The sequence below is a fragment of the Castellaniella sp. genome, assembly GCF_036379515.1.
GTDB lineage: Bacteria > Pseudomonadota > Gammaproteobacteria > Burkholderiales > Burkholderiaceae_B > Castellaniella.
In genome coordinates this window covers 57,252-170,112 of the sequence record NZ_DASVGN010000027.1, presented here as the reverse complement: position 1 = coordinate 170,112, position 112,861 = coordinate 57,252, and the positions used below count along the sequence as shown (strand labels likewise).

At 61.1% G+C, this 112,861-nt stretch carries 108 protein-coding genes, 2 tRNA genes and 1 pseudogene (1 of these 111 running past the window's edge); 82 read left to right on the top strand and 29 right to left on the bottom strand.

Annotation, left to right across the window (positions count from 1 at the left end):
• The first annotated feature begins 162 nt into the window (after window positions 1-162).
• The 14 genes and pseudogenes from VF285_RS09020 (at window position 163) to VF285_RS08955 (ending at window position 15,047) form a co-directional block, all read left to right on the top strand.
• Window positions 163-1,833: a cbb3-type cytochrome c oxidase subunit I gene (locus VF285_RS09020; protein ID WP_346952281.1), complete on the top strand. Its 1,671-nt coding sequence runs from the start codon at window positions 163-165 to the stop codon at window positions 1,831-1,833.
• 2 nt (window positions 1,834-1,835) lie between these two features.
• A complete protein-coding gene (locus VF285_RS09015; protein WP_346952280.1) occupies window positions 1,836-2,486 on the top strand; it encodes a cbb3-type cytochrome c oxidase subunit II in 651 nt (216 codons plus the stop codon).
• Window positions 2,483-3,064 carry a cytochrome c gene (locus tag VF285_RS09010; protein ID WP_346952279.1) on the top strand — a complete coding sequence of 194 codons (582 nt, stop codon included), beginning with the start codon at window positions 2,483-2,485 and terminating at the stop codon, window positions 3,062-3,064. Before VF285_RS09015 ends, VF285_RS09010 begins: the two co-directional genes overlap by 4 nt.
• A gap of 24 nt (window positions 3,065-3,088) precedes the next feature.
• Window positions 3,089-3,769 (top strand): SCO family protein, encoded by a 681-nt coding sequence (locus tag VF285_RS09005; protein WP_346952278.1) that lies wholly within the window; start codon window positions 3,089-3,091, stop codon window positions 3,767-3,769.
• Between the two features lie 92 nt (window positions 3,770-3,861).
• The gene (locus tag VF285_RS09000; protein WP_346952277.1) at window positions 3,862-4,374 is read left to right on the top strand and encodes a hypothetical protein; all 513 of its coding nucleotides are present in this window, start codon (window positions 3,862-3,864) and stop codon (window positions 4,372-4,374) included.
• Between the two features lie 11 nt (window positions 4,375-4,385).
• Window positions 4,386-5,069, top strand: coding sequence for a 2-polyprenyl-3-methyl-6-methoxy-1,4-benzoquinone monooxygenase (coq7, locus tag VF285_RS08995; protein ID WP_346952276.1), 684 nt, complete (start codon window positions 4,386-4,388; stop codon window positions 5,067-5,069).
• A gap of 550 nt (window positions 5,070-5,619) precedes the next feature.
• Entirely contained in the window at window positions 5,620-6,696 is a 1,077-nt protein-coding gene (locus tag VF285_RS08990; RefSeq protein WP_414648114.1) for an MraY family glycosyltransferase, read from the top strand.
• Window positions 6,697-6,740: 44 nt separating this feature from the next.
• Window positions 6,741-8,015: a Vi polysaccharide biosynthesis UDP-N-acetylglucosamine C-6 dehydrogenase TviB gene (tviB, locus tag VF285_RS08985; protein ID WP_346952275.1), complete on the top strand. Its 1,275-nt coding sequence runs from the start codon at window positions 6,741-6,743 to the stop codon at window positions 8,013-8,015.
• 9 nt (window positions 8,016-8,024) lie between these two features.
• Window positions 8,025-9,050, top strand: a complete 1,026-nt coding sequence (locus tag VF285_RS08980) for an NAD-dependent epimerase/dehydratase family protein (protein WP_346952274.1) — start codon at window positions 8,025-8,027, stop codon at window positions 9,048-9,050.
• 36 nt (window positions 9,051-9,086) lie between these two features.
• Complete coding sequence (gene murJ / locus VF285_RS08975) at window positions 9,087-10,442, top strand: murein biosynthesis integral membrane protein MurJ (protein ID WP_346952273.1); 1,356 nt, start codon at window positions 9,087-9,089, stop codon at window positions 10,440-10,442.
• Window positions 10,443-10,479: 37 nt separating this feature from the next.
• Window positions 10,480-11,580, top strand: a complete 1,101-nt coding sequence (locus tag VF285_RS08970; protein WP_346952355.1) for a glycosyltransferase family 4 protein — start codon at window positions 10,480-10,482, stop codon at window positions 11,578-11,580.
• A 1-nt stretch (window position 11,581) separates the two neighbouring features.
• A complete protein-coding gene (locus VF285_RS08965) occupies window positions 11,582-12,691 on the top strand; it encodes a glycosyltransferase family 4 protein (RefSeq protein ID WP_346952272.1) in 1,110 nt (369 codons plus the stop codon).
• Window positions 12,657-13,682 (top strand): annotated as a pseudogene (locus VF285_RS08960) (glycosyltransferase); the annotation flags it as partial. The gene VF285_RS08965 and the pseudogene VF285_RS08960, both read left to right, overlap by 35 nt.
• 201 nt (window positions 13,683-13,883) lie before the next feature.
• Window positions 13,884-15,047 carry a glycosyltransferase family 4 protein gene (locus tag VF285_RS08955; protein ID WP_346952354.1) on the top strand — a complete coding sequence of 388 codons (1,164 nt, stop codon included), beginning with the start codon at window positions 13,884-13,886 and terminating at the stop codon, window positions 15,045-15,047.
• A 66-nt stretch (window positions 15,048-15,113) separates the two neighbouring features.
• On the opposite strand, the gene VF285_RS08950 is transcribed toward VF285_RS08955, so the two are convergent.
• Window positions 15,114-16,505: a phosphomannomutase/phosphoglucomutase gene (locus tag VF285_RS08950; protein ID WP_346952271.1), complete on the bottom strand. Its 1,392-nt coding sequence runs from the start codon at window positions 16,503-16,505 to the stop codon at window positions 15,114-15,116.
• 71 nt (window positions 16,506-16,576) lie between these two features.
• Here VF285_RS08950 and VF285_RS08945 point away from each other — a divergent pair, with 71 nt between their 5' ends.
• Window positions 16,577-17,995 (top strand): FAD-binding oxidoreductase, encoded by a 1,419-nt coding sequence (locus VF285_RS08945; RefSeq protein WP_346952270.1) that lies wholly within the window; start codon window positions 16,577-16,579, stop codon window positions 17,993-17,995.
• Between the two features lie 52 nt (window positions 17,996-18,047).
• Here the strand turns inward: VF285_RS08945 and VF285_RS08940 are convergent, their stop codons facing one another.
• Both VF285_RS08940 and mutM read right to left on the bottom strand, forming a co-directional pair.
• Window positions 18,048-19,271: an MFS transporter gene (locus VF285_RS08940; RefSeq protein WP_346952269.1), complete on the bottom strand. Its 1,224-nt coding sequence runs from the start codon at window positions 19,269-19,271 to the stop codon at window positions 18,048-18,050.
• Between the two features lie 10 nt (window positions 19,272-19,281).
• A complete protein-coding gene (gene mutM / locus VF285_RS08935) occupies window positions 19,282-20,109 on the bottom strand; it encodes a bifunctional DNA-formamidopyrimidine glycosylase/DNA-(apurinic or apyrimidinic site) lyase (protein ID WP_346952268.1) in 828 nt (275 codons plus the stop codon).
• 86 nt (window positions 20,110-20,195) lie between these two features.
• Here mutM and VF285_RS08930 point away from each other — a divergent pair, with 86 nt between their 5' ends.
• From VF285_RS08930 to ychF, 9 genes are all read left to right on the top strand, one after another.
• Window positions 20,196-21,968 carry a tetratricopeptide repeat protein gene (locus tag VF285_RS08930; RefSeq protein WP_346952267.1) on the top strand — a complete coding sequence of 591 codons (1,773 nt, stop codon included), beginning with the start codon at window positions 20,196-20,198 and terminating at the stop codon, window positions 21,966-21,968.
• Window positions 21,965-22,546: an outer membrane lipoprotein LolB gene (locus VF285_RS08925; protein WP_346952266.1), complete on the top strand. Its 582-nt coding sequence runs from the start codon at window positions 21,965-21,967 to the stop codon at window positions 22,544-22,546. Before VF285_RS08930 ends, VF285_RS08925 begins: the two co-directional genes overlap by 4 nt.
• Window positions 22,547-22,549: 3 nt before the next feature.
• Window positions 22,550-23,446: a 4-(cytidine 5'-diphospho)-2-C-methyl-D-erythritol kinase gene (ispE, locus tag VF285_RS08920; RefSeq protein WP_346952265.1), complete on the top strand. Its 897-nt coding sequence runs from the start codon at window positions 22,550-22,552 to the stop codon at window positions 23,444-23,446.
• 4 nt (window positions 23,447-23,450) lie between these two features.
• Window positions 23,451-23,527: transfer RNA gene (locus tag VF285_RS08915), tRNA-Gln, on the top strand.
• Between the two features lie 95 nt (window positions 23,528-23,622).
• A complete protein-coding gene (locus VF285_RS08910; RefSeq protein WP_346952264.1) occupies window positions 23,623-24,573 on the top strand; it encodes a ribose-phosphate pyrophosphokinase in 951 nt (316 codons plus the stop codon).
• A 99-nt stretch (window positions 24,574-24,672) separates the two neighbouring features.
• Window positions 24,673-25,308 carry a 50S ribosomal protein L25/general stress protein Ctc gene (locus VF285_RS08905; protein ID WP_346952263.1) on the top strand — a complete coding sequence of 212 codons (636 nt, stop codon included), beginning with the start codon at window positions 24,673-24,675 and terminating at the stop codon, window positions 25,306-25,308.
• Between the two features lie 160 nt (window positions 25,309-25,468).
• On the top strand, window positions 25,469-26,062 hold the full coding sequence (gene pth, locus VF285_RS08900) for an aminoacyl-tRNA hydrolase (RefSeq protein WP_346952262.1): 594 nt from the start codon (window positions 25,469-25,471) through the stop codon (window positions 26,060-26,062).
• Between the two features lie 5 nt (window positions 26,063-26,067).
• Window positions 26,068-26,856, top strand: coding sequence for a type II CAAX prenyl endopeptidase Rce1 family protein (locus VF285_RS08895; protein ID WP_346952261.1), 789 nt, complete (start codon window positions 26,068-26,070; stop codon window positions 26,854-26,856).
• Between the two features lie 106 nt (window positions 26,857-26,962).
• Entirely contained in the window at window positions 26,963-28,054 is a 1,092-nt protein-coding gene (ychF, locus tag VF285_RS08890) for a redox-regulated ATPase YchF (protein WP_346952260.1), read from the top strand.
• On the opposite strand, the gene VF285_RS08885 is transcribed toward ychF, so the two are convergent.
• On the bottom strand, window positions 28,044-29,228 hold the full coding sequence (locus tag VF285_RS08885; RefSeq protein WP_346952259.1) for an MFS transporter: 1,185 nt from the start codon (window positions 29,226-29,228) through the stop codon (window positions 28,044-28,046). The two genes, ychF and VF285_RS08885, sit on opposite strands and share 11 nt — an antisense overlap.
• Window positions 29,229-29,494: 266 nt before the next feature.
• Between VF285_RS08885 and VF285_RS08880 the strand changes: the two genes are divergently transcribed.
• Complete coding sequence (locus tag VF285_RS08880) at window positions 29,495-30,124, top strand: tRNA-(ms[2]io[6]A)-hydroxylase (protein WP_346952258.1); 630 nt, start codon at window positions 29,495-29,497, stop codon at window positions 30,122-30,124.
• A 28-nt stretch (window positions 30,125-30,152) separates the two neighbouring features.
• Here the strand turns inward: VF285_RS08880 and VF285_RS08875 are convergent, their stop codons facing one another.
• From VF285_RS08875 to VF285_RS08865, 3 genes are read right to left on the bottom strand one after another with little or no spacing between them, the layout of a single operon-like run.
• Window positions 30,153-31,193 carry an ABC transporter ATP-binding protein gene (locus tag VF285_RS08875; RefSeq protein ID WP_346952257.1) on the bottom strand — a complete coding sequence of 347 codons (1,041 nt, stop codon included), beginning with the start codon at window positions 31,191-31,193 and terminating at the stop codon, window positions 30,153-30,155.
• A 57-nt stretch (window positions 31,194-31,250) separates the two neighbouring features.
• A complete protein-coding gene (locus tag VF285_RS08870) occupies window positions 31,251-32,801 on the bottom strand; it encodes an iron ABC transporter permease (RefSeq protein ID WP_346952256.1) in 1,551 nt (516 codons plus the stop codon).
• Window positions 32,801-33,832, bottom strand: a complete 1,032-nt coding sequence (locus VF285_RS08865) for an extracellular solute-binding protein (protein ID WP_346952255.1) — start codon at window positions 33,830-33,832, stop codon at window positions 32,801-32,803. The genes VF285_RS08870 and VF285_RS08865 overlap by 1 nt, the downstream gene beginning before the upstream one ends.
• 135 nt (window positions 33,833-33,967) lie before the next feature.
• Between VF285_RS08865 and VF285_RS08860 the strand changes: the two genes are divergently transcribed.
• The 10 genes from VF285_RS08860 (at window position 33,968) to VF285_RS08815 (ending at window position 44,481) form a co-directional block, all read left to right on the top strand.
• Window positions 33,968-35,149, top strand: a complete 1,182-nt coding sequence (locus tag VF285_RS08860) for a mechanosensitive ion channel family protein (RefSeq protein WP_346952254.1) — start codon at window positions 33,968-33,970, stop codon at window positions 35,147-35,149.
• Window positions 35,150-35,180: 31 nt separating this feature from the next.
• Window positions 35,181-37,085: a molecular chaperone HtpG gene (htpG, locus tag VF285_RS08855; protein WP_346952253.1), complete on the top strand. Its 1,905-nt coding sequence runs from the start codon at window positions 35,181-35,183 to the stop codon at window positions 37,083-37,085.
• A gap of 222 nt (window positions 37,086-37,307) precedes the next feature.
• Window positions 37,308-38,045 (top strand): amino acid ABC transporter ATP-binding protein, encoded by a 738-nt coding sequence (locus VF285_RS08850; RefSeq protein ID WP_346952252.1) that lies wholly within the window; start codon window positions 37,308-37,310, stop codon window positions 38,043-38,045.
• Between the two features lie 77 nt (window positions 38,046-38,122).
• The gene (locus VF285_RS08845; RefSeq protein ID WP_346952251.1) at window positions 38,123-38,830 is read left to right on the top strand and encodes an amino acid ABC transporter permease; all 708 of its coding nucleotides are present in this window, start codon (window positions 38,123-38,125) and stop codon (window positions 38,828-38,830) included.
• Window positions 38,827-39,477: an amino acid ABC transporter permease gene (locus VF285_RS08840; protein ID WP_346952250.1), complete on the top strand. Its 651-nt coding sequence runs from the start codon at window positions 38,827-38,829 to the stop codon at window positions 39,475-39,477. The genes VF285_RS08845 and VF285_RS08840 overlap by 4 nt, the downstream gene beginning before the upstream one ends.
• 93 nt (window positions 39,478-39,570) lie before the next feature.
• Window positions 39,571-40,353, top strand: a complete 783-nt coding sequence (locus VF285_RS08835) for a transporter substrate-binding domain-containing protein (RefSeq protein WP_346952249.1) — start codon at window positions 39,571-39,573, stop codon at window positions 40,351-40,353.
• Window positions 40,354-40,410: 57 nt separating this feature from the next.
• Complete coding sequence (locus VF285_RS08830) at window positions 40,411-41,955, top strand: UxaA family hydrolase (RefSeq protein ID WP_414648106.1); 1,545 nt, start codon at window positions 40,411-40,413, stop codon at window positions 41,953-41,955.
• Window positions 41,956-41,961: 6 nt separating this feature from the next.
• The gene (locus VF285_RS08825; protein ID WP_346952247.1) at window positions 41,962-42,705 is read left to right on the top strand and encodes a FadR/GntR family transcriptional regulator; all 744 of its coding nucleotides are present in this window, start codon (window positions 41,962-41,964) and stop codon (window positions 42,703-42,705) included.
• Between the two features lie 68 nt (window positions 42,706-42,773).
• Window positions 42,774-43,763 carry a 2-dehydro-3-deoxygalactonokinase gene (locus VF285_RS08820; RefSeq protein WP_346952246.1) on the top strand — a complete coding sequence of 330 codons (990 nt, stop codon included), beginning with the start codon at window positions 42,774-42,776 and terminating at the stop codon, window positions 43,761-43,763.
• A gap of 52 nt (window positions 43,764-43,815) precedes the next feature.
• On the top strand, window positions 43,816-44,481 hold the full coding sequence (locus VF285_RS08815; protein ID WP_346952245.1) for a 2-dehydro-3-deoxy-6-phosphogalactonate aldolase: 666 nt from the start codon (window positions 43,816-43,818) through the stop codon (window positions 44,479-44,481).
• Window positions 44,482-44,549: 68 nt separating this feature from the next.
• Here the strand turns inward: VF285_RS08815 and VF285_RS08810 are convergent, their stop codons facing one another.
• From VF285_RS08810 to VF285_RS08790, 5 genes are all read right to left on the bottom strand, one after another.
• On the bottom strand, window positions 44,550-45,959 hold the full coding sequence (locus VF285_RS08810) for an FAD-binding oxidoreductase (RefSeq protein ID WP_346952244.1): 1,410 nt from the start codon (window positions 45,957-45,959) through the stop codon (window positions 44,550-44,552).
• A gap of 1 nt (window position 45,960) precedes the next feature.
• Entirely contained in the window at window positions 45,961-47,748 is a 1,788-nt protein-coding gene (locus tag VF285_RS08805) for an IlvD/Edd family dehydratase (protein WP_346952243.1), read from the bottom strand.
• A gap of 121 nt (window positions 47,749-47,869) precedes the next feature.
• Complete coding sequence (locus tag VF285_RS08800; RefSeq protein ID WP_346952242.1) at window positions 47,870-48,901, bottom strand: TRAP transporter substrate-binding protein; 1,032 nt, start codon at window positions 48,899-48,901, stop codon at window positions 47,870-47,872.
• Window positions 48,902-48,971: 70 nt separating this feature from the next.
• Window positions 48,972-50,252 carry a TRAP transporter large permease subunit gene (locus VF285_RS08795; RefSeq protein WP_346952241.1) on the bottom strand — a complete coding sequence of 427 codons (1,281 nt, stop codon included), beginning with the start codon at window positions 50,250-50,252 and terminating at the stop codon, window positions 48,972-48,974.
• Between the two features lie 2 nt (window positions 50,253-50,254).
• Window positions 50,255-50,809, bottom strand: coding sequence for a TRAP transporter small permease (locus VF285_RS08790; protein WP_346952240.1), 555 nt, complete (start codon window positions 50,807-50,809; stop codon window positions 50,255-50,257).
• 276 nt (window positions 50,810-51,085) lie between these two features.
• On the opposite strand from VF285_RS08790, the gene VF285_RS08785 reads away from it, so the two are divergent.
• From VF285_RS08785 to VF285_RS08745, 9 genes are all read left to right on the top strand, one after another.
• Entirely contained in the window at window positions 51,086-51,619 is a 534-nt protein-coding gene (locus VF285_RS08785; RefSeq protein WP_346952239.1) for a 2,4'-dihydroxyacetophenone dioxygenase family protein, read from the top strand.
• Window positions 51,588-52,781, top strand: a complete 1,194-nt coding sequence (locus tag VF285_RS08780; RefSeq protein ID WP_346952238.1) for a tripartite tricarboxylate transporter substrate binding protein — start codon at window positions 51,588-51,590, stop codon at window positions 52,779-52,781. The genes VF285_RS08785 and VF285_RS08780 overlap by 32 nt, the downstream gene beginning before the upstream one ends.
• A gap of 107 nt (window positions 52,782-52,888) precedes the next feature.
• On the top strand, window positions 52,889-53,359 hold the full coding sequence (locus VF285_RS08775; RefSeq protein ID WP_346952237.1) for a tripartite tricarboxylate transporter TctB family protein: 471 nt from the start codon (window positions 52,889-52,891) through the stop codon (window positions 53,357-53,359).
• A 17-nt stretch (window positions 53,360-53,376) separates the two neighbouring features.
• Window positions 53,377-54,867: a tripartite tricarboxylate transporter permease gene (locus tag VF285_RS08770; protein WP_346952236.1), complete on the top strand. Its 1,491-nt coding sequence runs from the start codon at window positions 53,377-53,379 to the stop codon at window positions 54,865-54,867.
• Window positions 54,858-55,622: an SDR family oxidoreductase gene (locus tag VF285_RS08765; protein WP_346952353.1), complete on the top strand. Its 765-nt coding sequence runs from the start codon at window positions 54,858-54,860 to the stop codon at window positions 55,620-55,622. The genes VF285_RS08770 and VF285_RS08765 overlap by 10 nt, the downstream gene beginning before the upstream one ends.
• A 59-nt stretch (window positions 55,623-55,681) precedes the next feature.
• The gene (locus tag VF285_RS08760) at window positions 55,682-56,437 is read left to right on the top strand and encodes an SDR family NAD(P)-dependent oxidoreductase (RefSeq protein ID WP_346952235.1); all 756 of its coding nucleotides are present in this window, start codon (window positions 55,682-55,684) and stop codon (window positions 56,435-56,437) included.
• Window positions 56,434-57,489 carry an Ldh family oxidoreductase gene (locus VF285_RS08755; RefSeq protein ID WP_414648113.1) on the top strand — a complete coding sequence of 352 codons (1,056 nt, stop codon included), beginning with the start codon at window positions 56,434-56,436 and terminating at the stop codon, window positions 57,487-57,489. Before VF285_RS08760 ends, VF285_RS08755 begins: the two co-directional genes overlap by 4 nt.
• Before the next feature lie 34 nt (window positions 57,490-57,523).
• Window positions 57,524-58,243, top strand: coding sequence for an SDR family NAD(P)-dependent oxidoreductase (locus VF285_RS08750; protein ID WP_346952233.1), 720 nt, complete (start codon window positions 57,524-57,526; stop codon window positions 58,241-58,243).
• Between the two features lie 55 nt (window positions 58,244-58,298).
• Entirely contained in the window at window positions 58,299-59,099 is an 801-nt protein-coding gene (locus VF285_RS08745) for an IclR family transcriptional regulator (protein WP_346952232.1), read from the top strand.
• A gap of 24 nt (window positions 59,100-59,123) precedes the next feature.
• Here VF285_RS08745 and ampD read toward each other — a convergent pair whose 3' ends face one another.
• From ampD to VF285_RS08730, 3 genes are read right to left on the bottom strand one after another with little or no spacing between them, the layout of a single operon-like run.
• A complete protein-coding gene (gene ampD, locus VF285_RS08740) occupies window positions 59,124-59,705 on the bottom strand; it encodes a 1,6-anhydro-N-acetylmuramyl-L-alanine amidase AmpD (protein WP_414648112.1) in 582 nt (193 codons plus the stop codon).
• A gap of 35 nt (window positions 59,706-59,740) precedes the next feature.
• Window positions 59,741-59,989 carry a PP0621 family protein gene (locus VF285_RS08735; protein WP_346952230.1) on the bottom strand — a complete coding sequence of 83 codons (249 nt, stop codon included), beginning with the start codon at window positions 59,987-59,989 and terminating at the stop codon, window positions 59,741-59,743.
• Window positions 59,982-60,827 carry a cytochrome C assembly family protein gene (locus VF285_RS08730; protein WP_346952229.1) on the bottom strand — a complete coding sequence of 282 codons (846 nt, stop codon included), beginning with the start codon at window positions 60,825-60,827 and terminating at the stop codon, window positions 59,982-59,984. The genes VF285_RS08735 and VF285_RS08730 overlap by 8 nt, the downstream gene beginning before the upstream one ends.
• Before the next feature lie 93 nt (window positions 60,828-60,920).
• On the opposite strand from VF285_RS08730, the gene ffh reads away from it, so the two are divergent.
• A complete protein-coding gene (gene ffh / locus VF285_RS08725) occupies window positions 60,921-62,336 on the top strand; it encodes a signal recognition particle protein (protein WP_346952228.1) in 1,416 nt (471 codons plus the stop codon).
• Between the two features lie 15 nt (window positions 62,337-62,351).
• On the opposite strand, the gene pip is transcribed toward ffh, so the two are convergent.
• Window positions 62,352-63,293: a prolyl aminopeptidase gene (pip, locus tag VF285_RS08720; protein WP_346952227.1), complete on the bottom strand. Its 942-nt coding sequence runs from the start codon at window positions 63,291-63,293 to the stop codon at window positions 62,352-62,354.
• Window positions 63,290-64,042, bottom strand: a complete 753-nt coding sequence (gene trmB, locus VF285_RS08715) for a tRNA (guanosine(46)-N7)-methyltransferase TrmB (protein ID WP_346952226.1) — start codon at window positions 64,040-64,042, stop codon at window positions 63,290-63,292. Before trmB ends, pip begins: the two co-directional genes overlap by 4 nt.
• Window positions 64,043-64,123: 81 nt before the next feature.
• Here trmB and VF285_RS08710 point away from each other — a divergent pair.
• Window positions 64,124-64,197 (top strand) — tRNA-Gly (locus VF285_RS08710).
• A 154-nt stretch (window positions 64,198-64,351) separates the two neighbouring features.
• Here VF285_RS08710 and VF285_RS08705 read toward each other — a convergent pair.
• The 5 genes from VF285_RS08705 to VF285_RS08685 all read right to left on the bottom strand — a co-directional run bounded on the left by VF285_RS08705 (window position 64,352) and on the right by VF285_RS08685 (window position 68,060).
• On the bottom strand, window positions 64,352-64,570 hold the full coding sequence (locus VF285_RS08705; RefSeq protein WP_346952225.1) for a hypothetical protein: 219 nt from the start codon (window positions 64,568-64,570) through the stop codon (window positions 64,352-64,354).
• A complete protein-coding gene (locus tag VF285_RS08700; protein ID WP_346952224.1) occupies window positions 64,567-64,920 on the bottom strand; it encodes a helix-turn-helix domain-containing protein in 354 nt (117 codons plus the stop codon). Before VF285_RS08700 ends, VF285_RS08705 begins: the two co-directional genes overlap by 4 nt.
• Window positions 64,921-65,090: 170 nt before the next feature.
• A complete protein-coding gene (locus VF285_RS08695) occupies window positions 65,091-65,594 on the bottom strand; it encodes a hypothetical protein (RefSeq protein WP_346952223.1) in 504 nt (167 codons plus the stop codon).
• Between the two features lie 9 nt (window positions 65,595-65,603).
• Window positions 65,604-66,833: a nucleoside recognition domain-containing protein gene (locus tag VF285_RS08690; protein ID WP_346952222.1), complete on the bottom strand. Its 1,230-nt coding sequence runs from the start codon at window positions 66,831-66,833 to the stop codon at window positions 65,604-65,606.
• Window positions 66,834-66,854: 21 nt separating this feature from the next.
• Window positions 66,855-68,060, bottom strand: coding sequence for an alpha-hydroxy acid oxidase (locus VF285_RS08685; protein WP_346952221.1), 1,206 nt, complete (start codon window positions 68,058-68,060; stop codon window positions 66,855-66,857).
• 355 nt (window positions 68,061-68,415) lie between these two features.
• Between VF285_RS08685 and VF285_RS08680 the strand changes: the two genes are divergently transcribed.
• The 16 genes from VF285_RS08680 to VF285_RS14470 all read left to right on the top strand — a co-directional run bounded on the left by VF285_RS08680 (window position 68,416) and on the right by VF285_RS14470 (window position 85,102).
• Window positions 68,416-69,558 carry a porin gene (locus tag VF285_RS08680; RefSeq protein ID WP_346952220.1) on the top strand — a complete coding sequence of 381 codons (1,143 nt, stop codon included), beginning with the start codon at window positions 68,416-68,418 and terminating at the stop codon, window positions 69,556-69,558.
• A 339-nt stretch (window positions 69,559-69,897) separates the two neighbouring features.
• Window positions 69,898-70,257 carry an NADH-quinone oxidoreductase subunit A gene (locus VF285_RS08675; protein WP_346952219.1) on the top strand — a complete coding sequence of 120 codons (360 nt, stop codon included), beginning with the start codon at window positions 69,898-69,900 and terminating at the stop codon, window positions 70,255-70,257.
• 15 nt (window positions 70,258-70,272) lie between these two features.
• Entirely contained in the window at window positions 70,273-70,752 is a 480-nt protein-coding gene (locus VF285_RS08670; protein WP_346952218.1) for an NADH-quinone oxidoreductase subunit B family protein, read from the top strand.
• Window positions 70,753-70,767: 15 nt separating this feature from the next.
• Window positions 70,768-71,379: an NADH-quinone oxidoreductase subunit C gene (locus VF285_RS08665; protein ID WP_346952217.1), complete on the top strand. Its 612-nt coding sequence runs from the start codon at window positions 70,768-70,770 to the stop codon at window positions 71,377-71,379.
• 1 nt (window position 71,380) lies between these two features.
• On the top strand, window positions 71,381-72,634 hold the full coding sequence (locus VF285_RS08660; protein WP_346952216.1) for an NADH-quinone oxidoreductase subunit D: 1,254 nt from the start codon (window positions 71,381-71,383) through the stop codon (window positions 72,632-72,634).
• A gap of 28 nt (window positions 72,635-72,662) precedes the next feature.
• A complete protein-coding gene (gene nuoE, locus VF285_RS08655; protein WP_346952215.1) occupies window positions 72,663-73,154 on the top strand; it encodes an NADH-quinone oxidoreductase subunit NuoE in 492 nt (163 codons plus the stop codon).
• Entirely contained in the window at window positions 73,151-74,530 is a 1,380-nt protein-coding gene (gene nuoF, locus VF285_RS08650) for an NADH-quinone oxidoreductase subunit NuoF (protein ID WP_346952214.1), read from the top strand. The genes nuoE and nuoF overlap by 4 nt, the downstream gene beginning before the upstream one ends.
• A gap of 14 nt (window positions 74,531-74,544) precedes the next feature.
• On the top strand, window positions 74,545-76,878 hold the full coding sequence (nuoG, locus tag VF285_RS08645) for an NADH-quinone oxidoreductase subunit NuoG (protein ID WP_346952213.1): 2,334 nt from the start codon (window positions 74,545-74,547) through the stop codon (window positions 76,876-76,878).
• Window positions 76,878-77,951 (top strand): NADH-quinone oxidoreductase subunit NuoH, encoded by a 1,074-nt coding sequence (nuoH, locus tag VF285_RS08640; protein WP_346952212.1) that lies wholly within the window; start codon window positions 76,878-76,880, stop codon window positions 77,949-77,951. Before nuoG ends, nuoH begins: the two co-directional genes overlap by 1 nt.
• A 10-nt stretch (window positions 77,952-77,961) precedes the next feature.
• Entirely contained in the window at window positions 77,962-78,450 is a 489-nt protein-coding gene (nuoI, locus tag VF285_RS08635) for an NADH-quinone oxidoreductase subunit NuoI (protein ID WP_346952211.1), read from the top strand.
• Window positions 78,451-78,465: 15 nt separating this feature from the next.
• Window positions 78,466-79,107, top strand: a complete 642-nt coding sequence (locus VF285_RS08630; protein ID WP_346952210.1) for an NADH-quinone oxidoreductase subunit J — start codon at window positions 78,466-78,468, stop codon at window positions 79,105-79,107.
• On the top strand, window positions 79,107-79,415 hold the full coding sequence (nuoK, locus tag VF285_RS08625) for an NADH-quinone oxidoreductase subunit NuoK (RefSeq protein ID WP_346952352.1): 309 nt from the start codon (window positions 79,107-79,109) through the stop codon (window positions 79,413-79,415). The genes VF285_RS08630 and nuoK overlap by 1 nt, the downstream gene beginning before the upstream one ends.
• 7 nt (window positions 79,416-79,422) lie before the next feature.
• Window positions 79,423-81,474, top strand: a complete 2,052-nt coding sequence (nuoL, locus tag VF285_RS08620) for an NADH-quinone oxidoreductase subunit L (protein WP_346952209.1) — start codon at window positions 79,423-79,425, stop codon at window positions 81,472-81,474.
• Between the two features lie 11 nt (window positions 81,475-81,485).
• Window positions 81,486-82,973 carry an NADH-quinone oxidoreductase subunit M gene (locus tag VF285_RS08615; RefSeq protein WP_346952208.1) on the top strand — a complete coding sequence of 496 codons (1,488 nt, stop codon included), beginning with the start codon at window positions 81,486-81,488 and terminating at the stop codon, window positions 82,971-82,973.
• 12 nt (window positions 82,974-82,985) lie between these two features.
• Entirely contained in the window at window positions 82,986-84,470 is a 1,485-nt protein-coding gene (nuoN, locus tag VF285_RS08610; RefSeq protein ID WP_346952207.1) for an NADH-quinone oxidoreductase subunit NuoN, read from the top strand.
• Between the two features lie 26 nt (window positions 84,471-84,496).
• A complete protein-coding gene (locus VF285_RS14470) occupies window positions 84,497-85,102 on the top strand; it encodes a DUF2818 family protein (protein WP_414648102.1) in 606 nt (201 codons plus the stop codon).
• Here VF285_RS14470 and VF285_RS08600 read toward each other — a convergent pair.
• Window positions 85,080-86,198, bottom strand: coding sequence for an alpha-hydroxy acid oxidase (locus VF285_RS08600; protein ID WP_346952206.1), 1,119 nt, complete (start codon window positions 86,196-86,198; stop codon window positions 85,080-85,082). The genes VF285_RS14470 and VF285_RS08600 overlap by 23 nt on opposite strands.
• An 83-nt stretch (window positions 86,199-86,281) precedes the next feature.
• Here VF285_RS08600 and serB point away from each other — a divergent pair, with 83 nt between their 5' ends.
• Window positions 86,282-87,133 carry a phosphoserine phosphatase SerB gene (gene serB / locus VF285_RS08595; RefSeq protein ID WP_346952205.1) on the top strand — a complete coding sequence of 284 codons (852 nt, stop codon included), beginning with the start codon at window positions 86,282-86,284 and terminating at the stop codon, window positions 87,131-87,133.
• A gap of 5 nt (window positions 87,134-87,138) precedes the next feature.
• Here serB and VF285_RS08590 read toward each other — a convergent pair whose 3' ends face one another.
• The 4 genes from VF285_RS08590 to mfd form a co-directional block, all read right to left on the bottom strand.
• On the bottom strand, window positions 87,139-87,819 hold the full coding sequence (locus tag VF285_RS08590; RefSeq protein WP_346952204.1) for a Fe2+-dependent dioxygenase: 681 nt from the start codon (window positions 87,817-87,819) through the stop codon (window positions 87,139-87,141).
• On the bottom strand, window positions 87,800-88,678 hold the full coding sequence (locus tag VF285_RS08585; RefSeq protein ID WP_346952203.1) for a tetratricopeptide repeat protein: 879 nt from the start codon (window positions 88,676-88,678) through the stop codon (window positions 87,800-87,802). The genes VF285_RS08590 and VF285_RS08585 overlap by 20 nt, the downstream gene beginning before the upstream one ends.
• The gene (locus VF285_RS08580; protein ID WP_414648101.1) at window positions 88,678-90,921 is read right to left on the bottom strand and encodes a TonB-dependent receptor; all 2,244 of its coding nucleotides are present in this window, start codon (window positions 90,919-90,921) and stop codon (window positions 88,678-88,680) included. The genes VF285_RS08585 and VF285_RS08580 overlap by 1 nt, the downstream gene beginning before the upstream one ends.
• Before the next feature lie 150 nt (window positions 90,922-91,071).
• Window positions 91,072-94,548 (bottom strand): transcription-repair coupling factor, encoded by a 3,477-nt coding sequence (mfd, locus tag VF285_RS08575; RefSeq protein ID WP_346952202.1) that lies wholly within the window; start codon window positions 94,546-94,548, stop codon window positions 91,072-91,074.
• 101 nt (window positions 94,549-94,649) lie between these two features.
• Here mfd and VF285_RS08570 point away from each other — a divergent pair, with 101 nt between their 5' ends.
• From VF285_RS08570 to VF285_RS08545, 6 genes are read left to right on the top strand one after another with little or no spacing between them, the layout of a single operon-like run.
• On the top strand, window positions 94,650-95,321 hold the full coding sequence (locus VF285_RS08570; RefSeq protein ID WP_346952201.1) for an amino acid ABC transporter permease: 672 nt from the start codon (window positions 94,650-94,652) through the stop codon (window positions 95,319-95,321).
• Window positions 95,321-95,977: an amino acid ABC transporter permease gene (locus VF285_RS08565; protein ID WP_346952350.1), complete on the top strand. Its 657-nt coding sequence runs from the start codon at window positions 95,321-95,323 to the stop codon at window positions 95,975-95,977. The genes VF285_RS08570 and VF285_RS08565 overlap by 1 nt, the downstream gene beginning before the upstream one ends.
• Before the next feature lie 58 nt (window positions 95,978-96,035).
• Window positions 96,036-96,845 (top strand): transporter substrate-binding domain-containing protein, encoded by an 810-nt coding sequence (locus tag VF285_RS08560; RefSeq protein ID WP_346952200.1) that lies wholly within the window; start codon window positions 96,036-96,038, stop codon window positions 96,843-96,845.
• A 16-nt stretch (window positions 96,846-96,861) separates the two neighbouring features.
• Window positions 96,862-97,629 carry a sugar phosphate isomerase/epimerase family protein gene (locus VF285_RS08555; protein ID WP_414648111.1) on the top strand — a complete coding sequence of 256 codons (768 nt, stop codon included), beginning with the start codon at window positions 96,862-96,864 and terminating at the stop codon, window positions 97,627-97,629.
• Window positions 97,619-98,578, top strand: coding sequence for a sugar kinase (locus tag VF285_RS08550; RefSeq protein ID WP_346952198.1), 960 nt, complete (start codon window positions 97,619-97,621; stop codon window positions 98,576-98,578). The genes VF285_RS08555 and VF285_RS08550 overlap by 11 nt, the downstream gene beginning before the upstream one ends.
• Before the next feature lie 13 nt (window positions 98,579-98,591).
• Window positions 98,592-99,563 (top strand): D-glycerate dehydrogenase, encoded by a 972-nt coding sequence (locus VF285_RS08545; protein WP_346952197.1) that lies wholly within the window; start codon window positions 98,592-98,594, stop codon window positions 99,561-99,563.
• An 81-nt stretch (window positions 99,564-99,644) separates the two neighbouring features.
• Here VF285_RS08545 and eda read toward each other — a convergent pair whose 3' ends face one another.
• The gene (eda, locus tag VF285_RS08540) at window positions 99,645-100,277 is read right to left on the bottom strand and encodes a bifunctional 4-hydroxy-2-oxoglutarate aldolase/2-dehydro-3-deoxy-phosphogluconate aldolase (protein ID WP_346952349.1); all 633 of its coding nucleotides are present in this window, start codon (window positions 100,275-100,277) and stop codon (window positions 99,645-99,647) included.
• Between the two features lie 110 nt (window positions 100,278-100,387).
• On the opposite strand from eda, the gene ispD reads away from it, so the two are divergent.
• The 7 genes from ispD (at window position 100,388) to VF285_RS08505 (ending at window position 107,220) form a co-directional block, all read left to right on the top strand.
• Entirely contained in the window at window positions 100,388-101,113 is a 726-nt protein-coding gene (gene ispD / locus VF285_RS08535) for a 2-C-methyl-D-erythritol 4-phosphate cytidylyltransferase (protein ID WP_346952196.1), read from the top strand.
• Complete coding sequence (gene ispF, locus VF285_RS08530; protein ID WP_346952195.1) at window positions 101,110-101,607, top strand: 2-C-methyl-D-erythritol 2,4-cyclodiphosphate synthase; 498 nt, start codon at window positions 101,110-101,112, stop codon at window positions 101,605-101,607. The genes ispD and ispF overlap by 4 nt, the downstream gene beginning before the upstream one ends.
• A gap of 126 nt (window positions 101,608-101,733) precedes the next feature.
• Window positions 101,734-102,648 carry an NAD(P)-dependent oxidoreductase gene (locus tag VF285_RS08525; RefSeq protein ID WP_346952348.1) on the top strand — a complete coding sequence of 305 codons (915 nt, stop codon included), beginning with the start codon at window positions 101,734-101,736 and terminating at the stop codon, window positions 102,646-102,648.
• Window positions 102,645-103,862, top strand: coding sequence for a mannonate dehydratase (gene uxuA / locus VF285_RS08520; protein ID WP_346952194.1), 1,218 nt, complete (start codon window positions 102,645-102,647; stop codon window positions 103,860-103,862). Before VF285_RS08525 ends, uxuA begins: the two co-directional genes overlap by 4 nt.
• Complete coding sequence (locus VF285_RS08515) at window positions 103,859-105,349, top strand: mannitol dehydrogenase family protein (protein ID WP_346952193.1); 1,491 nt, start codon at window positions 103,859-103,861, stop codon at window positions 105,347-105,349. Before uxuA ends, VF285_RS08515 begins: the two co-directional genes overlap by 4 nt.
• Before the next feature lie 99 nt (window positions 105,350-105,448).
• A complete protein-coding gene (locus tag VF285_RS08510; protein ID WP_346952192.1) occupies window positions 105,449-106,411 on the top strand; it encodes a dihydrodipicolinate synthase family protein in 963 nt (320 codons plus the stop codon).
• A gap of 20 nt (window positions 106,412-106,431) precedes the next feature.
• The gene (locus tag VF285_RS08505; RefSeq protein WP_346952191.1) at window positions 106,432-107,220 is read left to right on the top strand and encodes an enoyl-CoA hydratase-related protein; all 789 of its coding nucleotides are present in this window, start codon (window positions 106,432-106,434) and stop codon (window positions 107,218-107,220) included.
• A gap of 74 nt (window positions 107,221-107,294) precedes the next feature.
• Here VF285_RS08505 and VF285_RS08500 read toward each other — a convergent pair whose 3' ends face one another.
• Window positions 107,295-108,395: a LacI family DNA-binding transcriptional regulator gene (locus VF285_RS08500; RefSeq protein WP_346952190.1), complete on the bottom strand. Its 1,101-nt coding sequence runs from the start codon at window positions 108,393-108,395 to the stop codon at window positions 107,295-107,297.
• 186 nt (window positions 108,396-108,581) lie between these two features.
• Between VF285_RS08500 and VF285_RS08495 the strand changes: the two genes are divergently transcribed.
• The 6 genes in view from VF285_RS08495 to VF285_RS08470 are tightly spaced (at most 27 nt apart) and all read left to right on the top strand, a layout consistent with a single transcriptional unit that may run on beyond the window.
• Window positions 108,582-109,811 carry a CaiB/BaiF CoA-transferase family protein gene (locus VF285_RS08495; protein WP_346952189.1) on the top strand — a complete coding sequence of 410 codons (1,230 nt, stop codon included), beginning with the start codon at window positions 108,582-108,584 and terminating at the stop codon, window positions 109,809-109,811.
• A complete protein-coding gene (locus VF285_RS08490; RefSeq protein ID WP_346952188.1) occupies window positions 109,804-110,586 on the top strand; it encodes a 3-ketoacyl-ACP reductase in 783 nt (260 codons plus the stop codon). The genes VF285_RS08495 and VF285_RS08490 overlap by 8 nt, the downstream gene beginning before the upstream one ends.
• Before the next feature lie 27 nt (window positions 110,587-110,613).
• The gene (locus VF285_RS08485) at window positions 110,614-111,411 is read left to right on the top strand and encodes a transporter substrate-binding domain-containing protein (RefSeq protein ID WP_346952187.1); all 798 of its coding nucleotides are present in this window, start codon (window positions 110,614-110,616) and stop codon (window positions 111,409-111,411) included.
• A gap of 27 nt (window positions 111,412-111,438) precedes the next feature.
• Window positions 111,439-112,155 (top strand): amino acid ABC transporter permease, encoded by a 717-nt coding sequence (locus VF285_RS08480; RefSeq protein WP_346952186.1) that lies wholly within the window; start codon window positions 111,439-111,441, stop codon window positions 112,153-112,155.
• The gene (locus tag VF285_RS08475; RefSeq protein WP_346952185.1) at window positions 112,152-112,808 is read left to right on the top strand and encodes an amino acid ABC transporter permease; all 657 of its coding nucleotides are present in this window, start codon (window positions 112,152-112,154) and stop codon (window positions 112,806-112,808) included. Before VF285_RS08480 ends, VF285_RS08475 begins: the two co-directional genes overlap by 4 nt.
• Window positions 112,789-112,861, top strand: partial view of an amino acid ABC transporter ATP-binding protein gene (locus VF285_RS08470; RefSeq protein ID WP_346952184.1) — the start only. It continues 659 nt past the right edge of the window; 73 of the gene's 732 nt are visible here — the first part of the coding sequence; the start codon lies at window positions 112,789-112,791; the stop codon falls past the right edge of the window. The genes VF285_RS08475 and VF285_RS08470 overlap by 20 nt, the downstream gene beginning before the upstream one ends.

Genomic DNA, 112,861 nt, shown 5'->3' with positions numbered 1-112,861 from the left:
GCGTGCTCAGGGTACCCTTTTACCGTATGGGGGTAATTGGGGATTGAATTCGCAACATGATTTATCATAAACCAGTTCTCAGCATACAATGCTGGGCTCACTAAGGCCGCGTTCTGCGGCCTTGCGTTAATTTCGCGTTAATTATTTCCCTACGGAAGCGCTGTGGATACTGTCACCGTACTACTCCTGACTTTCATTCTGTCCGTGTCCGGCCTGTTTGTCTTCATCTGGTCGTTGCGGCGGAACATGTTCGACGAAAACCCCGAAGCCGCCAAGGTCATTTTCTCGACGGGCGAAATCGGCCACGTGGAAGATCCGTCTGCGACACCAGAACAGCGGGCAGGCCTGCAACAGGTTGTGATCGACAGCGGCAAGGCCGTGATCGACCCCACGCTCTCGCAGCAGCTCAAAGAAGAGCTCGCCGAGCGCCTCGAGGCCGACCGCTCCACGTCGTACGTCAGTTTCGTTTTTCTGTCCTGTGCCATTGTCTGGCTGGTCGTGGCCTCGTCGTTCGGCCTCATCAGCTCGATCAAACTGCACAGCCCTGAGTTCCTGACGCAATACGCCTGGCTCACCTTTGGTCGCACCCGCACTCTGCACCTGAACATGGTGGCGTATGGCTGGTGCCCGATGGCGGCGTTCGGTATCGCCATCTGGACGCTTCCGCGTCTGCTCAAGACGCCGCTGATCGGCGGCCGTTTTGCGCTGCTGGGCTGCATGCTCTGGAATGCGGGCCTGATTGCCGGCCTGGGTGCCATTGCGGCCGGCATCAACGACGGCCTCGAATGGCTCGAGATCCCCTGGCAGGTCAGCATCCTGATCGTGATGGGCGGTGCGCTTATTGCGCTGCCGCTGGTGTTCACCCTGCGCAACCGCAAGGTCCAGCACATCTACGTGTCGATCTGGTACATGGGGGCGGCGCTGTTCTGGTTCCCGGTGCTGTATCTGGTTGGCAAAGTGCCAGGTGTGCACTTTGGTGTCGAGCAAGCCACCATGAACTGGTGGTTCGGACACAACGTGCTGGGCCTGTACTACACCCCCATTGCGTTGGGCTCCATCTATTACTTCCTGCCCAAAATCATCGGCCGCCCGATCCAGTCGTACAACATGTCTTTGATCGGGTTCTGGGCGCTGGCCTTCTTCTACGGCCAGGTGGGGGGTCACCACCTGGTGGGGGGGCCTGTGCCGCACTGGCTGGTCACGCTGTCCATCGTGCAGTCCATGATGATGATCATCCCCGTGCTGGCCTTCTCGGTGAATCAGCACCTGACGATGAAGGGTCACTTCAAGACCATGTACTACTCGCCCACGCTGCGTTTCATCGTGCTGGGCGCCATGATGTACACCCTCAGTTCGTTCGAAGGCTCCTTCGAGGCCCTGCGCAGTGTCAGCACGGTAGCGCACTTCACGCACTTCACGGTGGCGCACGCGCACCTGGGCTTGTATGCCTTCTTCACGATCACGATGTTCGGCGCCATTTATTTCGTGATGCCGCGCATCATGTCCTGGGAATGGCCGCACCCCAAGCTCATCATCGTGCACTTCTGGCTGGTGGCCATCGGCTTCGCGATCTATTTCGTGAGCCTGTCCATCGGCGGCTGGCTGCAGGGGCTGGACATGATCAACCCTGCGAAGCCCTTCATGGATTCCGTGCTCGTCACGATCCCCTACCTCGAGGGCCGCACCGTTGGTGGTGCCCTGATGACCCTGGGACACCTGGTATTCGCGGTGCACTTCGTCCTTATGGCCTTGCGCTATGGTACGAGCCGCGTGGGTCCCGCTTTGCTCCATAAACATCGTCAGCCTGAGCAGCAGGCGATTGCAGGTGCCTGATCATGGAAAGTGAATACAAACTCCTCAGTGGCGCGATGGTCACCCTCGCGCTGGCCACAGCCACTCTGGTCGTCGTGCCTTACATGCAGCTCGACCACGTGGAACCGCCTCCCGGGCTCAAGCCCTATACCGAGCAGCAGCTGCGCGGGCGCGAGGTCTACATTGCCATGGGTTGCCTGTATTGCCACTCGCAGCAGCCACGCAGTCAGTCGCAAGCCCCCGATTTTGAACGAGGCTGGGGGCGGGCGCCGGTTGCGGGGGATTATTACTACGATCATCCTCACCTCATGGGCACCTCGCGTACGGGTCCAGACCTATTCAACATCGGGGCGCGTCAGCCTAGCGTGGACTGGAACCTTGGTCACCTGTACGAGCCTCGCGCCTATACGCCGGGCAGCATCATGCCGTCCTTCCCATTCATGTTCGATGTCAAGGACAAGGCGGCGCCCGGTGACAAGGTCGTGAGCCTGCCGCCCAGCTTTGCGCCGGCTGGCAAGGTGGTCGTGGCCAAACAAGAGGCCCTTGATCTGGTGGCCTATCTGGTTGGCCTGAACCATACCTACCCTGTTGATCCTGGAGTGCAGTTGCCCCAGTTGTCTGCAGCACAGGCCGCCGCTGATGGGATCAAATCCCCCGAGGGAGCCAAAAAATGAGCGATCCGAAGAACGATCAGCAAAAGCGCGAGTACTCGGAACCTTACGAGGGCAGCCATCCAGTTCCAAAACTGGTTCTGACAGCCATTGGGGTGCTGCTCATCTGGGCTGTGTACCATTTGTACGTCAGTTTCAACCCCATGCCTGCGTCTGTGGGCGATAATCGCGTGGCGCAGGATTTCATCGTGCCAAAGACCATCAATGGGGGGCAGATCTACGCGGCCAACTGCGTGGCCTGTCACCAGGCCAATGGCGCGGGTATTCCGGGTGTGTTTCCTCCGCTATCGAAGTCCGAGTTTGTCGATGCCAAAGATCCTGGTGTCATGGTGCGCATTCTGCTCCACGGCATTCATGGTCCACTGACGGTCGAAGGCAAGAAGTTCGACGGACAGATGCCCGATTTCGGCGGCAAGTTCAGTGATGAAGAAATCGCTGCATTGGTGACTCACGTGCGTTCCAGCTTTGGCAACACGGCTTCTGCGGCAGACGCTGCATTGGTGGCCAAGGTTCGGGCTGACACCAAGGACCAGAAGGGTCCCTGGAAAGGCGACGAAGATCTCCGGCCGCTGTTGAAGTAACTTTTGCTTGGGTAGGGTGGTGCGGTGCGTCTGGTTCTGGCACTGGTGTTCGCCTTGGTGGCTGGACTGGGGTCGCTCTATGCGATCACTGACGGCTATAGCGTCCTGACGGCTGAAGGGGCCCGGCGTCAGGATGTGGCGGCGCATCCGCGCACCCTTCCGCAAAGCCTGGTGCTCGATTCGGCCGGGCATGTTTCGTCGCTGGATACTCTGTTGCGGCAAGACGGTCGTGTGGCGATCGTCAATTTTTTCTACACACGCTGCATATCCCTGTGCCTGGCTCAAGGCTCGATCACCGAGCGTCTGCAGCAGGCCATTCTGGCCGAAGGGTTGCAGCATCGCATCCGCCTCATCAGTATCAGTTTCGACCCTCGTGACCATGGGCCTGATCTGGCGCGCTATGCGCAGCGCATGGGCGCCGATCCTGCCGTCTGGCAGTTCCTGGCCTTCGCCAACCAGGCTCAGGCCAAGGCGGCGCTGGCCGTGTTCGGCATCACCGTGGTGCCGGCTCCGCTGGGTGAGTTCGAGCACAATGCCGCGTTTCACGTCGTGACACACGACGGGCGCCTGGCGCGTGTCCTGGATCTGGATGTTCCTGGCTTGGCGCTCGGAGCGGCGAAGTCACTGCTGTCGCCCCCGCTCGGCGTGAACCAGCCCTCGGGCGCCCCCGCGGCGACCCCGTTGGTTTCGGGGGGCGCCTCATGAAGGCGTGGCTCAAAGATTGGAAATTCTCACTGCTGCTGGCAGTGGTCTCTCTGGGAGTATCAGTCGGCCTTCGGGACGTTTTGACAGCTCTCATGAGCCTGCACATGCTGGTGCAGATTCCGCTATTGGTGCTGGCGGGGCTCTTTGCAGAACAAGCCTGGCACGGCTTTCATCGACAGAAGGCCGAGCCTTCCATCGCGCCGCAGCCTGCCCACTGGTCATGGAATGAACTCGGTCTTCCCGGGTTGCTGCTAGTCAGTCTGGTGGGGGCGTTCTGGATGATTCCCAAGGCGCTTGATGACGCCCTGACGGACTGGCGTGTGGCGGCTTTCAAGTATCTTGCACTGCCTGTGTGCGGCTGGATACTGCGCGCGTCGCTGCGACACTCCAACGTGGTCATCAAGGTGTTCTTCCTGGGCAATTTCTGCTGGATGAGTGCGATCATTGGCAACGTCTATTTGAATCAGCCCGTGCGTTTGTGCAATGCTTATCTGCAGGATGACCAGAGTTGGGCGGGCAGTGGCCTCATCGCCTTGGCGATCGTGCTGCCGTTATGCTGGCTGCTGGCCGAAGTGAAACCCATCTGGCGCTTCCTGCACCGTTAGGAGATATTCCTATGTCGTTTCCCCACGATTCTGCCGCCGGTGCGGCACCATGGCGCCGCCGGTCAAGCTGGGTGGACCGCCTGTTGGCCGAGGCGGGCCGTGCCTTGCAGGTGCTCGATGGCTCAGTGGCGCACCGCCGGCCGTATCCGGCAGGGGATTCCTTCGGTGACGCTCCGACGCTGACCGAGTCTGAGGCCCGTCATGCAGCCGGGCTCATGCGGGTTAATCATGTGGGCGAGGTCTGTGCGCAGGCGTTGTACCGGGGGCAGGCCTTGTGCTGCCGCGATGAAACCGTGCGGCAGGTATTTCTGCAGGCGGCCGAAGAAGAGGTGGATCACCTTTCGTGGTGCCATCAGCGGCTCGGTGAATTGCATAGCCGGGTGAGCGTCTTCAACCCGGTGTGGTATGCCGGTTCGTTTGGTCTGGGTGTGATTGCCAGCCGGTTGGGCAAGGCACGTAACCTGGGCTTCATGGCTGAGACGGAGCGCCAGGTCGAGGAACATCTGAACGGGCACCTGGATTCGCTGCCGGCTCAGGATCTGCGCTCGCGACAGGTGGTGACCCAGATGCGAGATGATGAGATCGGCCATCGCACGACCGCTGAGCATCATGGCGCGGTCCCTCTGCCGGTGGCGGCACAGCGGGCGATGCGTTGCATGTCGCGCGTGATGACGACGACCGCTTATCGGCTGTGATTGATGCCCGCGTGATGCCCGCGCGCTTTTTGGTTGTAACAAACCCTCTAAAAATCCCTCTCCAAGGGGTCAAAAATCGAAAGATGAGGTTTGACGAGAGGGTCAAGAGCTAAGGATTTCCCTGTGTTGTTGCGCCCGACCCACAAATCTAAGGCCGGTATCTATTGACAACAAATAAATCTTGCCTGGCAGCAAGAGCGGCCTATATAATTTGATTATCGGATGTCGAAACGTGATTGCAGCGGGTAAACCCTCGTCACGACCGGCTCGGGCCCAAGGCCCTGGAAGCCCGACATGCCCAGGTTGTCTCCTCCACCCTCCTCCTTTGGTGGATTTAGCCCAGGATCTTCGGATCTTGGGCTTTTTTTTATCTAAGATCGATACAGAAGCAGTACGATGCCGTGTTGTTTTTGTTGCATCTGAGGGGGTGTCTGCGCTCGCAAATGTGACATTCCAGCCGATAATGAGGTTTTTGCCTTTCGTGATTGCTTTGAACGCTTCCAACTTGTCCGCTTCATTGAGCTGGCCCATCATCGGGGTGGTGGCATTTATGGTGGGCGGATTGATCGTCGCATCGGAGCGCTGGCATGGCCGCTATACCGACGACACCGATTTGCACAAGCCTCAGGCCATGCATACTCGAGCCACGCCCCGTGTGGGCGGGCTTGCTGTCATTGCAGGCAGTCTGGCCGGGTTGCTGGTGCTGGGCCCGCACAACATGACGCTGACCTGGCTGTGGCCTGCGTTGTTTGTGGCGGCGCTGCCGGTGTTCGTGTCGGGCCTTCTCGAAGACATCACCAAGGACGTGGGCCCCAGCAAGCGGCTGCTGGCCGCTTTTGTTTCGGCCGGCATCGCCTGGTGGCTGTTGGGTGGTGTCTCTCGCGTGGGTTTGTCGTGGGCCGATGCGTTGCTGTCCAACTGGCCTGTCATCTCGCTGGTGTTCACCATCGTGGCCGTAGGCGGCTGCACGCACGCCATGAACATCATCGATGGAATGAATGGTCTGGCGGGGATGATCGCCACGTTGATGGCGGTATCGCTGGCGCTGGTGGCGCTGCAAGTGCAGGACACGCCCATTTTCCTGATTGCGACGGCGCTGGCTTCTGCTGCACTGGGTTTTCTGGTCTGGAATTTTCCGTTTGGCAGGGTGTTCCTGGGCGACGGCGGGGCGTATTTCCTCGGGTTCATGCTGGCCGAGCTGGCGGTTCAACTGGTGGTGCGCAACCCTGGAGTCTCACCGTTCTATGCGCTTGCCGTTTTGTTTTACCCAGTGTTTGAAACCCTGTTCTCGATCTGGCGGCGCAAATTCAAGCGGGGTGTGCCGGTCGATCAACCGGATGCCTTGCACCTGCATCAACTGGTGTTTCGCCGTCTGGTTCGTGTGACGTTCAGCCGCGACCGGCGCCATGCCGTGCCGGCGCTGTGCAATGCCATGACTTCGCCCTATCTGTGGGTGCTGGCCCTGATTGGCCTGGTGCCCGCCACGCTGTGGTGGGACAACGCCTGGGCACTGTGCGCCAGCATGCTGTGCTTTGCTGCGGTGTACATCTGGCTGTATGTCCGTCTCGTGACCTGGCGCCGTCCGCGCTGGCTGTTATTGCCGTCGCTGGGACGGCGGCATCATTAAAAATCCAATCCGCAACATGGCTCGTAAAGCCGGGGAGAATCAACTTGAACATTCAGGACGTGAAACTGGCCATAGTGGGCCTGGGCTATGTGGGGCTGCCGTTGGCCGTAGAATTCGGCAAGCAGCGCTCGGTGCTGGGCTTCGACATCAATGCTCGCCGCATTGACGAGCTGCGCGCAGGGCGCGATCACACGCTGGAAGTCAGCGGCCCGGAACTGGCCGAGGCTGCTCACCTGCGGTATTCCAGCGATCCTGCCGAACTGGCCGCTGCCAACGTTTTCATCGTCACGGTGCCGACTCCCATCGATGAATACAAGCAGCCGGACCTGAGCCCGCTCGAACGGGCAAGCGAACTCATTGGCCGCGTCCTCAAGCGTGGTGATACGGTCATCTACGAATCCACGGTCTATCCGGGGGCGACGGAAGAAGTCTGCGTTCCGGTACTCGAGCAGGTTTCGGGCCTGAAATTCAACGTCGATTTTTACGCTGGATACAGCCCTGAGCGCATCAATCCGGGCGACAAGCAGCACCGGGTGTCCTCGATTCGCAAGGTCACGTCCGGGTCTACCCCCGAAGTCGCAGAATTGGTCGACACCCTGTATCGGCTGATCATCAAGGCGGGCACCCACAAGGCGTCGTCCATCAAGGTGGCCGAGGCCGCCAAGGTGATCGAAAATACGCAGCGCGACGTCAACATCGCGCTCATCAACGAGCTGGCACTCATTTTCAACCGGATGGGGATCGACACGCTGGACGTGCTCGAAGCGGCTGGCACGAAGTGGAATTTTCTGCCGTTCCGGCCCGGTCTGGTGGGTGGGCACTGCATCGGCGTGGATCCGTATTATCTGACCCATAAGGCGCAAGCCATCGGTTACCACCCCGAGATCATTCTGGCCGGACGTCGGTTGAATGATTCCATGGGTGGCTACGTGGTGTCGCAGCTGGTCAAGGCCATGACCAAGCGTCGCATTCAAGTGCAGGATTCCCACGTGCTGGTCATGGGGTTGACCTTCAAGGAAAATTGCCCCGATCTGCGCAATACCCGGGTGGTGGACATCGTGCGCGAGCTTCATGAATACAACATCCGTGTGGACGTCTACGATCCGTGGGTCGATCCTGCAGAAGCCAAGCACGAGTACGGCATCACGCCCATCACGAAGCTGGAAAACGGCGCGTACGAAGGCATCATGGTGGCCGTGGCGCATCATCAGTTCGCCGAAATGGGTGCCAAGGCACTGCGCGCGCTGGGCAAGCCTCAGCACGTCCTGTACGACCTGAAATATCTGCTCGCCCGTGGCGAGTCCGATTTGCGTCTGTGAGGTTCCGAGATGACGACACGGTATGAAGCGGTTCGTGCCGAACTGCAGGCCAAACCCAGAACCTGGCTGGTGACGGGGTGTGCGGGCTTCATTGGTTCGAATCTGCTGGAAACCTTGCTGGGCCTGAACCAGACGGTCGTGGGTCTGGACAACTTCTCGACTGGCTATCAGCACAACCTGGACGAAGTCCAGTCGCTCGTCACGGCCGAACAATGGGCCCGGTTTCGCTTCATCAAGGGCGATATTCGCGACCTGGATACATGCCGCAAGGCGGTGGAAGGCGTGCAACACGTGCTGCACGAAGCGGCCCTGGGGTCGGTTCCCCGTTCGCTCAAGGACCCCATTACCACCAATGCGGTCAACGTGGGCGGCCAACTCAACATGCTGGTGGCTGCCCGGGATGCTCAGGTCCAGTCCTTCGTGTACGCGGCCTCGAGTTCCACCTATGGCGATCATCCGGGCTTGCCCAAGGTTGAGGACCAGATCGGCAAGCCTCTGTCTCCCTACGCCATTACCAAGTACGTGAACGAACTCTACGCCGACGTATTCGCCCGGGCGTACGGTTTCGAAGCCATTGGCCTGCGGTATTTCAACGTCTTTGGCAAGCGTCAGGACCCTGACGGTGCCTATGCGGCCGTTATCCCAAAGTGGGTCTCTTCGATGATTCGCGACCAGGAAGTCGTGATCAACGGCGATGGCGAAACCAGCCGCGATTTCACCTACATCGAAAACGTCGTTCAGGCCAATTTGTTGGCGTCCCAGGCGAGCCCCGAAGGGGTGAACCAGGTCTACAACGTGGCCTTCAATGCGCGGACGTCTCTGAACCAGCTGTTCGGGCACCTGCGCGACGTGCTGGGGCACAACGGGGTCTTGTATGCCCGTGAACCGCGTCATGGCGATTTCCGGGCCGGCGACGTGCGCCATTCTCAGGCCGACGTCTCCAAGGCACACCGCCTGCTGGGGTATGAGCCCTTGTTCGACATTCTGCAGGGTCTGGAAGTCGCCATGCCCTGGTACACGCAGTTCCTGCGTTGAGGGCAGGGGTGCGGGCCACGTCATGATGAGTGTCGCGTGTTCGCGCCCGTAAAGCGCTGGCTCGAGGGGTTGCCGGTCGATCACCTGCGCATTGCGCAGGGCGCGGCGCGGGTGGCCTTCTTCCTGCTGATGGGCAAGGCGGTCGGTGCCGTCAAAGAGATGGCGGTGGCTTACCGCTACGGGGTGAGCGATGTCGTCGACGCATACCAGTTCACCCTGACGCTGGCCAATTGGCTTCCGGTGACCCTGGTAGGCGCGTGTTCGGTCGTGCTCATCCCTGCTCTGGTGCGCAGTCGCCACGGAGACGCGCAGCTGCATGGGCGTTTTCTGGGAGAGTTGCAGGGCTGGGCCTGGTTGCTGGGCGCCGTGATTGCCGTGAGTCTGGCCGCATCCTGGCCGTGGGTGTTGGACGTGGCCGGAGGCGGGCTCACGCCGACGGTGCATGGCATGAGCCTGCTGCTCATCCTGGGGTTTGCTCCGGCAGCCCTGTTCACGATCTGGACGGGGCTCAGTTCCGCCCGGTTGCGCGCACACGAGCGCCACATCAACACGTTGCTCGATAGCGTCCCGGCGCTCATGATCATGGTGTGGGTCCTGCTGGCGCCTGTCGGCGCCGGGGTGCTGCCCTTGCTGTGGGGGACGCTGCTGGGCTATGCGCTGCAATCCGTGCTGGTCGAGTGGCTGGCCCGACGGGCTGACCACGTCCCAGTACAGCCACATCTGTATCGCGTGGCGCCCCAGTGGTCGACGTTGGCCGCCGCCGCCGGCATCATGCTGGTGGGGCAGCTGGCCATGAGTTTCGTTGGCCCCATCGACCAGTACACCGCAGCCCAGCTGGGCCAGAACGCCAACGCCACCCTGGGGTACGCGGCACGGCTGCTGTCCCTGCTCATTGGCCTGGGTGCGGCGTCGGTGGGTCGGGCGGCGCTGCCGGTCCTGTCGGACGTGCAGGCCCGAGGCGATGCGGCGCACGCACGGCGCATGGCCCTGAAGTGGTCTTTGGCCATGCTGATCATTGGTGCTGCCGTGGTGGCGGTGGGATGGTGGCTTGCCCCCTGGGGCGTGGCCCTGTTGTTCGAACGCGGGGCTTTTACCGCGCAGGACACCGTGCTGGTCGCGCAGGTGCTGCGGTGGGGCCTGCTGCAGATTCCGTTTTATTTTGGCGTACTGATCCTGGTGCAGCTGTTGGCCAGCCAGAATCGCTACGGCTGGATGGCGACGATTGCCGTCGTCAATTTTCTGATCAAGGCCTGGATGAACACCATTCTGGCCCCCCGCATGGGTGTGGCCGGCATCATGCTTGCCACCAGCATCATGTACGCCATGTCGTATGTCTGTTATTTGGGATTGTCGGTGCGTCAGCGCCCGGCAACAGGGAAGCACCGTGAGTAAGAACAGGGACCAGGAGGCCGGTCGGCGGCCTCACCTGATGATCGTGATTCATTCTCTGCAGGGTGGAGGTGCGGAGAGGGTGGCGGTCGACATGGCGGCTTATTGGCAGGGCCGTGGCTGTCAGGTGTCTGTGGTGACGCAGACCGATGCCTCCGAAGACGCTTATCGCTTGCCGGAAGGCGTCACGCGCCATGCCCTGGGCCTGGCGAGCAGTACTGGCGGGCGCATCGCTGCGCTGTGGGGCAATATGCGCCGGGTGTGGGCCCTGCGGCGCCTGGTGCGCCGTCACCGGCCCACGGTGGTACTGGGGATGATGACGCGAGGGTCGATTCTGTCCGTGCTGGCGGCACGGGGGCGTTGCCGCGTGCTCGTGACCGAGCACACGCATCCGCCGATTCAAGCGCTCCCCGCGTTCTGGCAGCGTATGCGGTGCCGGACTTATCCGCAGGCCGACGCGGTGATCGCGCTGACCCACGGCACGGCGCAATGGTTGGACGAGCATGTGCCAGGGGTGCAGGCGCAGGTGATTCCCAATGCCGTGCGCTGGCCGCTGGAGGACGGGGAGCCGGTGGTGCCTGCGGTGCGTCCGTCTGGCCGCCACCGTTTGCTGGCGGTGGGGCGATTGCACCCGGTCAAAGGCTTCGATTGTCTGTTGCGGGCCTTCGCGCCGCTCGCGGCCTTGTTTCCGGACTGGGATTTGACCATTCTTGGCGAGGGCGAGGCTCGCGCCGATCTGGAAGCGCAGCGAGATCAACTGGGCTTGCAGGGCCGGGTGAATCTCCCGGGGCGCGTGGGCAACGTCGGAGCCTGGTACCAGGCGTCTGACGTATACGTACTCAGTTCCGTCGCCGAGGGGCTGTCCAATACCCTGCTTGAAGCGATGGCGAGCGGTCTGTCGTGTGTGGCCTTCGATTGCGAAACCGGGCCGCGCGAAATCATCCGCGATGGGATTGACGGTGTGTTGGTGCGGCCTGTACAAGATGCCGAAGCCCTGGCGGCACGTCTGTCCGAGGTCATGGCCGATGCCGTCCTGCGCGACCGACTGGCGCAGCGGGCTGTCGATGTGCGGGATCGCTTCAGCACAGCGCGCGTCATGGCCTTGTGGGAGCAGGTGTTCCGTGGCAATCGGGTGAATTGAGATGAAGATTCTCTTCCTGGTCAGCTCTATGCATGGAGGCGGCGCCGAGCGTGTTGCGGCCACGCTGGCGAGCGCGTGGGCCCGACGCGGAGATGAGGTCATGCTGGTGAGCTGTTATTCGGGGCGTGGGCACTGTGATCAGCAACTTGATCCGGGCGTGCGACTGGTCTGGCTGGCCGATCGGATGGGTGGCCCGACCTGGCTGCGTCCCGTCAGCAAACTGTGGGCCTTGCGGCGGCTCACCCGGGAGTTCCGGCCCGATCGGGTGCTGTCGTTCCTGACCAACGTCAGCGTCACCGCCTTGCTCGCCTTGCGCGGGCTGGGCTTGCCCGTCGTGGTGTCGGAGCGCACCGATCCTGCCTATGGCGACGACGTGCTCGAGCCTGCGCTCAAGTGGTTGCGACGTCTGACATACCCGTGGGCATTGCGCGTTGCGGTGCAGACGCCGCAAAGCGTCCCTCATCTGCAGAAGGTGGTTCCGGGTGCGAAGCGGGTGGCTGTCGTTGCCAATCCTTTGCCCGATGGCTTGCCTCCCGCGCGCAGGCAGGAGCCCCGTACGGATCGCTGCATGTTGGCCGCCCTGGGCCGTTTCAACTCGGTCAAGCAGTTCGACAGACTCATCGAGGTCTTCGCGCAGCTGGCCGATCGATTCCCGCATTGGGATCTCTGGATCTGGGGCGATGGCCCGGAACGCGCGGGCTATCAGCGGCGCGTGGACGCCTTGGGCCTGCAGGATCGCATTCATATGCCGGGCTTCAGCCGCACTCCGTGGGACGACCTGCAGCGGGCGCATGGTTTCGTGCTCAATTCCCGCGTCGAGGGGTTTCCCAATGCCTTGCTGGAAGCCATGGCCTTGGGTTTGCCCTGCGTCGCGGTGGATTGCCCCTCGGGGCCAGCCGAACTCACACGCAATGGCCAGGACGCAACATTGGTTCCGCTCGGAGATGAACGAGCCTTGTCAGCCGCGTTGGCTCGGCTCATGCAGGCGACACCGGCAGAGAGAGAAGCATGGGGTGCTGCAGCCGCTGCTTCGGTCCGGGGTCGCTACGGTCTGGAGACTATTTTGAAAAGCTGGGATGCTGCCTGGGGAGAGGATGGCAAAAATGGCTGAATTACAGGTTGTTCACGTTATTTCGGGCTTGTTGCACGGGGGCGCCGAAACTGTACTGCGCCGCCTGGTCACGGCGCCCGATACCGAGGTGCGCCATACGGTCGTTTCCATGAGCGGCGAGGGGGTGATGGGGCCGGTGCTGCGCGCCGAGGGCATCGAGGTGCTCACGCTCGACATGCAGGGGCTGGCGGGGTCGGTTCGCGGCCTGTGGCGCCTGTATCGCTTGTTGCGGGAACGCCGCCCCGACGTGGTCCAGACCTGGATGTATCACGCCGACTTGCTGGGAGGGCTGGTGGCGCGTCTGGCGGGGGTGCGCGCGCTCGCTTGGGGTGTGCGGAATTCGGGCGTGAGCCTGGCCGAGAGCAGTCGTTCTTCACGGGTTGCCGCTTGGCTGTGTGCTCGCGTATCGGGTTGGATGCCGGGAGTGATCGTGGCGTGTGCACGTCGAGCGGCCCAGGTTCATCGCAACTGGGGGTACCGCAATGATCGGATGCTGGTCATCCCCAATGGGTACGATCTGGCCGTGTGGCACCCCGATGCAGCCGCTCGAGCACAGTGGCGCGAGCAGTGGGGTGTCCCCGATGATGCCGTGCTGGTCGGGAGCGTTGCGCGCTGGAATCCCCAGAAGGATCACGCCAATCTGCTGGCGGCTGTGGGCCTGCTGGTGCGCCGATATCCAAGTCTTCGCTGTGTGCTCATTGGCTTGGGGATGTCACGCGACAATGCTGAGCTGATCGACCTGGCCCGGCATTATGGTTTGCTGGAACACCTGATCTTCCTCGGGCGCCGCGACGACGTGCCCGAACTCGTTCGGGCACTGGACGTGCATGTGCTCTCCAGCAAGGCTGAAGGGTTTCCCAACGTGGTGTCCGAGGCCATGGCCTCGGGGGTGGCATGCGCCGTGACGGATGTGGGCGATGCAGCAGATATCGTCGCAGAACACGGCTGGGTGGCGCCGCCCGGCGATGCCGCCGCGCTGGCCGATGCCATCGAACAAGCCATCGTCGCTGTGCGTTCGCCTTCGTGGCCTGAGCGCGCGCAGGCCGCACGAGACTCCGTGGCTTCGCGCTACAGCCTCCAGGCCATGGCGGATCGCTATGGTGTCGTCTGGCGTCGTCTGGCGGCTGACTACCCGACCCACAAAGGGCGCGTCGGGCCGGCAGCTGCGAGGGGGGCGCAGTCTGCCTCCTGGATGTCCGGAAGTTCCCCCGCCTCAGCGGCTTCCGTCGCGCAGGGTGGGCACCGGACCTTGCTTTTCATCGTCAACAACCCCGCCTTCTTCCTGTCGCATCGCTTGCCGCTGGCGCTGGCTGCGCAGCAGGCAGGCCATGAGGTCCATGTGGCCACCATGGATGGACCTTCAGTTTCTGAAGTGCAGGCGCATGGCTTCATCCATCATGTGCTGCCGTTGTCGCGCAGCGGCATGAATCCGTGGTCCGAAGCCCTGAGCCTGTTGGCCATCTGGCGGCTCCTGCGGCAGTTGCGCCCTGATCTCGTTCATGCGGTGACCATCAAGCCGGTCCTGTATGGGGGTATGGCCTGCCGCCTGGCGCGCGTGCCGGCCTTTGTGGCCGCGATTTCGGGCTTGGGCTATATGTTCATGCAGACTTCGGGCTTGCGGGGGCTATTGCGGCGCCTGTCCTTGCTGATGTATCGGCTGGCGCTGGGCCATCCCAACAGCCGGGTGATTTTCCAGAATGCAGCCGATCGTGCCATGCTGGTCGAGGCGGGTGCGGTCAAGGCGCAACGAGCAGTGATCCTGAGAGGCTCGGGTGTGGACCTGCAGCAGTTTGCGCCGCAGCCTTGGCCTGAGGGCCCCCTTACGGTCACCATGGCGTCCCGCTTGCTGCGCGACAAGGGGATCGAGGAGTTCGCGGCGGCGGCTCGTCTGACGCAGGGGCAGGGGATACGCTGGCGTCTTGCCGGGAGCCTGGACCCGGGGAATCCCGCGTCGGTGGACCCCGCCTTGTTGCAGGGGTGGCAGACCGCCGGCCTGATCGATTACGTGGGCGAGTGCACCGACGTGGCGGCCTTGTATGCACAGTCGCACGTGGTGGTGTTGCCTTCTTACCGCGAAGGCTTGCCCAAGTCACTCATCGAAGCGGCCGCCTGTGGGCGCCCCGTGATCACGACCGATGTGCCTGGATGTCGCGATGCCATCGAGGCCGGTGTGACCGGGCTGCTCGTACCGGCGCGAGACGCTCGGGCTCTGGCCGATGCCGTGCTGCGCCTGGCGCAGGACGAACCCTTGCGTGTGCGTATGGGGGCGGCCGGGCGTGCGCTTGCGGAGCGGGATTTTGGGCTTCCCGGTATCGTCGCGGCACACCTTGCGCTTTATAGCGAGTTGATGGCGTAGGGCGCCGGACTGCGTCATCTGGAGGGGGCCGGCCCGTGGCGTGGCGCGCGGACGCGCCTGAGGCGCTTAGAAGGGCAAGGGCTGTCCTGGCAGCAGGGCGGCAATCGCAGAGCGAAACTCGCCCTCGATGCGCTTGAGTGCTTCGGGGGTGTCGCCTTCGAAGCGCAGAACGACCACCGGTGTGGTGTTGGAGGCCCGAGCCAGCCCAAAGCCGTCGGGGTATTCCGCTCGAATGCCGTCGATGGTAATGCGCTCGGCAGCACTCGGAAAATGGCCTTCGGACTGCAGGCGGGCCACGAAGGGGTGAGGTTCGCCTTCTTTCATGGGCAGTTTCAGTTCCGGCGTAGACAGCCCTTGCGGCAGGGCTTCGAGCACCGCACTGGGGTTGGTGCTGCGCGACAACACTTCCAGCAGGCGGGCGCCGGCATACAGGCCGTCGTCGAAGCCATACCAGCGCTCTTTGAAGAAGATATGGCCGCTCATTTCGCCCGCGAGCGGTGCGCCGGTTTCGGCCAGCTTGGCCTTGATGAGCGAGTGCCCTGTTTGCGACATGGTGGGCGTGCCGCCCGCCTCGCGGATGGCAGCCACCAGGTGCCGGCTGCACTTCACGTCGAAGATGATGGGGGCGCCGGGTACCCGTTGCAGCACGTCGCGGGCCAGCAGGATCAGCTGCCGATCGGGCCAGATGATCTGGCCGCTGCGGGTCACGACACCCAGGCGGTCGGCGTCACCGTCGAAGGCCAGGCCGAGCTCGCAGTCGGTGCGCTTCAGGTGCGCGATCAGATCTTGCAGGTTGGCCGGGTCGGCCGGGTCCGGGTGGTGGTTGGGAAAGTGCCCATCCACCTGCGTGTAGAGCTCGTCGACGGTGCAACCCAGCGCCCGGAACAGCGCGGGAGCCACCACACCGCCTACGCCGTTGCCGCAGTCGATGGCAATCTTGAGCGGACGCGCGAGCTTCACGTTGCCCGTGATGCGCTGGATGTACGTCTGGATCAGATCCTGGGTGCGGCCGTGCCCTGGAGCCACGTCTTTGGGGGGCTCGATGTGCTCCATGAGGGCGCGCAACGCCTGGATGTCTTCGCCGTGCAGCGTACGTCCGGCGATCATGAGCTTGAATCCGTTGTAGTCCGGAGGATTGTGGCTGCCCGTGATGGCCACGCCGGAGCCGCTGCCATCCAGGTGGGTGGCAAAATACACGAGCGGCGTATGCACCAGCCCCAGGTCTACGGTATCCAGCCCGCCTGCCTGCAGGCCTTGCAGCAGTGCCTGCGACAAGGCAGGACTGCTCATGCGGCCATCGTGACCGACCACCATGCTGCGCACTCCCTCGCGACGTGCCTGTTGCGCCAGCGCCAGGCCCAGGCGGCCAGCGAAGGACTCACTGATTTGAGCGGGGACGGTCCCGCGGATGTCGTACGCTTTGAAGACGGCAGCAGGCAGAGGAATCGAGTCAGACAAGGTAGGCTCCGAGATAAGAGCCTATTATCGCCGATTACAATCAGACTTTTGATCCGTCGCCTGGATACTGTATGGATACGCTGGAAGCCTTGCGCACGATGCTGGGAGCATCGCAGGTACTCACCGGGGCCGATGCGCAGCCCTATGCCACCGACTGGCGTGAGCGCTATTCGGGCCAGGCTCTCGCGGTCGTGCGGCCAGCCGATACGGCCGAAGTCGCCGCTGTGGTGCGCCTCTGTGCCGAGCAGGGCATTCCCCTGATTCCGCAAGGTGGCAACACGAGCCTGTGTGGCGGCGCGACGCCCGATGATTCGGGCCAGACCGTCATTTTGTCGTTGCAGCGCCTGAATCGCGTGCGCAGCATCGATACCGACAACGATACCTTGGTGGTCGAGGCCGGTTGCATTCTGCAGTCCGTGCAGAAGGCTGCTCTCGATGCGGGGCGCCTGTTCCCATTGAGTCTGGCGGCCGAGGGCAGCTGCACCATTGGCGGCAATCTGGCCACCAATGCGGGCGGCACGCAGGTATTGCGCTACGGCAACATGCGCGAGCTCGCCCTGGGGCTGGAAGTCGTCACCGCGCAGGGGGATATCTGGCATGGGCTGCGGGGGCTTCGCAAGGACAACACGGGCTACGATCTGCGCGACCTCTTCATTGGCAGCGAGGGCACGCTGGGCGTCATCACGGCTGCCACCCTGAAGCTGTTTCCCCTGCCGGTGGCCCGCTGCACGGCCTTGCTGGCCGTCGAGTCGATTGCGGCGGCCATCGACATGCTGGGTCGGGCGCGAGCTGGTCTGGGCGCTTCGCTCACGGGGTTTGAGCTCATGGCGGGCGACTGCCTGCGCGACGTGGTGCGCTGTTTTCCGCAGCAGCGGTTTCCCTTCGAAGGCGCGTCGGCGCAACTGCCCTGGTTCACGCTGCTGGAGCTCTCTGACAGCGAGTCCGAGGCGCACGCGCGCGAGCGCTTCGAGGTCGTGGTAGGCGAGGCACTCGAGGCCGGCGTGGTGCAAGACGCCGTCATCGCCGAGTCGGTGGCGCAAAGCCATGCGCTGTGGCATTTGCGCGAAAGCATCCCGCTGGCCGAAAAAGAAATCGGCAAGAGTATCAAGCACGATGTCTCCATCCCGGTGTCGCGCATGGCGGAGTTCGTCGAGAGTACCAATGCGGCGCTGCAGGCGGCGTTTCCGGGCATTCGGCACGTCATTTTCGGCCATTTGGGCGATGGCAACCTGCACTACAACGTGGCGCCGGGAGTGGGCTGGGCCGAAGGCCAGCTGCTGGGCCGCCAGTACGACGTGTATGGGCTGGTGCACGACCGGGTGCATGCCGTGGGTGGCTCCATCAGCGCCGAGCACGGCGTGGGGCAGCTCAAGCGTGATGCTTTGCCACGCTACAAGGACCCGGTCGAGATGGCGCTGATGCATCGCATCAAGGCGGCGCTTGACCCGCAGTGCATCATGAACCCCGGCAAGGTGCTCCGCCCCGAGTAGGACCCGACGCTTCCGTCACCTCGCACCGCGCGGGTGTCGGCGCAGGGCAGCGTCAGGCTGCTGGTTGCGGGCGGGTGCGCTGCCGGATCATCAGGGCAAGCAGTATCCCTGCCAACGAAAAGACGCCGGTCGCCACCCAGGTCCATTGCCAGTTGCCACCGGCCAGGTTCACCACCCAGGCTACCAGGGGCGGCCCCACGAACTGGCCCATCGACGAGCATTGCTGCATCCAGCCCACGGTGGTGGAGGCCGTTTGTGCCGTTGGGGCCAGGGTCAGCGCCAGTACGAACAGGGTCGCGGGCACCAGACCGCCCACGAGCGAAAACAGCAGTACCGCGGTGAATTGCCCGGCGGCCGGCAGAGGCGCCCCGAATGCAGCGTAGGCGCACACGACCATGGTGGCCAGGCCGATCACCAGCAATTGCCACGCAGGCACGCCGCGGTGCAACAGGCGACCTGCGGCCAAGTTGCCGATTGCGTTGGACCCCGCCACGATGGCCGTGAGCAATCCGGCCGTGGTGCCGGCGACTCCCTCGGTGGCGTAGATCGTGGGCAGGAATCCGATGATGGCAATCCACTGGCTCGAGTACATGCCAAAGGTCAGTGCCACCAACCAGACGTTCAGTGATTTCAGGGTCGTGGTTGCCAACGTCAGCATGGGAGGGTGCAACTGATGGGGATTCGTGACGCGGTCGGAGGGTACCAGGCGCAGCACGACGAAGAGGCAGACGGCGGTCAGTGCCGCAAGCAGCAACCAGAGCACCTGCCAGTCGCCGAAATTCAGAATCCAGGAGCCCGTCAGCAGAATCAGAACGGTACCCAGCGGCATGTAGCATCCCCACAGTCCCATGACGCGACTGAGATTTTCGGGGGGCACCAGCCGGCGGATAAGTGCCGGGATGGGCATGACCACCATCAGAAAGCCCACCCCTTCGATTGCGCGGCCCGCAAGCACGGAGAATCCCGAGTCAAAGAGCGCGGACAACGCCGAGGCGAGGGACAGGATACCCAGCCCGTACAGAATGCAGCGCCGCAGTCCCATGCGTTCCGCGACCAGCCCAATGGGCAGGCCCAGGGCCATCCCGCCCATCTGCACGATGGACAGCAGGAACCCTGAGGCCACCAGGCTCAGATGAAAGTCTGCCTGGAGTTGAGGGAGCGCGGGGGGCACTTTCCAGATGTGCAGCGCAGCACAGATTCCCACCAGAACCAAAAACAGCGAGATGCGGATGGGCGAGTCGGATGAGGCGGATTCGGGCTTGGCTGACGGTCTCATGGGCAGGGCACTAGCGTTTCTGGCAGTGAGGACAGAAGTAGGTGGCGCGTTGTCCCTGGACGATGCGCCGGATGGGCGTCGCGCAGCGCGGGCAGGGATCTCCTGCATGATCGTAGACGGCGGCATGCAGCGTGAAATAGGCGCCTGGGGTTCCTTGGGCGTTGACGTAGTCGCGCAAGGTGCTGCCGCCAGACTCCAGCGCTTGGGTGAGCGTGAGCCGAACTGCATTGTACAGGCGCTCGCAGCGCGGCCTGGAGAGGCGGTCCGCCCGCGTCCTCGGGTCGATGCCGGCCTGGAAGAGCGATTCCGAGGCGTAGATGTTCCCCACGCCAACGACGACGTGCCCACCCAGCAGCACCTGCTTGATGGCCTGACGGTGCTGTTTCAGTCCCTGGTGCAGGGTTTCGGGCGTGAAATCCGGACCAAAGGGCTCTGCACCCAGGTGGGCGAGCAGCGGGTGGTCTCCCACCGGGCCTGCGTTGGCTGGATGCCACAGAACAGCACCAAAACGGCGAGGGTCGTGTAACAGAAAGCGTGCGTCGTCGAAGAGAAATTCGACGTGATCGTGCTTGCGCAGTGCCTCGTCCATCGGCACCCGGCGCAGCGATCCGGACATTCCCAGGTGAAGGATAAGAGTCCCCGGGACGAACCGGATCAGCAAGTATTTGCCTCGTCTGTCACAGGCAATAACCTTCTCACCCTGGATCTGCTGCGGCAGATCAAGCGGGATGGGCCAGCGCAGCCGGGCTTCGTGGATGAGCACGCGGCGCAGGGTACGCCCTGGCATGACCGTGGCGATTCCACGACGAGTTGTTTCAACTTCTGGCAGTTCGGGCATGTCGGGGTGATAACATCCACTTTCGATGACGCAATTTTGCCACCAGACGCGATCTTGACTCGCGTACCGGCTCATGGTTACCGCAAATGAGATTCCCCGCTTCTGTGTTTCCCGTGGTGTTGGCACTGGTTGTCGCACACGAGACGGCATGGGCTGCGCCGCCAGCAGCGGCACCGGTCGATCCGGTCGAAACCATTCATTTGCGTAGTGGCGAGCCTCCGGCCGTCAATCTGTCGCCTGACCTCCTGTTTCGTATCCTGGCGGCCGAGTTTTCGGCTCAAAAGGGGCAGTACGACGACGCTTCGCAAGAATTGTTGTCGCTGGCGCACGATACCCTGGACCCACGTCTGGCGCAGCGCGCATTTCGGATGGCCATGACGGCTCGCAACTTGAATCTGGCCCTGCGCTCGGCACGTGAGTGGGTGCTGCTCGCACCCAACGATCCCGAAGCGGTGGCGGCGTCACTGGCCCTGTCGGCGTCCAGTGGGCAGACCGAAGGGTTGGCGCGCACCTTGGCGCGGCGCATTCAATCGGCCGACGATCAGGATCAAGCCATTGTCCAGTCTGCTGACATCGTAGGCAAGATGACGGACAAGCGTCTGGGGCTGGAAGTGCTCGAGAAGGCGCTGGCGGGCGTCCCGAATTCTCCACTGGCGCATCTGGCGCTGGCGGATGCAGCCTGGGCGGCGGGCGAGTCTGGCCGCGCGGTGGACGAGGCACGCAAGGCGCAGGCGCTGGACCCCGATTCTCAGGACGCTGCACAGCGTGTGCTCGAGTACGGCCTGAAGGTAGACCCGGCTCGCGCCATTCGCGATACGTATGCCTATTTGAACAAGCATCCGAATCAGCGTGCCTTGCAGTTGCTGCTGGTCAGCCGGCTGACCAGCCGGGGTTCATATGATCAGGCCTTGGCGGTGCTGGATCAGATGCGCCAGCGTACGCCTGAAGACTTCGACCTGCTCTATACCGAGGCCGAGGTCAACACCCGGGCGGGGCGCTACGACGCGGCCAAAGCCTTGCTGGCGGAATACCTTACAGTCCAGAAATCTCGGCGGAAGTCGATTGCCGACGAATCCACGGACGCGCAGGCCGACACTTCGGATGCTCGCCTGCTTCTGGTGCAGATTGCAGAGCGCCAGCATGATGACCAGGAGGCCATCCGCCAGTTGCAGATGATCGATGAGCCGTCCCTGCAGTTTCAGGCACGTACGCACGAAGCCGTGCTGTACGGCAAGATGGGCAACCTCACGCAGGCCCGGGCGACGCTGGATGCGATCAAGCCTACCGATCGGCACGAACGTATCGTGATTCAGCTGACCTTGGCCTCGATCTATCGCGACGCAGGGCGCACCGACCAGGCCGTCGACATCCTGAAAGCTGCCGATCTCGCCATGCCGGACACGCCCGAGATCAAATACGACCTTGGGATGCTGTTGCATCAGCAAGGGAAGACCGCAGAATTCGAACAGCTCATGCGGCGCGTGATCGAGCTGGACCCGGACAACGCCAATGCCTACAACTCGTTGGGCTATACCTTGGTGGAGCAGAATCGTCGCTTGCAGGAAGCGCGCGATCTGCTCGAGCACGCCCTGGACCTGGAACCCAACAACCCCTATGTGCTCGACAGCGTGGGCTGGTACCTGTTCCGCATCAAGGATTATCAGGGCGCGCTGGAGTACTTGCGGCGTTCGTACGATCAGTTGCAGGCCGCTGACGTGGCTGCGCACCTGGGCGAAGCGCTGTGGATGCTCAAGCGCCACACCGAGGCCCGTGATGTCTGGGCTCGAGGCCTGAAGGACGATCCCAAGAACGAGGCCCTGATCTCTACGCTCAAGCGCCTGGGAGTGCGCCTGCCATGATCAGCGCCGCGCTTGCTCGCGGGTTGCGCTGGGGCGGTGTCTTGGCGCTGACGGTGCTGCTTGCGGCCTGCGCCACGCCTGGCCGCATCGGGGGGCAGGGCGCTGCGTTCGAGCGCGTGGGGCGGTTCGCCGTGAACCTTCAGCCCGTCATGCAGGCTCCTTATGCCGCGCAAGGCGGCTTTTCATGGCGTGATGACGGGCGCACTCTGCGCCTCGATCTGAGCACGCCGCTGGGCAGCGTGCTGGCCCGCATTCTGGTGGAGCCCGGCCGCTCGGTGCTCGAGCGTGCCGATGGCAGTCACGAGATGGCGACTGATCCGGATGCTTTGCTGGCACTCATCTGGGGGCACGCCATGCCGGTGTCCGGCTTGCGGTCCTGGATTCGAGGCCGGGCCGTGCCAGGTCGGCCCGTATCGGGCGAGCAGCGCGATGCAGAGGGACATTTGCTCGCGCTCGAACAGGATGGATGGCAGGTGCAGCTGTCCGATTATGACGGGGAAGGCCCGCGTCGCGTACGGCTGCTGCGCCAGGACGATCAAGGTCAGTGGCGGCTTCAGTTCGTGGTGGATAAAGGCTGATTCGTGCGGGCACTCTATGACGTGCCGGCGCCGGCCAAACTGAACCTGTTCCTGCATGTGACCGGTCGCCGGCCGGATGGCTACCATGTACTGCAGACGGTTTTCCGCTTCGTCGATCTCTGCGACGTGCTGCAGTTCGAGCGCACTGACGATGGTCGCGTGGTTCGGGAAAACGCAGGCCTGGCCGGGCTGGCGCCCGAAGACGACCTGGTGGTACGTGCTGCGCTCAGTTTGCAGCACGCCACGGGGACCCGCCACGGGGTCCGTATTCAGTACGAGAAACATATTCCTGCGGGCGGCGGCCTGGGCGGGGGCTCCAGCGATGCCGCCTCAGCGTTGATTGCGCTCAATCGCCTTTGGGACACGAAGCTGCGGCGCGACGAGCTCTTGCGGCTTGCCTTGCCGCTAGGTGCCGACGTGCCGGTATTCGTGTTTGGCCAGTCGGCTTTTGCGCAGGGAGTGGGAGAGGATCTGACCGCCGTTGCACTTCCGGATCGCGCATACTGGATTTTGCGGCCGGACGTGCACATCTCCACCGCCGAGGTATTCCGGTCGCCTGATTTGACAAGAAATTCTGAATCGGTAAAAATCGCTGTCTTTACTGATTGGCAGACAGGGCATTCTGACCTTTTTGGTCGCAATGATCTGGAAGCTGTGGTTTTTGCCCGGTATCCGCAAGTGGCTCGTGTGGCCAGTGTCTTGCACGATGCGGGGCTAGAGGCCCGCATGAGCGGATCGGGTTCCTGCCTATTTGCAGAGTTCGATGATCTGGCTCAGGCGCAAGTGCGTAGCACCGGATTAATCAGTAAAATACACAGCCTGCCTGGTGGGGCGCTGGGTGGTTCCTGGGTCTGCCAGGGGCTTTCCGAGCATCCCTTGCGGGGCTGGGTCGTGGTTTGACATTTGGGGAATCGCCAAGCTGGTTAAGGCACCGGATTTTGATTCCGGCATGCGAAGGTTCGAATCCTTCTTCCCCAGCCACCTCTACGCCTAACAGGCAACATTTCAGGCTGTTGAGTCGGCCCCTGACGGGTGCAGTTCAGCAGCCTTGTCATTTGACACATTGGTTTGACACCATGGCACAAGACAGATTCATGATTTTCACCGGTACGGCCAACCCTCGCTTGGCGGTCGATGTGGTGAATCACCTGGACATGTCGCTGGGCAAGATGACCGTAGGCCGTTTTTCCGACGGCGAGGTCATGGTCGAAATCAATGAAAACGTTCGTGGCAAAGACGTCTTCGTGCTGCAGCCCACCTGCGCGCCCACCAATGACAACCTGATGGAAATCATGGTGATGGTCGACGCCTTGCGACGGGCTTCTGCGCGCAACATCACGGCGGCCATTCCGTACTTCGGCTATGCGCGCCAGGATCGGCGCCCGCGTTCAGCCCGGGTGGCGATCTCGGCGCGTGTCGTGGCCAACATGCTGCAGGTCGTCGGTGTAGATCGCGTCCTGACCATGGACCTGCACGCCGACCAGATCCAGGGCTTTTTCGATATTCCGGTCGACAACATCTATGCGGGCCCGATCCTGCTGGGTGACATCTGGAGCCGCAACTTCCAGAACCTGGTGGTCGTGTCGCCCGACATCGGCGGTGTGGTGCGGGCACGCGCTCTGGCCAAGCAGCTCGAGTCCGACCTGGCCATCATCGACAAGCGCCGTCCGCGTGCCAATGTGTCCGAGGTCATGAACATCATCGGCGACGTGAATGGTCGCACCTGCATCATCATGGATGACATGGTGGATACGGCCGGTACGCTGTGCAAGGCTGCGAAGGCGCTGAAAGAGCGCGGTGCGGGTGCCGTGTACGCGTATTGCACCCATCCGGTGCTTTCTGGCGAGGCCATCAAACGCATCGTCGAGTCCGATCTGAACGAAGTCGTGGTGACCAACACGATTCCGTTGTCCGAGGCCGCTCGTGAATGCGGCAAGATTCGCCAGCTGTCCTGTGCGGCCTTGCTGGGCGAGACCATCTTGCGGATTTCCACGGCAGAATCCGTCAGCTCGTTGTTTGCTGATTGATTTTTCGTCCCTGGCTGGTCGCGGCCGGGGATTTTCAGGCAGTTTGACTGCCTTTCGTCCAGGGTGCTCTTGCGAGCCCCGAACATTTTGGAGTTTCCCATGAAATTCACCGCTTCTTCACGTAGCGCGCAGGGTTCGAGTGCGAGCCGCCGCCTGCGCCTCGCCGGCCGCGTGCCCGCCATCGTCTACGGTGGCAAGTCTGCCCCGGCCAACATCGAACTCGACCACAACGAGATCTACCACGCCCTGAACAAAGAAGAATTCCACGCTTCAATTCTGGACATGGTCCTCGACGGCAAGAGTGAACAGGTCCTGGTGCGCGACGTGCAATGGCACCCGTATCGCCAATTGGTCCTGCACGTTGACTTCCAGCGCGTCGATGCCAATCAGGCCCTGAATACGCGCGTCCCGGTGCACTACCTGAATGCAGAGCAGAGTCCTGCCGTGAAGCTGGCAGGTCAGGTCATCACGCACGGTCCGTCCGAGCTGGACATCAGCTGCTTGCCGGCCAACCTGCCGCAGTTCATCGAAGTCGACCTGAGCAACATGGTGGGTGGTGCCCGCCTGCACCTGTCCGACATCACGTTGCCGATCGGCGTGAAATACATGCCTCACGGTGCGGACGTCAACCCCATCATGGCGCAAGCCGCCGAGGTCAAAGTGGTCGAAGAAGACACGCCTGCCGCTGAAACTCCGGCTGCTCCCGCTGCTCCGGAAGCGCCCGCTGCCGAATAAGCGGTTCGCCGTTCATTCTCAAAGCCCCCGTGCGGCACGAGCCGACGGGGGCTTTGTCATGGAGCGTGGGCCTGCGGCGCCTTGCAAGTCTCCGTGGTCGTTGTACTATCTGCGTGCTCCGCATGGCGGCGCGCTTGGACATTGAACAGGACATTGGTGCATGACACCCATCCGTCTCATCGTGGGACTGGGCAACCCGGGCCCGGAGTACGAGGCTACGCGTCATAATGCGGGCTTCTGGCTGGCCGATCATTTTGCCGATGACCTGCATGCGTCGTTCACCTTGGAAAAGCCGTTTTTTGCGTGGGCCGCACGAGCTCGCCACCAGGGCCAGAACATAGTTCTGGCCAAGCCCATCACCTTCATGAACAAGTCTGGGCAGGCGGTCGGAGCGCTTGCCCGGTTCTATAAGTTCTCGCCCGATGAAGTCCTGGTCCTGCACGATGAGCTTGATCTGCTTCCCGGCTCTGTGAAGCTCAAGTTTGGCGGCGGCCACGCGGGCCACAATGGCCTGAGAGATATTCAGGCAGCGCTGGGTACGTCCAAGTTCTGGCGGTTGCGCATTGGCACCGGGCATCCCCGCAGCCTGGGATTGAACCAGTCGGTGATCGATTTTGTGCTGCATCCGCCGCGCAAGCAAGACATGCCGGGTATTGATGACGTCATCAACCGCTGTCGGGTGATTCTGCCCCAGCTTCTGGCCGGCGAATTTGATCGTGCCACCGAACAACTGCACCAGGGTAATCCGCACTGACCACCATGGGAAGAATCGCACGCGCGGGGGGGATTCCCACCTTAGGCGAAGAAGTCCTCGATTGCCTGCACTACCTGCTGCATCCCCGGCCTGGGCCACGACTGAAGGTGCGGTCGGCAGGCGCCGGGCTGCATGTCGATTTTGCGTTGAATGCGCCCTGGTGGCGTATCGTCAGCTGGGCCGTGGTGCTGTGGCTGGTGAACCTGATGGTCTTTGCTCCTCTGGCGTTGTCGGCAGCGCAGGCCGCAGGCGCTGTGCACCGATTGAACGTACAGCATCTTCCCTGGCTTACCGCACTCATCTGGGCACCCGTGATCGAGGAACTGACGTTTCGGTATGTGTTGCGCCGGCCCGCCGTGCTGTGGTGGTTCGTGCCGCTCATGGCGATCGTCCTGGCGCAGGGCCCGGGGGTGACGTCCGGCATGATCGCCGTGCTTGCGTTCCTGCTGGCGATGGCGCCTCTGTGGTATGGCCGCGGTCATCGCTGGCAGCGGGCCTGGACGCTATCCTGGGCGGGACGGCGCTGGGTCTGCAGAGCATATCCGTGGTTTTTCCATGTCGTTGCGCTCGCCTTTGCGGCTGTGCACCTGTTCAATTTTCGTCTGAACGACATGGAGCTCTTCCTGCTGCCGCTGCTGGTTCTGCCACAATGGGTGACCGGGCTGGTATTGGGCTGGATGCGCGTGCGCCGGGGAATCGGCGCTTCCATGTGCCTGCATGCCGTCTTTAATGCGGGACCCTTGCTCGTACTGGGCCTGTTGCTGCATTTTGCGCCCGAGCTGGCGGTGGGGTGAGCCGCCAGACTGCGGTGGTGCTTGACGTGGTGCAAGGGTGGGATGGTTCGCGCGCACGGGTACAATAGCGCCTTGATTTACTTCCCATTTTTTACTCAGGAACCCCATGGCACTGCAATGCGGCATCGTTGGCCTGCCCAACGTCGGCAAATCCACACTGTTCAACGCCTTGACCAAAGCGGGCATCGCGGCCGAGAACTACCCGTTTTGCACCATAGAACCCAACGTGGGCGTGGTTGAGGTGCCAGACGCCCGTCTGACACAACTGGCCGCGATCGCCAAGCCCGAGCGCATCGTGCCTGCGGTCGTCGAATTCGTGGACATCGCTGGCCTGGTGGCAGGCGCTTCCAAGGGTGAGGGCTTGGGCAATCAATTCCTGGCCAACATTCGCGAGACCGATGCCATCGTGCACGTGGTGCGCTGCTTCGAGGACGAAAACGTCATTCACGTCTCCGGGCGGGTCGACCCTGTCTCGGATATCGAGGTCATCAATACCGAACTGGCGCTGGCCGACCTGGCGACGGCCGACAAGGTACTGCAGAAGAACCGCAAGCTGGCAGGGTCCGGCGACAAAGAAGGCATCCGCCTTGCCGCGCTCATGGAACGCATCGTCGCAGCGCTCGACGCCGGGAAATCCGTGCGCAGCCTTGGGTTGGACGAGGACGATCTGGCAGCGATCAAGGGGTATTGCTTCATTACCGCCAAACGCGTTCTGTACGTCGCCAATGTGAAGGAAGATGGCTTCATCGACAACCCGCACCTGAAGGCCGTGCAGGATTATGCCGCTGCAGAGCATGCGCCTGTCGTGGCCGTCTGCGCAGCCATCGAGGCCGAGATCGCTGATCTGGACGATGACGACAAGACGGTCTTCCTGGAAGACATGGGCATGAAAGAGCCTGGCCTGGATCGCGTGATTCGTGCCGGGTACGAGCTGCTGGGCTTGCAAACCTACTTCACCGCCGGCCCCAAAGAGGTTCGCGCCTGGACGGTTCGCGTGGGTGCCACCGCCCCTCAGGCTGCCGGCGTGATTCACACCGATTTCGAAAAAGGCTTCATCCGTGCTCAGACCATAGGGTTTGCCGATTTTGTCGCGTGCAGCGGCGAGCATGGCGCCAAAGAAGCCGGCAAGATGCGCGCCGAGGGCAAGGACTACATCGTCCAGGACGGCGACGTGATGAACTTCTTGTTCAACGTCTAGGCCCGGCTTCTGGCACGGGCTTTGTCCCTGGAACGGGCCGCTGCAGATACCATCTCACGACCAGAGCCAGCATGAGCAGCCCCACGCCGTCGACGGCGAAGATCAGCGTATCGGTCAGGTGATCGGCCACCCAGGCGGCGGCCATGATGCCGACGGACTGGCCCAGGAACAGGAAGCAGGCAAAGATGGACATGGCCACGCCCCGTGCTTGGGGCGCCATCTGGGTCGCGTTGGTTTGCAAGGTGTTGTGCACCGCATAGAAGCCAAATCCTGCCAGGGCGCAGCCCAGCGGCGTCCAGATCATGGATGGCACGTAGGCGAAGAACAGCAACCCCAGGCACAGCGTGGCACCGCCCAGGCAGACCAGCCCGGATTCGCCGATGCGCTGCAGCAGCCGGGCCGCGCTGCGGGAATACACGAACCCACCCACGGCATAGAAGGCGGCGATCCCGCCTGCCGTGGACAGCGAGGCCGCGTGATGCGTCTGCAGCAGGTTGGGCATGAAGGCCAGGGCACCATAGGCGAAGGCGCCCTCGATGGTGACCAGGCTCAGTATCCACCGGGCACGGGGCAAGCGCAGCACGTCCAGCATGGCCTGCATCCCTTTGGCTGCGGTGGGCGGCTCCGACCCGTGGTGCAGGGCGGCTCGCAGAAGCAGTGCCCCCACAATCAAAAAGACGATGGCCATCAGCGCAAACACCATGCGCCAGCCTATCCATTGGGCCACCAGGCCGCTGATCCATTGCCCGGCCAGCATGCCAGTGACGCCGCCGCTGATGAGGCGTGCCAGGGCCACCTGACGTTCCTGGTACGAGACGTTGTCGCCAATCCAGGCCATCGCCAGCGGGAAGATGCCGGCGGCACATCCTCCGGACACGATGCGGGCCGTGACCAGCCAGTCCAGCGTCGGCGCCAATCCCGCCATGGCGTTGCCGATCACGCAGGCCAGGGCGCAGCAAGCGATCACCTTGAGCTTGCCGTAACGGTCGCCCAGAGGTCCGAAGCACAGCTGGCAGATGCCGTAGGCGACCGAAAAGACGAAGATGGTGCGCGCGGCTTGCCCGATGGTGACGGAAAATTCTTGCGTGAGTGCCGGCAACAGCGTGTCGCAGGCGCGCATCGAGGCCAGGCTGGCGCAGCAACAGGCCGAGAGCAGCCAGATCAGGAGGGGCAAAGAGGCCTCCTTGGCGCGGGTTGGGTTGTCGGGTGACGTGATGACGATTCTTCTTCATTCATTGAGCCGGAACCGTAGCTTACAACGTTGGAGTCCATCGCTTTGCCAGAGGCCGCGCCGACAGGAACTGCCGCATTTCCTACAATGAGCGCGAGGCGGGCCACGTCGTCGTGTCTGCCAGATTCGATTCCTCAAATGTAATTTTCATGACGCCGCCAAGTGTCCTGTTCGGTCAACGGACACCGGGATGTGCCTTTGGATGTGCAATGACTGCTGCCGACATTCCCGCAGAGCTCCTCGCGTTCCTGCCTTGCCGCACGCCCGATGCATGGGTGCGCGCCGCCTTGCAGCAGCAGGACGTGCTGCTGCTCGATCATCGCAACTGTGAACTCAAGGCGGCGGCCACGGCAATGAGCCTGATCGCCCGCTACGGTGACCGGGATGAACTGTGCATGGCTCTGTCCAAGCTGGCCCGCGAAGAGCTGGTGCATCATGAGCAGGTGCTGCGGCTCATTCGCGCACGCGGCATTGCACTGCGGCCATTGCCGCCCAGTCGTTATGCAGCCGGTTTGCGCGTGGCGGTGCGCACGCACGAGCCTGCAAAGCTGGTGGATCTGTTGGTGATTGGAGCTTTCATCGAAGCGCGTTCCTGCGAGCGGTTTGCGGCACTGGTGCCGCATCTGGAAGACGACCTGGCCACGTTTTATGCAGGCTTGCTGCAGTCCGAAGGGCGCCACTTCCAGGGATATCTGCGATTTGCGCGGGTGTTTGGCAAAAGCGACGAGGTCGACCGTTCGATTGCCCGCGTTCGTGAGATCGAGCGCACTCTCATTGAATCACCCGATACCGTATTCCGATTCCATAGCGGCTGCCCTGTCGTCGGTGTGGCGGACTGACGAGGCAGCGCCTGGATGCCTGGCGCGGTCAGCGCCGGTTGACTTCGTTGGCGTACGCCATGCATTCGCCCTGAATCTGCAGCCGGATGTCCGCATCCGGAGGAGGCGCAGACAGCGATGCCATGCGCAGGTCCAGGCACAGCTCGCCCAGGGTCAGCTGCACCAGGGTGTGGTCGCCTCGAAAGGATCGGCGGTCCACGTGAGCTGGAACCCCGGCTCCTGTTGCCGCCCATTGCACTTGTTCGGGTCGGACCATGACGAGGGCAGGCCCTGCATCAATGGTCGTGCTGGGGTGCAGCGGCAGAGTGCCCAGTGCGCACATGGCTGTTGTCCCGAGCACTTCTCCGGGGACGAAGATGGCCGAGCCCGTCAGGCGCGCCACGTCGGGATTGGCGGGCTGCCAATAGACGGATTCCGGGTCGGCACATTGCATGATGAGACCTGCCTGCATGGCGGCCAGCTGGTCCGACACTGCAAAGGCCTCGCCCGGGTCGTGTGTGACGAGCACGGCCGTCGTCCCCATGCGACGCAACATGCTCGTCACGTCCTCGCACATGCTGCGGCGCAGGTCGAGATCCAGGGCGTTGAAGGGCTCGTCGAGCAGCACCAGACCCGGATCGGGAGCCAGGGCGCGCGCCAGGGCGACCCGTTGCTGCTGGCCCCCCGACAGCTCGTGCGGGAATCGTTCGCCCAGGCCTTCCAGGCCCGTCAGCGCCAGCACTTCGTGGATGCGTGTCTGCTTGTTGGCGTGGCGTGGAAGACCGAAGCGGATGTTCCCCTCGACCGTGAGGTGAGGGAACAACGTTCCCTCTTGTGGCACGTAACCTATGCCCCGCCGCTCGGGCGGCACGAAGACTTTGGGGGATGCGATGGTGCGTTCGTCGAAGGCAATGCGGCCCTGCTCCAGCGGATCGAAGCCTGCAATCAGCCGTAGCAACGTGGTCTTGCCGCAGCCCGATGGGCCCAGCAGGGCCAGTACCGATCCTTGTGGCAAATCCAGGTGGATGCCGCGCAGCACCTGGGTGTTGCCAAAGCGCTTGTGGACATCTGAAACAGTGATGTGAGCCATGAGAAATTCGTCTGCTGCCAGGGGTTCGTGCCTGGCTCCATTTAAGCATGCGCGTCGTCAGTGACTCTGGTGCAACATGCGGCGGGTGAACACCCAGACGGGGATGATGGACACGATGACGAGCAGCGCCGCAAAAGGCGCCGCGGCGCCAAACTCGGCATCCGCGGTGTAGGTCCAGACTTCGGTGGCCAGCGTGACGGTGCCCGTGGGCGCCAGCATCAGGGTGGCGGTCAATTCGCGCACCATCTCCAGCATCATGAGGGCCAGCGCGGCGCCGATACCGGGTGCAATATTGGGCAGGACCACGGCCACGAAGGCCTGGAACGGCCGACGCCCCAGGCTGCGGGCAATGGCTTCGAACTGCGGCGGCACCAGCTCCACCGAGGCCCGCAACGACGATTGCGCCAGCGGCAGGAACAGGATGGCGTAGGCGATGAGCAGCACCGTGACCCCCTGGTAGAGCGCTGGCGCAATGCGGATGCTCAGGTAGACCAGCGCGAGTGCAATCACGACGCCCGGCAAGCCATGCACGATGTAGGGCAGCCGCTCGGCGAATTGAGCAAGGCGTCCCCGATGCCGCACGGAAAGCAGCACGAGCGGGATGGCCAGAATACTGGTGAGGATGGCACCGGAGCCTGCGAGCGTCACGGTACCCTGGATGGCGGGCCAGAGTTGCTGGTAGCCCTCGCCGGTCGAATGGCCGTCGACGAGCCAGTACCCCAGCGTGACCAGTGGCACGCCCAGCGACAGGATGCCTAGTGCCAGGAAGGCCGCCAGGATGAGCCAGCTCAGGCGCCCGAGCTGGATGGGTTGGGCGATGCGTGCGCTGCCGCGTCCGGTGCGTGCAATGCGGCGGCGCCCTCGCAGCCGCATCTCGGCCCAGGCGGCCGGGATGCACAGCAGCATGAGGACGATGGCCTGGGTGGCGGCCGAGGCACTGTCAAACTGGAGTTCGTAGGATTCGAAGATGGCGGTGGTAAAGGTCTGCACGCGCAGCAGCGCCAGGGCGCCGAATTCGGCGAACATGTGGGTGAGCACCAGCAGCGATCCGCCGCCTAATGCGGGCAGCAGTTGGGGTAGCAAGGCATGCAGGAAGGTGCGCCAGGGGCCGTGTCCCAGCGACCGAGCCACGTCCTCGACCCCCGGGTCGGTGCTGCGCAGCGCAGCGGCGACGGGCAGATACACCAGAGGGTAGGTCGACAGGGCCAGGATGAAGATCGCGCCGGTCAGATTCTGGAAAACGACAGCAATGGAAGACCAGGCATAGCTGGAGACGAAGGCCGGAACCGCCAGCGGCAGGCCTGCAGCCACGCGCCACAGATGGCGCCCTGGCAAGTCGGTGCGTTCCACGCACCAAGCCACGGAGAGGCCGATGAACGCGGCCAGCACCATGACCCCCAGTGCCAGGATCACGGTGTTGGCAAGCAGCTCGGCTGTGTACGGCCGAAAGAGTTCGGTGGTGACACTCCCCAGGCCAGAATGAATGGCCCGGGTAGCCACGTAAATCAAGGGCAGGGCCACCAAGGCAGCAGGAACCAGTGCGGCTCCCGCCATCCAGTTGGGTCGCGGCAGAAAATGTCGACCCATGGTGAGGTGGCCCGTGGTCATTACGCCAGGCCAGCCTCGCGCCGCAAGGCCACGGCATCCGCTGCGTCACCCAATTGAGCAGGTGTCACATCGGGTGGGTTCAGCTGGTCGAACGGCTTGAGTGCGAAAGGTGATTTCACGCCAGGACGCAGCGGGTATTCTGCTACCGTGTCGACAATGGCTTCCTGTCCGGCCTGACTCACCATATAGGCCAGGAATTTCTCGGCAGCGGCCTGATGCTTCCCGGTCTTGAGGATGCCGGCGGATGACACCGTGATGAGCCCTCCGGGATCTTTCGGGCCAGCATAGTGGATCGCCGACTTCATGTTCTTGGCCCCGATTTCGTTGGCCACGATGAACCAGTAGTAATTGTTGACCAGAGCGGTGGCGATCTCGCCGCGCTCGACAGCGCGCATGGCAGCCATGTTGCCGTTGTAGATCTGGCCGTATTCCTTCAGCCCCTTGAGCCAGTTCAGCGCAGCGTCCCGGCCCTTGAGCAGCTTGATGGCGATGATCTGTTCCTGGAAGGAGCCGCTGGTGGGGACAAAGCCCACACGGTTCTTCCATGCAGCCGTGGCCATGTCCATGATGGAAACGGGCAGCTCCGAGGCTTTCACCATGCTGGTGTTGTAGACCGTCACTCGGCAACGTGCCGTCACGCCCAGCCATTCATTGTTCTTCGACGTATAGCCTGGCAGCACCTGCTTCGTGGTCGATTCGGGCAAGCGTGTCAGCAGCCCTTTTTCCGCCAGCGCGTCCACTGGGGGGCTTTCTTCGGCGTAGAACACGTCAGCGGGTGAGCGTGATCCTTCTTCGATGATCTGGTTGGCCAGCTGCGTGCTGCCGCCCTTGCGGATTTCCACTTGAATGCCGGTGGCCTTGGTGAAAGCGTTGACCAGGGCCTGTGTGGTCTTGGCGTGCTGGCCGTTGTACAGCACCATGGTCTGGGCTTCTGCCGCATAGGCGCTACGCAGTGCCGGGGCGCCGAGCAAGGCACCCGTACCAAGGATGAGACCGTTGCGCAGAAACGTGCGACGGGAAGTTGGAGTCATGACGATTGCTCTCTGAATAGGGACGAAGGCAATTCTAATCCAAATAAGAATTATTATCCTTACGGTTCTCTGTTTGAAGAGACCCCGCATTCGCTCTTACACTGAAAGTTTCACGGTTTTTCGGTTGTCGACATCGTGCATTCCTTCTTGTTGCAGTTGCAGGATTTTTACCGGACCTGGCAGACGGTAATCCTGGTGTTTCTGGTGGTTTTGGGGTCTTTGCTTCTGGGAATCGTGGTTCGGGCGGTGCTCGCGCGCATCATTCGACGCCTGCATCCGGTGCGACACTCCTGGGTTCATGGCCTGTTGTCGGGGTCTTCATTTCCGGCTCAGGTGCTGATCTGGGTGCTTGGTGTTGCGCTTGCCGGACAGATGCTGGTGCGCGAGGGCGCCGGCCGGGCAAATCAGGACTCTCTGCTCGCCCACGGCATAGGGCCGGTGCGGGACGTGGGCATCATTCTGGTCGTCATGTGGTTCCTGTTGCGGGCCGTGAGCCAGATTCAGGACAACCTGTTGGCGCGAGCGCATTCGCATGGGCGTGATCTGGATCTCACGGCGACGGATGCCGTGGGCAAGCTCACCAAGGCCGCCGTGGTCATCACAACCATCCTCATGGTGCTGCAGACGTTGGGCTTTTCCATCGCGGGCCTGCTGGCCTTTGGCGGCATGGGGGGCATTGCCGTAGGCTTTGCCGCTCAAAGCCTGGTGGCGAACCTGTTGGGCGGGCTCACCATCTTTGCCAGCCGGCCTTTCAAAGTGGGCGAGTACATCATCATTCCGGGGACAGATCTCATGGGCGGTGTGGAGCACATAGGCTGGCGTGCCACGCGGCTCATCGGCTTCGACTGCAAGCCGTTTTACGTGCCCAACGCCATGTTCAACACCCAGCCTGTTATCAACCACACGCGCATGACCAGTCGCCGCATTCTCGAGGACATCCACATCCGCTATGCCGATATCGGTGCGGTGGCGGACATCGTGAAAGACGGCCAGGCAATGCTGGCGACACATTCGGGGATTCAGCGCGACACCTTTTCCTTCAACTTCAACAGTTGCGGGACGTTTTCACTGAAGTTTCTGTTGCAGGCCTTCACGCTCGGCACGGACTACAACGACTACCTCGCGGTGCAGCAGGACATTCTGCTGAAGCTGGTGGAGATCATCCACCGTCACGGAGCGGAGTTGGCCGGCCCCATGTCCACGGTTGAAATGCCTCAGTTGCAAGGCGCCACTGTGCCGGCGCCAGCCTCTTGCAATCCGCTGCCATCGTCCCCACGTATTGGAGCAGTCAGCGGTGGCGCTATTGAAGGCCACTGAATCCATCCAGAACCCGAACATGACGAGTACCATGAGTCAAACTGAAACCAAGACGGCCGAAACCCTGGGCTTCCAGGCCGAAGTCAAGCAGCTCTTGCAGCTGATGATCCATTCGCTCTACAGCAACAAGGAAATCTTCTTGCGTGAGCTGATCTCCAATGCATCAGACGCCTGCGACAAGCTTCGTTTCGAGGCCATCGATCATCCCGAGCTGCTGGAAGGTGACACCGATCTGCGCATTCGCGTGACCTTCGACAAGGCGGCTCGCACGATCACGATTTCCGACAACGGCGTGGGTCTGTCGCGGGATGAAGCCATCGCGAATCTGGGCACCATTGCGCGTTCCGGGACCCGCGAATTCTTTTCTCAGCTGACGGGCGACAAACAAAAGGACGCTCAGCTGATTGGCCAGTTCGGCGTCGGGTTTTATTCCTCTTTCATTGTGGCCGAAAAGGTGTCCGTGCACAGCCGGCGCGCCGGTACAGCAGCTGTCCAGGCCGTGCTGTGGGAATCCGACGGCCAGGGCGAGTTCTCGATCGCCCCGCTCGAGAAGGCCGATCGTGGTACCTCGGTGACGCTGACCTTGCGGGCCGATGAAGATGAGTTCCTGTCAGGCTGGAAGCTGCGCGAGGTCTTGCGGCGCTATTCGGACCACATCTCGCTACCTGTCCAGATGCTGAAAGAAGAATGGGACGAGAAAAAATCCGAGCAAGTGATCACCGACGAATGGGAAACGGTGAATCAGGCCAACGCGCTGTGGGCTCGTGCCAAGTCGGACATCACCGACGAGCAATACAAAGAGTTCTACAAACACGTCTCGCACGATTACGAAGACCCGCTCGCCTGGACGCATAACCGGGTCGAAGGGCGCAGCGAATACACCCAGTTGTTGTATTTGCCCAAAAAGGCGCCGTTCGACCTCTGGGACCGTGACGCTCGCCGGGGCGTAAAGCTGTACGTCAAACGCGTCTTCATCATGGATGACGCCGAGCAGCTGCTGCCCAGCTATTTGCGCTTCGTGCGTGGCGTGGTGGATTCTGCCGACCTGCCGCTGAACGTCTCGCGTGAAATCCTGCAGGAAAGCCGCGACGTGCGCACCATCCGCGATGGTTGCGCCAAGCGCATCCTGGGTCTGCTCGAAGACCTGGTCGAGAACAGGCCGGACGACTACACCGTGTTCTGGGAGCAGTTCGGCCAGGTCCTCAAGGAAGGCACGGGTGAAGACCCGGCCAACAAAGACAGGATCGCCAAGCTGCTGCGGTTTGCCTCCACGCACACCGATAGCCCGGCTCAGGTGGTCTCGTTGGCCGAGTACGTGGGCCGCATGAAAGAAGGTCAGGACAAAATCTATTACCTGAGCGCCGATTCGTACGCGGCTGCAGCCCATAGCCCGCATCTCGAGGTCTTCCGCCGCAAGGGCCTTGAGGTGCTGCTGTTGTCAGATCGCGTGGACGAATGGATGCTCTCGTATTTGCGCGACTTCGATGGCAAGTCTCTTGCGTCCGTGGCCAAAGGGGGATTGGACCTGGACAAGCTCGCTGACGAAGCCGAAAAGAAGCAGCAGGCCGAGGCAGCAGAAGCATTCAAGCCCACGATCGAACGTCTGAAGACGGCCTTGGGCGAGCGCGTGAAAGACGTACGCGTGACGGCCCGGCTTGTGGATTCGCCCGCGTGCGTGGTGGTCGACGAAAACGAGCTCAGTCCGCATTTGATGCGCATGCTCAAGGCGGCAGGGCAAGAGGCCCCCGAGGTCAAACCGATTCTCGAGGTCAACCCGCGGCACGCTTTGGTCAAGCGGCTCGAGGCTCAGGCCGATCCCTTCTTTGGCGATTGGGCCGAGTTGCTGCTGGATCAGGCACTGCTGGCTGAGGGTGCGTCGCTTAAAGACCCAGCTGCTTTTGTGAAGCGCCTGAATGCGTTGCTGTTGAAGGCATAGGTGTTACAGGGAGGCTGAAACCCTGCGCTTCCTTCTGTTGCTTTTTAAAGGCCTGGAATCTTCCAGGCCTTTTTAGTTTGAGTCCGTACAGCCAGTATATTTGGTCTTACCCATTTAAAAAATGTTAGGGAAATCTCTATCTTGGTCAGACCGGACAGTGTGGTTATTATTTCTTCGATACTGGTAAGACAACTAGCGTGACCACGGGTTCACAGTTCCTCCATGACAGAAGAAATCGTGCGTTTGAAGAACGTGCACAAACAGTTTGGCTCCAACCATGTGCTCAAGGGTGTAGATCTCACTATCCACAAGGGTGAGATTGTGGCCATCATTGGTCAGAGCGGGTCAGGCAAGAGCACAGCGCTTCGTTGCATGGATCACCTCGAAATCATCAACGAAGGCGAAATCACCGTTTGCGGCCACCGATTGGCTTCGGGCATCAAGCATCAGGCGCTCAGGCAGCTGCGTACAGAGGTGGGCATCGTCTTCCAGAGCTATAACCTGTTTCCGCATCTGACTGTCGAGCAAAACATCACGCTTGCGCCGCGCTCGGTATTGAAAATGCCGACGCAACAGGCACGCAAAACGGCGACGCGCGTGCTGGCGCAGGTGGGGCTCCAAGATAAGCGCGACATGTATCCCGAACAGCTCTCCGGCGGGCAGCAGCAGCGGGTTGCTATTGCAAGATCCCTTGCCATGGGCCCAAAGCTCATGCTGTTCGACGAGGTCACTTCTGCGCTGGATCCCCAGCTGACTGGCGAAGTGCTGCGCGTTATTGAGCAGCTCGCGGCTGACGGCATGACCATGGTGCTGGTTACGCACGAGATGGCCTTTGCCATGAAGGTCGCTCATCGTATCGTCTTCATGCATCAGGGCCGTATTCATGAGCAAGGGGATGCCGATGTTCTGCGCAATCCCAAGACCGCCGAATTGCGGGATTTTGTCAGTAATGGCCTCTGATTACCCAGCGTCCGCACTGGTCTGCCCTCTAGGCGGCAGAGTCCTTTCTATATGCAGCCTGAGGGTGGGTACCCGTTATGTACACATTCGATTTTAGTTTCCTGAATGCGTTCTGGGACAGTTTGCTGGACGGCGCATGGACAACCATTCAGATTTCCGTAGGGTGCCTCATCCTGGGCTTTGTGCTGGGGGTGATTCTGGCCGTGGCGAGAAGAAGCAGCTCAGTGGTCATCAAGCGCCTGGCGGGTGGTTTTGTCGACCTCACCCGCAATACGCCTCTCATCGTCCAGACGTTCTGGCTGTTTTTTGGGCTGGCGGCGTTGGGTATTCAAATTTCAGCCTTTTATACCGCCATCATTGCCCTGTCCATTAATACCTCCGGTTATACCTGCGAAATTGTTCGTGCAGGTATTGACACCATCTACCACGGGCAGCGCGAGGCGGCAGAGTGTTTGGGACTCAGCCGATGGCAGATCTTGCGATCCGTTATCTTGCCTCAGGCCATTGAGAAAATGTTCCCTTCACTCATGAGCCAGTTTGTGCTCATGATGCTGGGGACGTCCATCATGTCGCAAATTTCCGTCGAGGAGCTCACTGCTGTGGGCCTTCAGATTCAGAGCCAGACGTTTCGCGGTTTTGAGGCCTACCTTGTGATTGCCGGCATCTACCTGGTGTTGTCCTGGTTGCTCAGGCTCTCGATGGCGCTCTGCTACAACATTGCGTTTCCCAGGCGTCGCAAAGTTGAAGCGTCCCTGTTTGTCGCGCATCAAGGGGCTGCATCATGATATTGGGCGTTTCCTATGATCAATGGCTGTATATGCTCCGAGGGACCGGCTGGACAGTTGCACTGTCTTTGCTGGGGTTCTTTGGGGGCACCTTGGTGGGGCTGCCAATTGCCGTGGCGGGAGTTTCAAAGAGCCGGGTAGCGCGGGTCCTAAGCGCCATCTACGTCAAGCTCATTCAGGGTATTCCGCTGCCAGTGGTGATGTTTCTGGTGTACTTCGGCATTAGCTTTGCAGGATATAACCTCTCTGCGCTGGCCGCAGCTGCGATTGCAATGACTCTGTATTGCAGCGCGTTCCTCGGGGAAATCTGGCGGGGCTGCATTCAGTCCATTCCGCAGGCTCAGTGGGAGGCCGCAGAATGTCTCGCCATGGGCAAGCTCTATGTGCTGGCTCAGGTCATCCTGCCGCAAGCGCTGCGGGTTGCGATACCGCCCACTGTCACTTTCATGGTGCAGATCGTCAAGAACACCTCTTACGCCATTGTGATCGGCTTCTTTGAACTGACCTACACCTCAAGCGTCATCAATAATTCGACCTCCAGGCCTTTCGTCGTATTCACGGTGGCTGCGGTCGTCTACTTCGCGATCTGCTATCCCTTGTCGCTCTTTTCTTATCGGATGGAGCGCAAGTTAAAAAAATATTCCTGATGTCCGTCGGATGTGCGCGCAAGTGGTCGTGGACGCTGCTTGTGACGCATGCATTGCAGCCGTTCACTTCTCACTTCCAAAGGAATACAGACCATGAGCCAGTCAAGATTGCTTTCCAAATTCGCCTTGCTTCTGTCCGGGTGCGCGATCGCTTTTGGCGTCCAGGCCAATGAGCTTCAGGATATTCAGAAGGCCGGTGTCATCAAGATCGGAGTCGACATTACAGCGCCCCCCTACGGGATGCTGGACAAAGATGCCAAGGCGACGGGGTTCGACGTGGATTCTGCACGCTCTCTGGCCAAGAGCCTGGGGGTGAAGCTGGATATCGTCCCCGTGACGGGGCCAACGCGAGTGCAGTTTTTGCTGACGAAGAAGGTTGACTTGGTCATGGCTTCGTTTTCGATCACCCCCGAACGTGAGAAGGTCATAGACTTCTCCAAACCTTATGGTCGCATTCCTGTTGTGGTCTATGGGCCGAAGGCAGTCAAGATCGGTGGCCCGAAGGACCTGACGGACAAGGCGATTGCGGTCACACGCGGTACGACCAGTGACATGACCATCACCAATTCCACCAAGGGTGTCGCAGGTGTCACGATCGTTCGTTATCAGGACGATTCGACAACCAACACGGCGGCCGCGACGGGCAAGCAGAAGTATATTGTAGGTGCCCCGAGCATCCTGGGCGACATCCACAAAGTCAATCCTAAAGCAGATATGGTGTTTAAGTACACCGCGACTAGTTTTCCAATGGGGGTTGGCATTCGTAAGGATGAGCCCGAGCTCAAGGCCAGCGTCGATCATTGGGTAGAGGCGAATCTGAAAGACGGTAACCTCAAGGCCATTTACGCGAAATATTTCCCGGGCGTTGAATATTAGAACTCCGCAATGACGGATACGTAGGGCCGAGGCGTGCGGGTGCCTTCGGCCCCTAAAATGCATCAAGGATCTTTTACTATGTCGGAAAACAGGCGTTTCTTAATCCTAAACCCCATCGACGATGTCATGATCGCTCTTCAGCCCTTGCTGAAGAGCGAGCGTGTGAACGAAATCGATATCCTCGACAATATTCCGCCTGAGCACAAGGTGGCCCTCCGGCCAATTGCCAAGGGTAAGCCGGTTCACCGTTATGGGCAGGTCATCGGCTTTGCCACGCAGGACATCCTCGCTGGCCAGCATGTTCACACGCAGAACCTCGCCTATGGTGAGTTCGACAAAGACTACCGCTTCTGCGAGGACTATCGCCCGACGAAGTACGTCGAGACACCCGACACCTTCATGGGCATCGTGCGTGATGATGGCCGGGTGGCAACGCGCAACTATATCGGGATCCTCACCTCAGTCAACTGTGCCGCAACGGTTGCACACGCCATTGCTGATCGCTTCCGACGTGATATCTTTCCTGAGGCGCTGGCTGACTTTCCCAATGTGGATGGAGTGGTGGCACTCTCGCACGGGGTGGGCTGCGGCATAGACTCCAGCGGTGAGGGCATCCAGGTGTTGCGGCGCACGATCGCAGGCTATGTGCGGCATGCCAATTTTGCAGCTATTTTGATCATTGGCCTGGGGTGTGAAACCAACCAGATCAGTGGTTTGCTGAAGAGCGAAGCGCTTGCGGAAGGCTGCAACCTTCAGACCTTCACTATTCAAGAGGTCGGTGGGACACCCAAGAGCATTGCAAAGGGCATGGAAATCATCAAGGGCATGCTGCCCGATGCCAATCGGTACAAGCGCACTCAAGTGCCGGTCGGTCATCTCAAAATCGGCATGCAGTGTGGGGGTTCCGACAGCTATTCGGGTATTACGGCCAACCCCGTTCTGGGCGCTGCCATGGATATTCTCATCCGCAATGGGGGCACAGCCATCCTGTCAGAAACTCCCGAGATCTACGGTGCAGAGCATCTGCTCACGTGCAGGGCCGTGAACCGTCAGGTTGGCAACAAGCTTGTGGGTGTGATCGACTGGTGGAAGGACGTCTGCGAGCGCAACAATGCCTCGATGAACAACAATCCTTCTGCTGGCAATAAGGCGGGAGGGTTGACGACGGTGCTCGAAAAGTCCCTGGGCGGTGTTGCCAAATGCGGGACAACGGGGCTGATGCAGGTGTACGACTATGCGGAATCAGTGACTGAAAAGGGTTTCGTGTTCATGAATACCCCTGGGTACGACCCCATGTCTGCTACGGGGCAGGTTGCTGGCGGAGCCAACCTGATCTGCTTCACGACGGGAAGGGGCTCTGCGTTTGGCTGTGTTCCATCACCGTCGCTCAAACTGGCGACCAACAACGCACTGTGGAAGCGCCAAGAGGATGACATGGACTTCAATTGTGGTTCTGTGATCGACGGGGCACAAATCGAAGATCTGGGTCGCCAGTTCTACGAGCTGATTCTGCGGTGCGCATCGGGCGAGCAATCCAAGAGCGAGATCTATGGATACGGACAAAATGAATTCGTACCTTGGCAGCCGAGCATCATTTGCTAGTGCGCCATGAAAGAACCTGTCTCTTTTCTGCATCCTGCCGGGAGCCCCCGCAACTACCTGCAGGTGGCAGATGCTCTGCGCAAGGTGATCGCCGAAACGGGTGTGCGTGGCGGAGGTCGCCTGCCGTCCGAGCGTGAATTTGCCTTGCAGCTGAACATCTCGCGGCCCAGCGTGCGCGAGGCGCTCATTGTGCTTGAGCTCGGGGGCGAAATCGAGATTCGGGTAGGGTCAGGCATCTATCTGCGGCAATCGAGCACAGAAGCGGCTCCCGCTGGCGAACCTGATGGGAGTCTTGCCTCCCTTGGGTACAGTCCGTATGAAGTGAATCAGATACGGCGCTTCCTGGAGGGCGGGGTGGCGGCCCACGCAGCGCAGTTCATAACGAGTGCCCAGCTAAAGAAGCTGGATGCGCATCTGGCATCCATGTACCGGGGGTTGGAACACCACCCGGGCTCGGAAGATCGTCAGCTTGTGATGGCAGATCGAAAATTCCACCTGGCCCTGGCGTCTGTGACTCACAATCGTCTGCTGGTGCATACCATCGAGGAGTTATTCGACCAGCGCTATAGTCCCTTGCCCGGGTCCCTGCGGCGTCTCTTTGAAAATCGCATGGTCTGGGAAGAGTGCGTGAAGGAGCATCAGGACATTTATGATGCCGTGGCAAGCCATGATCCGTTGCAGGCCGAAGCAGCCATGCGGCGGCACCTGACGCGGGCTCATGCCCGTCTGATGGCGGTGATCGATGAATGATGGCCAGAGGTCGCATGCTGTGCATTGGATAAACACGTGCTTCTGGTGCGTTCCCAGGGGGTGAATACATGCGGAACACCACGGAAAAGCAGCTGGCCTTGATTGCGCTCGACTGGGGGACAACCTCGTTACGCGCTTACCTGCTTGATGGGTCAGGCAGTAGTCTTGCCGAGCGCAACCTGCCTTTGGGGCTGATGAATCTTTCGCGCCTGCCAAATGGTGAGCGTGATTTCCTGTCTGCCTTCAAGGCCGCTTGCGCCGACTGGCTCGACCTTCGGCCGGGCCTTCCGGTCATTGCCTGCGGCATGGTAGGCAGCGCACAAGGTTGGCGGCAGGCCGACTACGTGGATGTCCCCGCCCGTGTGGCGGATATCTGTGGCCGCTTGCTTCGCATCGACACGGGGCTGGGGGTGCCCCTCTGGATTGTGCCTGGTTTGCGAAAAATCGACGGCTTGTCGGATGTTATTCGAGGTGAAGAGACGCAGGTCATTGGTGCGATGCAGTGCCTGGCGGCCCAAGGCCCTTCTTTGGTCGCGCTGCCCGGCACGCACAGCAAGTGGGTTCTGGTAGAGGATGGGTGCTTCAGGACATTTGACACCTTCATGACCGGTGAGGTTTACTCCGCCCTTCAGGCGCACACTATCCTCGGGCAACTCATGATTGCTGGCGCGGAAGATCGGTTGGCGTTCGATCGGGGGCTCAAGGTCGCCGCTTCTGAAGAGGCTGAGAAAGGGCTGTTGGCCACACTTTTTAGTGTACGTACCCTCGGGTTGACAGGGCGGGTTCCCGCCGCAGGCTTGGCGGACTATTTGTCGGGCCTGCTGATTGGTTATGAAGTCAATGCGGTTGCGCGCTTGTACGCGACGCGGCTACGGCGTTCGAGCCGGGTGCCGGTCGTCTTGTGTGGTACACCCGCACTCAGAAGGCGTTATCAGCGCGCCCTGGATGCATCAGCATGGGCTGATGTGACGTCTCTTGACAGTTCCAGCCGCTCGGGGCTGTGGAAGGTCGCCCAGGGTGCAGGACTGGTGGCGCTGGCCGCCAGCCGGTCTGCGTGACGGCGCGGTGGTTGTGTGGCTGTGTGGATGAACACAGAGTTGGAGACAGCATATGACAGACGGTTCCGGTTTTGACTTGACCCCTTACTTGGGGGGCTTTCCACTGATTGCCATCCTTCGTGGCGTTACATTGGCTCAGGTCGATCCTGTCGCCGGGATTCTGCTTGGAAGGGGCTGGCGAGTGATCGAGATTCCCTTGAACTCTCCAGATGCCCTGCAAAGTATCGCGAAATTGTCGGCGGCCCACGGCTCGCACGCATTGGTTGGGGCGGGTACGGTAATGACTCCTGATCAGGTTCGGGAAGTGCGCCAGGCGGGCGGACGGTTGATCGTGATGCCCCACTCAGATCCGGATGTCATTGGCGAAGCCAGGGTTTGTGGTATGGCTTGTATCCCGGGTGTGGCAACCCCCACAGAAGCCTTTGCGGCGCTAAGGGCGGGGGCAGATGCGTTAAAGCTGTTCCCAGCTGAGCAACTTGGGCCATCGGTCGTGAAAGCCTGGCGCGCCGTGATGCCAAAACGAATCGGGCTGATGCCGGTTGGTGGCATCACCCCCGATTCCATGGGAGCCTATCTGCGGGCGGGTGCCAGTGGATTTGGTTTGGGAGGTGGGCTCTTCAAGCCCCAGATGACGCTTGATGAGGTTGCCCACAGGGCAGGGCAGTATGTGGGGGCCTGGCAGGCCTTGGCCCCCGAAATGAACTCCAGGAACTCATAAAATAACATTTAGCGTTTCCTGGTGGGGGGAGTCAGGCCAGGGGGCTTATGGCGGGCATTTCGCTTGATTCAGGCTTCCCACGATATGATTTTCCCAGGGTTGAAGATATTGTTTGGGTCGTAGGCATGTTTGACAAGGCGCATCAGTTCCAGTGCGTCCTCTCCGTGTTCGGCTTTCAGGAATTCAATCTTGTGGATGCCCACGCCATGTTCACCGGTACAAGTGCCATCCATGCCGATGGCGCGATGCACCAGGCGGTGATTGACCTCCTCAGACTGACGCCATTCCTCTTCACTGTCAGGGTCGATGAGCATCTGTACATGGAAGTTGCCATCTCCCACATGTCCTACGATGGTGTATGGGAAGGGCATCCCCTGCAGGTCAGCAGCAGTTTGCGTCACGCACTCGGCCAGGCGCGAGATAGGCACACAGACATCTGTGGCAACGCTGCGCGACCCTGGCCGCAATTGCAAGCCCGAGTAATGGGAGTTGTGCCGTGCCGTCCACAGGCGCGTGCGGTCTTCAGGGCGGCTTGCCCACTGAAAGTCCATGCCCCCGTTTTCGTGGGCGATGTCCTGAACCAGGGTGGCCTGTTCCTGAACCCCGGTTTCGCTGCCGTGAAACTCGAACAATAGCAACGGCGTCTCTTTCAGGCCCAGTTTGCTGTATCGATTTACGGCGTTGACGGCCCGCTCGTCCATGAACTCTACCCGTGCGACCGGTACACCACACTGCATGACCTGGACCACCGATTCAACCGCCGACTGCAGGGTGGGAAAGTTGCAGATGGCAGCCGTCACGGCCTCGGGCAATGGGTAAACGCGCACGGTAACGGCCACGATAATGCCCAGTGTGCCCTCGCTACCCACAAAAAGATGGGTCAGGTCGTAGCCAGCCGATGATTTGCGCGCACGGCTGGCCGTACGAATCACCTTTCCTTGAGCCGTCACAACGCGTAGCGAGACAACGTTCTCGCGCATGGTTCCGTAGCGCACGGCGTTGGTGCCGGAGGCACGGGTGGCGGCCATGCCCCCCAGGCTTGCGTGTGCCCCTGGGTCCACCGGAAAGAACAAGCCCGTGTCCTTGATTTCGTCATTCAGCTGCGTGCGTATTACCCCGGGCTGCACGGTGGCCGTGAAATCCTGGGCATCGACCGAGAGCACTTTGTTCATCTGGGAAAAATCCAGCGTGATCCCGCCCTGGATCGGTAATACGTGACCTTCGAGTGAAGAGCCGATGCCGAATGCAGTGACAGGGATCTTGTATCGGTTGCACAGCGTGACGACGCTTACCACCTCGTCTTCGTTGCATGGAAAGATCACCGCGTCTGGAGGGCAGACCGGGTAGGGCGATTCATCGGTACCGTGATGGATGCGGACCGACTCGGAGGTGATGAACCGGTCGCCGAACAGCGATTGGAACGCCGCGACCCCTTCGGGAGGGAGGGTGCGGCGGTGTAAATGCGGTAATTTGTCCATATTAGTGATTGTTGCGCGCTTCGCCCCGCTCTTCGATGATATTGAGATACCCGGTGGCGAACTCCATGCAGGCGCCGCTGCCATGCTGGCCAATGGTGTTGCGATAGATTTCTTCCCAGGGGGTCTGGTTCTTCAGGATGGGAGGCTTCCAGGCATCGCGCCTTTGCTTCAGTTCTGCATCGGAAATCAGAACGTCCACTCGATGCGCGTTCAGGTCAACGCGGACCATATCGCCCGTCTTGAGCAGTGCCAATCCTCCTCCGATAGCGGCCTCGGGTGTCACATTCAGAATGGAAGGACTCGCAGACGTACCGCTTTGGCGGCCATCACCCATAGTTGGCAGTGTGTCAATGCCGCGCGCGATCAGGGCTGCGGGGGGCTGCATATTTACCACTTCTGGGCCCCCTGGGTAGCCTATGGGGCCCACGTTGCGGATCACCAGAAGAGAATGTTCGTCGACTCCGAGGTTCGGGTCGTCGATGCGCGCATGATAATCTTCCGGCCCTTCGAAGACCACGGCCTTGAGGTCCGCCCGGTTCGGGTGTTCCGGGTCGGATAGAAAGCGCTTGCGGAAGGCGTCATCGATCACGCTGGTCTTGATAATGGCGTTATCGAACAGATTGCCAGTCAGTACGACATAGCCCGCCGCTTCTTTGAGCGGCTGGTCGTAAGCCCGGATGACCTCGCGGTCTGGCTCGGGGACGTCTTTCAGGTTCTCGGCCAGTGTCTTGCCGGTGACGGTCATGGTGTTGCCCTGCAGCTTGCTTGCACGCAACAGCTCTCTGAGTACCGCCGGCACGCCGCCGGCCCGATAGAAACCCTCACCCAGGAACCGGCCTGCAGGCTGGCAATCCACGAGAAGCGGAATATCAGGTCCCAAGCGTTGCCAGTCATCCAGCGTGTGGTCCACGCCCATGTGGCGGGCGATGGCAATCATGTGAATCGGGCAGTTTGACGACGCGCCCAGCGCCGCAGCAGCGACCACGGCGTTTTCGAAAGCAGCCTTGGTCATGATGTCGGAGGGCCGTAGATTCTCGTGCACCATGCCGACGATCCGCTGGCCGGTTTTGTAAGCCATCCAGCTACGGTCCCGGTAGGGTGCCGGGATTGCCGCACACCCCGGGAGCGACATGCCCAGTGTCTCGGCCAAGGAATTCATGGAGAGCGCCGTCCCCATGGTGTTGCAGTGACCCACTGACGGTGCTGAAGAGGCCACGCGGTTCATGAACTCTTCGTAGTCGATTTCACCTGCTGCCAGGCGCTTGCGAGAATCCCAGATGACTGTTCCAGAGCCCGCAAGCTTGCCGTGCCACCAGCCGTCGAGCATAGGGCCGCCTGACAGGACAATGGCCGGGATGTTGACAGTAGCGGCTGCCATCAGGCAGGCCGGTGTCGTTTTGTCGCAGCCCGTCGTGAGCACCACACCATCGATGGGATAACTGTGCAGCACTTCGACCAGCCCCAGGTAAGCCAGGTTGCGATCCATGGCGGCGGTTGGGCGCTTGCCGGTTTCCTGGATCGGATATACGGGGAATTCGAGAGGGACGCCCCCAGCTTCGCGGATGCCGTCACGGACCCGCTCGGCCAGCACCAGGTGGTGGCGGTTGCAGGGCGACAGGTCTGATCCCGTCTGCGCAATCCCGATGATGGGCCTGCCGGACTGCAGTTCCTCACGCGTGATCCCGTAGTTCATGTAGCGCTCGATGTAGAGCGCCGTCATCCCCGGGTCATCCGGGTTGTTGAACCACCGGCGGCTGCGTAGCTTCGGTGACTTACCTTGATCAGACATGGAATCATCCCCCTTGTATGGATTGAGCGAGCCGTATCGGTGGACACCAGGGTGCTTCGAGACAGCGAAGGCGGGTGTGCCAGCAGACCTGCTGACTAGCCCGCCTGGAGTTACTGAGATTCTATGCTGCCTGTTTGGCAGCGCTCATGACGCTGTCGACCGTGTCGGGGCCGATGTTGATTCGTAGCTTTTCGACAATTGGTTTCAGCGTTTCGCGGATTCGCTCTTTTTCTTCCGGAGAGAATTCTGCGACCTTGACCCCATGATCTTTGATGAAGGTCAGGGCGGTGCCGTCGGCCTCGCGGCTGGCTTTGCGCTGATAGGCTTGGGTTGTGCGCGATGCTTGCATGATGATGTCGCGTTCGTCGGGTGTAAGCGTGTCCCACCAGCGTTTGGAGGCGAGTAGAACAAAGGGTGTGTACACGTGCTTCGAGAGCGTCAGGTAGGGTTGGACCTCGTAGAACTTGCTGGTCTGAATGGTGCTGAGCGGGTTCTCTTGGCCGTCAACCGTCTTGGTTTCCAGTGCAGTGAACAGTTCAGTGAATGGCATGGGAATCGCGTTTGCACCCAGCGCGTTGAACACGGCAAGGGCCACTTCGTTTTGCATCACCCGCAGCTTGATGCCCTTGAGGTCTTCCATCTTGGCGATGGGGTGGCGTGAGTTGGTCAGATTACGGAAGCCGTTTTCCCAGTACAGCAGGCCGATCAGGCCTTTGGGCGGGAGCGCTTCCAGAAGTTTCTGACCCGCAGGGCCGTCCAGGGTGGTATCCGCAATCTTGTCGTTATTGAAAAGGAACGGCAGATCGAACACCCCGAAGCCCTTGACCATGCCCGCGAGAGGTGCCGTGGAGACGAAGGTCATTTCTTGTGAGCCACCAATGAGTGCATTTTGCATCTGCTCGTCGGACCCCAGCGAGCCATTGCCGTAGGTCTTGACCTTCAGTTTGCCACCGCTCAGCTTGCCCACTTCTTTGGCAAAGAAGCGTACCGCGTCGCCACTCGGGCTGGAGTCTGCCAGGCCGTACCCAAAGCGGATGATGCGTGTGTGCACGTCCTTGGCCATCACTTTTCCCGAGGCGCCCAGAGTCGCAGCCGTGACCAGGCCCGCCATAGAGGCCTTGAGTACCATTCTTTTTTTCAGATCGACAGTCATGTTGCTTCATCCTCTTGAATGAATGCCAGGGCCGCCTTCTCGCACAACGCGCGCAAGGGCCGACCTGACCTTAGTAAAACCAGTGCAGGGGTGCCAGCACGATTTGCGGAAATATCACCATCAGGATGACCATCGCCGTGTAGGCGAGTACGTAGGGCATGACCCCTTTGATGACATCTTCCATGCGCACACGTGCGACGCCGCATACGACATTGAGTACTGTCCCGACCGGTGGAGTGAGCAAGCCCGCGCACCCCACGATGACGAAAATGACGCCAAAATAGGTTGGGTCGATGCCGGCCTTTTCGATGACCGGCATCAGCACCGGCGCCAGAATCAGGATGGTGGGCGTGAGATCCATCGATGTGCCGATCAGGGTGAGCAGCGCCACGATGCTGAGCATCAGCAGCGTGGGAGAGTCGGTCAGGGGGCCCAACATATGAATGAGCTGCTCGGGAAGATCGGCCAGCGTGATCATGTAGGAGGCCACCATGGCCGTGGCCACCAGGAACATCACCACGCTGGTAGTCCTTGCCGTGTTGACCAGGACCCGGTACAAGTTCTCGAGTTTGATTTCGCCATAGATAGCGATGCCGACAAAGAGCGCATACACCGCGGCTACGGCTCCGGCTTCAGTGGGTGTGAAGATGCCTCCGCGTAGACCGCCGATAATGATGACAGGCAGTAGCAAGGCCCAGGCAGAATCCTTGAGGGCCTTCATGCGTACGCTCAGGCTTTCTTTGGGCGCCATGGTGATGGTGGTCGACCGCCGCACCGAGAACCACCAGACTGCTGTCAGCGTGAGCCCCATCAACAGCCCCGGTACGATCCCGGCGATAAATAACTTGGTGACCGAAATGTTGGCAGCCACCCCGAAGATGATGAAGGAGATCGATGGCGGGATGATGGGACCGATAATCCCGCCAGCAGCGATCAGGCCGGTGGACTCACCCATGTCGTAGCCGTGGTTGCGCAGCATGGGGATCAGGATGGAGGCGAGCGCGGCGGCGTCTGCGACTGCCGACCCCGAGAGGGCGGCGAGCAGGATGCTGGCCATGATGGCGACATATCCTAGCCCCCCTTTGATGTGCCCGACGAATGTGGCGGCCATGTTCACCATGCGGCGTGACATACCACCTTCGTTCATGGCCTCGCCAGCCAGGATGAACAGCGGCACGGCCATCAGGGCGAAGTTGTCCGCGCCGGTGAGCATGTTCTGGACAATGATCTGCGGGTCGAAAAAGCTCAGATGGAACATGATGCCAATCGCGGCGAACAGCAACGCGAACGCGATGGGGAACCCAAGAGCCATGAATCCCAGTAAAGCTGCCAAAAAAATTGCGACGTCCATTTTCAGATCTCCTCGATGCTGTCCACGGACGTGCGGAAGACCTGAGAGTTCTCAGGGACAGCAGGTGTGAGCAGCGCTGCGAAGAGATCCAGGGCGGCCATCAGTGCCATCGCTGCTGATGAAAACAGGACCGCGCCGCTGAAGACTGCGATGGGCATGCCCGATACGGGTGTGACGGTGCTCATGCCGATGATGGTTTGTTCCCATCCTCCCTTTATGGCCAGCCACAGCACCCAGAGGATCAGCAACTGCCGAACGATGTGAGTGGCCTTCTGGGCCCGGATCGGAAGGCGATTCACCACCATGTTGATGGCCAGATGCTCACGTCCGCGGAAGGCCAGGACCGCCCCTGCGAACGTGAGCCAGACGAATGACAGGCGGGCAACTTCGGTGGAGATGTCTATGCCTGAATTGAATGCATACCGCATGACCACATTGATGAACACCATGCTGAGCATGATGAGTACGCAGAGCGCGAGGAATGCTGTCAGGATTGAAAAAATGAAATCGGCCAATTTCTTGGCCGTTGATGTAACTGGATGCTTGTGCTCGGCCATGGAACAGTCGTTTTGTTTTGGTAGGAAATTTTTGGATTGATGATCTGTCTGTGCAGCTTGTCTGAGGTCGTCAGTGCTGGCATATTCTATGAAGTGTCCAGCCGGTTGGGCCAGTTGTGGATTTCCCTAACTCTACCAAACTGGTCCGACCAGATAAAATTTGACATAACGTGGAGATGTATTAAGTTCGTGAAATCCCTAGTAGATGGAAGAGTGTCTTCTTCCATACTATTTTTTCTACACTGTAGAGCGTGTGTCCACATTGTGAACTAACCGATGAAGCAGAAGATGGCGCAAATTCACGAACCACGAACACTTCCCTACCAACATGCCAACCCGCCTGAAGCACTGGCCGATATTGTGGTCAATGATGCGATCCCTACCGATGAACGCGTTTGGGTCCCTCAGGCTGAAAACGTCTGGTTTCGCCCTCTTTGCCTGAATATCAGCCAGGGGTATTGGACCAACCTGCTGCGTGTGCGTCGGGCCGGTGTGCTCGCATGCCATCGCCACCCGCAGCCGGTGCACGGGTTCGTGTTGAAGGGCCGGTGGCGCTATCTTGAACACGATTGGGAGGCGACCGAAGGAAGTTATGTGTTCGAACCCCCAGGCGAAACGCACACCCTGTTCGTGCCCCCCGATGTCGAGGAAATGATCACGTTCTTTCAGGTCAACGGTGTGATGTATTACACAGACCCATGGGGCAATAACACCGGCTATGAAGACGTGTTCACCAAGGTTGCCATGTGCCGGGCGCACTACAGCAAGGTGGGCCTCGATGAGTGCTACGTCGATCAGTTCATCCGCTGATCATGCGTCGTCAAAGAGCCGGACCCTGTTTGTTCGAACGAGTGAGCCGGTTCTATTCGCATCCCTACAATTCGTGCCGTCCAATTTTGACTACTTGAAAGGCGGCCAACCCTTGCAGAGAGCAGAGCATCTCAAGTGCATTGAAGCTTTCTGTACCTTTGCTTTACTTTTCACCACGGAGAAGAGACAAATGAAACAGTTCACCCTTGCAAAGGTCACCGCGTTGGCGGTTTTGATGGCGGTATCGGCCACGGCGAGTGCTGCTTGGCCTGATCGGCCCATCACTCTGGTGTTGTCATGGTCCCCTGGCGGGGGTACGGATGCGACGGCCCGCATCATCGGCAGTCTCATGGAAAAAGAACTGGGCACGCCTGTCACTGTGGTGAACCGCCCTGGTGGCAATGGTGTCGTCGGCAACCAGGTCATGGCTTCAGCCAAGCCCGATGGCTACACAATCGGGCTGATGTCGGTGGAAATCTCCATGCAGCATCACATGGGGCTGACTAAGCTTACCCCTAACGACTACACCCCCTTGGCCCTCATGAATTTCGACCCGTCGGGCGTGACGGTCGCCGCAAATTCCAAGTATGCAAAACTTCAGGACTTATTGGATGCAGCAAAAGCCAATCCGGGCAAGCTGAAGGCATCCGGGACCGGTGAGGGCGGTATTTGGCAGATTGCACTGGCCGGCATGCTGAACAGCCTGGGCATCAAGCCGGACTCCATTCGCTGGGTGCCTTCCCAGGGGGCTGCGCCCGCCATGCTCGAGCTGGCGGCGGGAGGGGTCGATGTGGTGCCAGTGTCCCTGCCCGAGGCCCGTTCCCTCATCGATGCAGGCAAGGCGAAACCGTTGGCGGTGATGTCCGACAAACCCGCGGGTTTGTATCCGAACGTCCCCACGCTCAAATCTCTGACGGGCTCCGACTGGACCATGGGGGCCTGGCGCGGCATTGTGGCCCCCAAGGGCCTGCCGCCCGATATCGCGGCCAAGTATGAAAAGGTTTTAGACAAAATCAACCATAGCAAGGACTACCGGGAGTTCATGACCAAGCAGGGTTACGGCGTTGCCTACGCCAGCGGCAAGGATTTTGCCACCTTCATGGCCAAAAGCGATGAAGCGATGGGCAAGACCATTAAGGCTCTGGGGCTCTCAAAGGACTGATTATCTCCGGCAGGCGTGCCAAGCGGCACGCCTCTTCTTTTTGGCCGACAGCCGGAATTCCCGAGCGGCACTGAGTGCCGGCCCAGGCTGAACCAAGGATCATTTGAATGAAAATCAGTGATGTCCTGACGGGGATCTTGCTCGCCATCTTCGGGCTTGCCGTCATTCTGTATGCACAGACTTTCCCTCCCATTCCAGGCCAGGATTTTGGTCCGCGTGCGTTCCCGAGCATCATTGGGGTCGGCTTTGTTCTGTGTGCCCTCTTGCTGGTACGCAATGGTCTGCGAACGCAGTCCCGCGCCGCCTGGTTGAAGCTGTCGGATGAGTTTCGCAGTTCGCATAGTGTGTTTCGGTTTCTGCTGGTCCCTGCTGCTGTCATCGCGTACATCCTGTTTTCGGATCGTGTGGGATTTGCCGTCTTTTCGGTGATTTTCTTGCTGGTGCTGTTCCTGTCCTTTGGCGTCAGGCCACTGACCGCGGTCATCGTGTCGGTGCTGGGAGGTGCCCTGATTTTTTACGGGTTTTATTCGTTGCTGCATGTGCCTCTGTCCTGGGGCGTGCTGGAACCCTTGATCTGATGCCGGAGGCTTGATCCATGCTTGATCATATTGTTGCCGCCTTCGGCATGATTTCCAATCCCTATGTTCTGATCGTCGTTCTGTTGTCGTCCATCTACGGGCTCTTCATCGGCGCCGTGCCGGGGTTGAGTGCCACTATGGCCGTGGCGCTGCTGGTTCCTGTCACTTTCTTCATGCCGGCGGTCCCGGCCATCGCAGCCATGGTTTCGGCCACTGCCATGGCCATTTTCTCGGGTGATATTCCGGGGTGTTTGCTGCGCATTCCGGGTACACCCTCGTCTGCGGCCTACACTGACGAGGCTCATGCCATGGCTCGCAACGGCGAGGCGGGGCGGGCGCTGGGGGCAGGCCTGGTGGTGTCCTGTATCGGTGGCCTGTTCGGGACGCTGGTGTTGATCTTTTTTGCCCCTGTCCTGGCCGAATTTGCACTGGATTTCTCCACCTATGAGTATTTCTGGTTAGTTCTCCTGGGCCTGACTTGTGCCATTTTTATCGCCTCTGAAAGCCCACTCAAGGGCTTTGTGTCCCTCTTGATTGGGCTCTTTGCCACCACCATAGGCATGAACAACCCCGGTGGATATGCGCGCTTCACCTTTGGCAACTCAGATTTGCTCGGAGGGCTGTCGCTGATTCCCATCATGGTCGGGATGTTCGCCGTGTCCGAGGTTCTGCGTTATGCAGTGACCAGTGTCCATGGGTTTCAGAAAATCGATGCGACCATCGGGCATATCTTCAAGGGGCTGTACCGCGTGGTCATCACCTACCCAATGTCGGTAGTACGCGGCAGTGTGTTGGGGGTCGTGGTCGGGGCATTGCCGGGCGCCGGGGCCGATATCGCGGCCTATATAGCCTATGGCATCAGCAAAAAATTCTCCAAGACACCGCAGAAATTTGGGACGGGCTACGTGGAAGGTATTGTCGAGGCCAGCTCTGCCAACAACGCGTCACTGGGTGGTGCGTGGATTCCGGCGCTGGTGTTCGGGATCCCCGGAGATTCCATTACCGCCATCGTGATCGGCGTGCTTTATATGAAGAACCTCAACCCGGGGCCCACCATCTTCCTGACGAATGCTGTGTCGCTCTATGCGATTTTCCTTCTTTTCATCCTGGCCAACCTGTTGATGATCCCGCTGGGCTACGGGGCGATTCGGCTGGCGCGCACTGTCTTGAAGGTTCCCCGCAATATTCTGATGCCGCTCATTCTGCTGTTCTGCCTGGTGGGTTCATATTCCATCAACAACAGCCTCTTCGATGTTGGCGTCACGCTGGCCTTCGGCGTCATCGCCTACCTGATGGAAGAAAACGGTTTCCCGCTGGCACCCACCATTCTCGGCGTTATTCTGGGCAGTATGCTTGAGAATAATCTGGTCAGCTCACTCATCAAATCTGATGGTCATCTGTTGGCGTTCTTCGATCGCCCGATTGCTGGCACACTGGGTGTCATCACCCTGGCCATCTGGATTTTTCCCCTCATTCTTCGGGCAGTGCGTGCAAGGAGATCCGCGTGAATTCCCCCTCATCAAAAATCGCTATCGTCACCGGGGCTGGTTCCGGGATTGGTCGGGCGGCTGCCCTGGCACTGCTCGGCGATGGTTACCGGGTGGCCCTTGCAGGCCGCCGCCCTCAGCCGCTGGAGGAGACGGTCGCACTGTCTGGCGCGAGCGACCGTGCCCTGGCTGTGGCGACGGACGTGGCCGACGAGCAGTCGGTTGCCCATCTCTTCAAGACCTGCGTGCAGCATTTCGGTGGGTTGGATGTGGTCTTCAATAATGCAGGATGCGGGGCTCCGGGAGTGCTGTTCGAAGATCTGACGCTGGACCAGTGGCAGGGTGTGGTGAATGTCAACCTGACGGGGGTGTTTCTGTGCATTCGTGAGGCATTCCGCGTCATGAAGGCCAAGAACCCGCCGGGTGGGCGCATTATCAATAACGGCTCCATCTCGGCCTATGCGCCGCGTCCCAATTCATCGCCCTATACCGCCACCAAACATGGCGTGTCGGGGCTCACCCGGGCGGCTGCGCTCGACGGGCGCAAGTACAACATTGCGGTGGGCCAGATCGATATTGGCAACGCCGATACTCACATGACCGACCGCATGAGCGACGGTGTGCTCCAGGCCAATGGCGCACTCGCTGTGGAACCCCGTATGGATGTGCATATCGTGGGGCAGTCGGTCTTGTACATGGCGAATCTGCCGTTGGAAGCCAATGTTCTGTTTCATACGGTCATGGCCACGAAGATGCCTTTCGTGGGCCGGGGCTGATCTCATCGGCTTGCAAAGGGACAGTCAATCATTAACTCATGGATGTGCGAGGATTCAACATGGCAGGGAATCAATACGATTTTGCCGACAAGCATGCAGTGGTCACCGGCGGTGCTTCCGGTATAGGGCTGGCCATTGCCCACCTTTTGTCAGCGGGGGGCGCGGTCGTCAGCCTCTGGGATCACAATGCAGAAGTTCTCAAAAAGGCTCAGGCTGGCTTTGCCGGCCGCGAGGTTCATGGCGTGACTGTAGACGTCAGTGACGAGGCCTCAGTGGCGGCCGCTGTCGCCCAGAGTGAAACGCACGGAGGCACCGTACAGATCTTGGTGAACAGCGCTGGCATTACCGGCCCCAACAAGACGGTCTGCGACTACTCTGTCGAAGATTGGGACAAGGTCATGGCAGTCAACCTGCGGGGTACCTTTCTGTGCTGCCGTGCGCTGGCGCCAGGCATGACGACCAGCGGGTATGGGCGCATCATCAATATTGCCTCCATTGCCGGCAAGGAAGGGAACCCGAACGCGTCCGCTTACAGTGCTTCCAAGGCCGCCGTGATTGGGCTGACAAAATCCCTGGGCAAGGAATTGGCCAAGACAGGGGTCACGGTCAATTGCGTCACGCCAGCGGCCGTGCATACCGCCATTTTTGATCAGATGACGCAGCAACATATCGACTACATGCTGTCCAAGATCCCGATGGGCCGGTTTGGCCAGACGGAAGAGGTGGCGGCGCTGGTCGGGTGGCTGGCTTCTCCGGACTGCTCGTTTACCACGGGTGGTACGTTCGACATTTCGGGCGGAAGGGCGACTTACTGATGGCTTCTGAACGCATTCCGGCCCAGGCATTACGCCACTTTGCCGAGCGCCTGCTGCAGGCTGCAGGTCTGCAGGATGACATGGCCCGTGATGTGGCCGAAGTCCTGGTCGAAGGGGATTTGCTGGGCCATGACACACATGGGCTCGCGCTGCTTGCGCCCTATGTCGCAGAAATCCGCGGCAAGCGGATGTCAGTGGCCGGGCGACCTGACGTCATCTCTGACCGGGAGGCCGCACTTTGCTGGGATGGTCGACGCTTGCCGGGGCCGTGGCTGGTGCGCGAAGGGATGCGCACGCTTGAACCTCGTGCGCGCAGGTTCGGCAGTGCAACCCTTGTCATCCGCCGCAGCCACCATATCGCGTGTCTGGCCGCCTACCTGCTGCAGGCGGCGGAGCGAGGTCTGGTCATGTTGCTTTCCAGCTCCGACCCCGATGGCGGCAGTGTCGCTCCATTTGGTGGTACACGAGGCGTCTTCACGCCCAATCCTATTGCGGCGGGCATTCCGGCTTCCGGAGGCCCGTTCCTGATCGATATTTCCGCCTCGACGGTGACCAATGGCATGTGCAACCGGCTGCAGAAGGCAGGCGAGCAGTTCGGCTACCCGTGTCTGCAGGATGCCCAGGGCCAACCCACTACCGATCCCTCGGTGCTGTCTGGTACGCCGCCAGGGACCATTCTCCCGCTGGGCGGGTTCGAAACCGGTCACAAAGGGTTTGCGCTTGCCGTCCTGATCGAGGCACTGACCGGAGGGCTGGCGGCTCATGGCCGGGCGGATCCGGCCGAAGGGTGGGGAGCCACGGTATTCATGTCTCTGTACGACCCTGAGGCGTTTGGCGGGCTTGCCGGTTTTGTGCACCAGATGGACTGGCTCGCCGATGCGTGCCGGGCCAATCCTCCACGTCCGGGGACGGCGGCGGTCAGGATGCCGGGTGATCGCGGCATTGCGCGCAAGCGTGAGCAAGAACGCGATGGAGTTCTCCTGCACCCGTCCATTGCTCCCATGCTGGAAGACTGTGCACGACAGTATGGGCTCGAGTTTCCTCACGGATGATTCGGCCGCTTTCCTTAATACGAGTAGGCCAAAAATGGCGTTTCAAAAAGATCTGTTTGCGCAGCAGCATGTGCTGGTCACTGGCGCCACTCAGGGCATCGGTGCTGGCGTGGCCAATTATTTGGCGTCTTTGGGTGCCCGCGTGACCGCAGTGGGGCTGGACCGGGGCGATGGTTCGCTGTCTGCCGGGGTTCGAGTTGTGCTTGCCGATGTCAGTGATCCAGAGTCAACACAGCGGGTGTTCGACGACATCGATTCGCTCGATGCACTGGTCAACTGCGCTGGCATCATCCGCCGGGGGGCCGAACATCAGGTCGAGGTATTCGAGAAGGTCGTTTCCGTGAACCTGACCGGCACAATGCGGATGTGCACTGCTTCACGAGCTCTGCTGAAGGTATCGCGGGGTGCAATCGTGAACATGGCGTCGATGCTCAGCTTCTTTGGTGGGGCCATGGTGCCGGGCTATGCAGCGAGCAAGGGGGGCGTGGCGCAGCTGACGAAATCTCTTGCACTGGCCTATGCGGGGGATAAAATTCGTGTCAATGCGGTGGCACCTGGCTGGATTGCAACTCCTTTGACTCAGGCCCTGCAGGATGACCCGGCGCGTTCGAAACCCATCCTCTCGCGAACGCCACTGGGGCGTTGGGGGACACCTGAAGATGTTGCCGGTTGCGTTGCCTTCTTGTGCTCGCCTGCAGCAGCATTCATGACGGGTGTCATACTGCCTGTAGATGGTGGGTATCTGGTTGCTTGAGTGGCCTTCCACTATGTCTTCCACTATGACACCGCCCTTTGACCTTGGAGCTGAGTTGTCTGCCAGACCCGCGGGTACTGCGGCCTTTTCGAAGTTCGTCCATCTATTGCAGCTTGTGGCAGATAGCGATCATCCGTGCACCGTCCCTGAGCTCGTGCACCTGAGCGGGTACCCGAGAGCAACGGTTTATCGCACGGTGGCGGGTTTAGTGGCCGAGAGGCTTCTGGCGACGGGGTTGGGCGGCAAGACCTATGTCCTGGGGCCTAGATTGATCGAGTTGGCGAGTCGTAGCTGGGATCGGTCCGAGTTGCGGAGGGTAGCTCTGGATGAATTGGTCACGTTGCGTGATGTCACCAGAGAGACTATCCATTTGGCTGTGCCCAACGATCTGAACATGGTCTATATCGACAAACTCGAAAGCCCGAAGGCTGTCCGTATGGCGTCTCGTATCGGGGCTTCTGTGTCGTTGCATTCGACGGCAGTGGGCAAGGCCTATCTGGCGGCACTTGGCGAGGCTTCTTGTGCACGAATCGTGAGCAGGCTTGAATTTTATCGCTATACCTCAAATACCGTAGATTCGATCGAGGCGCTCCAGGATCAGCTCCGGGTGATCCGTCAGCGCGGGTGGTCACAGGACGACGAAGAAAATGAAGAGGGCATCCGCTGCTTTGGCGCCGTCATCGTTGATGGGGGTGGGCAGCCGGTTGCTGCAGTCAGCGTGAGCACCCTGAGGTTTCGGCAAAAGCCTGACCCGCGGCAGGCCTATGTGGCACCATTGCTGGCTGCCTGTGCAGCCATTTCGCGTCGAATTGGCTCGGTGCCTGGCAGTGCCTATCGCTGTCCGAAAGATGCGTAGAGAGTACAGAGAAGTGGGCTGAGCCTATCTGGCTGTCTTTGCGGCAAGAATCAGGCCTGTATCGCGCCCGAAGCGCCCCCAGTCGAACGCAGGCCCCGGATCAGTCTTTCGTGTGGGCGCTATGTGTTCGTGCCCCTGGACCCACTGAATAGGGTGGCGCGTGCAGATGGCAGCCGTCAGTGCCGTCAGTCGCGCATACTGCACTTCCGTGAAAGGCAGCGTGTCCGTTCCTTCCAGTTCAATTCCAATCGAAAAGTCGTTGCATCGCTCGCGTCCGTGGAACGATGAAACGCCTGCGTGCCAGGCGCGCAGCACGGTAGGGACGAATTGCACGACGGTGCCTTCCCGACGCACCAGAAAGTGCGATGAGACGTGCAGATTGCGGATGTTCTCGAACCAGGGATGTGCAGACACATCCAGCCGATTCAGGAAGAAGTCGATAATGGCGTCCCCCTGGAAGACCCCCGGAGGCAGGCTGATGTTGTGGATCACCAGCAGGCTGGGGTCTTCGTCCCCTGGCCGCTGGTCGTGGTTGGGAGAAGGGCGCAGCAGAGTGCCGGGGCTGGGTTCTAGCCAGCCAACCCGGTTTAACTCCAGACAAGGCACCAGCGAAGGAGGGCTTGGCGGTTGCCCCGCAATGCTCACTTCTTCAATCCCAGGCGCGCGTGCTCCGCACAGCAGAAGGTCTGGCCGTGGCTCATGTAGGCTTCGGCACGTGGCAGATAAATGTGGCAGTGCGCACAGCGCACCATGGCGTCGGCCGCCTGTCGTGAACCAGGAGCCTGGCGTTTCTCTGCGGCCTGCCGGGCCGCGGCCTTTTGTGCGTTCAGAATACGTGAAACCAGCAGGACCGCCAGGATGATGACGGCCCAGATCAGAAGCTTAGCCAAGGGTGCCTCGTTGCAGAATGACTTCCAGGACAAAACGGCTGCCGGTATAGGACAGCAACAGGAATGCAAACCCGGCGAGCGTCCAGCGCAGGGCGATGCGTCCGCGCCAGCCGCGCAAGTTGCGGCCCACGAGCAGCACCCCGAACGTGACCCACGAAAGGAGCGTGAAAACCGTCTTGTGGTCGAAAGGCAGTGGGTAGCCACTGAGCCGCACGGACACCACGATCCCCGTGAGGACGGTCAGTGTCAGGACCACGAAGCCGATCCCGATCAGGCGAAACAATAGCTGTTCCAGCGTGAGCAGCGGCGGCATGGCTGCCGTGGCGCGTGCCACGATGCCCTCGTCGGTGGCCGTCGGGCGGTGCAGGTGGCGGTCCAGCACTGTCATGAGCACGGCGTGCAGTGCGGCCACAGTGATGAGGCCGTAGGCCGTCATGGCGATCAGCAGGTGCACCCGCAGCCAGTCGTTGTTGGCGTGGGGGATGAGGTAGCCGCGCGGGAAAATCGCCGCCAGCAGACACACAAGGGCGCCGGCCGGCAACAACAGCAGCAGCAGGCTGTCGAGACGCAGCAGGAAGTTCTCGATCCAGAATACGATCATGCCCAGCCAGAGGGCGGCTGAAAGCGCAAGCACCCATCCCAGGTGCAGCCCCCCGGGGACGATCACGGCAGACACCAGGCCGATGCCGTGCAGCACGATGGCTCCCAGCAGACAGCTGCGTCCGATGGCGCCAGCGGCCGGGACCTGATGCGCACGCGCAATCGGACGCCATAGGGCCAGACCCAGCAAAGCGTAGGTCAGCGCAGCGAGCAAGTGAAATACAATGCTGACAGACATAGTCCTATCGATGTACGGCACACCGTGGGTGCCCCAAAAGCTTCCATTTTATGCGCGGATCGGTAGATCAACCAGTTTCATGGAACCTGCCTCATGCTCGACAACCTGACCTCCCGACTTTCGCGCATCGTCAAGACGATGCGGGGCGAAGCCCGCCTGACGGAAGCCAATACGCAAGAGATGCTGCGCGAGGTGCGCCTGGCGCTGCTGGAAGCCGACGTGGCCTTGCCCGTGGTGCGCGAATTCGTGGCCCGAGTGAAGCAGGCAGCACTGGGCCAAGAGGTCGCAGGCAGCCTCAATCCGGGGCAGGCGCTGGTCGGCGTGGTGCACAAAGAGCTCACGGCGCTCATGGGTGGCGATCTGGGCGACGAAGCGGCCGAACTCTCATTGGCCACCCAGCCTCCCGCCGTCATTCTGATGGCAGGTCTGCAGGGGGCTGGCAAGACGACTACCACCGGCAAACTGGCCAAGTGGCTGTCCGAAGGCGGCCACGTCCAGCATGGCCGCAAGACCGGTCGCAAAAAGGTTCTGACGGTCAGCGCCGACGTGTACCGTCCCGCGGCCATCGATCAGTTGCGCACTGTCTCCGAGCAAGTGGGGGTCGACTTCCTGCCGACCGATCCTTCGCAGAAGCCGCAAGACATCGCCGTGGCGGCGATCGACCACGCCCGGCGGCATCACTACGACGTGCTCATCGTGGATACGGCGGGCCGTCTGGGGATCGACCAGGCGATGATGGACGAGATCCGCGCGTTGCACGGCGTGCTCTCACCCATCGAGACCTTGTTCGTGGTGGATGCCATGCAAGGCCAGGATGCGATCAACGTGGCGCGAGCGTTCTCCGAAGCCTTGCCGCTCACGGGCGTGGTCATGACCAAGCTCGATGGTGATGCACGAGGCGGCGCAGCTTTGTCCGTGCGTCAGATCACAGGCAAGCCGCTGAAGTTCGTGGGGGTGTCTGAAAAACTGGATGGCCTCGAGCCGTTTCACCCCGAGCGCATGGCGCAGCGCATCCTGGGCATGGGCGACATCGTCTCGCTGGTGGAGCAGGCGCAGAAGAACATCGACGTTGCCGAGGCGCAAAAGCTGGCCGCGCGGCTCAAATCCGACAAGCGCTTTGACCTGAACGACTTTCGCGATCAGCTGCAGCAAGTCAAGAAAATGGGCGATATGGGCTCGCTGCTTGAAAAATTGCCGGCGCAGTTTGCTCAAGCGGCCGCCCAGGTCCAAGGCGGTCAGGCTGAAAAACAGCTGGGTCGCACCGAAGGCATCCTGAACTCCATGACCCCGCGTGAGCGCGCCAAGCCCGAGCTCATCAAGGCGTCCCGCAAGCGCCGCATCGCGGCGGGCGCCGGGGTTCCCGTGCAAGAGGTCAACCGCATGCTCAAGCAGTTCGAACAGATGCAGGGCATGATGAAACAGATGAAGAAGGGCGGCATGGCCAAGATGATGCGTGCCATGGGTGGGCTGCGCAATCTGGGCGGCCTGGGCCGGGGCGGGTTTCACTGAAACCCGCGCGCGGGCTCAGTTCTGCGCGTAGTAATCCGTGGCGGCCAGCAGCTGCTTCAGGTTGCCAGGTTCGTCGAAAGCATGGCCGGCATCCGGGATCATATGGAACTCGGCCTTGGGCCAGGCGCGGTGCAGGTCCCACGCCGAACGAGCCGGCGTGCAGCAGTCGTAGCGGCCCTGCACGATGACTCCCGGGATGTGGGCCAGGCGGCCTGCATCGCGCAAGAGCTGGTTGTCCTCCATGAACCCATGATTCACGAAATAGTGGTTCTCGATGCGAGCAAAGGCCAGCGCAGCCCGGTCGGCCGCGTGCGCCTCGATGTGTCCCGGGTTGAGCAACAGGCTGATCGTGCGGCTTTCCCATTGGGTCCAGGCGTGTGCGGCCTTGAGCTGTTCGATCTTGTCCGTTCCAGTAAGGCGTTGGCGATACGCGCGGATCAGGTCGCCGCGTTCGGTTTCGGGAATGGGGGCCAGGTAGTCTTCCCAATAGTCCGGGAACAACCACGAAGCGCCTTCTTGGTAGAACCAGCGCAGTTCGTCGGGCCGCAACAGGAAAATCCCCCGCACGATCAGCGCCCGCACACGTTCCGGGTGCGTTTCCGCATAGGCCAGCGCCAACGTGGAACCCCAGGAGCCGCCAAAGACCAGCATTTGTTCCGTTTTCAGAATCTCGGCTCGCAACCGTTCGATGTCGGCCACCAGATCCCAGGTCGTGTTGTGCTCCAGGCAGGCTGAAGGCGTGGAGCGCCCGCAACCACGTTGATCGAACAGCAGAATCTTGTAGCGTTGGGGGTCGAACACCTGGCGGTGCGCCGGTGAGCAGCCCGCCCCAGGGCCCCCGTGCAGGAACACCGCCGGCCGGCCTTGGGGATTGCCGCATAATTCCCAATACACGCGGTGGCCATGGCCTACGTCCAGAAAACCATGCGCGTAGGGTTCGATTTCCGGGTACATCATGCATTCTCCGTGGTCGGTGCGGCGTGCTCCAACGCGCGTCGTGTAAAAATCAGATCCCAAACCCCGTGGCCCAGCCTCAGACCCCTGTTTTCGAACTTGGTGAGCGGGCGGTAGTCGGGGCGGGGCGCAAAGCCATCGCACGTGTTCTTCAATTCGGAAGCGGCCGAGAGCACCTCAAGCATTTGCAGAGCGTAGTGCTCCCAATCAGTGGCGCAGTGCAGGTAGGCGCCTGTCGACATGCGGCTTGCCAGCAAGGCAATGAAGGCAGGCTGAATCAGCCGCCGCTTGTGGTGGCGCTTTTTGGGCCAAGGGTCCGGGAAGTAAATGTGAACTCCAGCCAACGAGCCCGGGGCGATCATGTCGCGCAGCACCTCGACGGCATCGTGCTGGATGATGCGGACATTGCGCAGCTCGTTGTCATGGATGCGTTTGAGCAGCGCCCCGACGCCTGCGTTGAATACCTCCACCCCCAAGAAGTTGTCTTGTGGGCGAGCTTGCGCAATCTGCTGCGTGGTCTCGCCCATGCCAAAGCCGATCTCCAGGACGACGGGAGCTGGGCGTTCGAAGATCTGGTTCAGATCCAGCGGCGTGCTCCGGTACGCAATGGACCATTGCGGCAGCCATTGCTCGATGGCGTGTTCCTGGCTGGGGGTGATGTGTGCGCGTCGATGGACGAAGCTGCGGATGTGTGTGCCGCCCGATGGAGTCTGGGCGGTAACGATAGGCGGGGGGGATTTGGAGAAATTCAAAATAAGGTAAACTAGCGGGCTGCGACAGGTTTGGTGAAAGACGATTTTACCCAAAAAGCCTGGCGCAGAGCGCACATCAGCGCGGGCGTAGTTTAATGGTAAAACTTGAGCTTCCCAAGCTTACGTCGTGGGTTCGATTCCCATCGCCCGCTCCAGGATTCAAGCAAGGCTCAGGCTTCGGTCCTGGGCCCTTCTGCTATCTGATCCGCAGTTCCAACGTATCAAGCTGGAATTCATCGTAGATACCCAGCTTTTTCATAATGGCTGGTAGAACCTGGTGGATGGTCCGCATGCCAACGAGTAATTCGTTCATGTAGATGTCCGGATGCTCAGTTCCGGTTTTGGAAAGAAGGGGTGTTCGTCCAACGAGAGATCGGGATCCAGCGCGAAGGCGCGGGGGTCACCAAGCCAATCTCGTTCGTAGTGGAAGCGGATCTGGCCGCGATCATGAGCCAGCGTGCCGACCAGGCAGGCAGGGCCAAGGTCATCGTCCAACCAGACTTCCAAGGCGTTGTTCTGCCTGCTCATGTGGCCCCTCCATGGTCGGAGGCAGGCGGCGGGGTGGTCTTTCGGCGCCTCACAACGGGCGATGGCGCCAGCGCCAAATCCTGCAGCTTGCGTCCGATTCGGTCGTCGGCGGCCAGCAGATTAAGGTCGCCCTCAAGGCCCAAAACAGCCAGCACCCGGACATAGGCCCCCAAAGTAGCGCCAGGATCGCCCGCCTCGACCTTGTATACGGTGGTTCTGGAAACCCCTGCGCGCTGCGCCACCACTGCGTTGCTCAGCTTGCGTCTCTTGCGGGCAAGGCGTAGCCGTTCACCAAGCTCGGAGAGCAGGCGCTGCTCCTGGGGGAAGACAACAGGTGGTTTGCGAGGCATGTTCGCTATTTAAGTCAAAAATTAACCACTTTGTCCATCATAGCGAAATAAAAAGCGCATGGCTAGAACTTGTCAGCGAGCGCTCCAGAGCTTCCCATCGCTGTCTCTTCCGCCACTCATCCTCCGTTCTCCCTCGCACCACGAATTAGCCGGCGCAACGCCGACTCGTCCTACCAGTGGGACCTCTCTTCGTGGTCGTACATGGGGTCCGGCCCGGCGTTGAAGTGCGTGACGTGGCTGACGTCGCGATCGAAGTACACGAACATCAATGAGTTCCAGACGTGGTCCTGCTTGTAGCGGTAGTTCCAGACGATCTGGCGCACGCTGGGCAGGCCTACTTCGTCGATGAAGGCGGGGGGGCCGAATTCGCAGCGCACCTGATCGGGGGTCCAGGTGCCGTGTGCCAGCACTTGGAAGTGCTCGTCGGTGAGGATGGGGGCGATGGTTTGCACGCGGCCGTCGGGGTCTACGTTGCCGCCCCAGGCGAATTGCCCTAGCGGCTGTTGCGACCAGATGACGCGCTGCTGGCCTTGTCGGTTGGTGCATTGCAGGGTGGGCGTGCCAAACTTGGCCTCTACCTGTGCCAGAGGGGTGCCCGCAGGGGTATTGGCAATGTTGGCGCAGCCGGCGAGCGCCAGGCAGGCAAGAAGCGGCAGAAGGGTTCGGGTCATCATGGCAAAGCCTCATCCAAAGAACCAGTAACACACGCCGATCGAGGCGAGCATCCCGGCTAGATCGGCCAGCAAGGCGCAGCCTACGGCGTGGCGGGCGCGTTGCACACCGACCGCACCAAAATACACGGCCAGCACGTAGAAGGTGGTTTCGGTGCTGCCCTGCACTGTGGCGGCCAGCAGCGCCGGGAAGCTGTCCGGCCCGTAGTGCTGCATGGTTTCTATCATCATCGCACGCGCTGCGCTGCCGGAAAAGGGCTTGACCAGGGCCGTGGGCAGGGCGTCGACGAAGCGGGTGTCCCATCCCACGTTGTGCACGAGCCAGCGGATGCCTTCCAGAAGGCCGTCCAGGGCGCCTGAGGCTCGCAACACGCCCACGGCACACAGCATGGCTACCAGGTAAGGCAGCAGGTCTTTGCAAACGGCAAAGCCGTCTTTGGCGCCTTCGATGAAGCTTTCGTACACCGGAATGCGTCGTACCGCCCCCGCTACCAGGAAGGCGATGATGACGGCGAACAACACCAGATTGCCCAGCAGAGACGAGAGCGCGGCGACGGCCGTGGTGCTCAGCGAGGCGAGCAGCCCCATGAAGCCGCCCAGCAGCAGTGCGCCGCCGCCCAGCCACGCGAGCACGACGGGGTCGTGCAGGCGCAGGCGCTGCATGAAGGCTACCGACAGCAACCCCACCAGGGTGGAGGCCGATGTGGCCAGCAAAATGGGCAGAAACACCAGGGTAGGGTCAGACGCGCCTTGCTGTGCGCGGTACATGAAGATTGTCACCGGCAGCAGGGTGAGTGACGAAGAATTCAGCACCAGAAACAGGATCTGCGCGTTGGTGGCGGTCTTGGGGTCGGGGTTGAGCGTCTGCAGTTCGCGCATGGCGCGCAGGCCAATGGGGGTGGCGGCGTTATCCAGGCCCAGGGCGTTGGCGGCGAAGTTCAGCGTGATGAGCCCCAGCGCAGGGTGTCCGGCAGGAACCCCTGGCATCAGGCGCCTGAAGAGCGGCGCCAGCAGGCGCGACAAGCCGTTCACCAGCCCCGCCTTTTCTGCAATGCGCAGGAATCCCATCCATAAGGTCAGCGTGCCAAAGAGCAGCAGCATGATCTTGACGGACAGGTCCGCCATGTCGAAGAGGCTCGCGATGAGCCTCGCGAACACGCCCGGATCGCCCAGCACCCACCATTGGAAGAGCGCGGCGACGGCCGCGATCAGGAAGAATGCCAGCCAGAGGGCGTTGAGCACGGGGGATGCGGCGCCTGATGCTTATGCGTAGGTCCGCGGGGACGGATTGGCCCCTGGTGCGTTGGTGAGAATGCTGCTGTCCACGTCGCGGATGTCGGTGCGGCCGCAAAATCCCAGGGTGATGTCCAATTCTTTGGCCATGAGTTCCAGGCAGCGGGTGACGCCTGGCCCGCCATAGGCGCCCAGCCCGTACAGAAAGGCACGCCCGATCAGCGTACCGCGCGCACCCAGCGCGATCGCACGCAGGATGTCCTGCCCGCTGCGAATGCCACCGTCCATCCAGACTTCGATCTGATCGCCCACCGCTTCCACGATAGCGGGCAGTGCGCTGATGGACGAGGGCGCGCCGTCCAGTTGCCGGCCGCCATGGTTGGATACGATCAGCGCATCGGCGCCGTGCTCCACGGCCAGGCGCGCGTCGTCGGCATCCAGGATGCCCTTCACGATGATCTTGCCGCCGAAGCGCTCTTTGATCCAGGCAAGGTCTGACCAGTTGAGTGTCGGGTCGAACTGTTCGGCTGTCCAGGCTGCGAGTGAGGACATGTTCGACACCCCGCGCGCGTGGCCCACGATGTTGCCGAAGGTGCGCCGTTGCGTACGCAGCATCTCCAGGCACCAGCGCGGTTTGGTGGCGAGATTCAGCAGGTTTCCCAAGGTGGGGCTGGGGGGGGTCGAAAGCCCGTTTTTGATGTCTTTGTGGCGCTGCCCCATGACTTGCAGGTCGAGCGTCACCATCAGTGCCGAGCAATGGACCGCCCGCGCCCGGTCGATCAGCCGCTCGATGAAATCACGGTCGCGCATCACATAGAGCTGGAACCAGAACGGCTGCGTCGTGTGGGCTGCAACGTCTTCGATGGAACAGATGCTCATGGTGGACAGCGTGAACGGCACACCGAACCGTTCCGCCGCCTGGGCGGCCAGGATTTCACCATCCGCATGCTGCATGCCCGTGAGCCCGGTGGGTGCCAGCGCGACGGGCAGGGCGACGTCCTGGCCCAGCATCTGGCTGCGCGAGCTGCGGTGGGAGATGTCCACCGCCACACGTTGCCGGAACTTGAGCTGTTGCAGATCGGCCTCATTGGCCCGATACGTGGATTCCGTCCAGGAACCCGAATCGGCATAGTCGTAGAACATGCGCGGGACACGCCTGCGGGCGACGCGGCGCAGGTCTTCCACGCAGGTGATCTTGTTCAGGGGCGGAAACAGAGGGCAGGTGGGCAGGAACATGGGCAAGGGCGAAGAGGTGGAGTGGCAGTGCCCCGATGCGGCCCCAAGGCAGCCTCGGTGAATACCCTGTCACGAATCTCTCGTAGTATAGGCACAAAGCCGCGTAAAATCGTCGTGCTGCGAGGGCTCCCCATGCTTTACGGGTAAGTCCTCAGGTGGCGGGTTCCGTGGGTCCGGCTTGTTGTGTGCTTGCAACGCATCCCGGACAAACTGGCAGGTTTCCCTGCCTCAACATGGCGCCGGCCTCGATTTTTTGATGCAATACCTACAACTTCCCTTCGCGGAGTTGGAAGAGCAGCAGCACAGGATGTTGTTGGCCTGCTCTGATTCACATAAATCTACGGAGATTTCTTACATGAAAAAGACTCTGCTCGCTGCTGCTCTGCTGGCCGGCTTCGCCACCGCCGGCGTTGCTCAAGCAGAAACGTCCGTGACGCTGTACGGTATCCTGGATACCGGCTACGGCTACCAGAATTTCAAGTACGACCACACGAATAGTGCTGGTGTTGCCACCAACGACACGGCCCGTTTCTCGGGGATGCGTGATGGTTTCGTCAACGGCAACCGCTGGGGCCTGAAGGGCTCCGAAGATATGGGCAATGGCTTGCGCGCCATTTTCCAATTGGAACAAGGCTTCAGCATTGCCAGCGGCAAGGTTGCTAACGGTCCCGACAATGGCGTGTTCAACCGTCAAGCCTTCGTGGGTCTGGCCAGCGACCAGTGGGGCTCCCTCACGATGGGCAAGCAGTATGGCGCAGGTGTTGACACCTCCGCTGCCGACGAAATGAATGGCTTGGGCGACTACGACCACGTCTTCGGTGGCGTGGGCCTGGGCAACCGTGTCGTCAATTCGTTCAAGTACACGACCCCGACGTTCAGCGGCTTCAAGGCCGTCGTTCTGTACGGCACGGGCGGCAATGGTTCCGGTGTGTTGTCTGAGCGTCTGAACGGCGTCTCCCAAGTGGACCGTGGCGACCAAGTGTCCTTGGGCGCGAACTACACCAATGGCCCTCTGGCTGCAGCCGCATCCTATGACCGTCAAAGCAAGGCCGGCACCAATGCGCTGACGTCCTGGACGATCAGCGGTGGCTACGACTTCGAAGTCGTGAAACTGTCCGGTATGTTCGGTCAGGACCGTAACGGGAAGATCGGTTGGGGCGGTGATGCAAGCAACTTCGTGCCCGACATTGCTACGAGTCTCACGGGCCTTGGAGCTGGCTATGCCAACTTCAAGTCCAACAACTGGAGCGTGACGGGCAGCGCCCCGATCGGCCCGGGCCGCTTGTACCTGACCTACAGCGGTTCGCACTCCAACCTGGGCGACGCCGACAAGTGGGGCAGCGAAGCTGGCAACATCAACATGTATGCCGCTCAATACCGTTACCCCCTGTCGAAGCGCACCACGGTGTACGCTTACGGCGGCTACGGTACCAACCTGGGCTACGTGAAAGACCTGAAGGGTGGCGAAGCCGGCATCGGCCTGAACCACAAGTTCTAATCGCGACGCGTGGCTTGTCCACGCTTGCGATGCGGCCCGGTTCGCCGGGCCGTCACGAACACTTGAAGGCGCAAGCTTTCAATGCAAAAACCACCTTCGGGTGGTTTTTGCATTTCTGGTCGTGATTGCCCTGAGCTACCACGCTGCTACCTTGCTTGTGGTCTGGGTCTTATTGAGCCACCGACGCTGTGGCAGCACGGGTTTTCAGGCGTCTGAAAGCGTTTCTGTGCTCGACTGAAAGCCTGTCGATGATTGCAGCGCACATTGCCCTCGCGCGCCGAAGACCCCTGTCGAAATGCTACAATCCCGTAGTTTTGTCATCCGTAATTGGGGCACCCCATGAACCTGCAACAGTACTTTCCTGTGCTGCTTTTCATTGTCGTCGCAGTGCTGATCGGGGGGGCACTCATCGTGGGTGGGCGCGTGCTCAGCCCCAATGTGCCGGATACTGAAAAGCTTTCGGCCTACGAATGCGGATTCGAGTCGTTTGACGACTCTCGCATGAAGTTCGACGTGCGCTACTACCTGGTAGCCATTCTTTTCATCATGTTCGACCTGGAAATCGCGTTTCTCTTCCCGTGGGCGATCGCCAGCGGGACACTGGGCATGGTGGGTTTCTGGGCGGTGGCAGTGTTCCTGGCCGTGCTCACGGTAGGCTTTGTTTACGAATGGCGTCGCGGCGCGCTGGATTGGGAATAAGCGGGGTTTGGCATCATGGCAACTGATAGCGTCACTGAAAAAGGCTTCATGACCACCAGTGCAGACAAGTTTCTGAACTGGGCACGTACCGGGTCGATGTGGCCCATGACTTTTGGCCTGGCCTGTTGTGCGGTCGAGATGATGCACGCGGGGGCCGCGCGCTACGACTTGGACCAGTTCGGCATCATCTTCCGTCCCAGCCCACGTCAATCCGATCTGATGATCGTGGCGGGCACGTTGTGCAACAAGATGGCACCGGCCCTGCGCAAGGTCTACGACCAGATGCCGGAACCGCGTTGGGTAGTCTCCATGGGGTCCTGTGCCAATGGAGGCGGCTATTACCACTATTCGTATTCGGTGGTGCGCGGCTGCGACCGTATCGTGCCGGTGGATGTCTACGTGCCGGGCTGCCCGCCTACCGCCGAGGCGCTGGTCTATGGCCTGCTGCAGATGCAGAACAAGATCCGCCTGAACAACACCATTCACCGCGGCTAAGGCAAAGAATTCCTCATGACACGGTTACAGACCCTACACGAACACCTGCGCGCCATCCTCGGCGAATCCGCGGACATCACCGAGGCCCTGGGTGAGCTCACCCTGCAGGTGCCGGCCAGCGCGTGGCTCGAGACCTGTCGCACGCTGCGCGACCACGCGCAGCTGCGCTTCGAACAGAACATGGACCTCTGCGCGGTCGACTATTCCGCGTGGAAGGCACCCACCGATCCCACGCCCAATGCCCATCCCAGGCGCTTTGCGGTCGTGATTCATCTGCTGTCCGTCACGCACAACTGGCGCCTGCGCGTGCGGGCCTATGCCGACAACGACGAGTTCCCCATGATCGCGTCGTTGGTGGATGTCTGGCCGTCCGTGAACTGGTACGAGCGCGAGGCCTTTGACCTCTTTGGTGTCGTCTTCGAAGGGCACCCCGATCTGCGCCGCATTCTTACGGATTACGGTTTCATCGGCCATCCTTTCCGCAAGGATTTTCCGATTTCCGGCCATGTGGAAATGCGCTACGACGCGGAACAGAAGCGCGTCATTTACCAACCCGTCACCATCGAGCCCCGCGAGATCGTCCCGCGCGTGGTGCGCGAAGATCATTACGGAATAGAGCGGTACTGACATGGCAGAGATCCAGAACTACAACCTGAACTTCGGCCCGCAGCACCCGGCCGCGCACGGGGTGCTGCGCCTGGTGCTCGAGCTCGATGGCGAAGTCGTACAACGCGCCGATCCGCATATCGGGCTGCTGCATCGCGCCACCGAAAAACTCGCCGAGACGCGCACATTTTTGCAGGCACTGCCCTACATGGACCGTCTGGATTACGTGTCCATGATGTGCAACGAGCATGCGTATTGCCTGGCCATCGAGAAATTGCTGGGTGTTCAGGTGCCGCTGCGCGCGCAATACATCCGCGTGATGTTTGATGAAATCACGCGCGTGCTCAACCACCTGATGTCGCTGGGCTCACACGCGCTAGACGTGGGCGCCATGGCGGTGTTTTTGTATGCCTTCCGCGAACGCGAAGACCTGATGGACTGCTACGAGGCGGTATCGGGTGCCCGCATGCACGCAGCGTACTATCGGCCGGGTGGGGTCTACCGCGATCTGCCTGACTCCATGCCGCAGTACAAGGGCTCCAAATACCGATCGGCCTCCGAGTTGCGCGCCATGAACGACGCGCGCCAGGGGTCGCTCCTGGACTTCATCGAAGACTTTACCAATCGCTTTCCCAACTGCGTGGATGAGTACGAAACACTGCTCACCGACAATCGCATCTGGAAGCAGCGCCTGGTCGACATCGGTGTGGTGTCGCCGGAACGCGCTTTGGCGCTGGGCTTTACCGGCCCCATGCTGCGTGGGTCGGGCATCGAATGGGATCTGCGCAAGAAGCAGCCCTACGAGGTCTATGACCGTGTCGATTTCGACATCCCGGTGGGCGTCAATGGCGACTGCTACGACCGCTATCTGTGCCGTATTGCCGAGATGCGCGAATCCAATCGCATCATCCGTCAATGTGTGGAATGGCTGCGCAACAACCCCGGTCCGGTAATCACCGATAACCACAAGGTTGCGCCGCCCAGCCGTGAACGCATGAAAACGGGCATGGAAGACCTGATCCACCATTTCAAGCTGTTCTCCGAGGGCATGCACGTGCCCGAAGGCGAGGCCTACGCGGCCATCGAGCACCCCAAGGGCGAATTCGGCATCTACCTGATCTCCGACGGGGCCAACAAGCCGTATCGCCTGAAGATCCGGGCGCCGGGGTTTGCGCACCTGCATTCGCTCGAAGAAATGAGCAAGGGTCACATGATTTCTGACGTGGTCACCATCATCGGGACCCAGGACATCGTGTTTGGCGAGATCGATCGCTAGTCGCGCGATTCTCACAGGAATAGGGAATATGTTGCTTTCTGAACAAGCGTACCGGGAAATCGACCGGGCGATCGCCAAGTACCCGGCCGACCAAAAGCAGTCGGCAGTGATGGCGGCGCTGACGGTCGCGCAAGACGAAAAAGGCTGGGTGTCGCCCGAAGTCATCCGTGACGTGGCAGCCTACCTGGGCATGCCGCCCATTGCCGTGCAAGAATGCGCGACCTTCTACAACATGTACAACACACAGAAGGTGGGCAAGTACACGCTCACGATCTGTACCAATCTGCCCTGTGCGCTGCAGGGCGGTGTAAAGGCCGCCGAATACCTCAAGCAGAAGCTGGGCGTGGGTTTCCACGAAACCACTGAAGACGGCCTGTTCACCGTCATCGAGGGCGAGTGCATGGGGGCTTGCGGCGATGCGCCGGTCGTGATCGCCAACGGCAAGCACATGTGCTGCCGCATGCAGCCTGAAAAAATCGACGCGCTGATTGCAGCGCTCAAAGAGCAGGAGTCGGCATGAGCGGACTGGACGTACTGCAACAGTTTTCCACCGACGCGCTGTCGCCAGACCTGGGCAACGATCCGTCGCTCAGCATGATCTTTCACGGTCGGCACATTCAGCCGCAAATTCTGGCGGGCCTGGATGGCCACAACTGGGGCATTCAGGATTACATGGCGCGCGGGGGCTACGAGTCACTGCGCAAGATCCTGACTACGGGCATGACGCCCGACGACGTCATTGCCGAGCTCAAGGCCTCCAGTTTGCGCGGGCGCGGTGGTGCCGGGTTCCCGACGGGGCTCAAATGGTCCTTCATGCCGCGCAATTTTCCGGGCCAGAAGTACGTGGTCTGCAATTCCGACGAAGGCGAACCGGGCACGTTCAAGGATCGCGACATCCTGCGCTATAACCCGCACACGGTCATCGAAGGCATGATCATTGGCGGCTATGCCATGGGGGCTTCGGTAGGCTACAACTACATCCACGGCGAGATCTTCCAGATCTACGAGCGTTTTGAAGAAGCGCTGGAACAAGCCCGCGCGGCCGGGTTCCTGGGCAAGAACATCCTGGGTTCCGGTTTCGACTACGAATTGCATGCGCACCATGGCTATGGTGCCTACATCTGCGGCGAAGAAACTGCGCTGCTCGAATCGCTGGAAGGCAAGAAAGGCCAGCCGCGCTTCAAGCCGCCGTTCCCGGCAAGTTACGGTCTCTACGGCAAGCCCACGACCATCAACAACACCGAGACCTTCGCGGCGGTGCCTTTCGTCTTCCAGATGGGTGCCCAGGCGTATCTGGAGCTTGGCATCGAGAAGGCCGGTGGTACCAAGATTTTTTCCATCTCCGGCGATGTTGAACGTCCGGGCAACTACGAAATCCCCTTGGGGACGCCGTTTTCCAAACTGCTGGAACTGGCGGGCGGAGTCAAGGGTGGCAAGAAACTGAAGGCAGTGATTCCAGGCGGCTCGTCGTCACCCGTGCTGCCTGCAGACATCATGATGCAGACCAACATGGATTACGACGCCATCGCCAAGGCGGGGTCCATGCTGGGGTCAGGCGCGGTCATCGTGCTCGACGAAACGCGCTGCATGGTGAAGTCGCTCATGCGCCTGTCGTACTTCTACTATGAAGAGTCTTGCGGCCAGTGCACGCCGTGCCGCGAGGGCACAGGCTGGCTGTATCGCATGATGGAGCGCATGGAGCACGGGCACGGCACCATGGAAGACATCGCCACGCTGGATTCCGTCGCCAACAACATGATGGGCCGCACGATTTGCGCGCTGGCCGATGCAGCGGCGATGCCGGTGCGCAGCTTCATCAAGCATTTCCGCGACGAATTCGTCCATCACGTGGACCACAAAGAGTGTGTGGTCGCGCAATACGAAAAGTATCTGTAGGGTCAGAACACGCCATGACGGTAGAACTCACCATCGACGGGTTGAAGGTTGAAGCCGAAGAAGGCAGCATGGTCATCCAGGCTGCGCACCGGGCTGGTATCTACATTCCCCACTTCTGTTATCACAAGAAGCTGAGTATTGCGGCCAACTGCCGCATGTGCCTGGTCGAAATCGAGAAGCAGCGCAAAGAGATGCCTGCCTGTGCCACGCCGGTGACCAACGGCATGGTGGTGTATACACGCTCGCCCAAGGCCATTGCGGCACAGCGCGCGGTGATGGAATTCCTGCTCATCAATCACCCGCTCGATTGCCCGGTGTGCGACCAGGGTGGCGAGTGCCAATTGCAGGACTTGGCCGTGGGCTACGGTGAATCTGCCTCCCGCTTCCACGAACCCAAGCGGGTGGTGTTTCACAAGCCCATGGGGCCCTTGATTTCAGCCGAACACATGCAGCGCTGCATTCATTGCACGCGCTGCGTGCGGGTGGGGCAGGAAATCGGCGGCATCATGGAAATCGGCATGCTCAATCGTGGCGAGCACTCCGAGATCACCACCTTCGTGGGCGAGGCCGTCGAATCCGAGCTGTCCGGCAACATGATCGACGTCTGCCCGGTGGGCGCGCTGCTCTCCAAGCCCTTCACCATGAAGGCGCGTACCTGGGAGCTTGCCCGTCGTCGCTCGATCAGTCCGCACGATAGCGTGGGGGCCAACCTGGTGGTGCAGACCAAGCTCGACCGCGTGCTGCGCGTGGTGCCATTCGAAAATGAGCCGGTCAACGAATGCTGGATCAGCGACCGTGACCGCTTTGCCTATTGCGGTCTGTACACCGACGACCGCCTGCAGCACCCCATGGTGCGCGGCTGCGATGGTCAATGGCAGGAAGCCTCCTGGGCCGATGCCTTGCAATCAGTGGTGACGGGTCTGAACCAGGTGCGCGAAGACGGTGCCGGGGCCCAGATGGGGTTCCTCTCGGCCGAAACCGCCACACTCGAAGAAATGGCTTTGCTCTCGCGCCTGGCACGGGGGTTGGGGTCCGACAACATCGATTTTCGTCTGCGCGGTGATGGAACGGCGCTTGATGCGGTGCGTACCGGGGCGCCCTGGCTGGGCCTGCCGATCGCCGAACTCAATACACTGGATCGCACCCTGGTGGTGGGCTCGTTCCTGCGCAAGGATCACCCGCTCATGGCGCAGCGCCTGCGCCAGGCAGCCAAACACGGTATGCAGCTGTCGCTCATCGACAGCGTGGCGGTCGACCCGCTGGTGCCGGTGGCTGGCCGCATCACGGTCAAGCCGTCCGCGATCGTGAATGCGCTGGCCGAAGTCGCCGTGGCGCTGGCGGGGCTGAAGTCTCTGCCGGTGCCCGAAGGCCTGGCGGGCGTGACGGCCGGTGCCCCGGCTCAGGCCATTGCGGCCAGCCTGGCTTCGGGCGAACGCGTCGCGGTGCTGCTGGGCAATCTGGCCGTGTCCGACGACCAGGCGGCGCAGTTGGCCGCCAATGCACAGACCATTGCGCAGCTCTCGGGCGGCCGCTTCGGGTTCCTGACTTCCGGGGGCAATACCGTCGGTGGTTATCTGGCCGGTATGGTGCCGGTTCAAGGTGGCCTGGATGCCCGCAAGATGCTCAGCGGTGATCCGCTCAAGGCCTATCTGGTCCTGCATGCCGAGCCACTGCTCGACAGCGAATTGGGCGAACGCGCCATTCAGGCATTGAAGGGCTCGGCCATGGCCGTGGCCTTTACTTCCTTCAAGTCGGCGGCCGAAGACTGGGCGGATGTCATGCTGCCCATTGCGCCCTTTACTGAAACCTCGGGCACGTTTGTGAACGCCGAGGGCCGCGCACAGAGCTTCCGGGGCGTTGCCGCCACCGTTGGCGATACCCGCCCGGGTTGGAAGGTGCTGCGGGTACTGGGCAATCTGCTGGCGCTGCAAGGTTTTGATGACGAAACGTCCGAATCCGTGCGTGACACCGTCATGGTGGGCGGTCTCGAAGACCGGCTGTCGAACGAAATCCGTCTGGCGCCCTCGGTGGCGACCCCGGGTGCCGCTCTGGAACGTGTGGCCGAGTTGCCCATCTATCGTACCGATGCGCTGGTGCGGCGCGCGCAGCCTCTGCAAGAGCATATCAATTCGGCACCGCCGCGTGCGGCCATGAATGTGGCGACGCTGCAGTCGCTGGGGTTGTCGGCAGGCGATCCGGTTCGCGTGAGCACCGCCTACGGATCGGTCGACCTGGAGGCCGCGCTGGATGACCTCGTGGCCGACCAGGCCGTGCGCATTGCGGGGGCTTTTGAACAGACTGCCGCCCTGGGCATGGGCTCGGGCGAAATCAAGGTGGAGCGTCGCTGATGGACTGGTTGAACACCCTGAACGCCTATGGCGTGGGCCTGATCGGGCAGACGCCTTGGCTCGTGGTCTGGACGCTCGTCAAGATTCTCGTCATTGCGATTCCCATCATTCTTTGCGTGGCCTACCTGACGTACTGGGAACGCAAGATGATCGGTTTCATGCACGTGCGCCTGGGGCCCAATCGTGTGGGCTATCGAGGCCTGTTGCAGCCCTTTGCCGATGTGTTCAAGCTGCTGTTCAAAGAGCTGATCGTGCCGACGAAGGCCAACAATGCGCTCTACATTCTGGCTCCCATCGTCACGCTGATGCCGGCCCTGGCGGCTTGGGCGGTGATTCCGTTTGGTCCGGAAGCCGTGCTCGCCAACGTGAATGCGGGTCTGCTCTACGTCATGGCCATCACGTCGGTCGGCGTGTATGGCGTGATCGTGGCGGGCTGGGCCTCGAATTCCAAATATGCCTTGCTGGGTGCGTTGCGGGCGTCGGCACAGATGGTGTCGTACGAACTGGCCATTGGCTTTGTCATGGTCACGGTGCTGCTGGTGTCGGGTTCGCTGAACATGAACACCATCGTCGGCGGGCAGGGGCATGGTTTCTTCGCCAGTCATGGGCTGACTTTCCTGTCCTGGAACTGGCTGCCGCTGCTGCCGCTCTTCATCATCTACGTGGTGTCGGCGGTGGCCGAAACCAACCGCCTGCCATTTGATGTGGTCGAAGGCGAATCCGAAATCGTGGCAGGGCACATGGTGGAATACTCCGGCATGGGCTTTGCGCTGTTTTTCCTAGCCGAATACGCGAACATGATTCTGCTGTCGGCCATGGCGTCGATCATGTTCCTGGGCGGCTGGATGGCGCCGTTCGACATTGCACCGTTTACCTGGATTCCGGGCTGGATCTGGCTGGGCATCAAGACATTCCTCGTGGTGTCCCTGTTCATCTGGTTCCGCGCCACCTTCCCGCGTTATCGCTATGACCAGATCATGCGCCTGGGCTGGAAGGTCTTCATCCCCCTCACGGGGATCTGGCTGGTCGTGGTGGCCATCTGGATGCAGACGCCCTGGAATATCTGGCAGTAAGGAGAACGACATGGAAGCAATCAAGGACTTCTTCGGCAGCCTGATGCTGAAGGAAATGTTCGAAGGCATGCGCCTGACGGGCAAATATTTCTTCAAGCGTAAAATCACGATCCGTTACCCGATGGAGAAGACCCCGACCTCGCCCCGGTTTCGCGGCCTGCACGCGCTGCGTCGCTACGAAAACGGCGAAGAGCGTTGCATTGCCTGCAAGCTGTGCGAAGCGGTCTGCCCGGCGTTGGCGATCACCATCGAATCCGAGCAACGCGAAGACGGCACGCGCCGCACCACGCGTTACGACATCGATCTGACCAAGTGCATTTTCTGTGGCTTCTGCGAAGAAGCCTGTCCAACCGATTCCATCGTCGAAACGCATCTGCACGAATACCACGGTGAAAAACGCGGCGACCTGTACTTCACCAAAGACATGCTGCTGGCCGTCGGCGACAAGTACGAACCTGAAATCGCTGCACGCCGGGCGGCGGATGCGCCTTACCGTTGATGCCGGGACACGACCATGAGTTTTGATACTGCTCTCTTTTATCTGCTGTCCATCGTCATCGTGATTTCGGCATTTCGCGTGATCACGGCGACGAGCCCGGTCACGGGCGTGCTCAACCTGATCCTGGTGTTCTTTACCGCCTCGATGATGTGGATGCTCATCCAGGCCGAATTCCTCGCGCTCATCCTGATGATCGTGTATGTAGGTGCGGTGCTGGTGCTGTTCCTCTTCGTTGTCATGATGCTGGACATGCGCCTCGAGGACCTGAAGGCGGGCCTGAAGGTCTACCTGCCCTTGGGGCTCACCATCGGGCTCATCATGGTGGCTGAAATGGTCTTCGTCGTGGTGCGGTCCTGGGGCCACGTGGGCGATGCGCCGGTGCCTGCCGACAACTTCGACAACACGCGCGCGTTGGGCGTGGCGATGTACACCCACTTTGCCTATGCCGTCGAAATCGGCGGCGTCATTTTGCTGCTGGGCATGATTGCTGCCATTGCACTTACCATGCGCAAACGCAGCGACTACAAGCGCACCAATCCTGACAAGCAGACGCGGGTGAAATCTTATGACCGCGTGCGACTGGTGAACATGCCCGTCGAGGTCGAGAAGGCAGAGCCTGAAGCGGCAGCGCCCACGGCTGAAGGAGCCCAATCATGATGACCCTCTCGCTAAGCCACTATTTGATTGTGGGCGCCATCCTGTTTGCCATTGGCGTGTTTGGTTTCTTTCTCAATCGCCGCAACCTGATCGTGCTGCTCATGTCCATCGAGCTGATCCTGTTGTCGGCCAACATGAATTTCGTGGCCTTTTCCATCTGGTCGGGTAATCCGGCGGGGCAGGTCTTTGTGTTCTTCGTGCTGACGGTGGCGGCGTCCGAGGCCGCAATCGGTCTGGCCATTCTGGTGCTGCTGTTCCGCAACCTGAGCACGATTGCCGTCGACAAGCTCGACCATCTGAAGGGGTGATGGGGTCATGAGTCAAGAGAGTCTTTATCTGCTGATTGCCCTGGCACCGCTGGTCACGGCCGTCGTGGCAGGTTTCTTTGCCACCGGGTTTGTGGGCTCGTGGATCGGCCGGCGCGGCGCGCACATGATCACTATCCTGGGCGTGGCGGTGTCCTTTGTGGGCGCGCTCTTCGCGCTGCAGATGGTCATGCATGGCCAGACCTTCGATCAGACCATCTACGTGTGGTCGGTGATCGGCAAGGTCAAATTCGAAGTCGGCTTCCTGATCGACCCGCTGTCGGCTCTGATGATGGTCGTGGTCACCTTCGTGTCGCTCATGGTGCACATCTACACCATAGGCTATATGGCCGACGACCTGGGCTACAACCGGTTCTTCTCGTACATATCGCTCTTCACGTTCTCGATGCTGATGCTGGTCATGTCCAACAACATGATGCAGATCTTCTTCGGCTGGGAAGCCGTCGGCCTGGTGTCGTACCTGCTGATTGGTTTTTATTACTCGCGTGAGTCCTCCGTCTTTGCCAGCCTGAAGGCCTTCATGGTGAATCGGGTGGGTGACGTGGGCTTCGTGCTGGGCATCGGCCTGCTCTACGCCTATGCGGGCACGCTGCACTATGCCGACATCTTTGCGCAGGCCGACAAGCTTGCTGCCATCACCTTCCCGGGTACCGACTGGCATATGCTCACGGTCGCCTGCCTGTGCCTGTTCGTAGGGGCCATGGGCAAGTCGGCCCTGGCGCCGTTGCACGTGTGGCTGCCGGATTCCATGGAAGGCCCCACGCCGATTTCGGCTCTGATCCACGCTGCCACCATGGTGACGGCAGGCATCTTCATGGTGGCACGGTTCTCGCCGCTGTTCGAACACGCGCAGAACGTGCTGTCCTTCATTCTGATCATCGGGGCCTTCGGGGCGCTGTTCCTGGGCTTGATTGCGCTGGTGCAGACCGACATCAAGAAGGTGGTGGCGTATTCCACGCTCTCGCAGCTGGGGTACATGGCGGTGGCGCTGGGTGCGTCGGCTTATCAGGTTGCCATCTTCCACCTGATGACTCATGCCTTCTTCAAGGCGCTGCTGTTCCTCACGGCCGGGTCCGTCATTCTGGGCATGCACCACGACCAGGACATGCGGCACATGGGCGGCTTGCGCAAGTACATGCCCATCACCTGGATCACGACCTTGATCGGGTCCCTGGCCTTGGCGGGCATGCCGTTCTTCTCGGGGTTCTACTCCAAGGAACACATCGTCGAGGCGGCTGGAGCTGCAGGGATCTGGGGGGCCAACTTCGCGTATTTCTGCACGTTTGCCGGTCTGTTCGTGACCTCGCTCTATTCGTTCCGCCTGTACTTCATGGTGTTCCACGGCAAAGAGCGCTTCGACTTGCACCATGGTCCCACGGCGCTGGTGCACGAAGAAGATTTCGAATGCCTGCAGGGCGAAGCGCGTGAAAACGCGATTGCCGAGCATCACCATCACCATGGATTGCCCAAAGAATCGCCTTGGGTGGTCACAGTGCCGCTCATTGCGCTGGCTTTCATGTCAATCGTGGCGGGGGTGTGGTTCATTCAGCCGCTGCTCTTTGGCGATTTCTTCGGCCATTCGATCACGGTGCTGCCGCAGCACCCGGCCATGGCCGACATGGCAGCCGATTGGCATGGGTGGGTGGCGTTCGGCCTGCATGGCCTGACCAGCGTGCCCTTCCTGTTGCTGGTGGCGGGCTTTGTCGTGGCCTGGTATTGCTACCTCATCAACCCGCGCGTGCCGGAGGCTTTTGCCCGGGGCCTGTCGTGGATCTACAAGGCCCTGGTCGAGAAGCTCTACTTCGACTGGTTCAACATGCACGTGGTGGCGCGCGGCGCGCGTGCCCTGGGCCGTGGCCTGTGGCAGGGGGGTGATCGCGGCATCATCGACGGCATCATGGTCAATGGCAGCGCCCGCATGGTGGGGCTGGCTGCCGCGACCGGACGCCTGTTGCAGTCCGGCTATATCTATCATTACGCCTTCGCCATGATCATCGGCATCATGGTGTTTCTCACATTCTTCGTCTTGATGGTTCACTGATGGTTAGCGAAATGGCGTCTACCTCGATTCCCTGGCTGACTCTGTCGATTTTTGTTCCGATCGTCTTCGGCTTGCTTGTGCTGCTGATCGGTCGGGACGACAATCCCGGACCGGCTCGCGTGCTCGCGCTCATCGGGTCCATCGCGGGCTTTCTGGTCACCTTGCCGCTGTACACGGGTTTCAATCCGCATACGGCCGACATGCAGTTCGTGGAAAACACGCCCTGGATCGAGACCTTCAACCTGAACTACCACCTGGGCATCGACGGGATTTCCATCTGGTTCATTCTGCTCACCTCGTTCATTACGGTGATCGTGGTGCTGGCAGGCTGGGAGGTCATCAAGTCGCGCGTGGCGCAGTACATGGCGGCCTTCCTGATTCTGTCAGGCCTCATGATCGGGGTGTTCTGCGCACTCGATGGCATGCTGTTCTACGTGTTCTTCGAGGCCACGCTGATCCCCATGTACATCATCATCGGGGCGTGGGGTGGACCCAACCGCGTGTATGCGGCGCTGAAGTTCTTCCTCTATACCCTGATGGGGTCGCTGCTCACGCTGATTGCCTACATCTACCTGTGGCATGAGTCCAATGGCTCGTTCGATATCGCCACCTGGCAGCACCTCAAGCTAAATTATTCGCAACAGATCTTCATTTTCATTGCCTTGCTGGCGGCGTTTGCGGTCAAGGTACCCATGTGGCCCATCCATACGTGGTTGCCGGATGCGCACGTGGAGGCCCCGACGGGTGGCTCCATCGTGCTGGCAGCCGTCATGCTGAAGCTGGGCTGCTATGCCTTCCTGCGGTTCCTGTTGCCGATTGCGCCGGACGCCTCGCATAGTCTGGCGGGCTTCATGATCGTGCTCTCGCTCATTGCCATCGTCTACATCGGGCTGGTGGCGATCGTGCAGGACGACATGAAGAAGCTGGTGGCGTATTCGTCCGTGGCGCACATGGGCTATGTGACGCTGGGCTTCTTCCTGTTCAATGTCACGGGCATGGAAGGCGCCATCATCCAGATGCTGTCGCACGGCTTCGTGTCGGGCGCCATGTTCATGTGTATCGGCGTCATGTATGACCGCCTGCATACGCGCCGCATTGACGCGTACGGCGGCATCATCAACCGCATGCCTAAATTCGTCACCTTCTTCGTGCTGTTTTCCATGGCCAACGCGGGCCTGCCGGGTACCAGCGGTTTCGTGGGCGAGTTCACGGTGATCCTGGGGGCAGTGCAGTACAACTTCTGGGTGGGCCTGCTGGCTGCGACTGCACTCATCTGGGGTGCGGGGTATTCGCTGTGGATGCTCAAACGGGTGGCGTATGGGCCAGTGGCCAACGACCACGTCTCGGGCATGAAGGACATCAATGCGCGTGAATATCTCGTGCTGGGGCTGCTGGCCATCATGGTGCTCTTCCTGGGGATCTTCCCCAGCTTCTTCACCGACCTCATGCATCCTTCCGTCAGCGCGCTGATGCAGCACGTGGCGATCTCGAAACTGTAGGCCTGACTCACTATGCATAATCTCTTTGATCTGGTTCTGGCAACGCCCGAGATCGTTCTGCTGGTGCTCACCTGCCTGGTGCTGGTGCTCGATGCCTTCGATCGTGACTCCGACCGGCACATGACCTTCATGCTGACCATGGCTACGCTGCTGATCGTGATCCTGGTCTCCTGGGTTCAGTGGTCGGACGGCGTCCATGGGCGCACCTTCAGCAGCCTGTATGTGGCCGATTCGCTGGGGCACTTCCTGAAGATCCTCTCGGCGCTGGCGGTGGGCGTCACCCTGATCTATGGCCGTTCGTATTCCGAGCGGCGCGACATGACCACGCGGGGCGGCGAGCTGTATTCGCTGACGCTCATCATGCTGCTGGGTGAGTTCGTGATGATCTCGGCCGGCAGCATGCTGACGGTGTACCTGGGCGTCGAAGTCATGTCGTTTGCGCTCTACGCGCTGGTGGCCTTGCGCCGTGATCATCTGGCTTCTACCGAAGCCGCCATGAAGTACTACGTACTGGGGTGCCTGGCCTCGGGCATCTTGCTCTACGGCATGTCCATGATCTATGGCGCCACGGGCGAAGTAGGTCTGGCAGAGATTGCTCAGGTGATTCGTTCGGGCCATGCGCAGGCCTTGCCATTGGCCTTTGGCGTCGTGTTCATCGTGGCAGGCCTTGGCTTCAAGCTCACGGCCGCGCCCTTCCACATGTGGACGCCTGACGTCTACCAGGGGGCACCCACTACCGTCACGCTGCTGGTTGGGGCGGCACCCAAGTTCGCCGCATTCTGCATCACGCTGCGTCTGCTCATCGAGGCCCTGCATGGCATTGCCATCGACTGGCAGCCCATGCTGCTCATCATGGCGGTGCTGTCGCTGGCACTGGGCAACATCGTGGCCATTGCGCAGACGAACTTCAAGCGCATGCTGGCGTATTCGGCGATCGGTCAGATGGGCTACGTATTTCTGGGCCTGCTGTCAGGGGTCTCCGGCGTTCATGCCGGCACCAACGCGGCAGCCTACGGAGCCTCGCTGTTCTACGTCGTCATCTATGTGCTGACCACGCTCTCGACCTTCGGGTTGATTCTGCTGCTGTCGCGCCAAGGGTTTGAGGCCGAAGAAATTGCGGATCTCAAGGGTTTGAATCGCCGCAACCCCTTGCTGGCCGGTGTGCTGCTGCTGGCCATGTTCTCGTTGGCCGGCATTCCTCCGCTCTCCGGGTTCTATGCCAAGCTCATCGTGTTGCAGGCCGTGGTCAGTGCCGGCTATGTGTGGCTGGCAGTCTTTGCGGTCATGTGCTCGCTCATCGGGGCCTTCTACTACCTGCGGGTGGTGAAGATGGCGTATTTCGATGAGCCCGAAGACGGTGTGGTGCTGGGAACCGGCACGTTTGCCACCCGGACGGTCATGTCGCTCAATGGACTTCTGGTCATTGGCCTGGGCATCTTGCCGGGTGCCTTGATCGCCCTCTGCGAACGCGTCATCACGCAGTCGCTGGTGTTCTGAAATTTGCCGATTGAGCGGAGCGCATCATGACCTTGTCGCTTGCTGTCTGGATGGTCATTCTCAGTGCGCTGGTGATGGCCAATCTGCCTTTCGTGCTGGATCGACCGCTGGCTGCCTGGGGGTGGTCGGCCACTCAAGGCCGTGGCCTGTCGCGCTGGCTGCGCTGCCTGGGGTTCCTGGCCGGAATCGCCGTGTGGTCCTGGGGGACCTTGCAGCTGGTAGGGGGCGCGTTTGCAGGCGGTGGCAATACGGCAGGCCTGTTTTTCGTGAAGCTCCTCATCAGCGTGGCCATCATGGTGGGCTGGCTGTACTGGCCGGGGGCCCGCAAGGTGGCGCCCCCTGCGGCGATCGATACGCCCTCGGCAGATGCCGCCCCCTCGGCTGCCGCGCTGGCACGTCAAATGGCGGCACAACGGGTCAAGGCATCCGTCAAGCCCTTCATCGACCGCTTGCTCGAAGTGCTGGTGGGCTACGTGCTGGTCGGCACGCTGGGCAACGCATTGGAGCTCAACCTGGGCAATGCCTTTACACAGGGCTGGGAATTCTATGCTGTGACCCTGGCACTTTTCGTGGTGCTGGGTTATCCGGGGTTCGTCTGGCGCTACATGCTCAAGCAGCGCGGCCATCACTGACCTTTCGAGTGGGCTCCCAGATCACGCCGGAGTCCACGTCAGCCAGGGTGCGGCATCCTGTCAGCGCCATGGCCACTTCCAGTTCTCCTCTCAGGATCTGAATCAGGTGGGCCACCGCGGTGGCACCCCCCACCGCCAGCGCGTGCAGAATGGGCCGGCCGATTGCGACGGCATGGGCTCCTAGCGCCAGCGCCTTGAGGATGTCGGTGCCTCGGCGGATGCCCCCGTCGAGCACGATGGGGATCTGCCCGCGCACGGAGTGCGCCACGTCTGGCAGCGCTCCCAGTGTGCTGGGCACGGTGTCCAGACAGCGCCCGCCGTGATTGGAGACCATGATCCCGTCTACGCCACACTCGATCGCCAGGCGGGCATCGTCCGGGTCGAGTATCCCCTTCAACCAGAGCGGTGTTGTGCCCAAGGCGTCGCGCAAGCGCCGCACGTCGTCCCATGTTGGGGCGGCCTCCAGCAGCCCGGTGGAAAAGAGCGGATGGCCACCGGGCTCGGCCGGGCGAGGGTGGGGGGGTGAGAGCCCCTGCAAATGCACGGAACGGATATGTGGCGGCAGGCGGAAGCCGCTGCGCTGCTCGACGTTGCGCGCACCGTTCACCGGCGCGTCGACCGTCAGGACCAAGGCCTTCGCCCCGGCCTTGAGCGCCCGGAAGGCGAGCGCCAGCGTGTCCTCGAAACGGGTTTGGGCATAGAGTTGAAACCAGAGCGCGGGCGCGGGATTCAGACCTGCAAGCGTCTCGATGGCAATGCCGGACTGGGTACTCACGATGAGGGGCGTATGTGTGGCGGCGGCTGCCATGGCAGTGGCGCGCTCGCCCTCAGGGTGCACCAGGCCGTGCCAGGCAGTGGGCGCGATCAGGATGGGGTGGGCCAGTGTCCGGGTCCCCAGTTCGAGGCGTGTGTGAGCACCTTGCAGCGGCCGCAGGACGCGACTGCGCAGTTTCAGCCGTGCATAGGCGTTGCGGTTGGCGTTCGCTGTCAATTCATCGGCACCCCCGGACTCCAGCCAGGCCCATGTGGCCGCGGGCAACCGGTCTTGGGCAAGGGCCGCATAATCTTGTGCACAGAAGGGCGTGACAGGCGACATCAATGAGGCTCCTGGCAATGTGTTCGGCAATGCCGGGCATGGCATGGGTACAATGGGCGCGCCCGATTCTGGAGACTCCAAGCATGGCCCACGTGATCCTGCAGGCACCTCGCCTGGCGTACGACGATATTGAGCGTCTGGCGGCAGTTGCCTGTGCCAGTGGCGTGCAGGAGATTGCTCCCACTGCCGTTCGCCTGCTCAACGTGGACGAGGCGAGCCGGGATGAAGTGTTGTCGCTCGCGCGTGAGGCGCGTATCGACGCCGCATGGCTGGACGCGATTCATCGCCTTGCCGACTGCAAGCTGCTGGCCATGGACATGGATTCCACGCTCGTCAATATCGAGTGCATTGACGAAATCGCGGCTGCCGTGGGACGCAAGGCAGAAGTCTCGGCCATCACCGAGGCGGCCATGCGTGGCGAGATCAAGGATTTTTCCGAAAGCCTCAGGCGCCGCGTGGCGCTGCTCAAGGGGGTTCCGGAATCGGCGCTGGAAGCAGTTTTTCGGGATCGCCTGCGCTTGAATCCGGGTGCCGAGGCCTTGATTCAAGCCGTGCAGCAGCATGGCCTGAAGGTGGTGCTGGTATCGGGTGGATTCACGTTTTTTACCGAGCGCCTCAAGCGCGGCCTGTTGCTGGATGAAGCCTACGCCAACACGCTGGAAATCGTGGATGGTGCGCTCACGGGTCGCGTGCTGGGCGAGATCGTCGACGGGGCCGCCAAGGCGCGTCACGTCAAGGCCGCCGCCGAGGCATTGGGGGCCACCCCCGAGCAGATCATCGTTCTGGGTGATGGTTCCAACGATCTGCCCATGATGGCCTTGGCGCAGTATTCCGTGGCCTATCGGGCCAAGCCCGTGGTGCGTGCCCAGGCCCGTTTTGCGTTGGATGTCAGTTCGCTGGACGCGGTGTTGAACTGGTTCAGGCGCCAGCATTGATGCGCTCATACGTCCGCCCAACAGCGCACGAGGTTGTGATACACCCCCGTCAATTGTGCGATGGCGGCCGGATCGGCGTGCTGCTGGATCAGCTTCTGGATGGCAAGGTCCTGCTCCAGCAGCAATGATCGCCGACTGTCGTCGCGAATCAGGCTTTGTGTCCAGAAAAATGCGGCATAGCGCACACCTGCCGTCACGGGTGCCACACGGTGCAGGCTGGTGGCAGGATACACGATGGCGTGTCCGGCCGGCAGCTTCACCCGGTGTTCACCGTAGGTATCCTGGATGATCAGTTCGCCGCCTTCATAGGTGTCGGGATCGGACAGGAAAATGGTGGTGGAGACGTCTGCCCGGACCCGTTGCTGTGCGGTCGACGACTGGAATATGGCATTGTCGATGTGAAAGCCGTAGTGCTCCCCGACTTCGTAGCGATTGAAACGGGGCGGCAGAATATGGGCGGGCAAGGTTGCTGACTGAAAGAGGGCGCTGCGCCCGAGTGCAGCCAGCACAAGGGTCCCCAGTTGCCGGCCCGCCGGGCTGTCCAGGGGCAGCTGGCGGTTTGCTTTGACTTGCGCGGCGACGTGTCCCGCCGTGGCCTGGCCGGCCATCCACGAAGCGGTTTCCAGCGTGGCTCGGCACGGTGCGAGCGCTTCAGGGGGCAGGAGCTCAGGCAAGGTGATGAGCATGATCGCCTGTCGTCGCGGGGTTGAGTGCCTGCACGGTACACCGCCAGATCCCGGATTCTCGTGCTGGCCGTTGCGTGGCGATGGCCAGTACCCAGGCCTGCGCCTTGTGCAGGAATGCTGGCGTTGCCGTTTGGGGAATGCGGTGCAGCCAGTGCGTTGCGACGTCGACCTGACCCGCCAGAATCAGCAGCCGTGCGGTGTTGAACTGCCCCCTGAAGTCGCCGCCCTGTGCGGCCTGCAGGTAATGGTGTGCAGCTTGTGCAAGGTCCTGGGCCACGACCCAGCCGTCTTCGTAGAAGCTGCCCACCATGTTCATGGACTTGGCATGGCCCAGATCGGCCGCTTTGCGAAACCACGCCAGGGCGGTGGGCCGATCGCAGGCTACGCCCTGCGCCAGGGTGAGGGCGGTGGCGTAGTTGTACATGCCCCAGTCCAGGCCGCCCAAGGCGGAAAGCCGGTACCAGTAGACCGCCATGAGTGCGTTCACGGGCGTTCCCCAGCCATGGGCGTGGCACTGGCCCAGCATGTTCAGGGCCATTGGGGCTCCCTGCCGGCTCGCGTGCTGAAACCACTGGAACGCAGCCTCCGGATCGCGCGTCACCCCGTGGCCATCCAGCAGCCACTGCCCGTAGACGAGCTGAGCCTGGACCACGCCCCCTTCAGCGGCGGCGCGGAGTGTGGCAGCTGCCGCCGCTGGAGGCCCGGCAAGGATCTGCTGCAGGTCGGTCGTCAGCGCGGCCGGGTCCCGCCGATTGATGGCGTAGCCGTCCAAGATGGTTGAGCGTGCCGACGTCCCGCTTGTGGGAGGACTTGGCTGTCCTGCCGAGGCTGGCGCGGCGTGGGCGGTGATAGCCACCATCAGAAGTGCAGGTTGACCGTCGCCATGGCCGAGCGCCCGGGAGCCATCGAGGCGTAGTGTGCGGCAAAGGCCTGGTCGTAGTAAGTCTTGTTGGTGAGGTTGTTCACGTTCAATTGCAGGTCTACTGTCTTGTTGACGCGGTAGCCCGCCATGGCGTCGAAGCGCCAGTACCCTGGAATGGTCAGCGTGTTGGCGGTGTTGCCGTATTGGCGGCCGACATAGTAGGCCCCCATCCCGGCCGAGAGCTTGGGCGTGAACGCGTAGGTGTTCCACAGGCTGAAGCTGTGTTTTGGAGTGTTGGGGAAGGCATTGCCTGCATCGCCTGCACTTCCGTTGTAACTGCCAGTCTCGTCCAGCACGCTCTTGAGGTACGTGTAGCCGCCGTAGACCTGCCACTTGGGTGTCAGATTTCCGGTGGCGCCCAGCTCGAAGCCGTCGACGTGTTTCTTGCCCGCCATGGCATAGTCCCCGTTGGGCAAGGTCACGCGGGCGTTGGTGGTTTCGACCCGGAAGACGGCTGCCGTCAGGCTGAGCCGGCGTTTGAGCAGGTCCCATTTGGTCCCGAGTTCCAGCGTGCGGTTCCTTTCCGGCGCCATGTCGGCGGCGTTCGCACCTGCGCCTCGCGAAGCAGTCAGGTCGAAGCCGCTGCCTTCGTTCAGCGTCGCGCCGGCAGGGGTCGAGGACGTGCCATACGATAGGTAGATGCTGCCGTTTTCAGCCGGTTTGTACGTCAGTCCCAGCTGATAGTTGAAGAGTGTGTCGTGGCGATTGACGGTTTGCGCCCCGAAAGGGCTCAGACGCGTGTCATAGTCGTCCATGCGCAGGCCGAGAGAGGCCTGCCAATGCTCGTTCAGGGTGATCGTATCGAAGCCGTAGACAGATTTCGTCAGGGTACGGGCGTAGGTCGGCTTTCCAGCCGGACCGCCGTTCAGGCTGTTGACCCAGGGGTCGCTGGGATTGGGGGCGTACAGGTTGGTGCAATGGTAAGTCGAACCTGGCCCGTAGCTGCCGGGCAGGCACTTCGATCCCGTGGTGTCTCTGTTGTCGCGATCGACGTTGAGCGTATCGCGGCGGCCGTCTTCCAGCGACAGCTCGATTCCCGTCAGGAAGCGGTGCTCGAAGCGCCCCGTACTGAATTCGCCCTGCAGCTCCGTCTGGTTGGCCCAGGTGGCGACGCGGCTGTCGCGCGTGTTGGCACGCCGCCAGACCAGACCGCGAGTCACGTTGCCTTTGCTGTCATCGGGCTGGGTCCAGACGTAGCGTTGGGTGCTGCGTGTGTAGCGCGTCTGGTTGCGCAACGTCAGTCGATCGGTCAGGTCGTGTTCGACTCGCAGCGTTCCCATGTCGTTGCCGGTTTTGCGGTAATCGCTGGAAAGCCCGTAGAAATTGTCGCGATCCACCGCCAGGGGCTCACGCACCACGGATCCGTCCTTGGAGTAGGCATAGGGGATACCGCTGTCGGGTGTGTCGTCGGTCTGCAGGTGGTAGTAGCTCAGCGTCACGCGCGTGGGGGTGCCCAGTCCGAAGCTGATCGTGGGGGCCACACCCCAACGGCTGTAATCGACCGTGTCGCGGCCGGCGACGTCTTGCCCGTGGCGCATGACGTTCAGGCGAAATGCGCTCGTGTCGCTCAGCTTCCAGTTGCTGTCCACGGTGCCGCGTGCGTAGTGGGCTGTGCCGCCGCCCAGGGACACGTCTGTGAAATTGCGCAGTTTGGCCGTCTTGCTGATGAGGTCGATGCTGCCGCCAGCGCCGCCTCGACCCGCGTAGGCACCGTCCGCCCCCTTGATGACTTCGACCTGTTCCAGGTTGAAGACCTCGCGCGACGTGGCGCCGATATCGCGCATGCCGTCGACGAAGGTGCTGGATTGTGCGTCGTAGCCCCGGATGAAGGGGCGATCGCCCAGAGGATTGCCGCCTTCTCCAGCGCCGAAGGTGATGCCAGGGGCGTTGCGCAGCACTTCGGTCAGCGTGGAGGCCGCCTGGCTTTGGATCAGTTCCTGGGGAATGATCTGCACGGATTTTGCGGTGTCCAGGACGGGGGCCGTGAACTTGGGTGATGCCGATTCCTCGACCCGGAAAGGCGCCGCCTTTTCACCGGTGACCTTGACGGGTGCCAGCTGCACGGGGTCGTTGTCCTGCGCCTGCGCGGCCTGTGGAAGCAAGAAGAGTGCCGGTGTGGCCAATGCGGTGGCGAGGCTGCCCGTAAACGAGGCTTTCCCGCTGTCCTGTGCTGTGTTCAATCGAATTCCCCTGTTTTCATGATCTATGTCATGAGAATCATTCTCAATAGAATTGAATTCTAATTGAGAATCGTTTTCATTACAAACAGGAGCATTCAGGAAATATCGGGTGAAGCCTGGCAGTCGTCAAGGCGCTTTCGTGGCCGGCCGCTACGCGGCCAGCTTTTGCAACAGCCCCCGCAGTTGTTGTACCCGGCCAGGGACGTCGACCGCGCCGCCGAAGGCGATTTTCAGGCGGTCGGCCCCGTGGAGCCGGATCTGGCGATTCTTTTGCACCAGATCGATGATGCGCATGGGTTCCACGTTGGGCTGTGCCGAAAACTGCAACGAGGCCTGCGTGTCACCGGCATCGATCTTGATGACGCCCAGAGGCTCGGCCAGCAGCCGCAGACGGTGCAGCGACATGAGGGTGTGGCCCGCCTCGGGCAGCTTGCCATAGCGGTCGATGAGTTCTTCCTGGATTTCCGTGAGTTCGTCACCGTCTTTGGCGTGCGCCAGGCGCTTGTACAGACCAAGCCGGGCCTGCACGTCCGCGCAGTAATCCGAAGGCAGCAGGGCGGGCGCGTGCAGATTGACCTCGCACTGAGTGCCCAAGGGGGAGTCCAGGTCAGGCTCTTCGCCAGACTTCAGTGCGCGTACGGCTGCCGCCAGCATGTCGTTGTAGAGCGAATAGCCGATTTCCTGAATGTTGCCGGACTGTGATTCGCCCAGCACTTCGCCGCTGCCGCGAATTTCGAGGTCGTGCATGGCGAGGAAAAATCCAGCACCCAGTTCTTCCATGGACTGGATGGCTTCCAGCCGCTTTTTGGCGTTGGATGTGATGGCGTCCTCGCCTGGGGTGAGCAGGTAGGCGTAGGCCTGGTGGTGCGAGCGACCCACTCGTCCACGCAGCTGGTGCAGTTGGGCCAGGCCCAGCTTGTCCGCCCGATGGATGAGAATCGTGTTGGCCGTGGGGACGTCGATCCCGGTTTCGATGATGGTGGTGCACAGCAAGACGTTGGAACGTTGCTGATAGAAGCCCTTCATGACGTCTTCCAGCTCGCGCTCACCCATCTGTCCATGGGCCACGGCGATGCGGGCTTCGGGTACCAGCTCTTCGAGGCGCGCCCTCCGGTTGAGGATGGTATCTACCTCGTTGTGCAGGAAATACACTTGGCCACCGCGCTTGAGCTCACGCAGGATGGCCTCGCGGATGGTGCTGCCGTCTTCGCGGCGCACGAAGGTCTTGATCGCAAGTCGCTTCTGCGGAGCCGTGGCAATGACCGAAAAATCGCGGATGCCTTCCAGGGACATGCCCAGCGTACGCGGGATGGGAGTGGCCGTGAGCGTGAGAACGTCCACCTCGGCCCGCAAGGCCTTCAGGGCTTCTTTCTGTCGCACGCCAAAGCGGTGTTCTTCGTCGATGATGGCCAGACCCAGCTGTTTGTAGCGGATGTCCTTGGACAGAATCTTGTGGGTGCCGATGACGATGTCTACCGTGCCGTCAGCCAGCCCCTGGATGGCTTTTGCGGCTTCTTTGCCAGTCCGAAAACGTGAAAGTTCGGCAATACGCACGGGCCAGTCCGCAAAGCGCGTGGCAAAGTTCTGTGCATGCTGTTCGGCCAGCAGGGTGGTTGGGCACAGCAGCGCAACCTGGCGGCCGTTCATGACGGCCAGGAAAGCAGCCCGCAGGGCGACTTCGGTCTTGCCAAAGCCCACGTCGCCGCACACCAGCCGGTCCATGGGGCGGCCCGACGTCATGTCCTGGATCACGGCCTCGATGGCCGAGGTCTGATCGGGCGTTTCTTCGAATCCGAAGCCTTCGGCGAAGGCCTGGTAGTCGCGCGCCGGGAACTTGAAGTGAAGGCCTTCTCGTGCTGCGCGCTGTGCGTATAGGGCGAGCAGCTCGGCCGCCGTGTCACGGGCCTGCTTGGCTGCCTTGCGGCGCGCCTTTTCCCATTGTCCCGATCCCAATGGATGCAGTGGCGCCTGGTCCGGGTCGGCACCGCTGTAGCGGGCAATCAGGTGCAGCTGCGACACCGGCACGTACAGCGTGGCTTCGTTGGCGTATTCCAGGTGCAGCAGTTCGATCGGGCCTTCGCCCAGGTCCATGCTGACCAGCCCGCGGTAGCGTCCGATGCCGTGCTGCACATGGACCACCGGATCGCCAATGTGCAGTTCCGCCAGGTCGCGCACCATGGCATCCACGTTGCTGCCGTGTTCGGCACGTCGGCGGCGGGTGGGGAGGGGGCGGCCCGATTGGCTGGGATAGAGATCGTTTTCGGTGAGGATGGCCAACCCTGCAGGCGGCAACAGGAAGCCTCCTGTGAGCGGAGCGATGGTCAGCGCAAAGCGGGACTCGCCCGCCAACATGTCCTGCCAGTTGTCGTAGGCTGCGTCAGGGGGCAGTCGGTAGTCGGTGAGCAGCTCGGCGATGGTCTCGCGTCGACCGGCCGAATCCACACAGATGAGCGTGCGCAGGCTCGTTTGCGCCAAATGGCGACGCAAGTTGGCGAGCGGGTCTTCGGCCCGGCGATTGATGGCGACCGTCGGGCAGGGCGCAAAATCCGGATGCGTCTGATCGTTGACCAGTGCCAGGCGCGCCGTCTGCTTGAGCTGCGTGTGGAATTCTTCGTCGGATAAAAACAGGGTGTCGGGCGCGAGAACCGGACGTTCCGGATCGGATTTCAGGAACTGCCAGCGGTTGTGGGCATCTTGGTGAAAGCGGGAGATGGCCGCCGATACGTCGCCTAGAGTCAGCGTGATGGTTTCGGCAGGCAGGTAGTCAAATAGCGTCGCCGTGCTCTCGAAAAAAAGCGGCAAGTAGTATTCGATGCCGGCGAAGGCAATGCCATTGCCGATGTCCTTGTAGGGCAGGGCACGCGAAGGATCGCCATCGAACACTTCGCGAAAGCGTGCGCGGAAGCGGTTGCGAGCCGCTTCATCCATGGGAAACTCGCGTCCCGGAAGCAACTCGATCTCGCGCACCGGGTAGAGGCTGCGTTGTGTGTCGATGTCGAAGCTGCGGATGGATTCGATCTCGCGGTCGAAAAGGTCGATGCGATAAGGCAGGGCCGAACCCATGGGGAATAGATCGATGAGCCCGCCTCGGATGCAGAATTCGCCCGGAGCGCTCACTTGCGTGACGTGGCTGTAGTTGGCCAGCGTCAGCTGCGCCCTCAGGCGTTCTTCGTCCAGCGTGTCGCCCTGATGGAATTCAAAGGTGTAGGCCGCCAGGAATTCGGTGGGTGCCAGCCGTACCAACGCTGTCGTGACGGGCACGATCAGGACGTCGACCACGTTCTGGCTCAAGGAATGCAGGGTGCGCAGGCGTTCCGAAATCAGGTCTTGATGCGGCGAGAAGCTGTCGTAGGGCAGGGTTTCCCAGTCGGGCAGGAAGCGCACTCGCAGTTCCGGGTCAAAGAGCGTGATTTCTTCAGCCAGGCGTTGCGCAGCCAGAGGGTCGGCACAGAAGGCAGCCAGTGTGTGCCGGGCCTCGCGGGCGAGCGCGGCGAGCAGGCAGGCATCTCCGGATCCCGGAGGGCGCGGCTGAACATAGCGCTGACCTGGTTTCAGAGCGGCGAGGGTCGCAGCGACCGAGGGGATGGCGAGTGCGGCGTGCGCGGGCGATGAGGCAGAGACATTCATGGAGGCCATAGTATAAAAGGAGGCGCCCGCCACCGGATGAACCTTGCAGTACACTTTGAGCCTCTTGCCTTGTGCGCTGCGCGTGAGCCTTTTGATCGGTCATGCATTACACCTTCCAGTTTGCTCCCGTGTTCGAGGCCTGGCCGCTGCTGCTGCACGGTACCTGGGTCACGATACAGCTTTCGGTGTCCGCCATGATCCTTGGTCTGCTGGTGGCGGTGCTGTGTGCCTGGGGCAAGACGGCCGGGCCTGCGCCGTTGCGCGCCGTGATTCAGGTGTACATCGAGATCATCCGCAATACGCCTTTCCTGGTGCAGTTGTTTTTCTTCTTCTTCGCTTTGCCGGCCTTTGGCGTGCGGTGGCCTCCTTATGTGGCTGCCTTGGTAGCCATGGTGGTGAACCTGGGGGCGTACGCCACTGAGATCGTGCGTGCCGGCATCGAAGCCACACCACGCGGCCAGCTCGAGGCGGGCATGGCGCTGAACTTGAACCGGCTCGAGGTCTTTCGCTTCATCATTCTCAAGCCCGCACTGCGTACCATCTACCCGGCGCTCACAAGCCAGTTCATCCTGCTCATGCTGGCTTCCAGCGTGGTGTCGGTGATTTCGGCCAATGACCTCACTTCGGTGGCCGCCACGCTGCAGTCCCAGACCTTTCGCAGTTTCGAGATCTACATCGTCATCACGGTGATCTACCTGGTGCTGACGCTGTTGTTCTCGTTTCTGTTTCGCCGCGCGTATGTGTGGTTTCTGGATTATCCGGACGGTCGGTGATGCGTACTTTCGGGCCTTCGGACTTCTGGTACATCGTGCTTGCCGCTCAGTGGACGATACTGCTTTCTTTGGCGGCATTTGCGGGCGGTGGGGTGGTGGGCCTTCTGGTCGCCTTGGCGCGTACCGGAACCATGCGGTCCGCCCGGGTGTTGGCCACCGGTTTCATTCATCTTTTCCGGGGCACGCCCTTGCTCCTGCAGCTGTTCCTCATGTTTTTTGGTGCGCCCGTCGTGGGCATTGAAATCGACCCTTGGACGGCGGCGGTGCTGGCACTGACCCTGAATGCCGGTGCTTTTCTGGGCGAAATCTGGCGCGGTTGCATCGAATCTGTGCCGCGCGGCCAATGGGAGGCTTCTCACGCGCTGAGCCTGTCCTACTTCAATCGCATGCGCCACGTCATTTTGCCGCAGGCGCTGAAGGTCGCGGTTCCTCCCACGGTGGGGTATCTGGTGCAGGTGGTAAAAGGCACATCGCTGGCGGCCATCATCGGGTTCACCGAGCTGACCCGAGCGGGACAGATCATCAATAATGCAACCTTTCAGCCGATGATCGTCTTTTCGGTAGTCGCAACGCTGTATTTCATCTTATGCTGGCCGTTGTCGCTTTTGGCGACGCGGATGGAACGACGCCTTTCGGCGTCACAGCCACGGGGCTGAACAGGCCGTATGCCGTGATGGGCGTCGAGGCAATATTGATAACACAAGGAGACCACTGATGTTCAATCGTCAAACACTACGCGGGCTTGTCGGAGCCGCAGTGCTGGCTGCCACAGCCACGCTGGCCCTGGGCCTGACCTCGACGGCACAGGCCGAGACCATCGACCAGGTCAAGCAGAAGGGCGAGCTGACCATAGGAATGCTGGTCGATTTCCCTCCGTATGGTATTCTGAATACCGAGAACAAGCCTGATGGCTACGACGCCGACGTTGCCAGGGTCCTCGCCAAGGATTTGGGCGTCAAGCTCAAGATCGTCCCCGTGACGGGGCCCAATCGCATCCCGTATCTGCTGACGGGCAAGGTCGACATGCTGGTGGCCTCGCTTGCCATCACCCCCGAGCGGGCCAAGCAGGTTCAGTTCTCGCACCCTTATTCGGCTGCGCAGATCGTGGTCTTCGGCGGCAAGAATCTGAAGATCAAAGGACCTGAAGGCCTGTCGGGGCTGCGCATTGGGGTGGCGCGCGCCAGCACGCAAGACATTGCCGTGACCAAGATTGCGCCCAAGGATGCCAAGATCCAGCGTTTTGACGACGACGCATCGGCCATGCAGGCTTTGCTTTCGGGGCAGGTTGATGCCATTGGCTGCTCCACCACGGTCGCTGCCGGGATCGCCAAGCGCGCCCCAGACCGCTTCAACCAGAAGTTCGTGCTGCTGCAGCAGGAAATGGCCGTTGCCCTGCGTCCGGGTGAACCCAAGACGCTGGCGACCGTCAATGAGCTGATCGATCGCAACATCAAGAATGGCGAGTTCAGCAAGCTGTACGAAAAATGGCTGGGAACGCCGTTGCCCGCCCTCAAGCAGTCGTGATTCACGAAGGAAGATGATGTCTGGTTCTCATGTAGCTCTGATTTCTCTGACGTCCTTCGGGGCGTCAGAGGTGCGCCGCCACGGGCAGGCATGGTTTGCGCGCCTGTCGCATGCGGCGGGCGCCGATGGCATCGAGGTGCGTGGCGAATTGCTGCGCGGTGAACCTGAAGGCGAACTCGAAGAGTTGGCCGCTATCGTGTCGGAATCCGGAATGCGTTGCGTGTACTCCAGCCCTCGCGGCATGTGGGACGAAGGCGGCCGGTTCGATACGGCAGCCGTGCAAGAGGGGCTCTCTCGTGCGCACGTCTTGGGAGCCACCACGCTGAAGATGTCCATTGGGCGGTTTCGTCCGGGCGATGCAGAGGGCTGGCGGGCACTGAAAGGCTTGCTGGCGGGTGGCTCGGTCAGCCTGTTGGTTGAAAACGACCAGCAGGCCTGCTCGGGCAGCCGGCCCGCACTCGAAGCATTTTTTCGCGAAGCGGACGCACATACGCTCGCACTGGGCATGACGTTCGACGTCGGCAACTGGCATTGGGTGGGTGAATCGCCCCTCGAAGTCGCATCCGTGTTTTCGACGCGTGTGCGCTATGTTCATTGCAAGGGGGTCTTCAGGCGTCCTGACAAATGGGTGGCGGTCCCGCTGGCGGAATCGTCGGCACCGTGGCGTGCCATTCTGCGGGCGCTCCCGGGCGAGGCCATGCGCGCCATTGAATATCCGCTCCTTGGAGACGACTTGCTGGCCGTCACGAGGGCTGCGCTCGAAGGCCTGCGCCATGCCGACTGACGTTCGGTCCACCGCGCTGGACGTCGTCACGTTCGGTGAGGCCATGACCATGCTGGTGGCGGATCAACCGGGCTCTCTGGAATCAGTGACCGTGTTCCACAAGCGGACAGCCGGGGCCGAAACCAATGTCGCCATTGGCCTTGCCCGTCTGGGCCTGCGCGTGGGTTGGGCCAGTCGAGTGGGTGATGACTCTATGGGGCGGTACCTGCTGACCAGCATCCGCGACGAAGGCGTGGACTGCTCCCATGTGGCGTGCGTGGCGGGCGAACAGACGGGGATGCTCTTCAAGGGCAAGGTCACCGACGGCAGCGATCCGCGGGTGGAATATCACCGTCGTGATTCTGCAGCCAGCCGCATGACGGTGCAGGATGTCGACCGTTCGTGGCTGTTGAGTACCCGCCATTTGCACTCTACCGGGGTGTTTGCCGCAGTCTCGGCCGACACCTATGCCCTGACGCAGCACACGATGAATCTGATGCGAACGGCTGGGCGTACGGTGTCTTTCGACCCCAACTTGCGTCCTTCGCTGTGGGCCTCGCCTGAGGCGATGCGCACGGGCATCAATACGCTGGCAGCGCTGGCCGATTGGGTCTTGCCGGGCCTTGCAGAAGGCCGGCAGCTCACGGGACAGCAGTCACCCAAAGCCATTGCCCGGTTTTATCTCGATCTGGGAGTGAAGCTGGTGGTGATCAAGCTGGGGGCCGAGGGGGCTTACTTCGACAATGGCCGTGATCACGGGACGGTGCCGGCGGCGCCGGTGGCCCAGGTAGTCGATACTGTGGGAGCGGGCGATGGCTTTGCCGTCGGGGTCATCAGTGGTCTGCTGGCGGGAAGTTCGCTTGACCGCGCAGTGGCCCGGGGCGCGTGGATCGGGGCGCGTGCCGTGCAGGTGACCGGGGACACTGAAGGCCTGCCCACGCAAGAAATCCTGCGTGCAGCAGGACTATAGAAAGGATTGAGTCATGAGTCGAGAGAGCATTCTGTTGTACCGCCAGTTGCCGCCCGCACAGCGCGAGCGCCTGCTTCAGGAGCACGAGGTCATCGAGGTCTACGGGCGCGATGCAGCGGGGCGTGAGGCGTTCCTGGCGGCGCTTCCAAAAGTGGCCGGGCTCATTGGCTCAGGGCTGAAGATCGAACCTGCGATGCTGGATCAGGCCCCCCATCTGAAGGTCATTTCCAGTGTCTCGGTCGGTGTGGATCACTATCCGCTGGCTGCGATGCACGAACGCGACATCGTACTGTGCCACACGCCCGACGTGCTCACGGATTCGGTGGCCGATCTGGTGTTCGGCATGGTGCTGGCCACGAGCCGACGCCTGGTCGAAATGGCGCAACTGGTGCGCGACGGGCAGTGGCGGCGCAGCCTGGAATCCGACCAATATGGTTGGGACGTGCACGGCAAGACTTTGGGCATCCTGGGCTACGGCCGGATTGGTCAGGCGCTGGCGCGACGCGCGGCGCTGGGATTTGGCATGCCGGTGATCTATCATTCGCGTCATCCGGTCGGCAGCGGTTTGCCGTCATCCGCGAAAGTGTCAGGCGGCTCGTTGGGTGACGTGCTGGAGCGCTCGGATTTCGTGGTGGTGATGGTGCCCCTGACCGCACAGACGCGCGGCATGCTGGGGGCCGAGGCTTTTGCCCGCATGAAGCCGGGGGCCATTCTCATCAACGCGGCGCGCGGGCCCATCGTGCAAGAATCAGCATTGCTCGAGGCGCTGGATTCTGGCCATCTGCGGGCCGCCGGGCTGGATGTGTTCGACATCGAGCCTTTGCCTCTGGATTCTCGCCTGAGAGACCATCCCAGGATCTTGGCTTTGCCACACATGGGCTCGGCCACTCACGAAACGCGCACCGCCATGGCCGACATGGCCGTGAGCAACCTGCTCAGCGTCTTGCGGGGCGATCCCGCCTTGGCGACGTATCCCACGGCCTGAGTCGGGTGTTGATGCACCGGGTGTCCCGTTTGGCTCATGCGAATATCAATGGACATGGTTGCCGAACGGGACAATCATTTTTCAGGGCTTGGGCTGTGCCTGACTGACGGCGTGCCGGGCCAGTGTGGTGATGGACTCCCAGTCGTGGTGCAGGATGGCTTCTTTGGGTGTGAGCCATGAGCCACCCACGCAGCGTACGTTCGGCAGTGCAAGATAGGCGCCCATGTTCGCGGCATGGATGCCACCGGTGGGGCAGAACCTGAGTTCTGGCAGTGGACCGAACCAGGATTTCAACAGGGGAATCCCCCCCACGGCTTCGGCGGGGAAGAGCTTCAGGACATTAAAACCAAGCTCTGCGGCCCGCATGGCTTCTGACGCTGTCGCTACACCGGGCAGGAACGGAATCCCGCAGCCGGTTGCTGCACGTGCCAGATCTTCAGTCAGACCGGGGCTGACGCCAAAGCGTGCCCCTGCGCTGATCGCTGCATCGAGTTGTTGAGCTGTCCGTACGGTGCCTACCCCCACCACCGCCTCGGGGACCTGTCCGTGGATTGCTCGGATGGCCTCCAGCGCCGCCGGGGAGCGCAAGGTGACTTCCAGTGCGCGGACCCCCCCCGCCACTAGGGCGCGGGCAAGATCGACGGATGTGGCAAGATCGTCGATGACGATGACGGGGATGACGGGGCTGAGATCAACAAGTTCGGTGGGGTTCATGGCAAGGGCCGCAGTGTGCTGGCTGACGATATTACCGTGATTGGTCACGGCCTGTGTCTGACGCCGGGTCATGCGCTCCTGCGTAGCGGGCTCGTCTACAATCCTCAACCATGAGTTCTTCCTTGTTTGCCATTGTGCCGGCGGCAGGCGTGGGGGCGCGTGCGGCAACCGCACAAGGCGTGCCCAAGCAATATCGTCTGCTGGGTGGGCAACCCATGCTGCGGTGGGCGGTGAGCGCCTTGCTGCAGGATGCGCGCGTGCAGCAGGTCCGGGTTGCGGTAGCCGCGCACGACCACTGGGTGGACGACGCCTTGGCCGGCCTGGCGCATGTGTGCGTATGCCGCTGTGGGGGTGTCACCCGCGCAGACACGGTGCGCAATGCCTTGTCCGAGGTCGATCTGCCATCGGATGCCTGGGTGCTGGTTCACGATGCCGCCCGCCCGGGCTTGCCCACTGATGCGTTGGCGCGTTTGATCGATACCTGTTTGCAACAGGCGCGCGGTGGCATTCTGGCTTTGCCGGTTTCCGATACCGTCAAGCGGGCACAGAGAGCGGACGCTGCAGCTTCGGATCTGATTGCGATCGATGGCACGCAAGCGCGTGATTCCCTGTGGTTGGCCCAGACTCCACAGATGTTCCGTGCCCGTGAACTGTTGGAGGCCCTGCAGGCGACGCAAGGGGACTCCCGTGTCACCGACGAGGCTTCGGCAGTGGAACTGGCCGGCGCATCCGGCCCATCGCCTTTGCTGGTGCGAGGGGCCCGCGAAAACATCAAACTCACCTGGCCTGACGATTTTGTCTGGTTTGAACACTGGATGGCTGGAGGACGTGCATGACGAGTTCATTTCCGTTTCGGGTGGGCCAGGGCCATGACGTGCACAGGCTGACCGAAGGCCGGCCGCTCATCATCGGTGGCGTACAAATTCCATACGCGCGCGGGCTGGTGGGGCATTCCGATGCCGACGTGCTGCTGCATGCCGTCACCGATGCAGTGCTGGGTGCAGCTGGGCTAGGTGATATCGGCCGGCATTTTTCAGATCGTGATCCCCGCTGGGCGGGGGCCGACAGCCGTCTTTTCTTGCGTGAGGCCTTTCGGCTCGCCCAGGTGGCGGGCTGGCAGGTGGTGAACGTCGATGCCACCATCCACGCGCAGGCGCCCAAAATAGCTCCTCATGCGGCTGCGATGGCTGCTTGTGTGGCTCAGGACCTGCAGGTAGAGATCTCGGCGGTGAACATCAAGGCCAAAACAGCCGAAGGGCTGGGGGCGTTAGGACGCGGCGAAGGCATTGCTGCCGACGCGATTGTGTTGCTGGCGGCAACCACCCGTTGACCGTGCAGCGTCTCGTGCGGGTTGCGGCCGATCTTCAGGGTGTTGACTGACACGTGCTGGAAGTTGCTCGGCTTGTTTTAGTCGGTACACTATCCACACGAAAATTCACGGACGGTGGTCTTGCAAATGACGAAGAAACTTACTCTCGGGCTTATTGGTGCCGGACTGATGGGACATGGCGCAGCGAAGAATCTTCTCAAGGCTGGTTATCCGTTGGTCACAATGGCGCATAGTAATCGAGTCCCGGTGGACGACCTCCTTGGTCGCGGCGCCACCGAGGCCTCTGATGCGGGCGAGATCGCAGCGAAAGTGGACATGCTCTTTCTGTGCGTGACATCATCCGTGGTAGTGGAATCGCTGGTAGAAGGCGATAACGGCATTCTGGCGAACGGCCGTTCGGGGTTGGTCGTGGTCGACATGTCGACGGGCGACCCGGCTACAACACTCAGGCTGGGGGCACGGCTCGCAACGCGTGGCATCCGCCTCGTTGATGCTCCCCTGGCGCGTACGCCGCGAGAGGCCGAAGAGGGCCGCCTGAATATCCTCCTTTCCGGTGATGCCGACGTGGTCGCTCAAGTACGACCGGTCGTCTCCGCATTTTGCGAAAACGTGTTTGAAATTGGGGCCCTGGGCAGTGCGCTCAAGCTCAAGCTGATCAACAATCTGCTGTCCCTGGGGCATGCGGTGCTTGCTGCTGAAGCGGTCAATGCGGCCCGAGCTGCTGGGGTCGACCTGGCGAAGCTTCACGAGGTGGTCTCCCATGGCGGTGCGAACAGCGCGGCGTTCGGGATGATCGTGTCACATTTGCTGCAAGGTGATGAAACCGGCATGCAGTTCTCTGTACGCAACGCGCGCAAGGATCTGGGGTGTTATCGCCGGATGATCGAGGGTGCCGACATGGTCGACCTGTTGAGCGGCTCTGCGTACAACGCTTTCAACATGGCCACGCTTCTCGGACATGGTGATGAAATGATCAGCAGGATGGCAGGGATCTTTGCTGCCGAGTCGCTTGGGAAAAAATCCAAGGAGCATCGAACATGAGGCAGACTTGGCGCTGGTTTGGCCCGCACGATACCGTCAGTGTCGACGATATGTTGCAGGCCGGTGTGCAAGGGGTCGTGTCGGCGTTGCATCACATTCCAGCCGGTGAGGTGTGGTCGCTGGCCGAGATCGCGAAACGCAAGACGCAGATTGCGCGGATGAATGACGGGTCACCGTCCGGCTTGGCCTGGGAAGTGGTCGAGAGTCTGCCGGTATCTGAAGACATCAAGAAGCAGTGCGGGCAGTGGCGCTCGCATCTCGAGAACTACAAGCTGAGCCTGCACCATCTGGCGCAGAGCGGCATTGAGGTTATCTGCTACAACTTCATGCCGGTGCTGGACTGGACCCGCACAGATCTGAGCTGGCGTCTGCCTCATGGCGGCAGCGGCATGCGTTTTGACTTCGTCGATTTTGCAGCTTTCGATATCCATATTCTGCAGCGCCCGGGTGCTGCCGAGTCGTTCCCGGATGATCTGGTTCGAGCGGCGGCCGCGCGCTTCGAGACGATGGACGACGCACGGCGTCAGCAACTTGCCACCAATGTGGCCTACGGGCTGCCAGGTTCGGTCGAACACCTGACACTAGGTGATGTGCGGGCGCATCTTGCGGAGTACCGGCAGATCGACGCCGGTCAGCTGCGTCGGCATTTTTATGACTTTCTGGAAGAAGTTGCTCCGGTTGCCCAAGGCCTCGGCCTGCGGCTGTGCTGCCACCCGGATGATCCTCCGTATCCGTTGCTGGGCCTGCCGCGCATCATGTCCACAGAGTCCGACTATGCGGCGTTGATGAGCGCGGTCGACGTGCCAGCCAATGGAATCACGCTGTGTTCTGGGTCGCTGGGGGCTCGTGCGGACAACGATTTGCCCGGCATGATGCGCCGCTTGGGTGACCGCGTCCACTTCCTGCATCTGCGCAACGTCCATCGAGAAACGGCCGCAGTGTTCGGGTCCTTTCACGAGGCCGATCATTTGGGCGGAGACACGGACATGGTGGCGCTTGTGCTCGCGGCTGTTCAAGAAGAGCGCCGGCGCCGTGCGGCAGGGCGCCGCGATGTTTCGATTCCCTTTCGGCCGGATCATGGGTTGGACCTTCTCGACGACCTCAAGCGCAAGGCACAACCCGGTTATCCGGCGATTGGTCGGCTGCGTGGGCTTGCTGAGCTCAGGGGCATTGTCACGGCGCTGGAGCATTCGGATGTGAAGCTGGCGGCATGAATTCCCACCGCTTGAATGCGGCCTGGCTGGAGCGCGCGAGGCAGGACCCGTCGATGTCCAGCGGGCTCGCGCTGCCGGGCTATGATCCGGCTGCGCATGGCGTCGGCATTGTCCACCTGGGCGTTGGCGCCTTCCATCGAGCCCATCAGGCGGTTTATGTCGACGACACGCTGGCTCGCCACGGTGGTGACTGGAGGATTGCGGGGATCAGTCTTCGAGGCTCAGCAGTAGCAGCGTCCTTGAACCCGCAGGATGGCCTCTATACCTTGCTGGTACGTGACGGCAGTCAGGCGCAGGGGCGCGTGATTGGCAGCATTGCCCATGTGACAGCGGCTGCGCAGCAACCGCAATTGGCACGTGGAGCGCTGATTCGGCCAGGGGTAAAGGTCGTGACCTTGACGGTTACAGAAAAGGCCTATGGTCTCGGGCGCTCGAGCGGTGCCGTATTACCCGATCACCCGGCTGTCGCGCATGATCTCGCACATCCTGCAGAGCCAGCGGGTGTGCTCGGGATGTTGGTCTGGGCCTTGGGAGAACGACGCAGGCGCGGACTTGCGCCGTTCACAGTCCTGTGCTGCGACAATCTTCCTTCCAATGGCCACTTGCTGCGGGCGGGAGTCCTGGATTTCGCTGGTCGCGTGGAACCCGGTCTGGAGGCCTGGATCGGTGCGAACGTTGCGTTTCCGTCCACCATGGTCGACCGTATCACACCCGCTATGACAGAGCAGACGCGAGCGGATGCAGCGTCCCTGGTGGGGTGTGAAGACCAGGCTGCTGTCGAGACGGAGCCCTTCAGCATGTGGGTGATCGAAGACAACTTTCCGCAGGGACGTCCCGCCTGGGAAGACGCGGGCGCCCTCATGGTGAGCGATGTGAATCCGTATGAGCGGATGAAGCTGCGGGTGCTCAATGGCGCTCATTCGCTATTGGCCTATGCGGGGCATGTGGCTGGCCATGTCTACGTCCGCGATGCAATGCGTGATGAAGCGCTGTCACGTATGGTGAGCACCTATATGTGTCGCGCGGCAGAGACCTTGCAGCCTGTGGCTGGCGTCGATTTTGCAGATTATGCAGCGGCGCTACGACAACGTTTCGCGAATCCGGCTATTGCCCATGAGACCTATCAGATTGCCATGGACGGGACCGAGAAGCTGCCTCAACGCATTCTGGACCCGGCGCGGGATTGCCTGATTGGTGGGCAAGATCTTCGCCCGTTTGCCTTTGCTGTGGCCGCCTGGATGCGGTATTGCCTCGGTGTGACCGAACAGGGTCGGCGCTATCTGTTGCGGGATCCTCGTGAGAATGAGATCAGGGTGGTGCTGCAGGGCTCTTCTGATGATGCCCGAGGGATTGCGGCAGCGTTGATGGCCTTGCCGGGGGTGTTTCCGTCGGAGCTCCGTGATGCGTCGGTGTGGCGCAGCCTGGTGGTGGATTCCTTGCGTGTCATGCTCAGCGGCGGGATGGCCGCTGCATTATCGATGTCCTGATCCTGTGGTGGGTGTCGTCCGTCCGCATTGACAGGTGCGAATGAAATCGATACCATAAAAAACCATCTACTATCAGATAAGCTCCCTCTGGAGGCAATAGTGAAAAGTTCCCTACCGGGCTATGTGCCGCAGGGCGTCGTTCCTGCAGTGCTTCTGCCATTCAACCAGGATCTATCCATTGACGAGGCCTCTTATCGCCGACACCTGGACGATCTTGCCAGTGTGTCAGGGGTGACCGCGCTGACAATCAACGGTCATTCTGCAGAGATTCACACGCTTAGTTTTGAAGAGCAGCAGCGGGCGCTTGAGATCACTGTGGATCAGGTGGGCGACAAGCTTCCCGTCATTTGCGGTGTTTACACCGAAAGCACCCTTCAGGCGCAGCGCATTGCACGCATGGCCAAAGCGGGGGGTGCATCCTGCTTGCTGGCCTTTCCCCCTGCCGTTCTCATGTTTCGCGGTGAAGACCGTCCCGAGGTCTTCGTCGATTACTACAAGGCACTGGGTGACGCCACCGATCTGCCGATTGTCCTGTTTCAATTCCCCAAGTGGACTGGCCTTCAGCTGTCCATGGATACGCTGGTCAAGGCCTGCGAAACGGTTCCAACCATTGTTGCCATCAAGGATTTGTGCTCCGACCCCGCGCTGCACGAAATGCAGATTCGTACCTTGCACGCGCTTGCGCGACCAGTCAATGTCATGACCACTCATTCGTCTTGGTTGATGGGGTCATTGGCCATGGGAGCTCGCGGAATCATTTCAGGGGCGGGCAGTGTAATCGCTGACCTGCAAGTGGCTCTGTTCGATGCTTACCAGAAGGGCGATATGCCAAAGGCAGCACAAGTGGGTGAACGCGTCTACGCTGCTGTTCAGGCCTTTTACGCCAAACCCTACATTGACTGGCAAGCGCGCATGAAAACGGCACTGGTCCTGTGCGGGCGCCTGCCGAACGCCCTCGTTCGGCCGCCCCTGAAAGCGATTGATGATGCCGAGCGGGCGCGGTTGTCCCACTGGCTTGGGAAGGCCGGTCTGACGTCAGATACCGTTTATCGAAACACCTGAAGGCTCCTCGGTGCTCGCGTATGCCTACTGCGGATGAACTTGATCTCGTGATGATCTCCACGCCTGCCGAAGGCGTGCTGGCGCTGCGGCTGAATAGGCCCCGGAAGGCGAATTCACTCAGCAAGGATCTGGTTGTCCACCTGTGCGGACAGCTCCGGGCCGCGGCTTCTGACAATGCCGTCCGTTGTGTGGTGCTTGCGGGCTCAGATCGAATCTTCTCCGCGGGCGCCGATATTTCGGGGATGGTATCGCGAGGGGTCGACTGGTATGTCGACCCCGAGCGCCTCGCACGTTGGCGCGATATCCAGAATTTTCCCAAGCCGATCATTGCTGCGGTCAATGGGCCAGCTATTGGCGGCGGTTGCGAATTGGCGATGCTTTGCGACATTATCATCGCGGGCGAGCATGCGGCATTCTCGCAGGGCGAGATCAACATTGGGGTGTTGCCAGGTGATGGGGGCACTCAGCGGTTGCCCCGTGCCGTGGGCAAGTCGCTTGCCATGCAGATGATTCTCACGGGGCAGTCTGTCTCCGCGCGGCGCGCCTGTGAGGCGGGCTTGGTGTCAGAAGTCGTGCCCGATCCGGATGTTTTTGCGCGTGCGGTTGAGATCGCTGTCCAGATCGCCGCTCACGCGACGCTCTCAGTGCAGCTTGCCAAGAAGGCTGTGTTGGCTGCCTACGAAGTCCCGTTGTCGACGGGCTTGGCGTTTGAACGCGACCGGGTCGTTGACGCCTTCAAGACTCGGGATCTCGCTGAAGGCATGCAGGCATTTCTTGAAAAGCGCTTGCCGCACTATGTGGGTGAGTAACAGAAGCGAATGATGGCGTTCAGAGCGTCGGCCTGTGGTGTGGGCTCGTCACCGTCTTGTGGAGCTTCGGCTCATCACACAGAAGACCCGTCGTCTGCGTTGAGCAGAGGCACCGCAGATGTCTGGTTCGCTGGTGGCGCAGTCGTTCCTCTGATGATCAGGTTGGCCTCCAGTTCGACCTGTGGTTCCACGGCGCTTCCTGAGAGCTTGGCGATGAGGTAACGGGCAGCACCTTCTCCCATGGCTTCGGCAGGGACGTTGATGGTGGTCATCCCAGGCGGCAGGTGAGCGCAGAACTCCAGATTATCGAATCCTATGACTGAAAGGTGCTTCGGCACGTCGATGCCTTGATGACTGCATTCGATGAGCACACCGAAGGCGAGCACATCCGAAGCGCAGAAGACGGCGGTGGGGCGCGGCTGTGTAGTGAGCAGAGCCCGGAGGGCTTCGCGCCCTGCGGCAATGGTGTAGGGTTTCTCAATCAGGTGCTGGGGTGGCAAAGAAAGGCCATGTGCCGCAAGCTCAGCCTTGACGCCTTGTACGCGCCCTCCGGCACGATCGTTGTCGCGTGTGACGCCAGCGACCATTGCGATGTGCCGATGCCCGAGGTCGATCAGATAACCAATCGCCTTGGCGGAGACTTTTGCGTTGTTGAACCCGACACAGGGGCCTCTGCTATGTGCACCGTAGACGTAGGTGTCCACTGAGGGGATCTCTTGATTCTCCAGCAGAGTATTGAGGTCCGGGTGATGTGCACTGCCAATCAGGACCAGCCCTTCGACGCCACGCTCGATCAGGGTGCGAGCCTGGTGCATTTCCTCCAGGCTCGAATAGCCGGATGCCGTCACCACCAGTGAGTATCCGTGCTGGTTGAGCGTATTTTGCAGAGCCTTGATCTGCAAGCTGTAGATGGCGTAGTTGAGAGTTGGAAGCACTGCACCGATGAGGCGCGTGCGCCTTGATCGGAGGGCGCGTGCGGCACTGTTGGGCAGGTATCCCAGTTGACGGACTGCTGCCATGATTCGCGTCAGCGTGTCGGCCTGTACCTTCTTGGGGTCCGAGAGTGCGCGCGAGGCCGTCGTGACCGAGACGCCGGCAGCGGCGGCCACGTCTTTGAGTTTGACGTCCCGGCTCGTCGTGTTCTTGGGGTTTGAGTGTTGGAGCATAGTGTGCATGAGGGCTATTGCAGCGGATTCTGCCGCAGAAGCCTGCGAGTACCTCGGCGCCACTATAGCATTGATGTGAACGATTACATTGTTCCTGGTGATCTAGGTAAGACCCTAAGTTGACAGCTATTGGTTCGACTTCGATAATTAATGGTATCGATTTCATCAATGGGAAGAGGTGGCATGCTAAACGGGATGAAAGTGCTCGGCCTTTGCCATTACCTTCAAGGGCCGGCCGCCACTCAGTATCTTGCCGATCTGGGGGCGGACGTCATCAAGGTCGAGCCCCTGACGGGGGCTCACGAGCGTCACTGGGCTGGTGCCAAGTCCTTCATCGGCGATGTCAGCTCCTTTTACCTGTCGGCCAATCGAAACAAACGCAGCCTGGCCATCGATCTCAAGACGGACGAGGGGCGTGACATCATGAAACGGCTCGCCGCTCGAAGCGATGCGCTGGTCGAGAATTTCCGCCCCGGGGTGCTGGAGCGCATGGGACTCGGCTACGACGCCTTGAAGTCCATCAATCCGGGGCTTATCTATGCGTCGGCCACCGGGTTTGGTTCATCCGGGCCGCTGCGCGACAGTCCGGGGCAAGATTTGCTCATTCAAGCGCGTTGCGGCCTTGCAGCTGGCACTGGAGAACGCTTTGTCGCCCCGAAGGTCGCGGGCGCCGCGATCGTTGATCAGCATGGTGGCGCCTTGCTTGCCATGGCCGTGTTGGCGGCCTATGTGAAGAAGCTCGCTACCGGCGAAGGGTCTCGAGTGGAATCCAGCCTGCTCAATGCGGGACTCGACTTGCAGGTCGAAGCGTTGGTGGCCTATCACAACTCGGATGCACGACGCGACCGTTATCGCCGGCATCGCAACCTGGCGACCTGGTTTCACGAGGCCCCGTATGGCGTGTACGAAACCAAGGATGCCAGGTTCGTGGCAATAGGCCTCAACGATCCCACCAAGTTGGCGGAGGCGTTGGGCAGCTCCAAACTCCTGGAATTGGTCGAGGCCGACCGCTACGATGCTCGCGATGCCTATGCCGAAGCCGTCACCCAGGCCGTCGCCTGGTACTCCTATGCAGAGCTTGCCGGCCGTTTCGACCAGCTCGCGCTTTGGTACGCCCCCGTACAGGATTATGAGGATCTCAGGACTGATCCTCAGGTCCTGCACAATCAGGTTTACCGGAAAATAACGGTGGGTAACCGGGAGGTCACCCTGATCAACAATCCCGTACGCTACGAAGGCAAAACTTTGCCGGTGCGCCGCATTTCCCTGCAGCCCGGGTCTGATACGCGCCAAGTCCTGCAGGAGATCGGTCTGGCGGCCTCTGAGATAGAAGACCTCGTTGATCGCAGGATCGTTCTGGCGGCGCCACCAGACTCGGTCCTGATGGGCGAAGCATCAACTGCGGCGGAGACTGTTCATGGCTGACTCGAGTGCAATGCGCAGGGTCGCCATCGTGACGGGTGGCCGTCGCGGAATCGGACGATCCATCTGTCATCAGCTGGCCCAAGCTGGCTTTGATCTGGTGCTCAATGACCGGGTTGAGGATGAAGCTTTTGCTCGAACGCTGGTGGAGCTTCGGGAGCTGGGTTCGAAGGTTGAGCCGCATGCCGGGGACATTTCCGATCTTCAGGGGCATGCTGCCCTGGTTGACGCGGCCTACCGCCGGTTCGGCCGTCTGGACGCCCTGGTCAATAACGCTGGCATTCAGGTGCGTAATCGCGGTGATTTGCTCGATGTGACTCCCGAACGGTTTGACGAAAGCATTGCAGTGAATCTGCGGGGGACCTTCTTCCTCACACAGCAAGCCGCGCGTCGCATGATCGCTGACGGTGGTCCTGCCTCTGGGCGTTCCATTGTCATTGTTTCTTCATCCAACGCAGCCTTGGTTTCGCCTGAAAAAGGCGAGTACTGCGTTTCAAAGAGCGGCCTGTCGATGACGGCCAAGCTGTTTGCGGTGCGCCTCGCTCAAGCGGGGATCTCGGTGTACGAGATCCGCCCCGGGTTGATCCGTACCGACATGACGGCCGAAGTCCGCGAGAAGTATGGCGCTCAGATCGAGCAGGGTATTTCGCCAGTCCGGCGCTGGGGTGAACCCGCGGACGTTGGCGTGGCGGTAGCGTCACTGGTGTCTGGCCGCATCCCATTTGCTACCGGGATTGCGGTCGATATAGACGGGGGGCTGTTGATCCCGCGGTTGTAGTTGCTTCACTTCAATGTTGGAGGAGATATGAAACTACTGAAAGGCACCTTCCTGGGTGCGGTTCTGGCTGGCATGATGCTGGTCATGAGTGCGGCGTCCAATGCGCAGACCATCAATGACATTGTCAATCGCGGCAAGGTCCTGATCGGCGTGAACAGCGGCGCGCCGCCCTTCAGCTTTGTCGACTCACATGGCAAGGCACAGGGGTTGGACGTGGATCTCGCGAATCTGATTGCTCATTATCTGGGTGTGCCGGCAGAAATCACGACGTACACGACGGCGGCTCGTATTCCTGCGCTTGAAGCGGGCAAAGTCGACATGATGATTGCGACTCTCGGTGCGACACCTGCGAGGGCCAAGGTGGTCATGTTCACCATGTCCTATAACGTCTTTCCGCTCGTCATCGTGGCGCACAAGGCGGATACATTCAAAACGATGAACGATCTCGTGGGCAAGAAAGTCGCTGTGGCTCGCGGGACTCCTCAAGAGGCTTCCCTGATGAGGGCGGCACCCAAGGGCACCGAGCTGTCACGCTTCGATGATGACCTCACGGCCACCCAGGCTCTTATTTCGGGGCAGGTTCAGGCGGCTGCCATTCCTCAGACCATTTATCAGGAGATTTTGAAATCCAGGCCGAACGCCGACATCAAGGTCGAATTCTCGTTCCACAACGACTTCCAGTCGATTGCCGTGCGCAAGGATGCTTTTGAGCTGCATCAATGGCTCAACACTACTCTTGCCTACATCAAGGGTAATGGCGAGCTCGACGCACTGGCGATCAAGTGGACTGGCCACCCGATGCCGAAAGACATGCCGGTATTCTGATTCCTTTCATCGTCCTTAGATACCTACATGGCGTTTGAACTGCAATTTGCTCCGGTCCTGGATCAGTCTCCTGCACTGATCCAGGCTTTCTGGCTGACCATCAAGCTGTCATTTGCAGCCATTTTCCTGGGTGGCCTCCTGGGGCTGGCGGTTGCCACGGCACGCAGTTTGGTGCACAAGAGATTTCGTGCGGTTGCGGATCTCTACGTCGAGACGATCCGCAACACACCCTTTCTGGTCCAGCTCTATATCCTTTTCTTCGGGCTTCCCGTATTGGGAATCCTGATCCCTGCCGACGTTGCAGGTTTGCTGGCGCTTACCATCAATCTGGGGGCTTACAGCGCCGAGATTTTTCGCGCTGGCGTAGAGTCCGTCCACCGTTCGCAGATCGAAGCGGGTCTGTCGCTGTCTCTCACGCGCTGGCAGGTGTTCGTACACGTCATGCTCAAGCCTGCCGTCGCGAACGTCTGGCCCTCACTGGTAAGCCAATTCATCCTGACCATGCTCGCCTCCAGCGTCTGCTCGTTCATCTCGGTTCAAGAGCTCAGCGGCGAGGCGGCTGTGGTGCAGTCGCAGACTTTCCGGAGCTTCGAGGTCTACATCGTGGCTTCACTGATGTATTTGGCACTGGCACTGATCTTGAAGGTAGTCCTGACTGGTGTGGGGCATTTTCTTTTTGCTCAGCGTGCTCCACGTCGCAAGTCCTCCGGCCCCCGCGGGGCAGGAACAGGAGTCCGGCCATGATACGACCCTTCGGATGGCAGGAGTTTCTGTTTCTGCTTGAGTCAGCGGGCTGGACGGTTGTGCTCACGATTGCCGCGGCGCTGCTGGGTGGGGTGCTCGCACTGCTGGTTTCGATCGCCCGGGTTTCTTCGAACTTCGTGGCTCGGGAATGCGCGCGGGCCTACATCGGCATCATCCAGGGCATCCCGGTTTTGATGGTGCTGTTCCTGTCGTATTACGGGCTGGCTCAGGCGGGCTTCGATCTGCCACCGATCGTGGCGGCATCCGTGGCGCTTTCCATCTACACCAGTGCTTACCTGGGAGACATCTGGCGCGGTGCCATTCAGTCGGTGCATCGCCAGCAATGGGAGGCGTCGGCCTCGCTGGCGCTGACCCGCGTGCAGCAGTATCGCTATGTCATTTTGCCGCAGTCCGTGAAGATCGCGTTGCCCCCTACGGTCGGTTTCCTGGTGCAGTTGGTCAAGAACACTTCCATCGTATCGATCGTGAGTGTGATCGAACTCACGCGCGCGGCCCAACTGATGAACAACATCACGTTTGAGCCGTTCCGGGTGTTTATCACCGCAGCGCTGATCTACCTGGCCATCTGCTATCCAATGTCGCGTGCCAGTCGGCATCTCGAGGAGAAATTCCGTGTCTATCGTGACGGTTGAGAACGTCCACAAAAGGTTTGACGATAATGAGGTCCTGAAGGGCGTTTCCCTGA

Coding starts and splice junctions, on each gene's coding strand:
- serB (WP_346952205.1), top strand. CDS start 86,282: ATGGCCCACGTGATCCTGCAGGCACCTCGCCTGGCGTACGACGATATT.
- VF285_RS08560 (WP_346952200.1), top strand. CDS start 96,036: ATGTTCAATCGTCAAACACTACGCGGGCTTGTCGGAGCCGCAGTGCTG.
- pth (WP_346952262.1), top strand. CDS start 25,469: ATGACACCCATCCGTCTCATCGTGGGACTGGGCAACCCGGGCCCGGAG.
- VF285_RS08970 (WP_346952355.1), top strand. CDS start 10,480: ATGATCGTGATTCATTCTCTGCAGGGTGGAGGTGCGGAGAGGGTGGCG.
- VF285_RS08585 (WP_346952203.1), bottom strand. CDS start 88,678: ATGGTGGCTATCACCGCCCACGCCGCGCCAGCCTCGGCAGGACAGCCA.
- VF285_RS08665 (WP_346952217.1), top strand. CDS start 70,768: ATGACACGGTTACAGACCCTACACGAACACCTGCGCGCCATCCTCGGC.
- eda (WP_346952349.1), bottom strand. CDS start 100,277: ATGAACCCCACCGAACTTGTTGATCTCAGCCCCGTCATCCCCGTCATC.
- VF285_RS08800 (WP_346952242.1), bottom strand. CDS start 48,901: ATGACTGTCGATCTGAAAAAAAGAATGGTACTCAAGGCCTCTATGGCG.
- mutM (WP_346952268.1), bottom strand. CDS start 20,109: ATGCCCGAACTGCCAGAAGTTGAAACAACTCGTCGTGGAATCGCCACG.
- ychF (WP_346952260.1), top strand. CDS start 26,963: ATGGCACTGCAATGCGGCATCGTTGGCCTGCCCAACGTCGGCAAATCC.
- VF285_RS08845 (WP_346952251.1), top strand. CDS start 38,123: ATGTACACATTCGATTTTAGTTTCCTGAATGCGTTCTGGGACAGTTTG.
- VF285_RS08730 (WP_346952229.1), bottom strand. CDS start 60,827: ATGTCTGTCAGCATTGTATTTCACTTGCTCGCTGCGCTGACCTACGCT.
- VF285_RS08500 (WP_346952190.1), bottom strand. CDS start 108,395: ATGCACACTATGCTCCAACACTCAAACCCCAAGAACACGACGAGCCGG.
- VF285_RS08480 (WP_346952186.1), top strand. CDS start 111,439: ATGGCGTTTGAACTGCAATTTGCTCCGGTCCTGGATCAGTCTCCTGCA.
- VF285_RS08700 (WP_346952224.1), bottom strand. CDS start 64,920: ATGCCTCGCAAACCACCTGTTGTCTTCCCCCAGGAGCAGCGCCTGCTC.
- VF285_RS08600 (WP_346952206.1), bottom strand. CDS start 86,198: ATGTCGCCTGTCACGCCCTTCTGTGCACAAGATTATGCGGCCCTTGCC.
- VF285_RS09010 (WP_346952279.1), top strand. CDS start 2,483: ATGAGCGATCCGAAGAACGATCAGCAAAAGCGCGAGTACTCGGAACCT.
- VF285_RS08770 (WP_346952236.1), top strand. CDS start 53,377: ATGCTTGATCATATTGTTGCCGCCTTCGGCATGATTTCCAATCCCTAT.
- ffh (WP_346952228.1), top strand. CDS start 60,921: ATGCTCGACAACCTGACCTCCCGACTTTCGCGCATCGTCAAGACGATG.
- VF285_RS08840 (WP_346952250.1), top strand. CDS start 38,827: ATGATATTGGGCGTTTCCTATGATCAATGGCTGTATATGCTCCGAGGG.
- VF285_RS14470 (WP_414648102.1), top strand. CDS start 84,497: ATGACCTTGTCGCTTGCTGTCTGGATGGTCATTCTCAGTGCGCTGGTG.
- VF285_RS08815 (WP_346952245.1), top strand. CDS start 43,816: ATGACAGACGGTTCCGGTTTTGACTTGACCCCTTACTTGGGGGGCTTT.
- VF285_RS08660 (WP_346952216.1), top strand. CDS start 71,381: ATGGCAGAGATCCAGAACTACAACCTGAACTTCGGCCCGCAGCACCCG.
- VF285_RS08930 (WP_346952267.1), top strand. CDS start 20,196: ATGAGATTCCCCGCTTCTGTGTTTCCCGTGGTGTTGGCACTGGTTGTC.
- VF285_RS08830 (WP_414648106.1), top strand. CDS start 40,411: ATGCATCAAGGATCTTTTACTATGTCGGAAAACAGGCGTTTCTTAATC.
- pip (WP_346952227.1), bottom strand. CDS start 63,293: ATGATGTACCCGGAAATCGAACCCTACGCGCATGGTTTTCTGGACGTA.
- ispD (WP_346952196.1), top strand. CDS start 100,388: ATGAGTTCTTCCTTGTTTGCCATTGTGCCGGCGGCAGGCGTGGGGGCG.
- VF285_RS08895 (WP_346952261.1), top strand. CDS start 26,068: ATGGGAAGAATCGCACGCGCGGGGGGGATTCCCACCTTAGGCGAAGAA.
- VF285_RS08790 (WP_346952240.1), bottom strand. CDS start 50,809: ATGGCCGAGCACAAGCATCCAGTTACATCAACGGCCAAGAAATTGGCC.
- VF285_RS08490 (WP_346952188.1), top strand. CDS start 109,804: ATGGCTGACTCGAGTGCAATGCGCAGGGTCGCCATCGTGACGGGTGGC.
- VF285_RS08835 (WP_346952249.1), top strand. CDS start 39,571: ATGAGCCAGTCAAGATTGCTTTCCAAATTCGCCTTGCTTCTGTCCGGG.
- VF285_RS08630 (WP_346952210.1), top strand. CDS start 78,466: ATGAGTTTTGATACTGCTCTCTTTTATCTGCTGTCCATCGTCATCGTG.
- nuoK (WP_346952352.1), top strand. CDS start 79,107: ATGACCCTCTCGCTAAGCCACTATTTGATTGTGGGCGCCATCCTGTTT.
- VF285_RS08825 (WP_346952247.1), top strand. CDS start 41,962: ATGAAAGAACCTGTCTCTTTTCTGCATCCTGCCGGGAGCCCCCGCAAC.
- VF285_RS08925 (WP_346952266.1), top strand. CDS start 21,965: ATGATCAGCGCCGCGCTTGCTCGCGGGTTGCGCTGGGGCGGTGTCTTG.
- VF285_RS08495 (WP_346952189.1), top strand. CDS start 108,582: ATGAAAGTGCTCGGCCTTTGCCATTACCTTCAAGGGCCGGCCGCCACT.
- VF285_RS08785 (WP_346952239.1), top strand. CDS start 51,086: ATGAAGCAGAAGATGGCGCAAATTCACGAACCACGAACACTTCCCTAC.
- VF285_RS08810 (WP_346952244.1), bottom strand. CDS start 45,959: ATGGACAAATTACCGCATTTACACCGCCGCACCCTCCCTCCCGAAGGG.
- VF285_RS08685 (WP_346952221.1), bottom strand. CDS start 68,060: ATGTTCCTGCCCACCTGCCCTCTGTTTCCGCCCCTGAACAAGATCACC.
- VF285_RS08775 (WP_346952237.1), top strand. CDS start 52,889: ATGAAAATCAGTGATGTCCTGACGGGGATCTTGCTCGCCATCTTCGGG.
- nuoE (WP_346952215.1), top strand. CDS start 72,663: ATGTTGCTTTCTGAACAAGCGTACCGGGAAATCGACCGGGCGATCGCC.
- VF285_RS08850 (WP_346952252.1), top strand. CDS start 37,308: ATGACAGAAGAAATCGTGCGTTTGAAGAACGTGCACAAACAGTTTGGC.
- VF285_RS08795 (WP_346952241.1), bottom strand. CDS start 50,252: ATGGACGTCGCAATTTTTTTGGCAGCTTTACTGGGATTCATGGCTCTT.
- VF285_RS08965 (WP_346952272.1), top strand. CDS start 11,582: ATGAAGATTCTCTTCCTGGTCAGCTCTATGCATGGAGGCGGCGCCGAG.
- htpG (WP_346952253.1), top strand. CDS start 35,181: ATGAGTCAAACTGAAACCAAGACGGCCGAAACCCTGGGCTTCCAGGCC.
- VF285_RS08990 (WP_414648114.1), top strand. CDS start 5,620: ATGGTGGGCGGATTGATCGTCGCATCGGAGCGCTGGCATGGCCGCTAT.
- VF285_RS08545 (WP_346952197.1), top strand. CDS start 98,592: ATGAGTCGAGAGAGCATTCTGTTGTACCGCCAGTTGCCGCCCGCACAG.
- ispF (WP_346952195.1), top strand. CDS start 101,110: ATGACGAGTTCATTTCCGTTTCGGGTGGGCCAGGGCCATGACGTGCAC.
- VF285_RS08675 (WP_346952219.1), top strand. CDS start 69,898: ATGAACCTGCAACAGTACTTTCCTGTGCTGCTTTTCATTGTCGTCGCA.
- VF285_RS08695 (WP_346952223.1), bottom strand. CDS start 65,594: ATGATGACCCGAACCCTTCTGCCGCTTCTTGCCTGCCTGGCGCTCGCC.
- VF285_RS08670 (WP_346952218.1), top strand. CDS start 70,273: ATGGCAACTGATAGCGTCACTGAAAAAGGCTTCATGACCACCAGTGCA.
- nuoN (WP_346952207.1), top strand. CDS start 82,986: ATGCATAATCTCTTTGATCTGGTTCTGGCAACGCCCGAGATCGTTCTG.
- VF285_RS08565 (WP_346952350.1), top strand. CDS start 95,321: ATGCGTACTTTCGGGCCTTCGGACTTCTGGTACATCGTGCTTGCCGCT.
- VF285_RS08590 (WP_346952204.1), bottom strand. CDS start 87,819: ATGCTCATCACCTTGCCTGAGCTCCTGCCCCCTGAAGCGCTCGCACCG.
- VF285_RS08515 (WP_346952193.1), top strand. CDS start 103,859: ATGAATTCCCACCGCTTGAATGCGGCCTGGCTGGAGCGCGCGAGGCAG.
- VF285_RS08760 (WP_346952235.1), top strand. CDS start 55,682: ATGGCAGGGAATCAATACGATTTTGCCGACAAGCATGCAGTGGTCACC.
- VF285_RS08475 (WP_346952185.1), top strand. CDS start 112,152: ATGATACGACCCTTCGGATGGCAGGAGTTTCTGTTTCTGCTTGAGTCA.
- VF285_RS08615 (WP_346952208.1), top strand. CDS start 81,486: ATGGCGTCTACCTCGATTCCCTGGCTGACTCTGTCGATTTTTGTTCCG.
- VF285_RS08485 (WP_346952187.1), top strand. CDS start 110,614: ATGAAACTACTGAAAGGCACCTTCCTGGGTGCGGTTCTGGCTGGCATG.
- VF285_RS08870 (WP_346952256.1), bottom strand. CDS start 32,801: ATGACCACGGGCCACCTCACCATGGGTCGACATTTTCTGCCGCGACCC.
- VF285_RS08905 (WP_346952263.1), top strand. CDS start 24,673: ATGAAATTCACCGCTTCTTCACGTAGCGCGCAGGGTTCGAGTGCGAGC.
- coq7 (WP_346952276.1), top strand. CDS start 4,386: ATGTCGTTTCCCCACGATTCTGCCGCCGGTGCGGCACCATGGCGCCGC.
- nuoH (WP_346952212.1), top strand. CDS start 76,878: ATGGACTGGTTGAACACCCTGAACGCCTATGGCGTGGGCCTGATCGGG.
- VF285_RS08980 (WP_346952274.1), top strand. CDS start 8,025: ATGACGACACGGTATGAAGCGGTTCGTGCCGAACTGCAGGCCAAACCC.
- nuoF (WP_346952214.1), top strand. CDS start 73,151: ATGAGCGGACTGGACGTACTGCAACAGTTTTCCACCGACGCGCTGTCG.
- VF285_RS08550 (WP_346952198.1), top strand. CDS start 97,619: ATGCCGACTGACGTTCGGTCCACCGCGCTGGACGTCGTCACGTTCGGT.
- nuoL (WP_346952209.1), top strand. CDS start 79,423: ATGAGTCAAGAGAGTCTTTATCTGCTGATTGCCCTGGCACCGCTGGTC.
- VF285_RS08525 (WP_346952348.1), top strand. CDS start 101,734: ATGACGAAGAAACTTACTCTCGGGCTTATTGGTGCCGGACTGATGGGA.
- VF285_RS08945 (WP_346952270.1), top strand. CDS start 16,577: ATGGATACGCTGGAAGCCTTGCGCACGATGCTGGGAGCATCGCAGGTA.
- VF285_RS08805 (WP_346952243.1), bottom strand. CDS start 47,748: ATGTCTGATCAAGGTAAGTCACCGAAGCTACGCAGCCGCCGGTGGTTC.
- nuoI (WP_346952211.1), top strand. CDS start 77,962: ATGGAAGCAATCAAGGACTTCTTCGGCAGCCTGATGCTGAAGGAAATG.
- VF285_RS08865 (WP_346952255.1), bottom strand. CDS start 33,832: ATGACTCCAACTTCCCGTCGCACGTTTCTGCGCAACGGTCTCATCCTT.
- VF285_RS09000 (WP_346952277.1), top strand. CDS start 3,862: ATGAGCCTGCACATGCTGGTGCAGATTCCGCTATTGGTGCTGGCGGGG.
- VF285_RS08940 (WP_346952269.1), bottom strand. CDS start 19,271: ATGAGACCGTCAGCCAAGCCCGAATCCGCCTCATCCGACTCGCCCATC.
- VF285_RS08555 (WP_414648111.1), top strand. CDS start 96,862: ATGTCTGGTTCTCATGTAGCTCTGATTTCTCTGACGTCCTTCGGGGCG.
- VF285_RS08505 (WP_346952191.1), top strand. CDS start 106,432: ATGCCTACTGCGGATGAACTTGATCTCGTGATGATCTCCACGCCTGCC.
- VF285_RS08680 (WP_346952220.1), top strand. CDS start 68,416: ATGAAAAAGACTCTGCTCGCTGCTGCTCTGCTGGCCGGCTTCGCCACC.
- VF285_RS08570 (WP_346952201.1), top strand. CDS start 94,650: ATGCATTACACCTTCCAGTTTGCTCCCGTGTTCGAGGCCTGGCCGCTG.
- VF285_RS08705 (WP_346952225.1), bottom strand. CDS start 64,570: ATGAGCAGGCAGAACAACGCCTTGGAAGTCTGGTTGGACGATGACCTT.
- VF285_RS08820 (WP_346952246.1), top strand. CDS start 42,774: ATGCGGAACACCACGGAAAAGCAGCTGGCCTTGATTGCGCTCGACTGG.
- nuoG (WP_346952213.1), top strand. CDS start 74,545: ATGACGGTAGAACTCACCATCGACGGGTTGAAGGTTGAAGCCGAAGAA.
- VF285_RS08880 (WP_346952258.1), top strand. CDS start 29,495: ATGACTGCTGCCGACATTCCCGCAGAGCTCCTCGCGTTCCTGCCTTGC.
- VF285_RS08955 (WP_346952354.1), top strand. CDS start 13,884: ATGTCCGGAAGTTCCCCCGCCTCAGCGGCTTCCGTCGCGCAGGGTGGG.
- VF285_RS08875 (WP_346952257.1), bottom strand. CDS start 31,193: ATGGCTCACATCACTGTTTCAGATGTCCACAAGCGCTTTGGCAACACC.
- VF285_RS08750 (WP_346952233.1), top strand. CDS start 57,524: ATGGCGTTTCAAAAAGATCTGTTTGCGCAGCAGCATGTGCTGGTCACT.
- VF285_RS08780 (WP_346952238.1), top strand. CDS start 51,588: ATGAGTGCTACGTCGATCAGTTCATCCGCTGATCATGCGTCGTCAAAG.
- mfd (WP_346952202.1), bottom strand. CDS start 94,548: ATGAATGTCTCTGCCTCATCGCCCGCGCACGCCGCACTCGCCATCCCC.
- VF285_RS08910 (WP_346952264.1), top strand. CDS start 23,623: ATGGCACAAGACAGATTCATGATTTTCACCGGTACGGCCAACCCTCGC.
- VF285_RS09015 (WP_346952280.1), top strand. CDS start 1,836: ATGGAAAGTGAATACAAACTCCTCAGTGGCGCGATGGTCACCCTCGCG.
- uxuA (WP_346952194.1), top strand. CDS start 102,645: ATGAGGCAGACTTGGCGCTGGTTTGGCCCGCACGATACCGTCAGTGTC.